General features: G+C 64.7%; 94 protein-coding genes, 2 pseudogenes and 1 riboswitch. Of the genes and pseudogenes, 52 read left to right on the top strand and 44 right to left on the bottom strand.

Annotation, left to right across the window (positions count from 1 at the left end; genetic code table 11):
* Positions 1-173 precede the first annotated feature (173 nt).
* Positions 174-476: a hypothetical protein gene (locus tag FJ417_RS23670; RefSeq protein WP_140785097.1), complete on the top strand. Its 303-nt coding sequence runs from the start codon at positions 174-176 to the stop codon at positions 474-476.
* Between the two features lie 346 nt (positions 477-822).
* Positions 823-1,647, top strand: coding sequence for a hypothetical protein (locus tag FJ417_RS33185; RefSeq protein ID WP_181183280.1), 825 nt, complete (start codon positions 823-825; stop codon positions 1,645-1,647).
* 656 nt (positions 1,648-2,303) lie between these two features.
* Here the strand turns inward: FJ417_RS33185 and FJ417_RS23655 are convergent.
* A complete protein-coding gene (locus tag FJ417_RS23655) occupies positions 2,304-2,846 on the bottom strand; it encodes a J domain-containing protein (protein WP_140644851.1) in 543 nt (180 codons plus the stop codon).
* Positions 2,847-3,359: 513 nt separating this feature from the next.
* On the opposite strand from FJ417_RS23655, the gene FJ417_RS23650 reads away from it, so the two are divergent.
* Positions 3,360-3,767, top strand: coding sequence for a hypothetical protein (locus tag FJ417_RS23650; RefSeq protein ID WP_095820511.1), 408 nt, complete (start codon positions 3,360-3,362; stop codon positions 3,765-3,767).
* 271 nt (positions 3,768-4,038) lie between these two features.
* Here the strand turns inward: FJ417_RS23650 and FJ417_RS23645 are convergent, their stop codons facing one another.
* A complete protein-coding gene (locus tag FJ417_RS23645) occupies positions 4,039-4,386 on the bottom strand; it encodes an exopolysaccharide production repressor protein (protein ID WP_246687529.1) in 348 nt (115 codons plus the stop codon).
* Between the two features lie 274 nt (positions 4,387-4,660).
* The gene (locus tag FJ417_RS23640) at positions 4,661-5,554 is read right to left on the bottom strand and encodes a DUF1236 domain-containing protein (RefSeq protein ID WP_140785095.1); all 894 of its coding nucleotides are present in this window, start codon (positions 5,552-5,554) and stop codon (positions 4,661-4,663) included.
* A 248-nt stretch (positions 5,555-5,802) separates the two neighbouring features.
* On the opposite strand from FJ417_RS23640, the gene FJ417_RS23635 reads away from it, so the two are divergent.
* Positions 5,803-6,102, top strand: a complete 300-nt coding sequence (locus tag FJ417_RS23635; RefSeq protein WP_140645398.1) for a DUF1236 domain-containing protein — start codon at positions 5,803-5,805, stop codon at positions 6,100-6,102.
* A gap of 215 nt (positions 6,103-6,317) precedes the next feature.
* On the top strand, positions 6,318-6,539 hold the full coding sequence (locus tag FJ417_RS23630) for a hypothetical protein (protein WP_140652209.1): 222 nt from the start codon (positions 6,318-6,320) through the stop codon (positions 6,537-6,539).
* Positions 6,540-6,825: 286 nt separating this feature from the next.
* Here FJ417_RS23630 and FJ417_RS23625 read toward each other — a convergent pair whose 3' ends face one another.
* Positions 6,826-7,176 (bottom strand): DUF982 domain-containing protein, encoded by a 351-nt coding sequence (locus tag FJ417_RS23625; RefSeq protein WP_140645399.1) that lies wholly within the window; start codon positions 7,174-7,176, stop codon positions 6,826-6,828.
* A 213-nt stretch (positions 7,177-7,389) separates the two neighbouring features.
* Between FJ417_RS23625 and FJ417_RS23620 the strand changes: the two genes are divergently transcribed.
* The 5 genes from FJ417_RS23620 to FJ417_RS23600 all read left to right on the top strand — a co-directional run bounded on the left by FJ417_RS23620 (position 7,390) and on the right by FJ417_RS23600 (position 9,793).
* A complete protein-coding gene (locus FJ417_RS23620) occupies positions 7,390-7,689 on the top strand; it encodes a DUF1236 domain-containing protein (RefSeq protein WP_140645400.1) in 300 nt (99 codons plus the stop codon).
* A 131-nt stretch (positions 7,690-7,820) separates the two neighbouring features.
* Complete coding sequence (locus FJ417_RS23615; RefSeq protein ID WP_140645401.1) at positions 7,821-8,030, top strand: hypothetical protein; 210 nt, start codon at positions 7,821-7,823, stop codon at positions 8,028-8,030.
* Between the two features lie 119 nt (positions 8,031-8,149).
* On the top strand, positions 8,150-8,395 hold the full coding sequence (locus tag FJ417_RS23610; RefSeq protein ID WP_140645402.1) for a DUF2934 domain-containing protein: 246 nt from the start codon (positions 8,150-8,152) through the stop codon (positions 8,393-8,395).
* A gap of 377 nt (positions 8,396-8,772) precedes the next feature.
* Positions 8,773-9,273, top strand: coding sequence for a porin (locus FJ417_RS23605; RefSeq protein WP_140785094.1), 501 nt, complete (start codon positions 8,773-8,775; stop codon positions 9,271-9,273).
* Positions 9,274-9,292: 19 nt separating this feature from the next.
* Positions 9,293-9,793: a porin gene (locus FJ417_RS23600; RefSeq protein ID WP_140703592.1), complete on the top strand. Its 501-nt coding sequence runs from the start codon at positions 9,293-9,295 to the stop codon at positions 9,791-9,793.
* A gap of 6 nt (positions 9,794-9,799) precedes the next feature.
* Here FJ417_RS23600 and FJ417_RS23595 read toward each other — a convergent pair whose 3' ends face one another.
* Both FJ417_RS23595 and FJ417_RS23590 read right to left on the bottom strand, forming a co-directional pair.
* Positions 9,800-10,009 (bottom strand): hypothetical protein, encoded by a 210-nt coding sequence (locus FJ417_RS23595; RefSeq protein WP_140785092.1) that lies wholly within the window; start codon positions 10,007-10,009, stop codon positions 9,800-9,802.
* 153 nt (positions 10,010-10,162) lie between these two features.
* Entirely contained in the window at positions 10,163-10,507 is a 345-nt protein-coding gene (locus FJ417_RS23590; RefSeq protein ID WP_140785091.1) for a hypothetical protein, read from the bottom strand.
* 219 nt (positions 10,508-10,726) lie between these two features.
* A riboswitch (TPP riboswitch) is annotated at positions 10,727-10,839 on the top strand.
* Here FJ417_RS23590 and FJ417_RS23585 point away from each other — a divergent pair.
* From FJ417_RS23585 to FJ417_RS23570, 4 genes are all read left to right on the top strand, one after another.
* Entirely contained in the window at positions 10,830-11,438 is a 609-nt protein-coding gene (locus tag FJ417_RS23585; protein WP_140652197.1) for a YkoF family thiamine/hydroxymethylpyrimidine-binding protein, read from the top strand. Its footprint overlaps the riboswitch before it by 10 nt.
* A gap of 28 nt (positions 11,439-11,466) precedes the next feature.
* Positions 11,467-12,372, top strand: a complete 906-nt coding sequence (locus FJ417_RS23580; RefSeq protein ID WP_140785090.1) for an ABC transporter permease — start codon at positions 11,467-11,469, stop codon at positions 12,370-12,372.
* A complete protein-coding gene (locus FJ417_RS23575) occupies positions 12,369-13,142 on the top strand; it encodes an ABC transporter ATP-binding protein (RefSeq protein WP_140785089.1) in 774 nt (257 codons plus the stop codon). Before FJ417_RS23580 ends, FJ417_RS23575 begins: the two co-directional genes overlap by 4 nt.
* Complete coding sequence (locus FJ417_RS23570) at positions 13,139-14,155, top strand: ABC transporter substrate-binding protein (protein ID WP_140785088.1); 1,017 nt, start codon at positions 13,139-13,141, stop codon at positions 14,153-14,155. The genes FJ417_RS23575 and FJ417_RS23570 overlap by 4 nt, the downstream gene beginning before the upstream one ends.
* A 56-nt stretch (positions 14,156-14,211) precedes the next feature.
* On the opposite strand, the gene FJ417_RS23565 is transcribed toward FJ417_RS23570, so the two are convergent.
* From FJ417_RS23565 to FJ417_RS23555, 3 genes are all read right to left on the bottom strand, one after another.
* Complete coding sequence (locus FJ417_RS23565) at positions 14,212-14,916, bottom strand: hypothetical protein (RefSeq protein ID WP_246687528.1); 705 nt, start codon at positions 14,914-14,916, stop codon at positions 14,212-14,214.
* A gap of 89 nt (positions 14,917-15,005) precedes the next feature.
* Positions 15,006-19,523 carry a tetratricopeptide repeat protein gene (locus FJ417_RS23560; RefSeq protein WP_140785086.1) on the bottom strand — a complete coding sequence of 1,506 codons (4,518 nt, stop codon included), beginning with the start codon at positions 19,521-19,523 and terminating at the stop codon, positions 15,006-15,008.
* A gap of 194 nt (positions 19,524-19,717) precedes the next feature.
* Positions 19,718-20,350: a S24 family peptidase gene (locus FJ417_RS23555; protein ID WP_140785085.1), complete on the bottom strand. Its 633-nt coding sequence runs from the start codon at positions 20,348-20,350 to the stop codon at positions 19,718-19,720.
* An 80-nt stretch (positions 20,351-20,430) separates the two neighbouring features.
* On the opposite strand from FJ417_RS23555, the gene FJ417_RS23550 reads away from it, so the two are divergent.
* The 5 genes from FJ417_RS23550 to FJ417_RS23530 all read left to right on the top strand — a co-directional run bounded on the left by FJ417_RS23550 (position 20,431) and on the right by FJ417_RS23530 (position 23,492).
* On the top strand, positions 20,431-20,712 hold the full coding sequence (locus FJ417_RS23550) for a hypothetical protein (RefSeq protein ID WP_140785084.1): 282 nt from the start codon (positions 20,431-20,433) through the stop codon (positions 20,710-20,712).
* A complete protein-coding gene (locus FJ417_RS23545) occupies positions 20,709-21,005 on the top strand; it encodes a hypothetical protein (RefSeq protein ID WP_140785083.1) in 297 nt (98 codons plus the stop codon). The genes FJ417_RS23550 and FJ417_RS23545 overlap by 4 nt, the downstream gene beginning before the upstream one ends.
* Positions 21,006-21,092: 87 nt before the next feature.
* The gene (locus tag FJ417_RS23540) at positions 21,093-21,941 is read left to right on the top strand and encodes a GcrA cell cycle regulator (protein WP_140785082.1); all 849 of its coding nucleotides are present in this window, start codon (positions 21,093-21,095) and stop codon (positions 21,939-21,941) included.
* A gap of 276 nt (positions 21,942-22,217) precedes the next feature.
* Positions 22,218-22,814 carry a DUF6456 domain-containing protein gene (locus FJ417_RS23535; RefSeq protein WP_140785081.1) on the top strand — a complete coding sequence of 199 codons (597 nt, stop codon included), beginning with the start codon at positions 22,218-22,220 and terminating at the stop codon, positions 22,812-22,814.
* A 33-nt stretch (positions 22,815-22,847) separates the two neighbouring features.
* Positions 22,848-23,492, top strand: coding sequence for a hypothetical protein (locus tag FJ417_RS23530; RefSeq protein WP_140785080.1), 645 nt, complete (start codon positions 22,848-22,850; stop codon positions 23,490-23,492).
* 11 nt (positions 23,493-23,503) lie between these two features.
* Here the strand turns inward: FJ417_RS23530 and FJ417_RS23525 are convergent, their stop codons facing one another.
* The 5 genes from FJ417_RS23525 to FJ417_RS23505 form a co-directional block, all read right to left on the bottom strand.
* Positions 23,504-24,742: a DUF763 domain-containing protein gene (locus FJ417_RS23525; RefSeq protein ID WP_140785079.1), complete on the bottom strand. Its 1,239-nt coding sequence runs from the start codon at positions 24,740-24,742 to the stop codon at positions 23,504-23,506.
* A gap of 108 nt (positions 24,743-24,850) precedes the next feature.
* Positions 24,851-25,180, bottom strand: a complete 330-nt coding sequence (locus FJ417_RS23520; protein WP_140785078.1) for a hypothetical protein — start codon at positions 25,178-25,180, stop codon at positions 24,851-24,853.
* Between the two features lie 129 nt (positions 25,181-25,309).
* Positions 25,310-25,642 (bottom strand): hypothetical protein, encoded by a 333-nt coding sequence (locus tag FJ417_RS23515; RefSeq protein WP_140785077.1) that lies wholly within the window; start codon positions 25,640-25,642, stop codon positions 25,310-25,312.
* 176 nt (positions 25,643-25,818) lie between these two features.
* Complete coding sequence (locus FJ417_RS23510; RefSeq protein WP_140645421.1) at positions 25,819-26,133, bottom strand: hypothetical protein; 315 nt, start codon at positions 26,131-26,133, stop codon at positions 25,819-25,821.
* Between the two features lie 172 nt (positions 26,134-26,305).
* The gene (locus FJ417_RS23505; protein WP_140785076.1) at positions 26,306-26,515 is read right to left on the bottom strand and encodes a hypothetical protein; all 210 of its coding nucleotides are present in this window, start codon (positions 26,513-26,515) and stop codon (positions 26,306-26,308) included.
* 443 nt (positions 26,516-26,958) lie between these two features.
* On the opposite strand from FJ417_RS23505, the gene FJ417_RS23500 reads away from it, so the two are divergent.
* A complete protein-coding gene (locus FJ417_RS23500) occupies positions 26,959-27,312 on the top strand; it encodes a cupin domain-containing protein (RefSeq protein WP_140645422.1) in 354 nt (117 codons plus the stop codon).
* Positions 27,313-27,362: 50 nt separating this feature from the next.
* Here the strand turns inward: FJ417_RS23500 and FJ417_RS23495 are convergent, their stop codons facing one another.
* The 4 genes from FJ417_RS23495 to FJ417_RS23480 form a co-directional block, all read right to left on the bottom strand.
* Complete coding sequence (locus tag FJ417_RS23495) at positions 27,363-29,348, bottom strand: acyltransferase family protein (RefSeq protein WP_140785075.1); 1,986 nt, start codon at positions 29,346-29,348, stop codon at positions 27,363-27,365.
* A gap of 139 nt (positions 29,349-29,487) precedes the next feature.
* The gene (locus FJ417_RS23490; protein WP_140785074.1) at positions 29,488-29,709 is read right to left on the bottom strand and encodes an alkylphosphonate utilization protein; all 222 of its coding nucleotides are present in this window, start codon (positions 29,707-29,709) and stop codon (positions 29,488-29,490) included.
* A gap of 86 nt (positions 29,710-29,795) precedes the next feature.
* The gene (locus FJ417_RS23485; RefSeq protein WP_140785102.1) at positions 29,796-30,281 is read right to left on the bottom strand and encodes a RidA family protein; all 486 of its coding nucleotides are present in this window, start codon (positions 30,279-30,281) and stop codon (positions 29,796-29,798) included.
* A gap of 349 nt (positions 30,282-30,630) precedes the next feature.
* A complete protein-coding gene (locus FJ417_RS23480) occupies positions 30,631-30,852 on the bottom strand; it encodes a hypothetical protein (RefSeq protein ID WP_140785073.1) in 222 nt (73 codons plus the stop codon).
* Between the two features lie 243 nt (positions 30,853-31,095).
* Here FJ417_RS23480 and FJ417_RS23475 point away from each other — a divergent pair, with 243 nt between their 5' ends.
* A complete protein-coding gene (locus FJ417_RS23475; RefSeq protein ID WP_140652162.1) occupies positions 31,096-32,028 on the top strand; it encodes a hypothetical protein in 933 nt (310 codons plus the stop codon).
* Between the two features lie 968 nt (positions 32,029-32,996).
* Positions 32,997-33,119: a hypothetical protein gene (locus FJ417_RS33845; RefSeq protein ID WP_263497842.1), complete on the top strand. Its 123-nt coding sequence runs from the start codon at positions 32,997-32,999 to the stop codon at positions 33,117-33,119.
* Between the two features lie 44 nt (positions 33,120-33,163).
* On the opposite strand, the gene FJ417_RS23460 is transcribed toward FJ417_RS33845, so the two are convergent.
* Together FJ417_RS23460 and FJ417_RS23450 are read right to left on the bottom strand one after the other, a co-directional pair.
* Positions 33,164-33,391 (bottom strand): hypothetical protein, encoded by a 228-nt coding sequence (locus tag FJ417_RS23460; RefSeq protein WP_140785072.1) that lies wholly within the window; start codon positions 33,389-33,391, stop codon positions 33,164-33,166.
* Between the two features lie 473 nt (positions 33,392-33,864).
* Positions 33,865-34,794, bottom strand: coding sequence for a LysR family transcriptional regulator (locus FJ417_RS23450; RefSeq protein ID WP_140785070.1), 930 nt, complete (start codon positions 34,792-34,794; stop codon positions 33,865-33,867).
* A gap of 131 nt (positions 34,795-34,925) precedes the next feature.
* Between FJ417_RS23450 and FJ417_RS23445 the strand changes: the two genes are divergently transcribed.
* Both FJ417_RS23445 and FJ417_RS23440 read left to right on the top strand, forming a co-directional pair.
* Entirely contained in the window at positions 34,926-36,374 is a 1,449-nt protein-coding gene (locus FJ417_RS23445; protein WP_140785069.1) for an MFS transporter, read from the top strand.
* Between the two features lie 283 nt (positions 36,375-36,657).
* Positions 36,658-36,969 carry a hypothetical protein gene (locus tag FJ417_RS23440; protein WP_140645431.1) on the top strand — a complete coding sequence of 104 codons (312 nt, stop codon included), beginning with the start codon at positions 36,658-36,660 and terminating at the stop codon, positions 36,967-36,969.
* A 99-nt stretch (positions 36,970-37,068) separates the two neighbouring features.
* On the opposite strand, the gene FJ417_RS23435 is transcribed toward FJ417_RS23440, so the two are convergent.
* On the bottom strand, positions 37,069-37,911 hold the full coding sequence (locus FJ417_RS23435) for a slipin family protein (RefSeq protein WP_140785068.1): 843 nt from the start codon (positions 37,909-37,911) through the stop codon (positions 37,069-37,071).
* Positions 37,912-38,131: 220 nt separating this feature from the next.
* On the opposite strand from FJ417_RS23435, the gene FJ417_RS23430 reads away from it, so the two are divergent.
* Positions 38,132-38,416, top strand: coding sequence for a hypothetical protein (locus tag FJ417_RS23430; protein ID WP_140645433.1), 285 nt, complete (start codon positions 38,132-38,134; stop codon positions 38,414-38,416).
* Here the strand turns inward: FJ417_RS23430 and FJ417_RS23425 are convergent.
* On the bottom strand, positions 38,396-38,869 hold the full coding sequence (locus FJ417_RS23425) for a hypothetical protein (RefSeq protein WP_246687527.1): 474 nt from the start codon (positions 38,867-38,869) through the stop codon (positions 38,396-38,398). The two genes, FJ417_RS23430 and FJ417_RS23425, sit on opposite strands and share 21 nt — an antisense overlap.
* 131 nt (positions 38,870-39,000) lie before the next feature.
* On the opposite strand from FJ417_RS23425, the pseudogene FJ417_RS33960 reads away from it, so the two are divergent.
* The 4 genes and pseudogenes from FJ417_RS33960 to FJ417_RS23405 all read left to right on the top strand — a co-directional run.
* Positions 39,001-39,364, top strand: a pseudogene (locus FJ417_RS33960) (zinc-binding dehydrogenase); the annotation flags it as partial.
* 331 nt (positions 39,365-39,695) lie between these two features.
* On the top strand, positions 39,696-40,655 hold the full coding sequence (locus FJ417_RS23415; protein WP_140785067.1) for an AraC family transcriptional regulator: 960 nt from the start codon (positions 39,696-39,698) through the stop codon (positions 40,653-40,655).
* Between the two features lie 354 nt (positions 40,656-41,009).
* A complete protein-coding gene (locus tag FJ417_RS23410) occupies positions 41,010-41,705 on the top strand; it encodes an outer membrane protein (protein WP_140785066.1) in 696 nt (231 codons plus the stop codon).
* Between the two features lie 89 nt (positions 41,706-41,794).
* Positions 41,795-42,781, top strand: a complete 987-nt coding sequence (locus tag FJ417_RS23405; RefSeq protein ID WP_140785065.1) for a hypothetical protein — start codon at positions 41,795-41,797, stop codon at positions 42,779-42,781.
* Between the two features lie 58 nt (positions 42,782-42,839).
* Here FJ417_RS23405 and FJ417_RS23400 read toward each other — a convergent pair.
* The 4 genes and pseudogenes from FJ417_RS23400 to FJ417_RS23385 all read right to left on the bottom strand — a co-directional run.
* A pseudogene (locus FJ417_RS23400) lies at positions 42,840-43,070 on the bottom strand (VOC family protein); the annotation flags it as partial.
* Positions 43,071-43,204: 134 nt separating this feature from the next.
* Positions 43,205-45,502, bottom strand: a complete 2,298-nt coding sequence (locus FJ417_RS23395; RefSeq protein WP_140785064.1) for a xanthine dehydrogenase family protein molybdopterin-binding subunit — start codon at positions 45,500-45,502, stop codon at positions 43,205-43,207.
* The gene (locus FJ417_RS23390) at positions 45,499-46,482 is read right to left on the bottom strand and encodes a xanthine dehydrogenase family protein subunit M (protein ID WP_140785063.1); all 984 of its coding nucleotides are present in this window, start codon (positions 46,480-46,482) and stop codon (positions 45,499-45,501) included. The genes FJ417_RS23395 and FJ417_RS23390 overlap by 4 nt, the downstream gene beginning before the upstream one ends.
* Complete coding sequence (locus FJ417_RS23385) at positions 46,479-47,018, bottom strand: (2Fe-2S)-binding protein (protein ID WP_140785062.1); 540 nt, start codon at positions 47,016-47,018, stop codon at positions 46,479-46,481. Before FJ417_RS23385 ends, FJ417_RS23390 begins: the two co-directional genes overlap by 4 nt.
* A gap of 482 nt (positions 47,019-47,500) precedes the next feature.
* Between FJ417_RS23385 and FJ417_RS23375 the strand changes: the two genes are divergently transcribed.
* Together FJ417_RS23375 and FJ417_RS23370 are read left to right on the top strand one after the other, a co-directional pair.
* Positions 47,501-48,097 (top strand): TetR/AcrR family transcriptional regulator, encoded by a 597-nt coding sequence (locus tag FJ417_RS23375; RefSeq protein WP_140645526.1) that lies wholly within the window; start codon positions 47,501-47,503, stop codon positions 48,095-48,097.
* Between the two features lie 100 nt (positions 48,098-48,197).
* Positions 48,198-49,028: an aldo/keto reductase gene (locus FJ417_RS23370; protein ID WP_140785060.1), complete on the top strand. Its 831-nt coding sequence runs from the start codon at positions 48,198-48,200 to the stop codon at positions 49,026-49,028.
* Positions 49,029-49,073: 45 nt separating this feature from the next.
* Here FJ417_RS23370 and FJ417_RS23365 read toward each other — a convergent pair whose 3' ends face one another.
* Complete coding sequence (locus FJ417_RS23365; RefSeq protein WP_246687526.1) at positions 49,074-50,669, bottom strand: alpha/beta fold hydrolase; 1,596 nt, start codon at positions 50,667-50,669, stop codon at positions 49,074-49,076.
* 551 nt (positions 50,670-51,220) lie between these two features.
* Complete coding sequence (locus FJ417_RS23360; RefSeq protein WP_140710839.1) at positions 51,221-51,520, bottom strand: hypothetical protein; 300 nt, start codon at positions 51,518-51,520, stop codon at positions 51,221-51,223.
* Between the two features lie 146 nt (positions 51,521-51,666).
* Here FJ417_RS23360 and FJ417_RS23355 point away from each other — a divergent pair, with 146 nt between their 5' ends.
* From FJ417_RS23355 to FJ417_RS23335, 5 genes are all read left to right on the top strand, one after another.
* The gene (locus tag FJ417_RS23355; protein WP_140785058.1) at positions 51,667-51,996 is read left to right on the top strand and encodes a VOC family protein; all 330 of its coding nucleotides are present in this window, start codon (positions 51,667-51,669) and stop codon (positions 51,994-51,996) included.
* Positions 51,981-52,583: a sulfotransferase family protein gene (locus tag FJ417_RS23350; RefSeq protein ID WP_140785057.1), complete on the top strand. Its 603-nt coding sequence runs from the start codon at positions 51,981-51,983 to the stop codon at positions 52,581-52,583. The genes FJ417_RS23355 and FJ417_RS23350 overlap by 16 nt, the downstream gene beginning before the upstream one ends.
* A 93-nt stretch (positions 52,584-52,676) precedes the next feature.
* A complete protein-coding gene (locus FJ417_RS23345; protein WP_140645445.1) occupies positions 52,677-53,642 on the top strand; it encodes a sigma-70 family RNA polymerase sigma factor in 966 nt (321 codons plus the stop codon).
* Between the two features lie 109 nt (positions 53,643-53,751).
* Positions 53,752-54,201: a carboxymuconolactone decarboxylase family protein gene (locus FJ417_RS23340; protein ID WP_246672417.1), complete on the top strand. Its 450-nt coding sequence runs from the start codon at positions 53,752-53,754 to the stop codon at positions 54,199-54,201.
* A gap of 93 nt (positions 54,202-54,294) precedes the next feature.
* A complete protein-coding gene (locus FJ417_RS23335; RefSeq protein WP_140785056.1) occupies positions 54,295-55,680 on the top strand; it encodes an amidase family protein in 1,386 nt (461 codons plus the stop codon).
* 52 nt (positions 55,681-55,732) lie between these two features.
* Here the strand turns inward: FJ417_RS23335 and FJ417_RS23330 are convergent, their stop codons facing one another.
* Entirely contained in the window at positions 55,733-56,509 is a 777-nt protein-coding gene (locus tag FJ417_RS23330; RefSeq protein ID WP_140645447.1) for a DUF2270 domain-containing protein, read from the bottom strand.
* A gap of 115 nt (positions 56,510-56,624) precedes the next feature.
* Positions 56,625-56,831: a hypothetical protein gene (locus FJ417_RS23325; RefSeq protein WP_140652129.1), complete on the bottom strand. Its 207-nt coding sequence runs from the start codon at positions 56,829-56,831 to the stop codon at positions 56,625-56,627.
* 268 nt (positions 56,832-57,099) lie between these two features.
* Here FJ417_RS23325 and FJ417_RS23320 point away from each other — a divergent pair, with 268 nt between their 5' ends.
* Positions 57,100-59,331 (top strand): cation:proton antiporter, encoded by a 2,232-nt coding sequence (locus FJ417_RS23320; protein ID WP_140785100.1) that lies wholly within the window; start codon positions 57,100-57,102, stop codon positions 59,329-59,331.
* Between the two features lie 57 nt (positions 59,332-59,388).
* On the opposite strand, the gene FJ417_RS23315 is transcribed toward FJ417_RS23320, so the two are convergent.
* Positions 59,389-60,024 (bottom strand): ankyrin repeat domain-containing protein, encoded by a 636-nt coding sequence (locus tag FJ417_RS23315; RefSeq protein WP_140785055.1) that lies wholly within the window; start codon positions 60,022-60,024, stop codon positions 59,389-59,391.
* A gap of 180 nt (positions 60,025-60,204) precedes the next feature.
* Positions 60,205-61,413 carry an MFS transporter gene (locus FJ417_RS23310; RefSeq protein WP_140710851.1) on the bottom strand — a complete coding sequence of 403 codons (1,209 nt, stop codon included), beginning with the start codon at positions 61,411-61,413 and terminating at the stop codon, positions 60,205-60,207.
* Positions 61,414-61,820: 407 nt separating this feature from the next.
* Here FJ417_RS23310 and FJ417_RS23305 point away from each other — a divergent pair, with 407 nt between their 5' ends.
* Positions 61,821-62,240, top strand: a complete 420-nt coding sequence (locus FJ417_RS23305) for a VOC family protein (RefSeq protein WP_140785054.1) — start codon at positions 61,821-61,823, stop codon at positions 62,238-62,240.
* A 13-nt stretch (positions 62,241-62,253) separates the two neighbouring features.
* On the opposite strand, the gene FJ417_RS23300 is transcribed toward FJ417_RS23305, so the two are convergent.
* The 5 genes from FJ417_RS23300 to FJ417_RS23280 all read right to left on the bottom strand — a co-directional run bounded on the left by FJ417_RS23300 (position 62,254) and on the right by FJ417_RS23280 (position 67,525).
* Positions 62,254-63,147 (bottom strand): carbohydrate ABC transporter permease, encoded by an 894-nt coding sequence (locus FJ417_RS23300; protein WP_140785053.1) that lies wholly within the window; start codon positions 63,145-63,147, stop codon positions 62,254-62,256.
* A gap of 1 nt (position 63,148) precedes the next feature.
* Positions 63,149-64,087, bottom strand: a complete 939-nt coding sequence (locus FJ417_RS23295) for a sugar ABC transporter permease (protein ID WP_140645454.1) — start codon at positions 64,085-64,087, stop codon at positions 63,149-63,151.
* A gap of 97 nt (positions 64,088-64,184) precedes the next feature.
* The gene (locus FJ417_RS23290; RefSeq protein WP_140785052.1) at positions 64,185-65,510 is read right to left on the bottom strand and encodes an ABC transporter substrate-binding protein; all 1,326 of its coding nucleotides are present in this window, start codon (positions 65,508-65,510) and stop codon (positions 64,185-64,187) included.
* Positions 65,511-65,546: 36 nt separating this feature from the next.
* A complete protein-coding gene (gene ugpC / locus FJ417_RS23285) occupies positions 65,547-66,623 on the bottom strand; it encodes a sn-glycerol-3-phosphate ABC transporter ATP-binding protein UgpC (protein ID WP_140785051.1) in 1,077 nt (358 codons plus the stop codon).
* Positions 66,624-66,925: 302 nt separating this feature from the next.
* Positions 66,926-67,525: a DUF922 domain-containing protein gene (locus tag FJ417_RS23280; protein WP_140785050.1), complete on the bottom strand. Its 600-nt coding sequence runs from the start codon at positions 67,523-67,525 to the stop codon at positions 66,926-66,928.
* 117 nt (positions 67,526-67,642) lie between these two features.
* On the opposite strand from FJ417_RS23280, the gene FJ417_RS23275 reads away from it, so the two are divergent.
* The 4 genes from FJ417_RS23275 (at position 67,643) to FJ417_RS23260 (ending at position 70,192) form a co-directional block, all read left to right on the top strand.
* Positions 67,643-67,876 (top strand): hypothetical protein, encoded by a 234-nt coding sequence (locus FJ417_RS23275; protein WP_140785049.1) that lies wholly within the window; start codon positions 67,643-67,645, stop codon positions 67,874-67,876.
* A 139-nt stretch (positions 67,877-68,015) separates the two neighbouring features.
* Positions 68,016-69,113 carry an NAD(P)/FAD-dependent oxidoreductase gene (locus tag FJ417_RS23270; protein ID WP_140785048.1) on the top strand — a complete coding sequence of 366 codons (1,098 nt, stop codon included), beginning with the start codon at positions 68,016-68,018 and terminating at the stop codon, positions 69,111-69,113.
* A 117-nt stretch (positions 69,114-69,230) separates the two neighbouring features.
* The gene (locus tag FJ417_RS23265) at positions 69,231-69,860 is read left to right on the top strand and encodes a glutathione S-transferase family protein (RefSeq protein ID WP_140710859.1); all 630 of its coding nucleotides are present in this window, start codon (positions 69,231-69,233) and stop codon (positions 69,858-69,860) included.
* 104 nt (positions 69,861-69,964) lie between these two features.
* A complete protein-coding gene (locus FJ417_RS23260; RefSeq protein WP_226891882.1) occupies positions 69,965-70,192 on the top strand; it encodes a hypothetical protein in 228 nt (75 codons plus the stop codon).
* Positions 70,193-70,313: 121 nt separating this feature from the next.
* Here FJ417_RS23260 and FJ417_RS23255 read toward each other — a convergent pair whose 3' ends face one another.
* From FJ417_RS23255 to FJ417_RS23235, 5 genes are all read right to left on the bottom strand, one after another.
* Positions 70,314-71,315, bottom strand: coding sequence for an aldo/keto reductase (locus FJ417_RS23255; RefSeq protein ID WP_140785047.1), 1,002 nt, complete (start codon positions 71,313-71,315; stop codon positions 70,314-70,316).
* Positions 71,316-71,708: 393 nt separating this feature from the next.
* The gene (locus tag FJ417_RS23250; RefSeq protein ID WP_140785046.1) at positions 71,709-72,206 is read right to left on the bottom strand and encodes an N-acetyltransferase; all 498 of its coding nucleotides are present in this window, start codon (positions 72,204-72,206) and stop codon (positions 71,709-71,711) included.
* Positions 72,207-72,312: 106 nt separating this feature from the next.
* Positions 72,313-73,521: an NAD(P)/FAD-dependent oxidoreductase gene (locus tag FJ417_RS23245; RefSeq protein WP_140645465.1), complete on the bottom strand. Its 1,209-nt coding sequence runs from the start codon at positions 73,519-73,521 to the stop codon at positions 72,313-72,315.
* A gap of 252 nt (positions 73,522-73,773) precedes the next feature.
* Positions 73,774-75,063 (bottom strand): NAD(P)/FAD-dependent oxidoreductase, encoded by a 1,290-nt coding sequence (locus tag FJ417_RS23240; RefSeq protein WP_140785045.1) that lies wholly within the window; start codon positions 75,061-75,063, stop codon positions 73,774-73,776.
* Complete coding sequence (locus FJ417_RS23235; protein WP_140785044.1) at positions 75,060-76,589, bottom strand: formyl transferase; 1,530 nt, start codon at positions 76,587-76,589, stop codon at positions 75,060-75,062. Before FJ417_RS23235 ends, FJ417_RS23240 begins: the two co-directional genes overlap by 4 nt.
* A 249-nt stretch (positions 76,590-76,838) precedes the next feature.
* Between FJ417_RS23235 and FJ417_RS23230 the strand changes: the two genes are divergently transcribed.
* The 3 genes from FJ417_RS23230 to FJ417_RS23220 all read left to right on the top strand — a co-directional run bounded on the left by FJ417_RS23230 (position 76,839) and on the right by FJ417_RS23220 (position 80,566).
* Positions 76,839-78,926, top strand: coding sequence for a Wzz/FepE/Etk N-terminal domain-containing protein (locus FJ417_RS23230; RefSeq protein WP_140785043.1), 2,088 nt, complete (start codon positions 76,839-76,841; stop codon positions 78,924-78,926).
* Between the two features lie 55 nt (positions 78,927-78,981).
* Positions 78,982-80,244: a VpsF family polysaccharide biosynthesis protein gene (locus tag FJ417_RS23225; protein WP_226892251.1), complete on the top strand. Its 1,263-nt coding sequence runs from the start codon at positions 78,982-78,984 to the stop codon at positions 80,242-80,244.
* 97 nt (positions 80,245-80,341) lie between these two features.
* Positions 80,342-80,566, top strand: a complete 225-nt coding sequence (locus FJ417_RS23220) for a hypothetical protein (RefSeq protein ID WP_181183279.1) — start codon at positions 80,342-80,344, stop codon at positions 80,564-80,566.
* 93 nt (positions 80,567-80,659) lie between these two features.
* On the opposite strand, the gene FJ417_RS23215 is transcribed toward FJ417_RS23220, so the two are convergent.
* Both FJ417_RS23215 and FJ417_RS23210 read right to left on the bottom strand, forming a co-directional pair.
* Positions 80,660-81,949 carry a cellulase family glycosylhydrolase gene (locus FJ417_RS23215; RefSeq protein WP_140785042.1) on the bottom strand — a complete coding sequence of 430 codons (1,290 nt, stop codon included), beginning with the start codon at positions 81,947-81,949 and terminating at the stop codon, positions 80,660-80,662.
* Positions 81,946-83,133, bottom strand: a complete 1,188-nt coding sequence (locus tag FJ417_RS23210) for a glycosyltransferase (RefSeq protein ID WP_246687525.1) — start codon at positions 83,131-83,133, stop codon at positions 81,946-81,948. Before FJ417_RS23210 ends, FJ417_RS23215 begins: the two co-directional genes overlap by 4 nt.
* 340 nt (positions 83,134-83,473) lie before the next feature.
* Here FJ417_RS23210 and FJ417_RS23205 point away from each other — a divergent pair, with 340 nt between their 5' ends.
* The 7 genes from FJ417_RS23205 (at position 83,474) to FJ417_RS23175 (ending at position 92,666) form a co-directional block, all read left to right on the top strand.
* Entirely contained in the window at positions 83,474-84,673 is a 1,200-nt protein-coding gene (locus FJ417_RS23205) for a glycosyltransferase family 4 protein (protein ID WP_246687524.1), read from the top strand.
* Positions 84,670-85,977: a hypothetical protein gene (locus tag FJ417_RS23200; RefSeq protein ID WP_140785040.1), complete on the top strand. Its 1,308-nt coding sequence runs from the start codon at positions 84,670-84,672 to the stop codon at positions 85,975-85,977. The genes FJ417_RS23205 and FJ417_RS23200 overlap by 4 nt, the downstream gene beginning before the upstream one ends.
* 30 nt (positions 85,978-86,007) lie before the next feature.
* Positions 86,008-87,216: a GNAT family N-acetyltransferase gene (locus FJ417_RS23195; RefSeq protein ID WP_246687523.1), complete on the top strand. Its 1,209-nt coding sequence runs from the start codon at positions 86,008-86,010 to the stop codon at positions 87,214-87,216.
* Positions 87,217-87,311: 95 nt separating this feature from the next.
* A complete protein-coding gene (locus FJ417_RS23190; protein ID WP_140785038.1) occupies positions 87,312-87,536 on the top strand; it encodes a hypothetical protein in 225 nt (74 codons plus the stop codon).
* A 265-nt stretch (positions 87,537-87,801) separates the two neighbouring features.
* The gene (ligD, locus tag FJ417_RS23185; RefSeq protein WP_140645476.1) at positions 87,802-90,297 is read left to right on the top strand and encodes a DNA ligase D; all 2,496 of its coding nucleotides are present in this window, start codon (positions 87,802-87,804) and stop codon (positions 90,295-90,297) included.
* A 336-nt stretch (positions 90,298-90,633) separates the two neighbouring features.
* Positions 90,634-91,545 (top strand): Ku protein, encoded by a 912-nt coding sequence (locus FJ417_RS23180; protein WP_140785037.1) that lies wholly within the window; start codon positions 90,634-90,636, stop codon positions 91,543-91,545.
* Positions 91,542-92,666: a tetratricopeptide repeat protein gene (locus tag FJ417_RS23175; protein ID WP_246687522.1), complete on the top strand. Its 1,125-nt coding sequence runs from the start codon at positions 91,542-91,544 to the stop codon at positions 92,664-92,666. The genes FJ417_RS23180 and FJ417_RS23175 overlap by 4 nt, the downstream gene beginning before the upstream one ends.
* Positions 92,667-92,915 lie beyond the last annotated feature (249 nt).

The following is a 92,915-nucleotide window of genomic DNA, read 5'->3' as shown; positions in this document are numbered from 1 at the left end:
CGGAACAAAGCCCTTGATCCGGTCCCACTGGTCGTCCCGAAGCGCGTCGCAGTTCATCACTGATCCCCAAAAATCAGCGTTGAATCTGATTTGCCGGCCCGTGGGAATCCCAATTCCTTAAATCGTCACTACGGCCTAGGAATTTGCCTGTCATCCATATCGGAAGCGCAGCCATGACCTCTGTTGTTGGAAGCCAGCACGGCACCGGCTTGGTGCATCATCCGAGCAAACCTCCTGCGTCGTCGGAAGCCTTCCCGGGCAAGAGTGGCGAAAGCGTTGGCCACCTTGCAAAGGCCTCGGTTTGCGAGACGGATGACAGCGAGCCGAATGCGCAAGGAAAAGCCGCGTCCCGCATAGCTCGGATGGATCTGACGGTCCTTTCCCCGACCGGTTCAGGTGAACGCCAGGAGCCGGGCGCCGCGGTACCCACGGATCAGGATGCAGGCGACACGCAAGCCTCGGATCCTTCGCTTTAGGCGCGTCGCGCCGGGCGCATTTCTGGTCGACCGGGACTGGTTCTCGCGCCGGGCGGACGTTCCGGGTTTGCACGGTTTCGCCCGGGCGGGAATGTCCTTGGGACCATGGTCTGGCGAGACAAGGGCCCTCATTGTTCCAAACGGCCCAAGCGCGCTCGGCCCTTTGTATTTTCATTAAATTTCAATGCGTTAACACGCTATCTGGCGGAGATCGCCGGGCCGCGTCGGCCATGCTCTCATTTCGCGACCGCAATTGCTTAAAGTTTATCCGACGCCGTTAGGAAATTCTCATAAGAGGCTGCCTAGCGGTTGGGCCATGACGACGATTCATCTGCGGAGAAGCAAAATGACATTGCGAAAGACACTTCTGGCATCTCTTGCCATTCTGGCGCTTGCTGCGGCCCCCGCGCTTGCCGACGCTGGCGGCAATGGCGGCGGCAACGGCCATGGCGGCGGTAATGGCGGCGGCAATGGCAATGGCGGCAATGGAAACGGCGGCGGCAATGCCGGCGGCAACGGCAACGGCAACAGCGGCGCTTCGCACGGCAAGTCGGCTTCGGCTCCGGGCCACAACAAGGGCACCGACAACGCCTCGGACGACAGCGCGTCCGACGACAGCTCGACCGACAACACGACCACGGCCGCCACGTCGAAGGAGAAGAACCTTCACGCCAAGCTCGGCCGGTTGAACTCGCTGAAGCGCAATCGGAGCGCCTACGAGCATTCCAAGAGCAAGAAATTCGCCGGCGTCCAAGCTTACGTGACGCAGGCCGCGGCGGCCAAGAACGCGCAGGCCAAGCTCGACGCCGCGAACGCCCAATTGACCACCGACCAGAGCAAGCTCGCCGACTTCACTCAGCAACTCGCCGATCTCAACGCGACCGACACGACCGGCTTCACGCCCGAGCAGCAGGCCGCTCTCGATGCGCAGGTTGCCGAGGTTCAGGGGCAGATTGACGCCCAGAACACGGCAATCACCGCCGACAATCAGGCGGTCACCGATGCCCAGGCCGCGGTTGACAACGCGCCGCCCCCCACTGACGCGTCCTTGGACGCGGCCCTTGCCGAGATGGCCAACAAGCCGGTCGACGCCGACGTCACCGCCTGGGCCAAGGACACGCTGGCGGGCAAGATCGACGCGCAAGCCGCCGCCACGGCGACAACACCGTAAGGCCGGGCGAACCGACCAGAGGGTGAACGAAAAGCCGCCGGGCCCGCCCGGCGGCTTTTTTGTCGGTATGTCGCCGGCCGTGCACTCGCGATTTCAGAAAGAAAATGGCTCGCCTCGATCGAGACGAGCCAAAGCGGGAGCCGCACTGTTGGTGTCGGCTCCCGCTACAGGTTGCCACCTGATTTCACGAATGCTTGCTTTCTTGGGCGATGAAAAGCATGGGCGCCGGCCTGGCGGTGAGGATGTTCGGGTATCGCTGACGGCTTTCGCAAAATGTCGTGTTACGATACACTTATCGTTTGGCATGACAGGCCAGCAACAACTTTTGATGTTCGAGCGCCAGCCACGCGGGTATTGCTTCAAACAAGCTGTTGGCGGGGCGTCCTCGTAATCACCCCGACGGGTCGGCACCGGTCCAATGCGTCGGCACGTCAGACCTCGGTCACCTTGTATTCGGCGAAATACAACGCCAATGTAACCCTGCACTCCTCGTCTTGCCCGTCATGGTGCATGGCTTAGACTCCGCCGCCCCCGGCGAACCGAGCCCAGATATGGGGAGTTGAGAAGACGACAGTCGATTCCTCAGGGATGTAGCTGTTCCTTCATCGAGCCCGCCACTGGTTCAGGCGCCAGTCGGCGGGCTTTTGATGGTCGGCCTAACTCGCGTGATCGAGCAGGCGGGTGGCGTCGGGGCGATCCCGGCCCTGTTTGGTCCCGGCGTGATCGATGCCTTCCACGGTGATCGCGAACGTCCCGTTCTCGGTCCTGCCGATGAAGCCCTTCGCCTTGAGGTACCACAGATGGAATTCCAGGTGCTCGCGAGGGCAGCCCGACAGGCGCTCGAGCTCGTCGTCACCGATGCCCGGATTGTTGACGTCCCGCCGGCGCCTCACATAGAGGAGCGACAGCAGATTGGCCTGGATGACGGTATCCCTCTCCATGCCGCCGCCGTCGCGGGCTCCTTCCGTGAGTTCGTGACGAAGGCCAAGATGCTCCCGGTAAAGGATGTCGTACTGAGCCCGTTTGACTGGGTCCCGCAGCGTATTGTGGGCTTCCACGATCTCGCTGAAGCGCGCTTCGTTGCCTGTTTCCCGATTGTCGGGGTGGTAGCGCATGGCAAAGTAGCGGAAAATCCGCTCGATGGTCTCAGAATTGGCGTTCGGGCTTATTTCCAGAAGTTCGTAGTAGTCAATGAACATGTAATCGTGCTTCCGAAATTACGGAAACCACCCCCGTCGCCAAGCATTGCTCAAATGCTGCGGACGTGCAAGGCGCATCGCCTTGCCGTGCTGCACCATCGGTTCTAGCAGAAGGATGGGACGCTGAAAGCCCGTGCTCTCACCCGCCGGCTGAAAAAGGGGCGACGTCCTGTCTGGTAGTGCCTTGGTTCCGATGGCCGATCGGCAAGGGCTTGCGCTGTTCAAAGTCGGAAAACCCTACCGTGTCAGTCCGCTATAGCGGTGGAATAAATTCCGGGTTCTGTTACGTTAGCGCCGTCTGAAATTCAGGTGGCAACCTGGATGGGGCCGACCTCAAGCCCGGCTCCTTTTTGGCTCGCCTCGAAAGAGGCGGGCCATTTTTTTGCAAAGCCGTCGACAATCTCGCGGCTTTCGGCCGAAGCCCCACTGACTTAGGTACGCCATGGCTAATATGGCTTGCAGGATGTAGACTTCGCAGAGTCGGGTTTACAGAGGTATTGGGAGGACAACAAAATGCCACGGGTATCGGAGCTTTTCTTCAAGACGGCCATCGTCTTTCTTATTCTGGGCATCGCCGCCGGGCTGCAGATGGCGATTTCGGGCGATCACGGTGCCTTTCCGGCGCATGCCCACATCAACCTTCTTGGCTGGGTCACCAGCGCCATCTTCGGCGGCTACTATGCACTCAACCCGGCCAAGGCCGAGCGCCGCATCGCGATGATCCATTACGGCCTCTATACGGTCGGCATCGTGATCATGCTGCCCGCGCTCTACTGGATGCTGGCGGCAGGCCATCCGGAGATCGAGCCGGTCGTGGCGATCGGCTCGCTGATCGTCGCCGCTGCGGTGCTGGTCTTTGGCTTCGTCGTCTTCTCGTCTTCGGAGACTGTCCGCTCGGCTTCGCCGGCCACCGCGCGTTAACTCGGCGAACCACAGGATTGCAGCCGGCTCGGACCACGGTTCCGACGGCTGCAAGCCGGCCGTTTGCGTTGCGCCGCATTGACGTGGTGAAAGGCGGCCCGCCGGCGACAATACAAATTTGATGGCGCCTCGGAACTTTAGCACCGAGGCGTAGCCCGGTCCCTGCGTTCGAGCGGAGAATGCGGAGCGCCGGCTATTGCGGTGCGACGACCTCTCGAAAACGAAAAGACGGTCGGTCAGCAGCCCGGCCGCAAAGCGCCGCTCAAAGCGATTAAGGCAGCAGTTTCGGGAACAGCCACAAGATGAGAGCGTGGATGATGCCGTCGCGCTCGAACGGGCCGGGTATCTTGGCCGGTGCCGAGCTTGCGTCCGCCTTGCGTTCGTCGGTCACGCGGGTCTCGCCATGCACGAGCCAGAGCACGGCCACGAAATAGCCGGCCTGCAGAACCACGGCCGCCAGGAATGTCCAGCCGATCGCCATCCAGACAGATCCCGTGGAGGCGTAAGTCCAACCGAGGATCACCAGAAGCGTTGCCACCATTCCCACAAGAAACTGCGGAAAATACATCTGCCCATACGAGCGCCGCGGCCACATTCGGTCATCGACGATCTCGCCCATATCTCTACCCATCTCGACCCATGCACCTTTTCCTGGTGGACCGCAAGCTTGAACGATTTGCCGGCGGGCCCATCGCCCTTTCGTCCGATCCGATAGGGACTAGGGACGCAGGACTTCCGGTGTGACAACTGGGAATTGCGCCAAATCGTTCCCGAGGCTCAACATTCAACGCATGCCTAATGAACACGCGCAGGCGATTGCCCGTGTGTTCGGTTGTCTCTGCACGCAAAAAGGCCCGCCGCGTGGCGGGCCCTTGGCTGTCCTGCTATCCGGATCAGGTCAGGATCAGCACGATCTTGTAAGTGTCGGGGTCGACGATGACGATACGTCCGTCGGCCAGCACGAAATACTCGTAGGATTCGTAGGCAGGCACGATCTTGACGATGCGCGCCGGCAGGCGGTGCAGACGCACCTTGTGCCGCGGAACCTCGACGCCGACAGAGATGTCGAAGCTGACGTCGCGAACCGGTTCGACCCTGGTCTCGTGAATGATCTGCGTGACCTGCGTCTTCTGCTCCACCGTCACGTTGTTGATCGAGGCCGTCTTGTTCTGGTCGGTCTCGACATTGGTGTTGCCCTGGGCGTTCTGTTCGGTGTTGGTACCGGTCTTGCCCTGCGCGTTCTGCTCGGTCTGCATCTTGGTGTTGCCGCCCTGAGCGTTCTGCTCGGTGGTGGTTGTGCCGGAGTTACCCTGGGCCTGCTGATCGGTCTGGGTCTTCGTCTTGTTCTGGGCATTCTCCTCGGTTGTCGTACCGGTCTTGCCCTGCGCGTTCTGCTCAGTCTGCATCTTGGTGTTGCCCTGAGCGTTTTGCTCGGTGCTGGTCCCGGTCTTGCCCTGAGCCTGCTTCTTCTTCAGCTGTGTATTGTCCTGAGCATTCTGGTCGGTATTGGCGCCGGCCTGACCCTGGGCCTGCTCATCGGTCTTCATCTTGGCCGTGCCCTGGGCCTGCTCTTCGGTGTTGGCGCCGGCCTTGCCCTGAGCGTTCATCTCGGTCTTCGATTTCGTCTCGCCCTGAGCCTGCCCGCCGGCCTTGCCGCCCTTTTGACAATCGGCCGTGCCGGCCGCGCAATTGTCGCCGCCGCTCGGCTGTGCGGATTCGGTCTGCGCCATCGCGGCGCCGCAACCGACGCCGAGCGCGATCATACTTGTGATAAGCAGATGTTTCATGGGATTTCTCCTCGGAAAGTTCGGTCCCTTCACTAGGAAAACCCGGCCCGAAAAGCATTGTTCCGAAATTGCCGCGCCGCGCGCCGGTGACGTTCTTCGGACGCGCCTGTGACGTTCCCCCGAAAATGGTGTAGGCGAATTTTTTGCAGGAACAAGGCTTGTCGGCCGGCGTTACGCACATTGCCTACCGGCTGTGAAATCGCAGGCGCAGCGTGAGAGGCAATCTATCCAAATCAAGGAGAAGATCGATGAAAATGCACCTCACAACCGCAGCCGCGGGCCTGCTGCTTCTGACCGGCATCGGTGCCGCCGCCGCCGAGGATGTTATTATCCAGCCCGAACAGGAAACGGTCATCCGCGAATATGTGCATAAGCAGCCGCTGGCGTCGGTCAAGCTTCCCGGCGTCAAGCTCAGCATCGGCAGCGTCCTTCCCGACACCGTCGAATTGCACGAGGTACCGAACGTCAAGTACCGTTACGTCGTCGTCGACAATCAGACGGTCATCGTGGATCCCGGCACGCGCAAGATCGTCCAGGTCATCCAGTAGGATCATTCGCAGCTGAGTTGACGGCCTTGCCGCGGACTGCGGCCGGGCCGTTAACCAGTATTAATTCGTGACCACATGCTAACGGAACCTTCGTTCCGGGCTCGCGTTGCCGCTGCTGTGTTCGAAATTGCCTCATAGAGAACACAAGCATGCGCAGGATGCGGGAATCGGGCGGCGGCGAAACAGGCACGGGTTGGGGGAGGAGACTGACCAACATGTCGAAACGAGAAATCGGAACATCCCGTTCGCTCGGGATGCGTGTCGCCGATCTCAAAGCCAGGATGCGGGACGCCCGGATCACCGAGCATGAGATGAAGACCTTCCAGAAGGTCGCGGCCATCATGGGGGGCGGCGAGGGCTCCCTACGCATAGACGCGGACGATCTGATCGCCGCGTCCTTCGTCACCGAGGCCCCGGGCGAGTCGGCACCGAGCTGACAGCGGCCTCCAGCCGAATCCCCGATCGATCCAGTCGACCTCCAGCCGGCAAGGCGGCGGTCTGCAGGCAAACGGATGCAACGGACGTCAGCGCGCGCCCGGTTGCTCCGGGATTCGCGGGCCAAATCCTAAACTCGCGGTCAAGGCCAATGCGCACGGCGTCCTGGCGGATGGTCGTCATACGCGTTGTGAGGCGTGATCAACAGACGCTGCCGCTCCAGCGGGCGCCGCTGGCCCTGCGGACGTCATGCCCGTCGCTGCCGACCGGCCTTTGCCCGGCGAGGGACTATCCAGGCACGTGTCGGTTCTGTGCCCGGCTTTCGCGTACCCGGCTTCGCCTGATCTTTGCTTCGCGCAGCACCGCGACCGGATCGGCGCCGGTCCATTCGATTCCAGCCTTCCGCGCGAAGACCAGGAACGCCTGCCGCGCCTTGTCGAGATCGATCTCTCCGGTCCGCGCCGCCTCACAGGCGCGGAATGCGTTGGCGTAGCTATCGCCCCGCGTGGCCTGCGGCCATTCCTTGAGAAAGTTCTGCATCCCGGTGAGCGTGGCGATCTCGCGCTTGAAGCCGGCGCCCACGGCAATGGCCACGGGGGCCCGAAGTTCGATGTCGCTTCTGATGGGGCCTTCTTGCATGACTGCGGCATCCTTTGATTTTCAAAGACTTGGGCAGTTTCAATGCCTTCCAATGCGGAGCCGATGCGAAGGTTCCGCCAAATCAATTAGTCGTGGCTGACGGAACAACACCCTGCCGGCGGCGTTTGCCCCGGGAGCTCCCATGTTCGACCTGCCCGTGTTTCCGCCCCGCGGAGGCCAGGCGGAGCTCGCCAACGCAACAGGAGATAAACGATGAAAACCACCCTCATTCCAGCTGTCGCCGGCCTGGCTCTGATGGCCGGCATCGGCATCGCGGCCGCGGACGAGGTGATCGTCACCCCCGAGCAGCAGACCGTGGTCAGGGAATATGTCCACAAGCATCCGATCGCCTCGGTCAATGTGCTCGGCCTCGAGCTCGGCGTCGGCTCGACCGTGCCTGACACCGTCGAGTTGCAGCAGGTTCCGGACGTCCAGTACCGCTATGCGGTCGTCAATGACCATACGGTGCTGATCGATCCCGGCACGCGCCGCGTTGTTCAGGTGATCGAGTAGATTTAGTCCTGAAAGAGCCCGATCCTCTCCCCGGAGCATCGGGGAAGGATCGGGCTCTTCTCGTATCCGGGCATAAGGCCTAAGATAAACAGCGGTTTGGGAGGCAACGAAGCGCGGAAGGAGTCGTTGCCATGCATCATCCACACGTCGAATCACCTGACATTGCCCGCCAAGTCGACAGGCTGCTGGCCGAACGCGGCGATGGGCTGCTGTCGATCAAGCAGGCGGTCGCGCTGCTGCGCGAGCGCACCGGAACCGATCGTTCCGACGCCGACCTGGCCGGACTGATCGTCAAGAAGGCCGCGTATCTCGGCATCGCGGTGCTTTCCGACGAGAAGTGAGCCATCACCGGATATTGCTTCAAGATGCGTTTGCGCGCCGCGTCTACACCCAAGACGGCACGCGAAAATTCGGCTAATGTTTGGCTGGGGAACAGTCCCAAACCGTAGGAGGCGACAAAGTGACGGACGACAGGCACGAACGCATTCGCCAACGCGCGCACGAGATTTGGGAGCAGGCCGGCCGGCCTGAAGGCGCGCATATGGAGCACTGGGACCAGGCGACGGCCGAGATCGATGAGGCGGGCAGGCCGAAGAAAGCCGCCAAGAAGGCCGCTGCCGCCAAGGTCGAGAAGCCGAAGGCCGCGAAGGCGGAGAAGCCTGCCAAGGCCCCCAAGGCGCCACCCAAGTCGAAAGCCAAGGGCTGATCGCGTCCTAAAGGATTACGGGCAGTCGTCAGACCGTCTGCCGCATAGTTGACCCACCGGCGGCGCGACGGCGACCTGCAAAGCCGCGGCCCGCGCCAGCTGCGCGGGCCTATGTCCGCGAGCCTGCCGGGCAGATCGCCCGGCATCGCTTGATATTAGAGAGTGTTAATAAGCCTCGACGTCACAGCTCCAAATCATCGGGGAATTACTGATCAGGTTGAACTGTTTACTGTAGCTTGGCTGCAATATGTGTTCAATAGATGAAATGCTCCCAGTAAAAGTCAGGCATTGAGCGGAAGGCGCAGTTGACTCCGCGCGCTCGCATGCGCCTTTTTCATGCGAGGCTTTCTCTCAACATCCAACTTCGGGGATCAGGCATGCGGGGTATCAACCGTGTCATTTCATTTGCGTTTCTAGCTGTGGCGGGCGGTCTCTCTGCGCCTTGCCAGGCAGCGCCGGTCGAGTACGTCAGGGTCTGCACGGCTTATGGCGCGCAATACTATTACAGTCCCGGCACCGCCACCTGTATCAATGCCAACACGGGCGAGACGCGCAGCTTGACGGAGGACGGTGTGGTCGACGGCAAGACGGCGTTGGCGGGCAAGGTCGACGACATTGACCGCCGCGTCCAGCGCGCCTTCGAGGGTGCATCGGTGGCCTCGGCGCTGGCCGGCCCGGACCTGGTGCAGGGCGAGCATTTCGGCGTGCGCGTCAACTGGGGCAATGCCGGTCAATCCAACGCCATGGGCGTCACCGGCGCGGCGGTTCTTGGCGAGGGCTTCATGTCTGGCGGCAACGGTCGGCTGGCCGGCGCCGCAGGCGTCGGCTTCTCCGGCAAGACGGTCGGCGGCAATGCCGGCCTGCAGTTCACCTGGTAAGCGCGACCGGGGGCAATCAATGTTCAGATATCTTCTTGCGCCGGCGATCCTCGGCGCGGCAACGCTCCTTGCGGCGCCATCCCAGGCGGCAGTCGCGTATGTCAAGATCTGCTCCGCCTATGGAGCCAATTACTACTATAGTCCGGGCACGGACACCTGCATCAATGCCCAGACTGGCGTGACCAAGAAGCAGGTCGACGACGGCAATGGCGGCGAGATGACCGAGGTCGGTAAGACGGCGCTCGCGGCCCACGTCGATGACATCGACAACCGCATCACGCGCGCCTTTGAGAACGCCTCGATCTCGGCCGCGCTCGCAGCGCCCGATCTCGTCCAGGGCGAGCATTTCGGTGTGCGCGTCAACTGGGGCAATGCCGGCTATGCCAATGCCTTCGGCATCACGGGCGCCGCGGTGCTGAGCGAGGGCTTCGACCATGGCGGCCGGCTGACCAGCACGCTCGGCATTGCCTTCGCCGGCAGCCAGGTCGGCGGCAATGTGGGGCTGCAGTTCAGCTGGTAGGGGAGGCTACCGTCTCCCTTGCTTTCCGGCGTATTGCGCGACCGCGCAAATGAGAGCCAGCGCCGCCATATCGCAGGCGGTCCGCGACGGCGACGGTCCCCTGGCGAAAAGCACCGCGTCCGCGACGGGGATCGCCAAGCCATGCTTTCTGGCGAAGGACGTGACTTCGTAGGGCTGGTCGTCAGGCTGTATGCCGATGTCGATACGCTGGTCCATCAAACGAATTCCTCCCTGGTACGCGGCTTTACCCTCCTTCGCCTGAGACGAATTTAACCACCCGCCGCTCAGCCGCGTCCACCAATTGCCAATTGTATGAAACGATGCATTTTTCGACGGGAGGCCCAAGGGTTGTAGGGGGAGCTGCCTGCCTCACCACGCATCGCTCGACCGGGCAAACCTCATGCCGGCCGCGATCATCGCGCTTTCGCATTCGCTGATCAGCCTGAGATTGCGCAGATACCGCGCCACCGTCTCCGAGAGCCAGGCGGCGCAGGCCTCGACATAGGCGCGGCCATGCACCAGCGTGCCGGTCGAAAGCCGCTCGTCCTTCTCGGCGATCACCTTCAGATATTGCCGGATGAAACGGATGTCGTCGGCGATGTCCTGGCTGGCCATGCGCCAGGCGCCGGCGACGCGTTCGCGCTCGGCGAACGGCAATGGCGAGAGCAAAGGGCGGGAGAGGTCGGCGAAAGCGCCACGGTTCGCGGTATTCAAGCAAGTCCCCTCAAAGGAAGGGAAATATCGTACTTTATGTACGAAAAACAATCAAGCCGGATTCGTACAATTTGAACGACATTGCGGTTGCGATACCGCGGTTATAAGAAATCTGCGAAAATCTTGTAACCCGGCATCTCCCTTAGGGAGATGGGGCCCTTGGCTCAATTGGCCTCACAAAAAACCGCTTTCCCATTCGCTCGAACAGTGCTTTAACGCGGCCATCCACAGGGGTGCTCCGTACGGTCGGGGCTGAGATGGCGGCGGCAAGCCTCCGGACCCTAAAGCTGATCTGGATAATACCAGCGGAGCGAGGCGGGCCATGTTTTCCGGCGCACAGATTTCCCTTTATCCCATGGCTGACGATTTCGTCGGCGTCATCCTCGGCGCGTTGGGCGCGCTCGATCCTTACCGCGACAGGCTGAGGATCGAGACCGACGATATCTCGACGCTGCTGGTCGGGCCGCCCGAAGTGCTTTTTCCCGCCATGCGCGACCTGTTCGTCGCGGCGGCGAAGAGCGGCAGGCACTGCGTGCTGTCGGCCGCGGTCTCGCGCGGCTGCCCCGGCGAGCCGGACGACCCGATCTGCCGCTCGGACGAGATAGGCGGCCCGGCGATTCCGCTTGAGGAGCGCAAGCGCGCCGCGCTCCGCGCCGTCGAGGCGACGCCCTCGACCGACCAGCCGGTAGCGGCGCAATTCTCGCTCTATGTGATGGGCACCGGCGACCACATGGACGAGATCTATGGCTGCATCGACTTCCTGAAAAACTCCGGCGTCTTCGACCGCTCGAAGAATTTCTGCACCAGGCTGCGCGGCGATGCCGGCGCGGTGTTCGCCACGCTCGCCGAAGCCTTCTGCCGCTTCGGCCCCGGCGCGGGCCACGTGACGCTCGACATAACGATTTCGGCGAACAGCCCGACCGCGGTTTGAGCCGCGTAGCGCTGCCGAGGTAGATGTGATGGCTGTTTCGTTCGGTTCTACGCCGCAAGAAGAGCCTTCGGCGATTGGCGAAAGCCGGGATGCCGTCCAATCTCCCCCCTTGCGGGGGAGATCAGCTGTTGCCAACGCCTTCGCCAAAAGCCTCCCCGCCGCCATCGCTTTCGCTCTTCTCCTCATCGCCTGGGAGCTCTACGCCCGCCTCAGCGGCATCGCGTCCACCGTGCTCCCCGCGCCCTCGCGCGTGCTGGCGCAAGCCTGGGAGAACCGCTCGGCGCTTGCCGACAACACGCTGCCCACCATCCGCGCCACGCTGGCGGGCTTTGCCTGCTCGCTCGTTGCCGCCTTCATCCTCTCGGCGCTGGTCGACTTCCTGGCCCCGTTGCGCCGGGCGCTGTTCCCGCTGCTGATCGCCAGCCAGACCTTGCCGCTGGTGGCGATCGCGCCGCTGGTGGTGCTGTGGTTCGGCTTCGGGCTGCTGCCAAAAATCCTGCTCGTGGCGCTGGTCACCTTTTTCCCGATGATGGTAGCGCTGGTCGAAGGCTATGCCGCCACGGCCAAGGAGATCAGCCAGATGCTCGCCGCCATGGGAGCAGGGCGCTGGCGCGTCTTTTGGCTGGCGCGGCTGCCGTCGGCGCTGCCCTATTTCTTCGCCGGACTGCGCATCTCCATCACCTATGCCGTGGTGGGCGCCATCTTCGCCGAATATGCGGGCGCCGCGAAGGGGCTCGGCATCTACATGCTCAGCGCCAAGAACAATTTCCGCCCCGACCTGGTGCTTGCCGCCGTCGCGGTCAGCTCGGCGCTGACGCTGGCGCTGTTCGGCCTCGCCGTGCTCGTCCAGCGTCTCGCCATGCCCTGGGAAAATGCAGAGGGCGAAAGGGCGGGGCGCGACGGCGACAAGCCTGTCGGGGAGCGCCGGCCATGACCCGGCTCGAGCTCCGCCACGTGCGAAAGAACTTCGGCGCGCTCCAGGTTCTGGCCAGCGTCTCGCTCCATGTCGGCGCGGGCGAGTTCGTCTCGATCCTCGGTCCCTCCGGCGCTGGCAAGTCGACATTGTTCCAACTGCTCACCGGCGCGATCCGGGGCGAGGGCGAGATGCGCTTCGACGGCGCGCCGCTCGATGGCGCCCGCTTCGCCTTCATGCCGCAGCGCGACGCGCTGATGCCGTGGCGGCGCGTTATCGACAATGCGGCGCTGGGGCTCGAAGTGCAGGGCATGAAGCGGCGCGCGGCGCGCGAGCGCGTGGCGCCGTTGTTCGCCGAATTCGGCCTCGCCGGCTTCGAGCGCGCCTGGCCGGCCGAACTGTCCGGCGGCATGCGCCAGCGCGCCGCGCTCCTGCGCACCGTGGTGCAGCAGCGCGACATGCTTTTGCTCGACGAGCCGTTCGGCGCGCTCGACGCGCTCACCCGCGCCGCCATGCAGCGCTGGCTGGAGACGATGTGGCGAAACCATCGCTGGACGGCGCTGCTCATCACCCATGACGTGCGCGAAGCAGTGCTTCTGTCCGACCGTATCTATGTGCTTTCGGCGCGGCCCGCGCGCGTGGTGCGTGAGGTGGCCGTGCCACTCCCGCGCCCGCGCACCGAGAGCGCGGCGCTTGCCCGCGAGGCCGCGGCGATCGAGGCAGGCATCCTCGACACGCTGCTTGGCCAGTCCGATCCGAATTTCCGACCATCCGATGGAGAATTGAAATGACCGATCTGACCCGCCGCCAGGCGCTGTTTCTGGCCGCCGGCTTGCCTCTTGCCGGGGCTGTCACGCACGCCTGTGCCGCCACCCTGCAAAAGATCACGGTCGCGCTCGACTGGACCGTCAACACCAACCACATCGGCCTGTTCGTCGCCCGCGACAAAGGCTTCTATCGCGACGCCGGCCTTGACGTCGAAATCCTGCCCTATGGCGATACCGGCTCCGGCACGCTGGTAGCCAACCGTGTCGCCGATTTCGGCATTTCCGGCTCGCTCGGCCTGTTCACCCAGAAGAGTGCTGGCGCCGACCTGAAGGCCGTCTACGCCGTCGTCCAGTCGGAGACCGGCCGCGTCGTCTTCAACGCCGACCGCGCGGCGATCAAGAGCCCGAAAAATCTCGACGGCCTGACCTATGGCGGCTTCGGCAGCGCCTGGGAAAACGCGCTGCTGCGGACCATCATCCGCCATGACGGCGGCAAGGGCGATTTTTCGACCGTGACGCTGGGGACGTCCGCATACGATGCGCTGGCCAACGGCTCGGTCGATTTCACGCTCGAAGTCTCGACATGGGAAGGTGTCGAAGCGGAACTGAAAGGCCTCAAGCAGCGCAGCTTCCGCTACGCCGACTACGGCGTGCCGGACGAGCACACCACGCTGATCGCCTCCAGCAACGCCTTCCTTAGCGCCAATCCGAAAGCCGCCGCCGCTTTCGTCAAGGCGACGCGGCGCGGCTATGCCTTCGCGGTCGATCAGGCGCTGGAGGCGGGCGAACTGCTGATCGCCGCCAACAAGGACACACTCGCCAACCCGGCGCTGATCGACGCCTCGCTGAAGGCGCTGAACGACGGCCATTTCCTGAAGAGTGCCAACGGCGCCATCGGCACGATGGACAAGGCGAAGATGGAGGCGATGGGCGGGTATCTGTTCTCGTCGGGGATATTGCTCGACGGCAATGGCAAGGCGTTGACCGCGAAGCCGGACGTCGAGGCATATTTCAGCAACGAGTTTCTGGGCGCCTGAGAGGACGAAGGAACGCGGTGTCGCGCCGGAACCCGTCCGGAAATCCGGTGCAGAGCCTAATTCTCAACGATGGCGCGAAGCAGCGCGGTTTTGATGTGCCACCCGGGTTCGCCATGCAGTAACAGGGCGGCCTCATAGAATCTCGCCACGGCCGGGCACAGGCCCGGGAAGTCCTGGTTGGCGTTCGAGATAGCCTCCATCTCGGCCGACGTGCCGCCGATCTTTGTGAAAACGTCGGCGACCAGCGACCAGTCCTGATCGCTGGGCACGGCCGCCGGTAGACCGCTTCTTTTGGCGGCGCCGAAGGCGCGGAACAGCGTGGCGCCGATCCTGTCCAGGTCAGCCAGGAAATCGTGGCCGGGCGCACTGATCGCGTCCGGTCCGTTGCGCAGGTAATTGTTGCAGGTGGCCGGTGTTTCGCGCGCCATGACATGATTGAGCATGTCGAGTTGCGCCGAAAGCGCTTCCGAAGCGTTGCTGTCGGGGGTCGTAGGTAGGAGTGGCGCATATCTATGCCTGAGATCGGCGACCGCCTGTCTGCTGATATCGCGCACTTCTGTTTGGCTTCCGGCCTGGGCCGCGGCAGTGATCTTGCGCAGCATCGCATCGTAGTCGTCCGGAAATTCGCGGGCGATAGCCTCGAATATCTGGAGATCCTGCTTCCGGATCTCGGCATCGATGTCGGCGGTGGTCAGCGTCTGGGGCGGCATCTTTACTGACTGATAGTGGTGATGTCTGCCGCTGCCGAACATCGTTGGCATCACGTTAGTCCCAACGATGCTTACGGGGACGACCGCCGCGACTTGCAACCATTTCCAAGGTGACATCCGCCTACGCCCCGACACCCTTCTCACTCTGCCCCAAGGCTCAGCGCCTTCTTGCGGTCGGCTTCCGCACGCTTGCGGTCGCCCTTGGCTTCCCACACAGCGCTACGCGATTTGTATGCGCCAGCGAAATTTGGCCTTAACTTGATCGCTTGGTTGAGGTCGGCGATGGCGCCGTCATAGTCCGCTTTGCGGGCGCGGATCGTGCCGCGGCCGAAGTAACCGAAAACGTTATTGCGATCGAGTCTAAGAACCGTTTCGAAATCGCTGAATGCCACTGTGTCTTCGTGGTGCTTCATGCGGAACATGCCTCGACCGGCATAGATCCTTGCGTTCGTTGGATCGAGACGGACGGCGTTTTCGTAATCCGCCGATGCCCCGTCATAGTCCCCCTGGTAGCTGAGGACGCGGCCGCGATCGCTGTAAGTGTCACCGATGTCGGGGCCGATACTGATCGCCTGGCTGAAATCGGCGATGGCACGGGCATAGTCGCCCTTCGTCTCCCAAAGGATGGCGCGCGCTACATATGCGTCTCGGAAGGTGGGGAACAGGGCAATCGCTTTGCCATACTGCGCGATGGCGCCGTCATAGTCATCCCTGCCGTCCAGCACTTGTGCCTTGTTGAAAGCCGCCCTGGCTCCAGGCGGAATGCCACCCGCCAAGGTCGCCGCTCCGCTCTCGATCTTGCCTGACGTCTTTGCCTTCGCCGCCGCCGCAAGCTTGAGGCCCTTGCGGGCGAGGCTCATCTCCGGATCGAGCTTCAGCGCCTGGTCGAAATCGGCGATCGCCCGGCCATAGTCACCCTTGGCAGCGAAGGCGCCGCCACGCCCGAAATAGGCCTGCGCGTCATTGGCGTCGAGCTCGATTGCACGGCTCAAATCGGCGATGGCGCGATCCGGTTCGTTCTTTTTGGTCCACGCGACGGAACGGCCGATGTAAGCGTCCGAGTAGTCAGGGTAGAGCCCGATGACCTTGTTGTAGTCCTCGATCGCCGCGTCGTATTTGCCTTTGTCGACAAGCGCGATGGCCCGTCCGACATAGGGCGAGGCATCTTGCGGATCGAGCGCCATCGCCTTGTTGAATTGGGCGATCGCACGATCATATTGGCCCTTGTAGTAGAAGGCGTAGCCGCGATCGACCAGAGCGTTTAGCTTCTTCGAGGATGGCGCGATCGCGTTGCCGCCGGCACCGCCTTTCTTCTGCGTGGCCATCGCTGCTTTGCGCGCGGCGGCGTAGTTTGGATTGTGCGGGTCTAGTTTGGCAGCTTGGTCGAGGTCGGCAATGGCATCGGCGTAATTTTTGCCGTCGGCTCGCACCATGCCGCGTCCGTAGTAGCTGGCGGCGTCTTTCGGATCGATCTCGATCGCCGCTGAAAATGCCTCGATCGCTCGCTTCGGGTCTCCCGTCGCGTACCAGGCCGCTCCGGAACAGAAGAAAGCGCCGCTCGCTTTCGGGTCGAGCCTGATGGCTTTGATGCAATCGTCAAGCGCGCCGTCCGCGTCGCCCGCCGCGGCCTTGGCCAGGCCACGGCGCATGAGCGGCGCGGCCGCATCGGGAATAATGGCGATGGCCTTGTCGTAATCGGCGATCGCGCGGGTAAAATCCTTCTTGCCATCAAAGGCCCTGCCACGGCTGAAATAGGCGAGCGGGCTCTTAGGATCGATCGCGATGGCCTCTTCATAGGCCTCGATCGCTTCGTCATACTTTTCTTCGTGCAAGAGGCTGTCGCCGTTGGCTACCGCGTCGAGGACGCGGGGATCACTGGTGTCGATAAGCTTCGCCAACTTCGGATCGGCAAGCGAAAGATCGTCACTCGCACCAGGCTTGACCGCAGACGGGGTTTCTGCTGGCGCAACTGCGGTGGCGCTCTGTTCGTTCGCCGTTATGTCGGAGCCGTCCGCTTTGGTCATGCCATCGGCAGGCTCCCCGCTGACGTCCGCCGCTGCCTTGCGGGCTACGGCATAATCACCATTGCCGGGATCGAGCTTGAGCGCCTGATCGAAATCGGCGATGGCGCCGGCATAGTCTTTCCGGTCCGCCCGCACCATGCCGCGCGCGTAGTAGCTGGCGTCATGCCCGGGATCGATCCCGATCGCCACCGAATAGGCGGCGATGGCGCGCCCGGTGTCGCCCTTGGCGTGCCAGGCCATGCCTTTGCAATAGTGGGCGTCGCGCGCCTTCGGGTCGAGCGTCGCTGCCTGATCGCAATCGGCAAGCGCGCCATCGACGTCGCCAGACGTCACCTTGGCGAGCCCCCGGTGAAAATACGCGGCGGCAAAATTGGGGGCGAGTTGGATGACCCTGTCGAAGTCGGCGATCGCCTGGCTGTAATCGCGTGTGGCTGCCCTGGCCCTGCCGCGGCCGAAATAGCCGAAGCGGTTGTCGGGTTCGAGCGCGATCACCACGTCATAGGAGCCGATCGCCTTGTCGTATTTGCCCATGTCCAGCCAGGCATCGCCTTCCAGGATCGCTTGCAGGGCGCGCTGGTCTTTTGTCTCCAAGGTCTTTGCTGCCAGCGTGTCGTCCGTAGCCGCCAAATTCGGACGGACGATTTGTGGCTTTGGAGCAGCGGCCGCCGCCTTCGGCTGCTCAGGGTCCTGCGACGGTTCAGTTTTGCCCTCATCGCCGGCAGCCTGCTCGTCGCAGCTTGCCGACCGTGTGGAATCCAACTCCACGGCGCGCCGGCAATCCGCCGCCGCGCCGGCCCTGTCGCCCTTGAGCGTCCTGGCGCGGCTGCGGCCCAGATAGGCGTCGGCATTGTCGGGGTCGAGGCTGATCGCCTTGTCGAAATCGAGCAGCGCGCCGTCGACGCCGTATTTCGACAACCGCATCTGGGCGCGCTCGAGCAGTGTCTTGGCGGTCGCCGGATCCCCGTTTGGCTGCGTAGCGGTCGGCTGTTGGCCAGGCAGATTTTCCCAACACGTGCCTGCGCGTTTCCGATCGAGTTCGACCGCTCGCCGGCAATCGCCGATGGCGAGGTCGAAATTGCCGACGAGTGCCTCGGCGATCGAGCGGTTGTAATAGGCATCTGCATTGTAGGGATCGAGGCCGATGACAAAGCTGAATGTATCTATCGCGCCCTTGGGGTCGACCTGCATCGCCTGCAACCCCGATTTGAGGTTCCAAGCAATGGCGGCGGAGTTATCCTGCTTGGCATATAGTTGCGGCGGCGCATATGTGGGAGGCGGGGTAGGCTTGGCCGGCTGCGGCTCAACGGGGACTGGGACATCAGCCTGATTGGTCGCAGCGCTCGGCGACTGCAGCACGGGTTGCCCGTTCGCCCTGCTCCTGCTGATTTGGACGCTGAGCCTTTCTTTTCGGTAGTCGGCGTTGGCCGGATCGAGCGCGATCGCTTTGTCGAGGTCCGCAATCGCCTTGTCGGGATCCTTCGCCTCCCAGACGACTGCCCGCTCGAAATATGATTTTGGATCGTCGGAGCTGATGGCAATCGCTTTGTCGAGGTCGGCTAACGCCTCTCGTGAATTGCCGATCTGGGCCATGGTCATGCCGCGCACGCGGTAAGCTTGGGCGTTGGCCGGATCGCGGCGAACGGCTTCATCCAGATCGGCGATAGCGCGGGCATAATTCTTCTTTGAGGCCCAGCTCTTGGCGCGGTTGAAGTGGAAAGCGGAACTTGCTGGATTGAGCCGGATCGCCTCGTCGAATGCGGCGATGGCGCGGGTATGGTCGCCCTTTTCCTGCCACTCTACTCCAATCGCATTTTGAGCAGAAGCTGGGTTTGGGTCGGTCGCGCCGTCGCCCGGCTCACCGAAAGCCTCGACAATCAGTCGCGTGCAATCGCGCCCCTTGTCCGCATCGATATTGGCGATGCGCTTGCAATCGGCCTTGGCTCGCTTGCGATCACGCTCGGCGATCGATGAGCGGGCGCGGTCTAGGTAAGGAGCGATAGGGTCAATACGGACGCTCTCCGCTTTGTCGTAGTCGGCCTGGGCTCGCGCTGCGTCGCCTTTGTCTTCCCACACAACGCCGCGCACGCCATAGGCCATTTCATTGGCGGGATCGATGTCGATCGCCTTGTCGCAATCGGCGATAGCCCGATCATACTCGTCTTTCTTGTTGAGCGCCCGCGCGCGATCGGCATATCGGCTTGCATCATCCGGCGTAAGCGCGATCGCTTTTGTGTAGTCCGCGACGGCCCGGTCGAAATCCCCTTTGCTCTCCCAGGCGATGGCGCGATTGGTAAATGCGCGGACGTAAGTCGGATCGATCGCGATTACCTCGTTCATATCGGCGATGAGGTGGGCAATATCGTTCCTCTGTGCATAGGCCAGGCCGCGCACAAAATAGGCGCTTACGCGAAGATCAGGCACCTCGCCTCTGTCCTCGGCGATTGCGGTGCAGGCGGCAACCTGCCGGTCGGCGGAGACTTTGCTCTCACTGAAGCAAGTGTTGTAGTCTTTGCCAGCCGCGAATGTTTTGCTGCCGAAAGCACCAAGCACAACCACCCCTGCCAGCGCCAGGAGCGGCCCGCTCGGAACCCAGGCAACAAACGCGCGCGTCAACGCGCCGGTGTGGCGTGACATGATTGATCCTCCCCCCGGAGTGACCGCGACTGCTCTCGCGGATACCTATATAGTTCTGTTTTTGTTCCCTAATGCAAGCAGAAATTGCGGTGGCTGCATTTATGCCCTTGGGGTGGGCCAAATGGAGTTTGGCGAGGACCTTGCGAGAGGGAAGCAAAGCAGCGCCTCAGCTTGGCGGCATCGCTCCCAGCGGCTCACATATCGATCATCGACCGCTTCACCCGCCCGATGATGGTGATCGCGCCCTCCAGCTCCGGCGGCGGGATATCCATATAGGACGCCGGCTGGAACGGCGGGTTGTCGTTCGGGCGGTAGCGCTTGTAGGTGGCGCGTCCCGTCTCGTCCGAGATCACGTAGCAGCCATTGGTCACCAGCCGCTTGTCGCGCAAATTGACGAAGATGATCGAATCCGGCGGCGAGATCTTGTTCATCGACGGACCGTCGACGCGCAGCGCGATCCATTCGCCCTCCTCGAGGTCGGCGGTGGGGATGGTCGGATAGTCGGAGAGGTTGACCACGCTGTCCTGGCTGCCGAGCTCGCCGGCGCTGATCCACGACACGATCGGCACGTCGACGGTGACGGGCGAGGGCATGAGGCTGACGGGCGCCGCTTCCGCGCCATCGGCATTGAACAGGAGCCAGCCGGGGTCGACGCCGAACAGCCGGCCGTATTTCTCCGCCGCTTTCCGGGACAATGGCCGGTTGCCGTTCTCATGGCTGATCAGCGTGTTCTTGTTGATGTCGCGCAAGGCCCGCGCCGCATCGCTGGGCGAGGCATAGCCGGCCTGGGCGCGCGCCTGCTGCAATCTGTGCCGGGATTCCATCATCGTACAAAATGCCTGAAAATAATCGTCCAAAGTGTACGATTTTGCTTGCGCGTCATTCGTACATAACGTACGCTTAACGCATGATCGTACATTCCGCAAGCTCTTCCGCATCGCCCGCCGGCGGATCCGCCCAGCCCGCCGACATTCCGGAGCTTATTGATTCCTCGCGGAGTATCGGCGCCTTCGCCGCCGATGTCGGCTGCGGCTACGAGGCGGCGCGGCAGATGCGCCGGCGCGGCCGCATCGCGCCGCAGCACTGGCCGCATGTGATGGCGGCAAGCCGCAGGCACGGCATCGCCGGCGTCAGCTACGAATGGCTGGCCGGCCGCGCCGCGGCCGCCATGCAAGAGGAGGCGGCATGAACGCGCCTCCCTCGATCCATGAATTCCAATCGCCCGGACCGTCCTCCTCCCCGGTCCGGGCGCTTTCCGGGGCGCTTGCCCCGGATCCGGTCGAACCGCCCGCACCCCGGTTCACCGGAGCGGCCGGAGCCGTTCCTCCCCCGGCTCCGGCCGCCACTTGTGGCGGCGCATCCTGCATTCGCACCGAGGACGGAACCGTCATCCTGTTCGACCGGGCGACGGGTCTTGCGGTGTCGGGCCTGACCCACGCCGCGGCCGAGGCAGCGCTGCTTCGACTGACCGGCGCCGCCTGACTTCAACCGATCGCTGACTTGACCGCGGCCTCGCGGCCGAACCCTGGCGCTTGTCCGCGCCTTCGACAAGAAAATGGAATGAGAAGAATGGCAGCCGCCTACACGCAAAAGGAAATCGACGAGATCGCCACCTGGCTGAAGGAGGGGCTTTCGGCCTCGCGCATCGCCGGCCGCTTCAGCGCCCTGCGCGGCGCTCCGGTCTCGCGCAACGCCATCATCGGCATCGTCCACCGCAACGCGGGCCTGAGCGCCATCGGCTTCGCCAACCCCAAGGGCGGCCGCGCCGGCGGCCGGCCGAGGAAGCATGCCGCACGGCCGGATCGCCCCGGCCGGCGCGCCAGGGTAGCCGCTGGAAGCGTGACGCTCTCCGAACCTGCAGCACTTGCCAGATACGCCGAGTTGGCGGAAGGCGCCGGCGCTGAAGTGCTTGATCTCCGCCCAACTGGGGGCGATGCCCGGTCCACCCTCCGCAGCTGTAGCGCAACTGCTGCGGAGGACGGGCAGGACAGAGGGGAGCGCTGTCCGGCCGACCTCTCAGCCTGTGGCATCACCACACAAACGGACGCCGTCACCGCCCGCGCCCCCAAGCCCAAGAAACCCAAACCCCGCAAACCCGCGCGCATGCTTCCACCCGCCTGGCTCACCCCCGGCGGGCGCGAGAAATCCGAAGCGCAGCGCTACAAGCTGCCCGCGCCGCCGCCGCCGGTAAACCCCGGACGCCAGCCGCATGTCGCGGCGATGCGTTTCCTCGACTGCCTGTTCGGCCGCTGCCGCGCGCCGCTCGACTTGGCGCTGCGCGAAACGCCGGAAGACGATCCCGCCGGCGCGCGCCCGGCACCGGACATGCTGTGCTGCGGTTTGCGCACCGCGGGCACGCGAAGCTACTGCGCGCATCACCATGCCAGGTTCCACGGCCATCGCGGGAGGGGGATGTGAGAGGCGAGGCGTATGCGCGCTTGTGTTCCTCGCCCCCGCCGATGGCGGGGGAGAGGTGTCCGCGAAGCGGACGGGGATAGCGCCGACGACGGCAGGACGAAACGCCGCGCGGCGAGAACCCGCTGTCGAGCTTGGCGCTCCACGAAAAACCCCTCTCCGTCGCGGCTTCGCCGCGCCACCTCTCCCCACTTCGTGGGGCGAGGAACCTTGATCCATGCGCGAAGGAACTCAGCCTCTCCCGTTGGCCATCCACCCCACAACCCAAGGACCGCACGCATGCCCCGCAAATCCTCGAAAAAACCGCAACCGCCAAAACTCCCCAAGGGCGAGGCCGAGCAGGTGCGCATCCGCCGCGAGGTCGGCCACGACTTCGCGCTGAAGACTGACGCCTTCGGCCGCCAGCGCCTCACCCCCGGCACGGCCGAGGCGCGCCGCGTCTATGAGGTGTCGAATGGCGGCTACACCTCCACCGGCGGCGTCGTGCGCCTGCGCAATGTCGACCCGCTGGTGGGCATCACCTCGCTCAGCCGGCAGCAGCGCGAGGCAGGAGGGCGCTTCCGCGACGACTTCGAGCGCAGCCAGCGCGAGGGCCTGGAGCCACAATCCTGGAGCGAGCGCGTCGATGGCGGCCGCGTCGGCGGCGGCGTCCCCGACCGCGTGCTGTCAGCCGGCCGGGCGCATGCCCACGCTGTTGCTGCGCTGGCCCATTGGGACGTGGCGGAGGTGGCGCGAAGAATCTGCCTCGAAGGCCAGTCGGTGAAGGCCATCGCCGAACGCAGCGGTGAGGGGCGCGACGTGGTGGTGAAGCTGTTGAAGGTGGGGCTGGATTTACTCGCGGTGCACTATGGGATGATGGGGAGGAAGGCCGGGTGAAGGAAGATTCACCAGCAATAACAGAAGTGCACCTTGCAGATCGTTGTGCGGCCGGGCAGCCTGTCTTGGTCGTTCGTCTTTTGGGGTTTTGACGTAATGCAATACGTTTTCGGTACTTTGGTGCCTCAACATTTTCTACCCGCGCTGGGTTTCATTGCCGTCAGGCAAACACAGATGGACAAGGCTGTTAATCAGTCCATCGGCGACCTAACAGGGCTTGATCACAGCTCACTGATTGCACTGCTTTCGCCCGTAATGAACCTCTCGACTCGGGTAGAGATGTTGGAACGCCTTATCCCCTTAAAAATTGAGGATATCGTGGACAGGTGTAAGCTTGTAGCCATCGCGCGGGAGGTCAGAGACCTGAATAGTCTTCGCAACAGGCTTATCCACGATCTGCCGTATGCCTATTCACCAAGCGAAGATTCTCTTATGTTCGTCAGGTCAGAAACATGGACCGACCCGCAGGTTAAGGCCAGTTTACCGAAACACGTTACACCCGAAGGGTTGTATGAACTTGGCAATCGCATGTTACAGGCCGAGATCTGGCTTGGCATGAGGTTTCAGTCCAGTGGTGTCGGTCTGGAGGCGCATCCCGATTGGCTAGACCGCACCAAATTTCCGTGGCCGGATAAATTCGAGCAATTGCTTCGAAATCTAAAAACCGAGCAACCCTGACTCTGCGGTTCTCACCCCTTCGGCTTCCCCTCCCACCCAAACACACTCCGTCCGCCCAGCAAATGCGACTGGTCCATCTCGCCGGCGACGATCTCCTTCAAGCTCGGCCCCGTCACATAGCGCTCCATCCGGCGTGACTCGCCGTCCAGCCGCCTCAGCGCCTCCAGTTCCTCGGTTCGTCCGAGCTTTGCCTTGCTCACCGCCGATTTCAGCACGCCGATCGTCTCGTCATAGACCTTCAGCGGCACGGGGAAGGGGTGGCGGTCCTTGCCGCCATGGGCGAGGGAGAAGCGGGCCGGGTCGGAGAAGCGAAAGGGTGCGCCATGCACCACTTCCGAGACCATGGCCAGCGCCCGCACCGTGCGCGGGCCGACACCGGGAACCAGCAGCAAATCAGGAAAATCCTTCGGGCCGCTTTCGATGGCCGAGGCGATGTTGCCATGCAGGCGGCGCATGACAATGTCGCTCTCACGCACGTCGTGATGCGCGGGCATGACGAGGTTGGGCAGCAGCGGCTGCGCGGCCGGTTCAGGCTCCGGCTGCGGTTCCAGGGCGGCCAACTCGATGAGGATCTTTTCCGGGCTCATGGTCTTGAGCAGCTCGATCTGGCCGCCGCGGGCTTTCTCTGCGCGACGGTCGGTGAGGTTGACGATCTCGCCCTGGCGCTCGCCCTCGATCGCCGCATGCGGCTGGTCGACGAAGCTGGCTAGCCCTTCCGACAGCCAGTGGTAGCGGCGGGCCTGGCGGGCGTCGCCGTTCATGCCTTGCTGCACCACCACCCAGCGCCCGTCATCGGTGACGATGAAGCCGTGCAGATAAAGGTCGTAGCCGTCCTGCACGGCGGCGCTGTCTACCTTGGCGACGAGCCGGCTGGCGGTGGCTAAAGCCTCACCGTTCAGCCCGACGCGGTCGCCGATGGCCAGCAACTCGCCGGGCGTCTTGCGCGAATGCGCGCCGCGCCCGCCGCAGACATGGATGCCGAGCTCGTTGCTGAGCGGATTTAGTCCCCGCTTCAGCGCGCCGATGACCGAGGTGGTGATACCGGAAGAATGCCAGTCCATACCCATCACGGCCCCAAAAGACTGGAACCAGAAGGGATGCGCAAGGCGCCGCAAAAGCTCGTCGCGGCCGTAATGGTGGATGATCGCTTCGCACAGCACGGCGCCGAGCTTCGTCATGCGCTCGCCCAGCCATTTCGGAACCCGCCCGCCATGCAGCGGCAGGTCGGCGCTGCCGCTTCGCTGCGTCACCTTTCGTTCTCCTTGAACCGGCGACTTAGATGGCATTTCGGCGGGGATTTGCAAGCGGCTGATCTCCCCACAGGGGGAAGATCAGCTTGTCGGTGCGGCCGCTGCTACCTACCTGCGCCCGTAGAGCCTGTGGTGGTGCCGGTAATGATGCCTGTGGTGGTACCGGTGGGGATAGACGTAGTAGTGTCTGTAATACCGATGGTACCGGTAGTGCGGATAGCGGACCACGTAGCCGGGATAATAGTCATCATAGTAGCGCGGGCCGTAATAGCGGCCGCCGTAATCGTAGAACGGGCCGCCATAGAACGGGCCGCCGTAGAACGGATAGCCGCCAAACGGTCCGATACCGAGGCCGAAGAATCCCTGAGCGTCTGCCGGCGCGACCGTGGCCACCGCCGACGCGAGGGCGATTGCGGAGGCGAGTAGAAGCTTTTTCATGGCAACCTCCTCCTGAAGGTTCGCATCGACAACGCTTGGCGCGCCGAAAGGCTGCCAAGGAACTGGCGCGCCTGCCCGGAAAATCACCGGGATTTGAAGTCGCACTTACCCGCCGGCGGTGGACATGGCCTAACCGCAGACGCGCACCTGCCGCATGAACCGATGGTCATGACTGCGGGTTCTCACCCTTTCGATCCGGCAATGGCGGCGGGCGTGTGCGGCATTCGGCGCGGCGACATAGAAGCTGTCATGGTCGTCATGCTCACCGGGGGCGTAGTTGAGATAGGGGCCGCCCCAATAGGAACCGTAGACCGGCACGGAGCCGTAGCTGTCGTAAAAGTCGCCGAATGGGCCGTAGTCGAAATAACTGCCGCCGAGGAATACATTGCCTGCATCCGCAGGCATGACGGTGGTCGCAGCCGAAGCCAGGGCGAGCAGCGAGGCAAACACGAATTTGCGCATGACAAGCCTTCTCCTGAGGTTCGCCATGATAACGCGCGGCACGCCGAAAAAGTCCGGCCGCGTCGCGCAATCAGCAAGATTTGAAGGCTCTGTGAGCGCCGGGAGCCGCCCCGGGGCGGGATCGGCCATCGCGCGGGACGCCGGAGGCGGTTCCCGCGCGATCCACGTTGGCTCGCTTAGTAGCGGTTGTAGCCGTTACCGCACACCCGCACTTCCTCCACCACGCGGTGGTGGCGGCGCCAGTGGGTCACCAGTTCGGTGCGGCAATGATGGCGATGATAGCGGTGATGGTAGCGCACCACATAGCCGCCATTGTCGTAATCGTCATTGTAGACGTGGCGGTAGTAGCGGTGCGGATAATAGCCGCCATAATAGTCGTCATCATAGCCCGGCCCGATCCCGATACCAAGCTGAACGCCGCCGGCGCTGGCCGGCGCGATCGCGAACGCCGAGGCGATGGCGATCATCGAAGCAAGCAGAAGCTTTTTCATCGCTGCCTCCTTGAGTTTGCAGGACGCCCCTTCGGCAAGACAACGGTTTCGAGCGGTGCATGTTCCCGAAAACCGTCGGGTTGCCGCCCTTGGACAAGGCACTGGCCGCGGCGCCAGCCGCTTGGTCCGGCGCAGTGTTGCCTCTCCGTAAGGCAATGAGATCAGATATTTATTAGCGTATCTGCAACCGACCGGGCCGCGGCGCGTCGCACGCCGGCGAAATATCTCTGATCATTGCCAGGCAGCAGGCAGGCTCGATGGTGTGCTGCCCGGCCGCCTGCATGGTCGGCAAGCCTTCGGCCGCGACCCAGCCCGACAGATCGTCGCCTTCGGCATGGGTCGACGCGGTGACTGGCGCGCTTTCGAACAAGGCGGCGGTCACGTTGAAAACCCGCCCACCGCCGCCGCCGCCAGCCGGCGCGCCGGAAGCAATTGCAGGCCGCGGAGGAAGGGCGGCGCGCCCGCCAGTCGGCATGACAATGAAGAAAGAAAACTCGCCGGGCTTGCCCCTGGTGCCCAAAGCCCACACGCCCGGCGAGATTTAAGACCTGATCCCCCGATCAGGACCGGCGGGAGGACACCGGCAATCTCTTTATAGCAAGGCTGATGCCAGTCCCGAAACGGGACAGTGATGCTCAATGCCGCAAACTCTGTGCGACGCCTGTTAAGTGTTGCTAATATGCCACGGCCTATAGCCTCAGACAGCTATCGGTTCCGTAGGCATCCGTCGCCGCTTCGCCTCGCTTTGTCGCATCGCCGCGTGCACCGTATGCCGCCATCGGCTATCTCATCCCCAGCCAATTCCGGCGACCCCAGGAGCATCCGATGACCAGACCCACCATTCTCAAATTCGGCCCCGTCGAGCATGCCGAAGGCGGCGACCTGCCCGGCTGGATCGCTGTCGAAGGCTCGCCGACCATGCAGACGGCCGTGCAGCACACCACCGAAGACGGCAAGGTGATGTCCGGCACCTGGCGCGCCTCGCCCGGCACCTATCACGCCACCTACACCGACTATGAATTCGTCCACATGATCGCCGGCCGCATCATCATCACCCCCGACGGCGGCGAGCCGGTCGAGGTCGGCCCCGGCGATGCCTTCGTCGTCGAGGCGGATTTCAAGGGCACCTGGAAGATCCTTGAGCCGGTGACCAAGCATTTCGTCGTCGTGGTAGAGTAGGGGGCTGCGCTGAACCTGCTGATCTCCCCACGAGGGGGAGATTGACAGCTTCAGCGCCCCACCTTCGAGATCACCCTTTTCTCCACCTCCGGCTCCAGCGATTCCGCGAATGGCGTCGCCATATGGTGCTGGTCGCGGAAGGCGAGCTTGCCGTCGATGAAGACGTGGCAAATGGTGGCGCCGCAGAAGCGGTCGGTGAGGTCGACGTAAGCGGCGTTGGGAATGCTGTCGACGATGTCGCGTTCCACCGCCGCCATGGCGTCGTTGGCGGCGTAGGCGCGCGTCTGGTCGCAGCGCGAGGGCGTCTCGTCCCGCCACAGCGCCCGCGCCACGCAGGTGTCGACATTGGCGTTGTTGAACGGCACGTCGCGGATGAAGGCGACCTTGAGCCCCGCCCTGCTCAGGCTGGTGAGGGTGGAGCGCAGGCCGGCCCGCCAGTCGGCGTCCTGGCTCCGCGTGTCGCCGCTGCGGCCGGCCATTTTTCGGCCGCTGGTCAGCGCCAGCTCCGAGATGACCACCAGCGCCGGTCTCGCCTCGATGATCTCGGCGATCGCCTGCTCGCGCCAGCGGTCGCACTCGCTGTAGGGACGCTTGAGCTCGGACGACCAGACGCTGATGCGCGAGGCGCGGCAGGAATTCTTCAGCCAGGTCACCACCCGGTAGCCATTCTTCCGGCCCGCTTCGATCAGCGGCGTCGACCAATGGTCGGCATGGGAGTCGCCGAAGAGGGCGATGAGGCGCTGGCCATCGCCGAACACGCAAGGCTTCGGCGTCACGCTCTGGTAATCCTGCACGCAGCCGGCTTTGGCCCGGGCCGTCGACGGTTGGGCGGCGCTGGCGGCGATGATGCGCTGTTCCGGATCGAGGTCGTGCACGGCAAGCCTGGCACTGCCATAGGCGGCTGCGACGCCGGTGCCGGTCAGGAGGAGGGCCGGCACCAGCGCCCGCGCCGCACTGGCCATCAGCCAGCCGTTGCGACGGATCGGGTTCTCGATGAGATGATAGCTGAGGATGGAGAGCGCCAGCGTCACCGCGAGGCACAGCAGCCGCTCGGCCGGCGTCAGGTCCGGCGCCAGCATGCCGGCATAGACGATGACCGGCCAATGCCACAGATAGAGCGAATAGGAGAGCTTGCCGATCCATTGTAAGGGCGGCAGCGCCAGGGCGGCATTCACGCAATTCCATTCGGAATTGCGCGAGCCGTCCCTGGCGCCGGCCGCTCCCGCCTTGAGCAGAAGGACCGTGCCGGCAACCGGCAGAAGCGCCAGAAAGCCGGGGAAGGGAGCGTCCTCGCTGAAGGTGAGATATGCGGCCCCGATCATCGTCAGGCCGGTCAGGCTTAACGCCCGCCCCAGCAGCGGGCGCTCCTGCAACAGCCGTGCCGGCGCCATCGATACGAGGCCGCCGGCGGCAAATTCCCATGCGCGCAGCGGCGAAAAATAGAAGGCCCAGGGCTGCGACACGCTCGTCAGCCAGGCACAGGCGATGAAGGAGACGAGGCCGACGGCGCCGATCGCAATCATGATGGCGCGCTTGCCGGGCTTCATCCAGGCGGCCAGCAGCAAAAGCGCCGGCCAGGCAAGATAGAATTGCTCCTCGACCGACAGCGACCAGTAATGGATGAACGGGTTGCTCGTGGCGTCATTGGCGAAATAGTCGAACGACCAGCGGATCAGCCACAGATTGATCATATAGGCCGAGGCGAACATCGCACCCTTGGAATAAAGCGCCTGCTCCTCCGGCGACAGGATGAGCGCGCCGGCGCAGAGCGTCGCGGCGATGACGAAAAGCGCCGCCGGCAGCAGGCGCCGCGCGCGCCGGGCGTAGAAACGCAAAAGGTCGAGCCGGCCGGTCTCGGAAATCTCGGCGGCGAGATGGCGGGTGATCAGATAGCCCGAAATGACGAAGAAGATGTCGACCCCGGCAAAGCCGCCGGGCAGCGCGGTGAGGCCGAAATGGAAGGCGACGACGCCCGCCACGGCCACCGCCCGCAAGCCTTCGATGTCGGGCCGGAAATCCTGCGCATGTGTTGACACGAATACGAACCTCACGATGCTTGTTCGTATCCCGCCTCCCTAAAGCCTCGGCCCTAGGCGCCGATATCGCAATGCAACAAATCTAACGCGGTGCAACATAAGGGGAGGGCGAGGGCGGCCCTCCCGATCTCCCCTGCCATCACGCCTTCTTCAGGAACTCTGTCTTCAGCACCAGGCCCTTGACCTGCTTGGTGTTGCATTCGATCTCGCCGGGATCGCCGTTGAGCCGGATGTTCTTCACCAGCGTGCCGCGCTTGATCGTTTCCGACGTGCCCTTGACCTTGAGGTCCTTGATGGGGGTCACGGAGTCGCCGTCTTTCAGCGGCGTGCCGTTGCTGTCTTTCACGATAGGGTCCGTCATGGCGGGTCTTTCATCGGTTGGATGGCCTCGGCCCGCCTATCGCGCCGACCACGGCCTGGTCAAGCTGCGCTGGAACCAAGGGAGGCTCACCCCCCAATCATCACTTCGGCCTCGATCTCGACCGGGAAATTCAGGGACAGGGCGGCGACGCCGATGGCGGTGCGGGCGTGACGGCCGATCTCAGGGCCGAAGACCTCGAGGATGAGCTCCGAAAAGCCGTTCATCACCGCCGGCGTCTCGGTGAAGCGCAATGCCGAATTGACCATGCCGTGGACGCGGCACCGGCCCGTGATCCGGTCGAGGCTGCCGAGCTCGCGTTTCAGGCTGCCGAGCATCGACAGTCCGACCTTGCGGGCCGAAGCCCGCGCCTCGTCCAGCGACACGCTCTCGCCGACCGCGCCGAACGGGCCGGCAAGCGAGCCGTCCGGCTCCTGCGGCCCGTGGCCGGAGATATAGGCGCGGTCGCCGCGCACATTCACCCAGGGAAAGGGCAGCACCATGCCCGGCGGCAGTTTCAGCGGCGGTGGCAGTACGATGCCGAGCGCGGCAAGCTTTTCGTCGGCACCCGGCATGGCACGGCCTTCCTTCTCGCACAGCGCCATCGCGGCGCCGTGTCCGAGCTTTCCGGTTCGCTGGCCCTTCGTCAAGAACGGCTTGGATCTGCAGAAGAATGATCTGGGGCGACTGGCCGGAAGCCTGACCCGCGCGGATCGTGGCCTTGCATCCGCGCGGGCAGGCGCCGCCCCCGCCGGCGGCGCCAAGCCCCCAGCCGTCAGGCTGGCGGCTGTTGGTTCGGCCGTCCGGCCGCTGCTTTTCCCCGCCGATCCCGGATGATGAACCGGCTATGGGTCCCCGGGATGGCTACCTTTTGTCTTACGCGGTAGCGGACCAAAACCGCCGAGCACGGCTTCCGGAATTGCTCTAGAAGTGAAGGTCCAGCGGCTGCGGATAGGCTTGGCCCGGTTCGGCGCTCTTCGACGTCGGGCCGGCCGAAGGCACGATGCCGCCGGTGGCCGTCTGATCGAGCGGCTGCCGGCTCTTCTCGGCACCGGTCTTTGTTTCGGTCAGCGGGATTTTCGTTTTGGCTTCAGCGGCTTGCGACAGCGCAAGTGCCATAACAAGCGTGGATAGAAGGATTTTCATGGCAGCTCCCTGGATTCACCCCGAAGCGACCCTAGCGCCGCTTGTCTCGTCGCGAAGGCCACGCGCGCGGAACACTGTGGAATTCTTTGGAATTCCAGTAATATTAGTGGATGGAAAACAAACGCCGCCGCCGGGAATGGAGATTGTTTGCCGGCGCGCTAGCCAGGAGCGTCGGAGAAGCTGGGCGATTCCCGCCGGAACGCCGAACTGCTTAGGCGGCGAAGAACATCGGGGACCTTTTGCATGGCGCAGCAAATCGCGCAAAAACTAAGGCTGACTTCGGCCTTGCTGGGAACGGTGACCCGCAAGGACCTGGCGGCGGCGTTCCGCGCCGTCAACCCGAACACCGCGTTCGATCTCGGCCGCGCCGACAAATGGTTGCAAGGCCGCGCGCGGCCGCGACAGATGAGCGTCTATGACGACTGGGCGAGGCTGCTCGAACTGGAGCAGTCCGGCGCCTGGATCGCCGAGAGCGAGCTACCGGCCTTCACCGCCGCCATCGCGGCCCGCCACGGCGTCGACAGCGCCGAGCTGGAGCGACGCGCCGGCATGCAGTTCGATGCCTCCTCGCATGACGAGCGCGGCGCCGGCTCCGGGCTTGCCGGAACTTATGCATGCTATTCTCGCGCCTGGTCGCCCTATTATCGCGGCCAGTTGATCAAGGGCCGCTTGTCGATCGAGGCCGGGCCAGGCGTGCATGGGCTGACGGCTACCTATGGCGAGACGTTGCCGACGGGGCACTTGCAACTCGTCGGCCCGGTGATGCCGGCAAAGCGCGGTGTCTATCTGCATCTCAAGGATGTCGGCGGCGACACGCAATTCTTCCTGTGCCTGTTCCCGCAGACACAGCCGGTCAGCGTGCTCGGCGGCTATATGTGCGGCTCGGCCGTCATTGGTCCCGAAGCGCAGCCCTCGCTGACCCGGATACTGCTGGTGCGGCTGCGCGATGCGGCAACCGGCGCCGCGACATGGGGCGGGTACCTGCCGGCCGGCGGTTCGATTGCCGCCGACCTGGTAAGCCTCGGTATCGGCCTGGAACATCCGGAAGCGGTCGACCGGCAGCTCGACCAGTTCCTTGACGCCTACAGCGATGACGGCGCTATCCAGATTCCGCCGGGAGAGTTCCGCGCCATCCTCGACGTGTTCGACCGCCATTGGCTGCAGCACTCGGGTTGACCCTAACGCGGTCGTAAAGTTCCATCGGGGGGCGGCGCAAAGAGGCTTCCCATGAAGAAGACTTACGAGAAGCCGGTGCTGTCGAAGCGCCAGAAGCTGTCGAGCGTCGTCGCGAACGCCTCGAATCCCGCGCCGTAACACAGGCGCACCGATCACATTGGCTGGCGAGCCTATCGGCTTGCCAGCCAAATTTACGCGCTCGCCGAATTAGCCTTCCGCCAAATTTATCCCTCCGCTTGACGCGGCGGTCGCCGGGCATATCTTGCTGTCCTGATTTCATCGTCGACCGGGCCGAGACAGCCGATGAAGAAGCCATATCGCAAACCGACGCTTGCCAGACGTGACAGGCTTTCGGCGGTGACCGCCGCAGTGCCATCCTCGGGCTTCACGTTCTGAGTTTCTCAGGAACGCGCCACAGCCTTTGATCGGTTTTAAAGCAAGCACTTTTAAAGCTGAAAGCTGGGCCGGCCAGGAGCGGGCGGTACACTTCGAAGGTGCCCGCCCGTCCGGCGCCGCCGCCAAGCTGCTGAAACCCCGTCCGTCCCCAACAGCAACGGTCATGGCGTGACCAGTGGTTTGCGGAGTGCCATTGGCGCGGTGTCCTGTCAACGCCGCCGGCGAGTGGCCCGGGAGCGCCTTTTTAGCCGCCTTTTCGTGTCCGATGCACGCTTTGCGGTCATGCCGGGCCAAGCCAAGAAGCCCTGAAATAGCCGAATTCCGGGCTTTTCCGATGTCCACCAGGCCGCGCCGCACATATATGCCTATCCGCTTGAATAGGCTGATTTTTCGCCGGCCGGCATGTTACTTCGACCCCGACTTTTTTTGGGTGCAATTCGGCAGCGCAGCATTGGCGCCCGGCGAAGACGGGTCTCGCCGTTGAAAACGGCATCGGACCCATTTGTGTGCCATTTCATGATCCGCTCATGAAAGACGTGATAGAATGTCGCCAACGAATGGGGGAAGTTGCGATGGCCAATCGGTTGTTCGAGGTTCTTGCCAGACGGCGGTCATGGCTGGATCGGGTCGCATTGGGGCTGCTTGTCTTTCTGGCGACTCTGGTTGCCGCGCTGATGGGCGGCGCCAGCACCTGAAGCAATTCCAGGAAAAGTGCGAAGCGTTCAAAGCCACGGATCGCCTATTTCCTCTGTCCGATTGCTTTGAATTCGAAGATCGTGGGCCTGAGCCTGACCGGCCTCGGCCGCTCGGTGAGGTCGACGACGCGGACCCACCTGTCAGCGCCGGCACGCAACGAGACTTTCCGGCCAAGCGCCTTCTCAGCCGCCTCGAAAGGCGTCTTGGCTTCCGCCGAATGCACCGCGACGACGGCTTCGCCGTCTATTTCCTCGACGCGATAGGTTTTCATGCGCGTCTCCAGGGCGCCCGCCGTTTCGCTTCTCGCGCAAGCGCCTTTTATATTAGAAATGGCGAATAAAATGCAAGATTCCCACGCCCGGCCATCAGCTGATCGGGGAAGCCTGTACATTGGAGGGCGCGCTGTAGCCGCGCAGGCCGGTTCCGTTGCAGGCCCGGCAGGAAACCAGTTGTCCCGGGCAATTGTCGTGCAATGCACCCGAGGGGCAGCATGTGCCGTTCGACGCCACCTGCTTCCCGCACTCGAACACCTTGCCGGCGCCCAGGCACCGGGGGCAGGCGAACTTCCTGAATTCGCTCAAGCGAGCCTCCGGCTGTTTCACAGGCGCCCGGGAACGCGCTGATTGCGCCGCGGGTTCCATGACAGACACGGTTTGTCCTGCGTGCGATAGTATACATTAGTTATGGCTAATATTTATAGGGATATCGCCTGCAACGCGCGGTTGGTTCCGTGGGGCCGGCGTATCAGGGCAAGGGTTCCTCGCCGTGGTGAAAGGAGGGAGAGGAAAGGCGGCACACCTCTTTCACCAGCCCGCGCAACCAGCGGTGCGCCGGATCGGCATCGAGCCTCGGGTGCCACAAGAGCGAGATCGTCAGCGCGGCGAGCTTCACCGGCAGCGTGAAGGTGAACAGGCCCTCGCGCAGGGTGCCGGTATAGCGCTCCGGCACGGTGGCGATGAGGTCGGAGCCGCGTGCCAGCGCCAGCGCCTCGGCAAAGCCGCCGACCACGGTCGTGACTTTCCGCGTCAGTCCGGCGTGTTCCAAGGCGTCGTCCATCGGGCCGCGGTCGAGGCCGCGGCGCGAGATCAAAATGTGCCGGCCGGCGGCGAAGCGGGCGGCGGTGATGCGGCCTTCGCTCAAAGGATGGCCGGCGCGCGCGACGCCGACGAAGCGGTCGCGGAACAGCGCCTGCGTGCGTATCTCGGGTCCGGTCGAGCCGCCGACCACGCCGGTCTCCAGATCGACCGCGCCCCCGCGCATCGGGCCGCTGTCCTTGTCGGGCTTGGGCACGAAGCGCAATTGCACGCCCGGCGCCTCCTCGGCCACGCGGGCGAGCAGCGCCGGACCGAAATTCTCGACGAAACCGTCGCTGTTGCGGAGCGTGAAGCTGCGGTCGAGCCGCGTGAGGTCGAGCCGTTCGGCCGGCCGCAGCACCGCTTCGGCTTCCGTCACCAGCCGGCCGACCTCGGCGCCCAGCTCGATGGCGCGCGGCGTCGGCACCAGGCCGCGTCCGGCGCGCACCAGAAGCGGGTCGCCGGTTGTCTCGCGCAGCCTCGCCAGCGCCCGGCTCATCGCCGAGGGGCTAAGCTTCAGGCGCCGCGCGGCCTTTGCGACGCTGCCTTCGGCAAGCAGCACATCCAGCGTGACGAGCAGGTTGAGATCGGGTCGCGACATGGCGCGACCATAGCATGGATCCGTTAAACGGACATGGCGTTTGATGCACTGTTCAAGTGCAAACGCTGCGCGTTCCGCCATGTCGATCGCACGCTTATCTTCCCCGGCAAGTTCAATCGACGGAGAAGATCATGGCCGACATCGCCGAAACCCGCGCCGCGCCTGGAAGCCATTCGGCGGCTGGCGCGCTGGCCAGCCTGTCGCTTGCCATGCTCGTCTCCTCGCTCGCCACCAGCATCGCCAATGTCGCGCTGCCGACGCTGAGCGTGGCCTTCGCGGCGTCCTTTGCGGCGGTGCAATGGGTGGTGCTGGCCTATCTGCTCGCCATCACCGTTCTGATCGTCATCGTCGGGCGCCTTGGCGATCTCGTCGGCCGCCTGCCGCTGCTGATTGTTGGCCTGGCGCTGTTCAGCGCCGCCTCGTTTGCCGCCGCGCTCGCGCCGTCGCTGGCCTTTCTGATCGGCGCCCGCGCCGTGCAAGGCCTGGGCGCGGCGGCGATGATGGCGCTGACGATGGCTTTCGTCGGCGAGACGGTGCCGAAGGAACGCACCGGCAGCGCCATGGGTCTGCTCGGCACCATGTCGGCGATCGGCACGGCACTGGGGCCTTCGCTTGGCGGCGTGCTGATCGCCGCCCTCGGCTGGCGCTCGATCTTCCTCGTCAACGCCGCGCTCGGCGCCGTCGCGCTGCTCGCCGCCTGGCGCTTCCTTCCAGCGGCGATGCCCGCCAGCGAAGCGGCTGGCATCGTCCGCCGGGCGACAGGCGTCCGTGGAGAGGCGAGGGGTCGTTTCGATATGCTGGGCACGCTGCTGCTTGCCGCCACGCTTGCCGCCTATGCGTTGTCCATGACCATGGGGCGCGGCCATTTCGGCGGCCTGAACATCGCGCTGCTCGGCGCGGCCGCGGCCGGCGCGGTGCTGTTCGTTATCGTTGAGGCCAAGGTGGCGTCACCCCTGGTCAAGCTCGCGCTGTTGCGCGACCGGGTACTGGCGCCGAGCCTCGCCATGAACGCGCTGGTTTCGACGGTGATGATGGCGACGCTGGTTGTCGGCCCCTTCTTCCTGTCGCGCGCCTTGGGCCTCGGCGACGCGGCAACCGGGGCCGTGCTGTCGATCGGGCCTGTCGTCTCGGCACTATGTGGCGTCATTGCCGGGCGCGTCGTCGACCGCCTCGGCGCGGCGGCGATGATCACCGCCGGGCTGATGCTGATGGTCGCCGGCTGCGTCGCGCTCGCCGCGCTGCCAGGCCTCTTCGGCGTTGCCGGCTACGCGGCGGCGATCATCCTGCTCACGCCGGGCTATCAACTCTTCCAGGCGGCCAACAACACGGCCGTCATGGCCGATGTCGACAGGAACGAGCGCGGCGTGGTGTCGGGCATGCTCAGCCTCTCGCGCAATCTCGGCCTCGTCACCGGCACGGCGGTGATGGGCGCGGTGTTCGCCTTCGCCGTGGGGACGGGGAACATCGCGGCGGCGCCGCCTGAGGCGGTTGCCGGCGGAATGCGGTTCACCTTCGCCGCGGCGTCGATGCTGGTGGTGGTCGCAGCGGTGATTGCGGTGGCTGGACGAAGGAGCGAGTGATCTTCCTTGGACCTCTCAAGGGAGAGATTCCAGCCTTCCGTGATCGCGTAATTTCGCCGCCGGCCGCGAAGACTATCTTTGCCTTGCGGCGGTGCCCATTCCGCCTTCGGCCGGTGCCTCGGCTACCCCAACGGACCCCATCCACTGCGGCACCGGCCCATCCTCCCACCTGATCTCGATCGAGCGCCGGAAGCGGATGGCGATGTCCGCCTTGCCCCGGAACCAAAGCGGCGGGCAGCGGTTTACCCCGGCGAAGGGATGATCAGAAATTAGGAAAAGAGCAATGAAAACAGTGCTTCTTGCTGCCCTGGCGCTCTGTGTCGCCGCCCCCGCCGTGGCTTCCGCGGCCGGGGCCGATATCGTCATCGGCACGCATCACAGGCATCATTACCACCACCGCCCGGCGGTCATCATCAATGAGGAAGGCCACCGCCTGCATCACCGCCATCACGGCACGGTCGCCTTCTATGACAATGGCGAACGCGGCTGGCGTCACCGCCATCACCGCCGTGACGACACCGTCGTCGTCACCGGTTCGATCGGCCACCGGCACCACCATCGTCCGGTCGTGGTCGAGGGCGGCTCCGACTACTGAGATTCCATCGATCGTTGAAAACAAATCCGGTCCGGCTGGCGCGTCATGGCGCATCAGCCGGACCGGATTTTTATGATGCGTCGGGAGGATGCAATCTCCCTACGCTGCGCTTTTCAGCACGCCGGCCTGAACCAGTGCCGCTGCTGGGTTGAGGCTGTCCACCAGCCCGGTCGGGATCAGGATGGTGGCGCCTCGCTCCTTGGTCGTCTCATAGATGATGTTCATGGCGCGCAGTTGCAGCGCCGCCGGATGGTCGGCATAGGTGGTGGCGGCCTCGACGAACTTGGCCGCGACTTCGGCCTCGGCTGAGCCCAGGATGACGCGCGCTTCCTTCTCCCGCTCGGCCTGTGCCTGGCGCGACATGGCGTCCTGCAGCGCCACGGGGATGGCGACGTCACGGATCTCGACCGACATCACGGTGATGCCCCATTGGGCCGTCTTGGCGCCGATGACGTCGCGCAGATGCGCGTCGGCGGCCTGACGGTCGGCAAGCAGCGAGGAGAGCATCGAGGAACCGATCATCTCGCGCAGCGAGGTCTGCGCCACGCGGTCGATCGCCTCGCGGTAGTTGGTGATTTCCAGCGCCGCCTGGCGCGCGTCATGGACGTGCCAGAAGATGACGGCGTCGACATTCACCGGCACGGTATCCCTGGTCAGCGCCTCCTCGGCGTTGAAGGCGGTGGTCTGGATGCGCTGGTCGATGACCGCCACGACATTGTCGAGGACCGGTACGATCATGAACAGGCCGGGACCGCGCACACCCAGCAGATTGCCGGCGCGCAGCACGACGAAGCGCTGCCAGGTGTTGGCCATCTTCAGCGAGGCGGCGATCAGCGCCGCGATGACGAAGAACGGCGCGCCCGCCCATGGCCCGGCAAGCGCGCCGGCGCCGGCGCCGATGAGCGCAAAGACAGCGGTGAGGAAAAGGTTGATCGGATTCATGGATAAAGCTCCCGTGTCGCGGCCGGTGACAGGGTCGCGCGACGCCGCAAAGGGCCTCGCGAGGAGCGTCGGCGGCCCGGGATGGACCGCTTGGCCGGCATTCTGGGATCGATCACGCTTGTCGCGAGGGCAATCATCGCCGGCGGAGATTCATATGGTGCGGGACGAAAGGTTTCGCCATGGGGCTGGTCACCGACGCGCAACCGCATAACAACCGTAAGTGGCCGGCCTCGTCGTGCTGCACACGCAGCTTGTCACCAACGAGCGTGACCTGCTGCGCGCCGCCGTCGCCCAGCCGCCGGACTTCTGCTACGTCAAGAACACGCGCGGCCAGTCCAGGCGGACAAGGCGCTCTACGCTGCCAAGGCAGGCGGACGCGACGCCACGCGGCTGGCTGTGCCAGACGGTGGCTTCCAAGCAATTCCGCTTCCACGGAAGGCGTGAAAAGCGATGGAACGCGCGGGCGCCGGCGCGCGCTCAGGCATCAATCCGCCTCGCCGCCTGAACCCTTGCCGCACGCTGCCAGCACCTTGCCGATTGCGGCGCCTGAGCCTTTCAGCGGAAAGCTTGCCGCGCCATATTTGTCGGCGGAAACCGTCACTTCGCCCTGGCCGCGCAAGAGCGCCAGCAACGGGTCGGCGGGACCGGAGAGCTCGGCGGTGAAGTAATTGTACATCGCCTCGAGCTCGAGCTTTTTGGTCACGCTCTTGCCCCCGGCCTTGAAGGTGAAGGAGCCGCTGATGCCGGGCTCGAGCTGTCCGCCGGCGGCGCCCAGATCATAGCTCAGCACCGGTCTGTCGAAGCAGGCCAGCATCAGATGCGCATCGCCCTTCGGCCCGCAGACCGACGCCGTCATCACGCTGCCGCCCTCGTCTTCTTCCATCTTGGCGGACCAGGCGCAGGAGGCGGCATGGGCGGGCGCTGCGGCCAGCAGGGTGGCCGCGATGGGAGCAGCCATGATGAATTTTGCCAATCCGTTTTGCATGGTCGCCCTCCGAGACATGTGGCGACCATACAGGACTTATGATGGCGTGGCATCCTCGGGAATGCGAAGGAAATGGCGCTTAACACCTTTCCGAAGCGCGGATTGCAGCCTCGACCTTGCCGAGCGCCGGCACCACTGCCTGGAACGCGCTCCGTGCCGCCGATGTCGGGCCGGGCTCGGTCGTCGTGCTGCTCGGCACGGGCGGCGTCTCGATCTTCACGCTGCAGCTCGCCAAGGCGGCCGGGGCCACCGTCATTACTTGGTCCTCGGACGAGAAGCTCGATCGGGCCAAGGCGCTCGGCGCCGATCACCTGATCAATTACCGCGCGACCCGACTGGGACGGCAAGCTGCTGGAGCTGATCGGTCGTCGACAAGGTGTTTTCGCAGAACGAGGCAACCGAGGCCTACACTCACATGGCCGCCGGCGGCCTGCATTTCGCAAGCTGGTGTTCGGGTTGGACTGGTAGCCGACGTTGGAGATTGGCGAAAGAGAATGGGCGACTGATCTCCCCCACGAGGGATCCCACGTGGGGGAGATTGGCGGCTTTGCCGCCGGCTCCACAGCCTGGATCCGCTTTCCGCTACGATCGACAGGGCGCCGCCGATTCGAGCTGACATTTCCGAGTATTCTTGAAATTTTCCGATCGGGTCGATGAAATTCGGGTGAGTTCTTGTCCAGAACAGCAACGGAATTGTCCTGGCATGCATAGATATTTTGCGGCTCTGGACAAGATGTGAACTGGTCCAATACGGTGCCCGTCCAAGTGAAGACGCGCGCGCAGAAAGGCCAGGTTGCTCTTGAAAAAGAACGTCTTCTCGTCGCTCGACCTGCCTGGGCATCTCGACGACCGCGCGCGCTTCGCGCTCTGGCAGGACATCCACGTCGCCGAGATATGGTCGGTCGAATATGCCATCGCGGCCAACCAGCCATTCGCGGCCGAGATCGAAGCCACGCCCGTCGGGCCGGTGGTGCTGGGGCAGATGGCCGGAACCATCCGGCATGCCAGCCGCAAGGCCCGCAACATCGCCGACGACGGCCGCGACGGCTATCTCCTCTTGATCAACCATGGCGACACCAGGCTGAGCGGCGCCCAGGCCGGCCGCGACTACAGCGTGGGCAAGGGCGAAGCCGCGCTGGTATCTGCCTCGGAGGCGCTGGAAATGAGCGGCGGCGACAGCAATGTCTGGGCCAACATCGTCGTTCCGCGCGAGATCCTGGAGAGTGCCTTCGCCCATGTCGAGGACCGGCTGGCACTGACCGTGGCGGCCGACAATGAGGCGCTCGGCATGCTCAGGCGCTATTGCAACTTCCTGGAAGCTGGTCCGGCTCTGGTGTCGCCGGACCTTGTCACCCATGCCACCGAAACGATCGTCGATCTGATCGGCCTGGTAACCGGCGCCAAGGGCGAGCCCGCCGAGCTCGCTGGCATGCGCGGCCTGCGCGCGGCAAGGCTCCAGGCAATCCTCGACAAGATCAGGAACAATTTCGCCGATCCGTCCATCTCGGCCCAGCGCGTTGCCCAGCAGCTGCGGCTCTCGCCCCGCTATGTCCATGACCTCTTGCAGGAAAGCGGGGTGAGCTTCGCCGAGCGCGTTCTCGAATTGCGTTTGCAAAGGGCCCATCGCATGCTTTCCGACAGGCGCAACGACCGTATGCGCATCAGCGAGATCGCGCTGCTGAGCGGCTTCTCAGACGTCTCCTATTTCAACCGCTGCTTCCGCCGCCGCTTCGGCTCGACGCCGAGCAGCGCCAGATAGTTCGCCGGCCAGGGCTAGCGCGTAGCAATGCTGATCTCTGTTTGCGCGAACAGGTAGGAACCCGGCCTCGCGCCGGGTTTCTTGCTTGTGCCGGAAACGAAAAAACGCCGGCCGACGTGAGCCGGGGAGGCGCCAATGCCGCGGTCGCCGGGTGTGAGCGCGCGCCTGTCGGCTGATGCCGAACTGCCACACTGGCCGGACATGCGCGGCAGCGCTTTCCGGGACAATTCCAGTGCGGTGCAGCCCAAGACGCGGGCTGCGAACAATGCAACATCGGGGCTCTTGACGTTAACTGGATCCCGCTGAGCATTTCGGCAGCGGGGTAGCGCAACACCCTGGGGGCAGCAAACAACAATGAAAACGATTCTTCTCGCTACGGCCGTTATTCTCGCATCTGTCGGCATGGCGCCCGCGGCGGACATCAATGAAACCTTGCCCATTGCCGCCGATTACCACTGGTCCGGGCTCTATGCCGGCGTTCACTTCGGTTACGCTGCCGGAAAATCCAATCTCTTCATCTCTGGCGGTGGTATTGGGGGCACCGATATTAACGCTCCTGTCGATCCGGACGGTTTCATTGGCGGCATCCATATCGGCTTCAATCAGGAGATGGCGAACCGCTTCGTGCTCGGTGTTGAGGCGGACATCACGTACAGTAACGTCGAAGGACTGACGACCCTTGCCAATGGCGGCAGCACTATTCTTAAGAGCGAACTCCAGTGGTCGGGGTCGGCGCGGCTGCGCGCCGGCTATGCGTTCGATCGGACGTTGCCTTACATCACTGCGGGCGTGGCCGCGGCCAAGTATGAAATTATCGGCATCACCGGCACCTCCAGTGGTGACATACCGCTCCACGACGACACCCATGTTGGCTGGACGGTTGGAGCCGGCGTCGAGCACGCCTTCACCGATAAATGGATCGCTCGGGTCGAGTACCGCTACTCCGATTTCGGCAGCAAGGCTCTCTCGATCGCATCCGGTCTTCCCACGGCGACGAGCGTCGATCTCAAGACGCACGATCTGCGGGTCGGCCTCAGCTACAAGTTCTGATCCGACAGACCGCACGAAACCCTGGCCTCGCACCGGGGTTTGCTTGTGGCGGGGGGAAAGGCGACAGGAATGAGCAGGCCGGTCGGCTGGTGGCCGGATGGCCACACTGGCGCGTCAAGTGCGGCAGCGCTTTCCAGGACAATTCCGCTGCGATCCAGCCCAAGACGCCGGACGGCGAACAATGCAAGACCGAGCCCGGCATTCGTCCGGACCGCAGGACGCATATTCGAATTCGGGGGCTCCTAATGCATCGCTTTTCAATCATCGCTGCGTCGCTGGTCGCCACGACGTTCGCGTACGCCGCCGACGCACCGCAGCCGCTGGCCGGAGAGACGGTGGTGACGCCGCATATTTCCGGCTACGGCGAGATCTACCTGGGCGGGCTTCGCTTTACCAGCATCGGCGACACCGTGCACGCCGCAGGGGGCGCCGCCCGCGTCAACATTCCGTTCGCCCAGCGCTGGAACTTCCAGGGCGACCTCACCTATGACCGGATCTGGGACGACGATTTCGCTCATTGGGGCGGCGTTGGCGGCGCGATCCACGGATACTACCGGGACCCCGACAGATTTGCCGCCGGTGTGTTCGCGACTTATACGTCGGTGGACTTTGGCGATTTCGACGGGAAGGCGAGTTCCTGGGCGGTCGGTCCGGAAGCCCAGATCTACTTTGGCAATCTTACCCTTTACGGCCAGGCGGCCTTTGGCCGGGCAAACGAGGATTCCCTCAACTCCGACCAATGGAACGTCCGCGCCGTCGCACGCTACTTCGTCCAGGATAACCTTCGCCTGGATGCGGAACTCAGCTTCAGCAGAACGGACCAGGGGGTGAACCTGGACGTATCCGGCGGCGCTCTCCAGGCCATGTACCGGTTCAACGACACACCGTGGTCAGTGTTCGCGCGCTATCAATTGGAGCAGATGAAGATCGGTTCAACCGACCTCGGCGAGACCCACAAATACCTGGTGGGCCTGCGCGCCTCCTTCGGCAGCAAGTCGCTGTTGGAGGAGGATCGCAACGGCGCGGCCATGGACACCTACCGGCCCAACGAGGTGAAGAATTTGAGCGTGAAATGATCGGTGCCGCCTACATCGCGTGGGGTGCTGTTCCGCTGTCTTCCGGCGACAAGCACCCTCACCGGACCGGCTGAAACAGCTCCGCCAGATTGCCGGACGGATCGATCAGCAATATCTGCGATCCGCCTGGACCCGGGACGATTTCATTGCGGAAGCTGAGACTCGCCGCCCGCAACCGGTCAACCTCCTCCGCAAGATCCTCGACGATCAGATGGATGCGGTTCCAGCCTCCAGGGCCTGGCCGCTTGCCGTCGGGCATTGGCCGGCCCGCCGAACTGGTCGGACTGTTGTTGCGGGTTCTGTCATCGCCCCAGCTGTTTCGTTGCCAAAGCAGGTTTCTTCGATCTGGTGGAAGGGCCGACTGCGAGGTCGTCGGGATTTGGCGAAAGCGACGGAGCCGTAGCCTCTACCTTGAGCGGAAAATTACTCGATCAATTTCTCCAGCGTGATCGGCAAATCCCTTATCCTCTTGCCCGTCGCATGGAACACTGCGTTGGCAATCGCCGGCGCGATGCCGACGATTGCCAGTTCGCCCACGCCCTTGCCCCCAAGGGCGGAGGAGTGCGGGTCGGGGATGCCGACCGAGATCGTCTGGATGTCGGGGATATCGGCGTTGGTCGGCAGCATGTAGTCGGCGAAATTGCCGTTGACGATGCGGCCGTGGCGGCGATCGACGATGCCTTCTTCGAGCAGCGCCTGGCCGATGCCCATGATGATGCCGCCCTTCCACTGGCTTTCCGCCAGCTTGGGGTTGTAGAGCCGGCCCGAGTCCAGCGCCGACACGACGCGCGACACGCGCACCGTGCCGAAATCCTCGTCGACGCGCACCTCGACGAAATGCGCGCACCAGGAATGGCGCGAATAGTCGCCTTCGGTGTGCGGGATCGACATGGCTATCGTGGTGTAGTTCTTGTAGCGCTCTTCCGGCGTCGTGTTGGCCGGCAGCGTGTCGCCCTTGGCTTCGATCTGGTCGCGGCCGATCGCCACCATGAACTCGGCGATCGACAGCTCCGGCCCTTCGCCACGCGGCGAGGCGATGCGGCCGTCCTTTACCGACAGTGTATTTGCCTGCAGCTTCTGGAAGGGCGAGCGCGGGTCGGAAAGCGCCAGCCCGATCAGCTCGTCCAGCGCCTGGCCGGCCGCCTTGTAGACGGCGCCAGTCATCACGCCGGCAAGCCGCGAGCCGCCGGTGACACCGGCGCGGGCGAAGTGCGAGTCGCCGAGCTTCACCGACACATGCTCCACTGGCACGCCGAGCGTTTCGGCCGCCGTCTGCGCCAGGATCGTGTAAGTGCCCTGGCCCATGTCGATGGAGGAGCTTTCGACCTCGACCGAACCATCGGCCATGAGCTTCACCACCGCCTCGCCATGCGCGCGCCGCACCGGATAGGTGCCGGCCGCCATGCCCCAGCCGATGAGCTGGCGGCCGTCGCGCATCGAGCGTGGCTGAGGCGAGCGCTTGGCCCAGCCGAAGGCTTCGGCGCCGGCGGCAAACGCCTCGCGCAACTGGCGTGTCGACCATGCCTTCTTCGCATGCGGATCCTGTTCGGCATAGTTGATCAGCCGCATCTCCAGCGGATCGATCCCGAGTTCATGGGCGAGCTCGTCGATGGCGCATTCGATGCCGAAGGCGCTCGGGTTCTCGCCCGGCGCGCGTTTTGCTCCCGGCACCACCGTGTTGACCCGCACGACATTCTGCTTCGAGGAGAAGTTGGGCGTGGCATACATGATCGAGGTGACCGAGCCGAGCGGCTCGACCCACATGCCGTCGACGGCCGTCTCGTTGACGCCGCGATGCACGATCGACTGGATCCTGCCGTCTCTGTCGGCGCCGATGGCAACGGTCTGCCGCGTCGCGGCGCGGCCGCCATAGGACGTGAAATTCTGCGGACGGTTGAGCACCAGCTTCACCGGACGTCCGAGCATCCTGGCGGCAGCCGCCGCGACCGCGCTGTGCGCCAGCGCCAGCGCCTTGGAGCCGAAGCCGCCGCCGATATAGGGCGAGACCAGCCGCACATTCTCGAACGGCACGCCGAACCACTCGGCATAGGTGCGGGCCATGCCGTCGAGCCATTGGCTCGGCTCCCAGATGGTCAGCTCCTCGCCCTCCCACCGCGCGATCAACCCATGCGGCTCCATCGCCGCCTGGAATTCGCGCGGCGTGTTATAGGCTGCGCAGACGCGAACGGGTGCGGCGGCGAACGCCGCTTGCGCGTCGCCCCATTCCTTGGTCATGGCGTCGATCGGGAAGCCGTCGCCTGCCTTGCCGTCGCTAAGATCGACGATGGCCGGGCTCTCGTCATACCAGACCTTGACGAGTGCGGCCGCAGCCACCGCCTGCTCGAAAGTCTCGGCCACCACGGCCGCGACATGCTGGCCGGAAAAGGTGACCTCGCGCACGAGCGGCGCGTAGGTCGGCTGTGAAGGCGGGTTGCCGAGCCAGTCCGATGCGCCCTTCAGCTCTATGATGGTGTCGGGAGTCAGCACGGCAAGCACCCCCGGCGCGGTCTCGGCCGCGCGGGTGTCGATGGCAGTCACCTTGCCGGCCGCGATGGTCGCGCCGACCAGCACCGCATGCGTCAGCCCTTCGAGCTGTTGCTCGACGGCGTAGTGCGCAGCACCGGTGATCTTGGCCGGGCCGTCGACGCGCGACAGGCGCCCGCCGACCGCTTCGAGGCGCGCGCTGTCGGACGCGGCGTGTTTCATGTCATGAACGGTCATGCCGTCTCTCCCAATTTGAGGATGGCGCGGGCGATCACGCGCGGCGCCAAGGCGATCTTGTAGTGGTTGGCGCCATGGTCGACGGCGCCCTCCATGGCGAGCACGCTCGCCTCGCGGACCGTGGCTTCGTCTAGCGCCTTGCCCTTCAGCGCCTCCTCGACGGCGCGCACGCGCCACGGCTTGGTGGCGACGCCACCGAGCGCGACGCGGATGTCGCGGACGGTGCGGCCGTCGCCTTCGAGCTCCAGCCCTACTGCTGCGCTGGCTGCGGCGAATTCATAGGACTGGCGGTCGCGCACCTTGATGTAAGTCGAGCGCCTGGCCGCGGCCGAGCCGGGGATTTCGATGGCCGTGATGACCTCGCCGGGGCGGATGTCGTGCTCCTGTTCGGCGGTTGCGCCGGGGGCGAGGAAGAAGTCCTCGACCTTGAGCTTGCGTTCGCCAAGATCGACCTCGGCGTCGAAGGCGACGAGCGCCACCGCCAGATCGCCCGGATAGGTGGCGATGCAGGCTTCGCTCGCGCCGAGCACCGCATGGCCGCGCGTCACCCCGCCGATCGCCGAGCAGCCGCTGCCCGGCGCGCGCTTGTTGCAGGCCGGGAAGTTTTGCGGATCGCGGAAATAGGGGCAGCGCGTGCGCTGCATCAGGTTGCCGCCGATGGTCGCCATGTTGCGCAGCTGCGCCGAGGCCGCCTGCCAGAGCGCTTCCGATACGGCCGGGAACAGGCTTTTCACCTCGGCATTGTCGGCGACATGGCTCATCTTCGCCAGCGCGCCGATCACCGCGCGCTCGGCGGTGACATCGATGGCGTTGAGCCCTTCGATATGGCTGATGTCGATGACGGTCGAAGGTTCGGCGACGCCGCATTTGGCGAGGTCGATGAGCGTCGTGCCGCCGGCAAGCAGCATGGCGCCGGGAAGGGCGGCGGCGTTGCGCGCGGCTTCCACGCTGTCAGCGCGGAGGTAGGAAAAATCTCTCATGAGCGCAGCTCCTGTGCGGCGTGGCGGACGGCGGCGACGATGTTCGGATAGGCGCCGCAGCGGCAAAGATTGCCCGCCATGTATTCGCGGATCTCTTCGTCGGAGCCGGCATGCCCCTCGCGGATGCAGGCCACCGCCGACATGATCTGCCCCGGCGTGCAGTAGCCGCACTGGAAGGCGTCCTGATCGAGGAAGGCGGCCTGCACGGCGTGCAGCGTGCCGTCCTCGTCGGCGAGCCCTTCGATGGTGGTGATCGAGCGGCCTTCGACCTGGGCCGCCAAGGTCAGGCAGGCGAGCACGCGCTCGCCGTCGACATGGACGGTGCAGGCGCCGCACTGGCCCTGGTCGCAGCCCTTCTTGGTGCCGCTGAGATGCAGCCGGTCGCGCAGCGCGTCGAGCAGCGTCACGCGCGGCTCGACGTCGAGCGCATGGTCGCGGCCGTTGATGGTGAGGTTGAGGGAAAGCGTGGTGGGACTGGCCTTGCCGTTCAAGACGTGGCCGTCTTCGGGAGGATCGATGATTGTTTGGCTGGTCATAGGGCGTCGGGCTCCGATTGCTGGACGCTAGGCGGATGGAAATGGGGCTTGGGAGGAGAGGGGCAAGGGTAACGGCAGCCTGGGCGCGACCTTCGCGGTCGTCATCCTCGGGCTTGACCCAAGGATCCATGCCGTGACGTTTGCCGAGAAACGCGGCAGGCCAGAATTCTGCACCGTAGCCGCGCTCGCAGGGAATGGCATGGATCCCCGGCTCTGCGCCGCGTCGCTTCGCTCCTTGCTTCGCCCCAGGATGACGAACTCACGAGCGGATTCGCCAACCACAGGCGTCGCAGAACGCGCCCGTCTCCAGCGGGCAGGGAAAGCTTTCCGTCCTTCTTTACGTGACATACCGCTTCCCCTGGTTATATGATAAAGCCACTCCACTAAAACGGAGGTGCCTCCGTTTATTTAATTGGGGTCTGGCCAGTCATGGTTCAACCCCCCATATTGCATTGGTGGAGAAAAAAGTGTCCGACCGGGAAATGACCGCTGAAGCGACGCGCGACGCGCAGGCGCCAAAGCCGCTGCGCGCCGATGCGCAACGCAACCGCGACAGACTGGTCGAGGTGGCGGCGCAGACTTTCGCGAGCGACGGCGTCGATGCCTCGCTGGAGGAGATCGCCAAGCGGGCGGGGGTCGGCATCGGCACGCTCTACCGCCACTTCCCGACGCGCGAGCATCTGGTCGAGGTGGTCTACCGCCGCGAGGTGGAAGGGCTCTGCCAGGCGGCTGACGAACTGGCGCGCGAGCATCCGGCCGATGTCGCGCTGGAGCTCTGGATGCAGCGCTTCGTCGACTACATCGCCACCAAGCGTGGCCTCGCCACCAGCCTGCGCCTATTGCTCACCACCAACTCGACGCTGTTCTCCGACACGTCCGGCCGCGTCTCCGGCGCCATGCGAGGCCTGATCGAGGCCGCCGCCGCCTCGGGGAAAATCCGCGCCGACGTCGACGCTTCCGATGTGATGCACGCGCTGGGCGGCATCTACTCAGCGCCGAACACGCCGGACTGGCGAGAACGGTCGGGGCGGCTGGTGAAGCTTTTGATGGATGGGTTGCGGTTCGGGGCGAGGGGCTGAGGCGCCGCAACTGCCGGCGGCGCCAGCTCCACCCCGACTGGCATTCCCCAACCCACGGCCTACATAGTCGGCATCACCCTCCCTCCCAAAAGGATTCCCCATGCCCGAACAGCTCACATTGAACGACGGCGCCGCCATCCCCCAAATCGGGCTCGGTGTGTGGCAGGTCGATCCCGACATCACCGCCAAGGTCGTTCGCTGGGGCGTCGGGGCCGGCTACCGGCTGATCGACACCGCCGAGGGTTATCGCAACGAGGAAGGCGTCGGCGAGGCGATCCGCGCCGCCGGCGTGCCGCGATCCGAACTCTTCATCACCTCCAAGCTCCGCAACGGCGCGCATCAGCGTGACGCAGCGCTGCGCGCCTTCGACGATACGATGCAAAAGCTCGGCATCGACAAGATCGACCTCTTCCTCATCCACTGGCCGGTGCCCAGCCAGAACAAATATGTCGAGGCCTGGAAGACGCTGGTCGAGCTCCAGAAGGCCGGCCGGATAAAATCGGTCGGCGTGTCGAACTTCAACCAGGACCATCTGGAGCGCATCATCGGCGAGACCGGCGTGACGCCGGTCGTCAACCAGATCGAACTGCACCCGCGCTTCCAGCAGCGCGACAAGCGCGAGTTCCACGAGAAGCACAACATCCATATCGAGAGCTGGAGCCCGCTGGGCAGCGGCCGGCTGCTTTCCGACCCGACGCTGGAGAAGCTGGCGAAGAAGCACGGCAAGTCGGTGGCGCAGGTCATCATCCGCTGGCATTTGCAGAAAGGGCTGATCGTCATTCCGAAGTCGATCCACCAGGAGCGTATCGCCGGCAATTTCGACGTCTTCGGTTTCGAGTTGGACGCGGACGACATGCAGACCGTTCACGGTCTGGATTCGGCCGACGGCCGGACGGGACCTGATCCGACCACGGCGGCGTTCTTGTTCTGAGGCGCTGCGCCCCTTTGAGCAGTTCTGCCGACGACATGCCGCCGCTCATCCGGTGAGCGCAGAGATGGTCTTTCGGGACGTCAATCCGGCGACGAAGCTTCGTATCTCGTCAACCAGGCGGTCGCAATCTTCACCCCAGATCACGTGGTCTCTGCCGGCCAGCTCGACGTATCTGGCGCCTTGGATGTGGGTTGCCAAATAGCGCCCTTCCTCTGGGCGTACCCAACGGTCGTCCGTCCTCTGCACGACCAGCGTCGGGACGCGGATCGCCGGCAGGATGTCGCGAACGTCGACTTCGGTACCCCAGCGCCAGAGCGCGATTGCATCGGCGGGCGAGGCCGAATTCCGGAGATAGGCGGCGAACCATTCGCGTTCGACCATGTTTTCGGTCAGGCTCGGCGCTGCATTGCTCATGTCGGCGGGCTTGCCCCATTGCCGCTCCATGGCCGCTACATCGTCGTCCACCTGCGCTACAGTTCTTGCCCAGGGATACTCTTTTGACCAAGTGCCCTTGGCGTAGGTTCCGTTAAGCACCAGCGCGGACGTACGCTCGGGATAGGTGGTGGCGAAAAGCATGCACATCGGACCGCCCTCCGAGCTGCCGAACAACACCGCTCGCGTGGAGCCGACTGCGTCCAGTACCGCACGCACATCCTCCATGCGCTCTTCCAGCGTCGGCAGGCCGACATTGCGGTCGGATAGACCGGTGCCGCGTTTGTCGAATCGGATCAGGCGTGAAAAGGTGCCGAGCCGCTTGAGCACATGCGCGAAGCGCGGCGAGCCCCAGGCAAGGTCGAGATTGGAGACCCAGCCGGGCACGTATATGAGGTCAATCAGCCCTTCGCCGGTCACCTGATAGGCAATGTTGATTCCTGCCGATTTGACGTAACGGGTGGTCGGTGGAATCGGCTCGCCGCCGGAAAGGCTCCCACCGGCATTTGCCCCCGAACCGGCCGCCGGCTCGGCGGCCGCAACCGGACGCTTCGAGTAGGGCGATGAACTCATCCGGCGTGTCCGCAGAGCCTCGTACAGTTGGCGCGTTTCCAGTTCTGGCGGCAGTCCGAGATCTCTCTCCAGCGCCTCACGGCAGAGCTCATACTGTTTAAGAGCAAGGTTGATGCGGCCCTGCGCGGCATAGGCTCTCATCAATGCCCGGTGGATATCTTCGCGCAGAGGCTCCATTGCGAGCAGTCGCGCAGCCGTGCGCGCACAGGATGAAAGGTCGTTCGACGCGCTGTAATGCGCCACCAGCCTGTCCAGCGCTGCAACCGCGATCGTTCTCAGGCGCTCGCGTTCAACTCGAAGCCAGTCCTCGAACGGCTCCTCTTTCAAGCCAAGACCATCGAGCAGCTCGCCGCGGTAGACGGCGAGTGCCTGCTCGAGGTGTTCGGGCGACGATCCTGTCGCAAGCGTCTCGAACCGGGCGACATCGAAGTCGATCTCGTCGAGATACAGGGCGACACTGGCGCCGTCCGTCACAAACCGTCCGCTGCCGCACTTGTGCATGGCCTTTCGGATGGCCGAAACGGCTTGCCTGAGGCTCATCCGGGCCTGGGTTTCGCCATTCAAGCTCCAAAGTAGGGCGGCCAGCTTCTCGCGCGATTGTGCCTGTCCGGCTTGCAGGGCGAGATAGGCCATCATCGCCCGTGCCTTACGGCTCAAGGTTGGAGCAGCCGCGCCAGTACCGGCGAGATCAAATCCGCCCAGAAGATAAAGATGAGGCCCTATCATTGAGTTCGGCCCCGGCCACGGTTATGGCAATTCTTTCGCTTCGCCCCTGCTAATTCAACCGCTATCTGTCCCAAGCGGTCTTTTTCACGTTTCGATCACGCTGCCCTCTCCAGCTTTATCACGGTCGCGCCAGAGAGTTGGCCGAACCTGAAACGTGGGAGACGTCAATGCTGCCATTCAGCCCGACCGACTGGCCCTTCCGGCAAGATGACGGTTTCTACCGGCCCCAAGGCAACCCACCCGCAATCTTTCGTCACGACATCGCCCAGGCGCGGTACTTGGAGCGGCAGCTAGCTCAACGGTTTCCCGGCGCCCCCAGGATAAGTCTGCCAATGCTCGTGAGCCGGCTTCTTGCCTTGGCGGCGTCGGCCCGCGCAGCGCTCTCTCGCCGGCGTGCCGGGCGAGGACCCGCCTCGTTTCGGCTTTGAAAGCCTGCCTTCCGATACACGGCGGGCTTCACCCTAAATGCCGTCTCCGTCCACCAGCGGCACATCCTCGCCCTCCCATGGGCTCGGCATCGACCCGCGTCCTGCGGTCGGCAGCGGCATCCAGCATCTGAGCTCCGGCTCGGCATATTCGACGATGCGGCCGGGCGAGGAGTCCGACGCCCGCCAGCCTTCCTCGCCGAATTGGTCGGCGCGCGACCAGTAGGCCATGTCGACCTCGGCCGGCCCCTGTTCGGAGGAGCGCACCGTCACCAGGATGCGGCTGCCGTCCCGCGGCGCGCTCGCCATGTTGCGCCACTGTTCGGTCTCGTCCATGCGATCTCCTCCTGCTGAACCAATTCCAGAAAAACCGGCCGTCGCAATAGTCGCTGCCCGCCGGGAAGGGGTCAACCCGAACTTGGAGCGCGACAGGCTTTTCATTCACAACTAATATGTCATTGGCCGCAATCGGACAGACGACGATGGATGAAGGATTGCTGTCTCCAGTGACCCGGCTCGGGCCGGTCCATCTCAGGGTGACCGACATGCCGGCGGCCTTGAATGTCTGGCGCGACGCGCTCGGGTTGGCGCTGCTTGGCGAAGACGCCACCATGGCGGAGCTTGGCGCCGGCGGCCGGACGCTGATCGTGCTGCACGCCGGCGCGGAGGCACCACTGCCGCAGAAGTCGCGCGATCTCTTCCACGTCGCCATCCATGTCACCAGCCGCCGCGATCTAGCGCACACCGCCGCCCTGATCGTAGCCGCTGGAAGACGTGGAGAAGTGGAGGAGGGGAAATGTCGCTCAAGGTGATTGGAACCGGCTTTGGCCGGACCGGGACGGATTCGATGCGCGAGGCGCTGACCATGCTCGGTTTCGGCCCTTGCCATCATATGTCGGAGGTGATGGCGCATGAGGAGCAGAAGGCGCTCTGGCGGGCGCTGGCCAAGGGCGCCGTGCCAGACTGGGACAGGCTCTTTGCCGGTTATAAATCCTGCGTCGACTGGCCCTCGGCGCATTACTGGCGCGAGCTGATCGAGATCTATCCCCAGGCGCGCGTCATCCTAACCTGGCGCTCGCCCGAAAGCTGGTGGGAGAGTTTCGAAAAGACGCTCCTGCCCGCCATCGCCGGCAGCACGGACCATGACTCGCTCGGCGTCTCGCTCGTTTCGAAACAGGTTTTTGACGGCCGCCCGCAGGATCGCGCCCACGCGATCGCGATCTATCGGGACAATGTCGAGGCGGTGCTGAATACCGTGCCGGCCGAACGTCTGCTGGTCCACAAGCTCGGCGACGGCTGGGCGCCGCTTTGCGCCCATCTAGGCATTCCCGTGCCGGACGAACCCTATCCCAGCCGCAACTCGACCCAGGAGTTCCGGACGGCGCTGTCGCTGAATTAGACGAGTTCGGGTCGATGAATACAGGCATCCGAACTTTCCGGTCGCTCATCGCATCCTGTCCTTTGTGATATGATCAGGAAAGGGGATCAGGCCATGGGGCAAGCCAGTTTTGATCGCGGTCGAGGCCAGCCCGATGCGGCGCTGGTGATGGCTGCGCGCTTCGGCGAGGCGAACGGTTTCGGCCTGTTGTTCGAGCGCTACCGTCCGCAACTCCATGCCATGGCCCTGTCGATGCTGGGCTACACCGGCGATGCCGAGGACGCGGTCCACGACACGTTCCTCACCGCGCTCGTCCGGCTGGACGGCCTTCGCGATCCCGCCGCCGTCGGCGGCTGGCTGCATTCGATTCTCAGGAACCATTGCCTGATGGCGCTGCGACGGCGCCGGCCCTGTGCCGGACCCGCCGAAACCGAGCGCGCATTCCGCGAGCTTGCCGACGAGGAACGCATCGAGAGCCGCATCGAAAGCCGCGACCTGCGCGACTGGGTGTGGGCTGCGCTGGCGCATCTGCCGGAAATGCAACGCGCTACCGTGATGCTGCGCTATTTCGGCAGCTCGCCGGGCTACGAGGAGATATCGACCGTTCTGGGCGTGCCGGTGGGTACCGTGCGCAGCCGGCTGGCTGACGCCAAGATCAGGCTTTCGGAGCTGCTGCTTGCATCGGCCGGCCTGCCCGACAGGGAGCATCAGAAGCTGGTGGCGGAGCGGCTGGCTTTCTACACCGAGGAATACCGCTCGCTGCAGCGCGGCGGCAAGGAGCGTGTGCTTTCCCACTATGCCGAGGAGCTCGACATCGCCTTCGCCGGCGGGCCGCGCGGCATTGGGCGCCATCTGTTCGGCGAGGCCATCGACGAGGATGTTGGCGCCGGGGTTCGCCATGAGCCGGTGCGGGCACTGGTCAGCGCCAACGTCACCGTGCTCGAGGGTGATTTCGTCAACCCACCCGAGAACCCGTTCCATTGCCCGCCAAGCTTCGCCATCGTTTTGATCCACGGCGAGCGCCAGGTGCGCATGATGCGCGTCCACACCTGCGAACGGCCGCCGCGCCTCGAGGAATGACATCTTCGTGAAGTTCGCCGGCCCAGCGAACTTTTCGATCCGCCCCATCATCCTGTCTAGGTCACGCGGCCGATTGCCGGCGCGTCAACCACAGCAAGGAGGAATTCCGATGTTTGCCTTTCTCGCAGTCAGATTGAGCCGCGCCGTCGTTCTGGGCTCGCTTGCCATGCTCGCGACGCCGTTGCTTGCCAATGCCGACGATTACGATGCGACGCTGAAGGACATCCAGTCGACGATGGGTGGCGTGCCGAGCTTCATCAAACAGTTTCCCAAGGCCGGTCTGCCCGGCGCATGGGCCGAGGTCAAGGCCATCGAGCTCAGCGACAAGACGGCGCTGCCGCCGAAGGTCAAGTCGCTGATCTCGCTGGCGGTCGCGGCGCAGATTCCCTGCAGCTACTGCATCTGGTCGGACACGCAGGACGCCAAGCGCGCCGGCGCCACCGACGAGGAGATCCAGGAAGCCGTCGCCATGGCGGCTCTGACCCGCCACTGGAGCACCATCTTCAACGGCATGCAGGTCGACTTCGAGCAGTTCAAGAAGGAGATGGGCGGGCAGTGAGACGGTAAGGGGTTGAGGGACTGGGGCAGCAGGGAAATCTGCAGGCTATCGCTTCCTGCTGCCTTACTCCCCCAACACAGGGAGAACACGCACATGACCGCCACTCTTGCCACCGACACCACCTTCCTGACCGCCACCCAACTGGCGGCGGCGATCCGCGAGCGGAGTGTGAGCGCAAGCGAGGCGATGGAGGCGCAGCTGGAGCGGATCGCCGCCGTCAATCCGCTCCTCAATGCCATTATCACCCTCGACGAGAAGGCCGCGCGCGACGGCGCCAGGGCAGCCGACGAAGCCATTGCGCGCGGCAAGACCGTCGGGCCGCTGCACGGCGTGCCGATTACGCTAAAGGACGGCCACGCCACCGCCGGCATGCGCACCACGATCGGCCTGAGGGCCTGGGCCGACCATGTACCGACGGTTGACAGCACCATTGCCGCGCGCCTGCGCAAGGCCGGCGCCATCATCATCGGCAAGACTAATGTGCCGCCGAGACTGCGCGACCTGCAGACCGTTAACCCGATCTTCGGCCGCACGGGCAATCCCTGGGATGTCACGCGCACGCCGGGTGGTTCCAGTGGCGGCGCGGCGGCAGCGGTAGCCGCGGGGCTCGCTCCGCTGGAGATCGGCAGCGACGCCGGCGGCTCGATCCGCGTGCCGGCGCATCTGTGCGGCGTCTATGGCTTCAAGCCGACGCAGGCAACTGTGCCGATCACCGGCAGCTATGCCGATCCCCCCGACATACCGCGCAGCTTCCGATTGCTGTTCGACATAGGGCCCCTTGCACGTGGCGTCGACGACCTGATCCTTGCCCACCGCGTTATCGCCGGCGCCGACGGCCTCGACCCCGAAGTGCCGCCGGTGGCGACGGACGAGGAGCCGGAGCCGCCGCTCGACCGGCTGCGCATAGCCTTCGCGCCGGAATTCCCCGGCGTGCCGACCGCTCGCGATATCGCCGATGCGATTGCCGGTCTTGCCAGCGCGATCGACGCCAGCGGCGCACGGGTCGGTCAGGCCCTGCCGTCACATGATTTCGCCGCCGAGCGGGCGCTGTTTTCGGACTTCATCACCTGGTATTCGCAGGCCTTCCAGCCGCCGCTGGAAAACTCCCCCACGCTGTCGACCTATCTCGAGGCGCTCAATCAGAGGGACGAATTCATCTACGCGTGGGAGCGCTTGTTCGGCGATTGGGACGTGCTCGTCTGTCCGGCGATGATGTGCACTGCTTTTCGCCACCGGGAGATGGGAATGCCGATTCCGGTCGATGGTGTCGAGACGCCCTATTGGAGCGCGCTCAGCCACGCCTGTCGCTTCAACCTGACAGGTCATCCGGCCGTCGTCATTCCGATCGGCCTCGACCGAGAAGGCCTGCCGATCGGCGCCCAGCTCGTCGGCCGCCGCCATTCGGACATGAAGCTGCTGGCGGCCGCCAAGGCGCTGTCGCGCCTGACCGACGGCTTTGTCAGGCCGCCGGGATTGTGATCGCGCGGCACGCTCCAGCAAGCATGGCTGAAATCCTTGGCGCGCCGCTGTTTCACACATGCACGTCGCCGAAGGACAGCTCGCCGTCATCGGCGCGGACCAGGAACGCGGCGGCAAGCAGCGCGAGATAGCAGGCGGCCACCCCGCACACGACGACGACGCCAGGGATGGGGCCCAGTGTCGCCACCCGGAACGTGTCGACGAGTGAGGCACCGAAGCCGATCGGAGAGCCTTCGCGCGACAGGCTCGGCGTGGTGATCTTCAGGATCCAGGCTAGCAGCAGGATCGTGTACATGAAGATGTAGTTGCGGCGCAGCCGCCTGATCAGCGCCGCGCGCTGCGAGATCAGGAAACGCGGCGAGCGCAGGCCTTCGCCGAGGATGGCGAGCCAATTGGAGGCATAGTCGGGCTGCGGCGAAAAGATCTGGGCGAAGTAATAGCGCTCGAACTGCCGCACGCGGGCGCGGTAGACGTCGAAAAAGCGGTAGCGCCGCGCCTCGATCCACAAAAGCAGGGTGATCAGGAGCATGGCGAACAAAAGCACGCCGTGATGCGCGCTGGGCGTCGACAGCGACACCGACAGCATCGCCGCCACCACGGTGATCGCCCAGTTGCTGGTGCGGTCGAGCCGGTCGCGCCAGCCCGCCATGCGCGCGATCTCGGCGCGATGGAAATGCGACAGCGTCGTGGTGAATTCGGGAGAACTAAGCTTCAGCGCCAGCGTATCGGAAGCGCGCGGCGGCGCGGCCGCTTCGGTTGATTTTGCTGGCGCGGCCGCCTCTGTCGGCCAAGCCGCGTCGGTTGGTTTTGCGGCCCTTGTCTGGGACATCCCTCTGCCATGCGCCTCCCGCCGCCATGGCCGCCCGCCCCGAGATCGGCCGGCCACACCCAATCCTTGTAACGTGCAGCCGGCCAGAATGTTCCCGCCTTTTCAGGCGGATAAGTCAGGATGCAAGCGGGGGAAGACCACCATTCGCGCGCCGCGGAAAGGGCAGCACATCGGCTATCGGCCTGGCATGCTGGGCTGCCGCCACTGCCTCGATCACAAGGTCGAGCGCCGCAAGCGCCGCGCGGCTCGTTTCATCGTCGCCACGCAGGTAATGGCAGGCCCGGTCGAGGTGCAGGTGGGCGGCGGCAAAGTCGCTTTTCATTAGCTTCTCCTTATTGCCCGCCACGGCGCGACCATCGCCGAGTCGCTTTACCGGGAAGCAAAGATCGGCGGCGGCATTTGAATAGAAATGTAAGGGATGCGGCGCTGGAACTGCTGATCTCCCCCCTTGTGGGGAAATTGGCAACTTCGACGCCCTGCAACCGAAGCACCGGCCAAACCGTTGTGACGCGAAATCGAGGGGAGACAGCTTGTCCAAAATACTCAATCGGCGTTGGTCGATCGCGCTTGGTGCTGCGGCGCTCGCCCTGATGCCCGCCGTCGCCTTCGCCGCCGAGAAGACAGGCATGTCCTCGGAAGGTATTTTCGTCGCCGAGCTGATCCTGCTGCTTGTCGTCGGCCGCGGCATCGGCGAGGTGCTGGAAATACTGGGCCAGCCGGCGGTGATGGGACAACTGATCGGTGGCATCCTGCTCGGGCCCTCGCTGCTCGGCTGGGTCTGGCCGGCGGGCGAGCGGCTGATCTTCGCCGGCGACCCATCGCAAAAGTCGATGATCAACGCCATCGCCCAACTCGGCGTCTTGATGCTGCTCCTGCTCACCGGCATGGAGACCGATTTGAGGCTGGTGCGACGCGTCGGCCGCGCCTGCTTTTCCATCTCGGCCGCGGGCGTGGCCATGCCCTTCGCGCTCGGCTTCGTCGCCGCCCAGTTCATGCCGGCCACGCTGCTTGCCGCCGGCAGCGAGCGCATCGTCGCCGGGCTGTTCCTCGGCACCGCGCTCTCCATCTCCTCGGTCAAGATCGTCGCCATGGTGGTGCGCGACATGAACTTCATGCGCCGCGACCTCGGCCAGATCATCGTCTCCTCGGCCATCATCGAGGACACGATCGGCTGGGTGATCATCGCCATCACCATCGGCATCGCCACCAAGGGGCGCATCGAGATCGGCAGCCTGGCCTTCACCATCGCCGGCGTCGCCGCCTTCATGGCGTTTTCCTTCACGCTAGGGCGCCGCATCGTCTTCGACGCCATCCGCTGGACAAACGATACTTTCCGCTCGGAATACGCGGTCGTCACCGTCATCCTCGCCATCATGGGCGCCATGGCTTTGATCACCGACCTGATCGGCGTGCACACCGTGCTCGGCGCCTTCGTCGCCGGCATTTTGGTGGGCGAGTCGCCCATCTTGTCGCGCCACATCGAAGGGCAGTTGCGCGGCATCATCACCGCGCTGTTCATGCCGGTCTTCTTCGGCGTCGCCGGCCTGTCGGCCGATCTCACCGTGCTTATCGATCCGCAGCTCGCGCTACTCACCGTGGCGCTGGTGGTGATCGCCTCGATCGGCAAGTTCGGCGGCGCCTTCATTGGCGCGGAAGTCGCCGGCATGAGCCGCGCCGAAGGCATCGCTGTCGGCTGCGGCATGAATGCGCGAGGTTCCACGGAGGTCATCGTCGCCTCGATCGGCCTGTCGATGGGCGTACTTTCGCATAACCTCTTCACCATGATCGTCACCATGGCGGTCATCACCACTTTGATCATGCCGCCGACCTTGCGCTGGGCGTTGCGCCGCCTGCCGATCGGCGAGAAGGAAAAGAAGCGGCTGGAGCGCGAGGAGGTCGACCAGCGCGGATTCGTCGCCGGTCTGGAGCGGCTTCTGGTGGTGGTCGACGAGGGCGTCGTCGGCCGCTTCGCCGCCTATCTTGCCGGCGTCATCGGCGCCGGCAAGCCGACGACGGTGCTGCATTCCAGCGGCGAGATCGACGCCGAGCCGACCGAGGGGCTGCATCTGGAGGAGATCGAGAAGGGTGCGGAGGACAGCCGCGAGGCGGCGAAAAAGGGCGACGAGACGCCGGCGCGCGAAGCGCCGGTCACCCGCCGCCAGCACGAGGTGCTTTCGGCCGAGGCGGTCGCCAAGGAGGCGCGCAAGGGTTACGGCATGCTGCTCGTCGGCCTCGGCCGGGCGGTCACCCCCAAGGGCGGCTTCTCGCATCGGCTGAATGAAGTCGCCGGCGCCTTTGACGGGCCGCTCTGCCTGGTGTTGAAGCCGGCGGCCGCTGGCCGCCAGATGCCCCGGCTCGGCCCGGGATCCGGCAAGATACTGGTGCCGGTCAACGGCACGGCGGTTGCGCGCCGAGGCGCCGAACTGGCTTTGGCCATCGCCGCCGTCACCGGCGCGCCGGTCAAGATGCTCTATGTCGCCAGGGTCGGCCGCGACGAGCCGCGCGACACGGTCTCGCATCGCCGCCGAGAAGCGGTGTTGAAGGACATCGTGGCCCTTGCCGACCGCTACGGCGTCGAGATCGAGACGGCCATCCGCTCGCGGGCCGCCGCCGCCGATGCCATCGCCCGCCAGGCCGGCCGCAGCGTGGCGTTGATCGTCATGGGCGTGGCGCGGCGTCAGGGCGAGGAGCTGATTTTCGGCGAGACGACGACGGCCGTCCTGCGCCGCGGCCCATGCCCGGTGGTGCTGATCTCCGACGAGCGGGTGAAACGCGACGAGAGCGACCGCGAGGCCGTACGCACGGGGACTGGGGCAGGGTGATTGGCCGATCTGCCCCGCAAGGAGGGGATCACTCGCTCCCTCGGCGTCGCCTTGTCCTCACTTGCCTTCGAAGAACGCGTGGATCGCCGCTTCCAGTTTCTCGATGAGCTCGCCGTTGCGGGTGCTGCCGGCCCAGATCAGGGCGTTGAGCCGCATGTCCTTGTTGAGGAAGTTTACCTTCCTGGACTCAAGCAGATAGTCAGCGACCGCAAAGTGCCGCCCCTTGATGGCTTCGATGAGGGCGCTGTTGCGTCCAGTCTTGTCGGCCGCATTGACGTCCGCGCCGTGCTCGACCAGCAGCTTGACGGCATCGAGATGTCCGTTCCTTGCCGCTTCGATGAGCGCCGTCCTGCCGTAATAGTCGGCACGGGCATCGATATCGATACGGGGATGGGCCGCCAGCGCCTGGATGCAGGCGTAATGGCCCTTGGCCGCCGCCAGGCTCAAGGGCGTGCTCTTCCATTTGTTCCTGGAATTGACGTCGATTGCCGGATCCGCGATCAGCGCCATGAGCGCCGCGATGCGGGCATTATGGGCGGCAAGATGCAGCGCCGACCAGCCGTCTTCGTCGGCCTGGGTGATGTCGGCGCCTGCCGCGAGTTCCGCCCGAACGGCTTCGGTGTCGCCCTTCTCCGCCGCCATCAGCAGGTTGGACCACCCCCTGGCGTCGTCGGTTTCCACGCTTGCGCTCACTGCGATGCTCTCCGGACCACGATCGCGCCGACACCCACTGTATATTCGTCGGCCGGCGCTCATCGATTGCGGCTTTTACGGAGCGTTTCACACTCACCGGCGTCCGGCAACGGATTTCGAGCCGGTGCAACTGCCAATCTCCCCTACAAGGGGGCACAAGGGGGGAGATCAGCAGTTTCCTCACGCCATCTGCAGCTTCTGCCGGCTGGGCTGCGGCGGGAAGGCGATGGCGATGCCGGCCGCGCCCAGCCCGATCAGTGCCGAGCCGATGAACAGCCAGTGATAGCTGGCGGTGGCGTCGTAGATCATGCCGCCGGCCAGCGGCCCCAGCGACATGCCGAGGCTGGAGAGCATCGTGGCCGCGCCGAGGATGGTGCCGATGATGCGCAGGCCGAAATATTCGCGCGCCAGCACAGCGTAAAGCGGCATCACGCCGCCATAGGTGGCGCCGAAGATGACGGCCAGAAGGTAGAACTGGTCGAGCTGGCCGACGGTGAGATAAGCGGCGATCACCAGCCCCTGGATGGCGAGCCCGGCGACCAGCACCGGCTTCACGCCCAGCCGGTCGCCGAGCACGCCATAGAGAATGCGCCCGCCAAGGCCGGCGAGCCCCTCGACGCTGTAGATCGATACGGCCGCCATCGGCGCCACGCCGCAGGACATGGCATAGCTCACCATGTGGAAGATCGGGCCCGAATGCGCTGCGCAGCAGGCGAAGAAGGTCAAGCCCAGCACGATGAATTGCGGCGAGCGCAGCGCCTGGCCGACGCTCATGCCGGGATCGTCGGCGGCGGGCGCCGGCGTCCCATCGGCGGTAGTGATTGCCGCCGCGGGTTGGCGCACCAGGAAGACGGCGGGCAAGAGCAGCACCCAGGCCATGATGCCGATATCGAACATGGCGGTGCGCCAATCATAGGCCGTGATCAGCCAGCGCGCGAAGGGCGAGATGGTCATCGGCGCGACGCCCATGCCGGCCGAGACCAGCGAGACGGCCAGGCTGCGGTTGGTGTCGAACCAGGCGGTGGTGAGCGCGATCATCGGCGCGAAGAAGGCGCTGGCCGCAAGGCCTACGATCACGCCATAGCTGAGCTGGAAGACCAACAGCGAATTGGCGCGGCTCGCCACCACCAGCGACAGGCCGAGTAGCACCGCGCCCGCAAGCACCACGGGCCGCGCGCCGACCCGGTCATAGATCGCGCCCCAGGCGAAGCCGCCGAGGCCCATCACCAGGAAATTCAAGGTCATGGCGCTGGAAATGCCGGTGCGCGACCAGTTCGTGTCGAGCGACATCGGCTCCAGAAAGATCGCCAGCGAAAACATGGCGCCGAGCGCCACGCAGGTCATCAGCGCGCCCGCCGCGACGATGACCCAACGATAGGAATGGTTCATGGTTCTGCTCCCATGCCGAAAGGCATCCTGTTTGATGCGGCACGGTTTTTCCAGTCCACCGGGCCGTTTGCGTCCGAAGGACGCCAGGGCGGGAGCCGATCCTACAATCTGGTTGCATTTTTTATCCGGATTTTTGGCGCCCAAGAGAGTGGAAAGGCGCCGACGAGGAAAGTCAGCGCTCTGCGAAATCCCCCTCTCTGGCATTTTCCAAGCACTTGCTTGGGGACAAGTCCGCTCGCAAATGCCGGAAAATGCTATCTCCCCCCTCGTGCGGGAGATGTTCGGCAGAACCGAGGGGGCGCTGTCCCGCCAGCGTCTCCAACTGTCAGCAGCCTGCAGACCCCCGCGTTGACCGCACAGCAGGCGCTTCTAGATTGAGCCGCAGCATTCAGAAGGAGGCGTCACCCATGGAACTCTATCGCGGCCGGCTCATCGACCATCTGCACCTGGTGGTGCGCGACCTTGAGGCCAGCCGGCATTTCTATGGCGCGGTGCTTGAGGTGCTGGGCATCCCGATCGGCGGCGAAGCCGAGGATTACTTCTGGGTGGACGAGCTGTTCATTTCCGGCATCGACAGCCGCGCGTCGCGCGGCGCGCTCACCGGCCGCCACCATTTCGCTTTCCAGGCCAAGGACCGCGCCATGGTCGACGCTTTCTACCAGGCGGGGCTCGCCGCCGGCGGCAAGGACAATGGCGCGCCGGGCGAACGCCACTACCATCCCGGCTACTACGCCTGCTTCCTGCTCGACCCCGACGGCAACAACATCGAGGCGGTGTTCCACGGCGAGGCGAAGCGAAGTGCTGTGGCGGTGGAGATCAGTTTTTAGAGCAGCCCCGCTGCTACTCCTTCACCGCGCCTGTCATCGATGAAACATAGTGCTCGACGAAGAAGGAATAGAGCACCACCACCGGCAGCGAGCCGATCAGCGCGCCGGCCATAAGCGCGCCCCATTCATAGACGTCGGAGCGAACGAGTTCGGTGAGCACGCCGACCGGCACCGTCTTCTTCTCCGAAGACTGGATGAAGGTCAGCGCATAGATGAACTCATTCCAGGACAAGGTGAAGGCGAAGATGCCGGCCGAGATCAGGCCGGGCACCGACAGCGGCAGCACGATCTTGGTGAGGATCTGCCAGCGGCTCGCGCCATCGATGAGCGCGCATTCCTCCAACTCGAAGGGGATAGAGCGGAAGTAGCCCATCAGAAGCCAAGTGCAGAACGGGATGAGGAAGGTCGGATAGGTGAGGATCAGCGCGAATGGTGTGTCGTATAGACCGAGGTTGAACACCATCACCGATAGCGGGATGAACAGGATAGAAGGCGGCACGAGATAAGCGAGGAAGACGGCGAGGCCAAGTTGCCGCGCCCCCGAAAACCTCAGCCGCTCGATCGCATAGGCGGCAAGCACGGCAGCCGCCAGCGACAGGAAAGTTGCGGCGGTCGAAATGATGATGGTGTTGAGCAACCAGCCTGGGTAGGAGGTCTCGAAGAGCAAATAGCGAATGTGCTCCAGCGTCGGATGCACGACCCAGAACGGATTGTAGTTCACATAGTCGGTCATCTCGATATTGGGCTTAACCGCAGTGATCGTCATCCAGTAGAACGGAAACAGGAGCACGATCAGAAACACCAGCAGCGGCAGATAGACCGTCACCACCCGCCGCGGAAGGCTTTGCAGGTAGCCCATGCCGCCTTCGTCGGTCTCCAGGCGCTCGATTTCCTTGATTGCGGCCATGTCAGTCCCCGCCGCCTTGCTGCCATCTGCGCCGTTGGAGGCCGAAATAGCTGAACAGGATCGCCGCCAGCAGGAAAGGAATCATGGCGACCGCGATTGCCGCGCCTTCGCCCAGTTGGCCCCCCGCAATACCGCGCTGGAAGGACAATGTCGCCATCAGATGCGTGGCGTTCACCGGGCCGCCGCGGGTCAGCACATAGATCAGCTGGAAATCGGTGAAGGTGAACAGCACCGAAAACGTCATCGTGATGGCTATGATCGGCGTCAGCAACGGCAGGGTCACGTAGCGGAACAGCTGCCAGCGGCTGGCGCCGTCGAGCGTAGCAGCCTCGTAGAGCGATTGCGGAATGGTCTGCAGTCCGGCAAGCAGCGTGATGGCGACAAAGGGAATGCCTCGCCACACATTGGCCGCGATGACCGAGGCGCGCGCATTGGTCGGATCACCGAGAAAATTGATGCGGTGGTCAATCAGGCCCATCTGTTGCAACGCCCAGGACAGGATCGAAAACTGCGAGTCGTAGATCCACCAGAAGGCGATGGCCGACAGCACGGTCGGCACCACCCAGGGCAGCAGCACTACGGCGCGAAAGAACGACTTGAAAGGCAGCTTCTCATTGAGGATGAGAGCCAGCCACAGTCCGAGCACGAATTTCAGGATCGAGGCGCTGACCGTGTAGAGCAGCGTGTTGAAGACCGACAGCCAGAACACGCTGTCACTCCACAGATATTCGTAGTTCTCGATGCCGATGAAGATGCCCGGTCGGCCGATGCGTGTGTCAGTGAAGCCGAGCCAGACGCCGAGGCCGAGCGGATAGGTGAGAAAGACCAGGAGCAGCGCCGCCGCCGGCAGCATGAAGCCGAAGCCGAGAGCGTTCCTGCTCTCGGCGAGCCGCGACAGGATCGACGGGCGCGGCTGAACGGCAACGGACGGCACGGCCATGGCGCGGGCTCCTTGTTATGCGGGTGGAACTGTGGCTGACCGCGCTTGGCGTGCGTAGGCCGCAAAGCGCGGTCAGCCTGCTTCAACTACGCCACGATCAGACGCGGTAGTAGCGGTTGGCGCGTTTTTCAGCCTCTTCCATTGCTTCCTGCGGCGTCGCCTGGCCCGTCACCGCTTTGGCGAACATGTCCACCAGCACGTAATCGGCCATTGTCGCGGCGGATGCATAGCCGAGCGGCCCGGCATAGCCGTTGGGGCGCAGCGTCGCCGAGGCTTTCGCGTAGGCCGCATTGTTAGAGTCGGCCTTCCAAACCGGGTTGTTGTCGAACGCTTTCAGCGTCTGGCAGCAATAGCCCGCCGACGAAGTGATCCAGTCGGACATTTGCGGATCTTCGAACATGAACTGCAGATAGGCTTTGGCAGCATTGGGATAGGGCGTGTAATTGAAGATGACAGCCGTGGTCACCTGGAAAAGCTCGACCGATTTCCCGACCGGCCCGATCGGCATGTTGGTAGTGCGGATGTCCTTGGCGATCTCAGCCAGCTTCGGGTCATTGTCCTTGTTGATCTTTGCTGTGTTGTAGGCCGAGATGCCGTTGGCGATCACGCTCACTTCCCCAGCCAGGAAAGCGCGGTTGTTGTTGACGTCAAGCCAGCTTTCGGTGCCGGGGATGAAGGTCTTGTAAAGTTCCTGCGCATATTCGATCGCCTTGAGCGTCTCCGGACTGTTGATCGTCACCTTGCCGGCTTCGTCGACCATCTGGCCGCTGTGGCTCCACAGCAGCCAATGCGCGTAATTGTTGCCGTCGCCAACGCCGTGGCCATGGGTGAAGCCGGCGGGATGGCCTTTCGCCTTCAACGCCTTGCAAAGCTCCAGGAAACCGGCCGTGTCCTTGGGGAATTCGGAGAAGCCTGCCTCCTTGACCCAGCTTTCGCGGTAGACGATGGCGTTGCCGATGGTGGCCAGCGGCAAGCCGATGAACTTGCCCTCGCGCGTCGCATATTGTTTCGGGCCGTCATACCAGCCGCCATACTTCTTGCCGAGATAATCACCCAGTTCCGTCACATCGAGCAGCTTGTCGGGATACTGGTGCGGGTCGTCGAACCAGACGAACATCAGGTCGGGGCCGGAGCCGACATTGGCGGCGACCGCCGCTTTGGGACGGATGTCTTCCCAGCTTTCCTTGTCGACGCGCACCTCCACGCCCGTCGCCTCGGTGAACCGCTTGGTATTCTTCAGCCACTGGTCCTCGTCGCCCTGCACGAAGGGCGACCAGCGCAGCAGCCTGAGCTTGGCACCTTCCTCGGGCTTATAGGTCAGGCCTTCCTGGGCGAAGGCGCTCGAGCCGGCGAAGCGGCTGCCCAGGGCTCCGGCCGCCGCGGCTGCGGTCGTGCGGATTACATCGCGTCTGGTGAACTTCATACTCGTTTCCTCCTGCTTGCTTCCTCGTTGCGTTGTCTATCGCCCCGCTTCGATCCGCTGGCCCGTTCCGCCGTGGAACAGATGGATGGGGCCAGGCTCGACCGACAGCCGGATGGTTTCTCCCGGCGTGAAGGAATGGCGTTCGCGGAAATTGGCGACGATGTCCTCGCCGCCCGCCGTCCGGCCGATGATCTGCACTTCCGAACCGGTCGGCTCGATCACCACCACCGTGACCGGAATGCCGTCGTCGGCGAGCCGCAGGTGCTCGGGCCGCACTCCGAGCATCATTGCCTCGCCGTTGCGGATCGCGGGTGGTTTCGGCAAAGGCACGGAAATGCCGCCCGCGCCCCGGAAGGACGGCGCGCCGTCGCTGGCGAACGTGCCCTTGAGAAGGTTCATGGCCGGCGAGCCGATGAAGCTTGCGACGAACAGATTGTTCGGCCGATCGTAGAGGTCCAGCGGCGGCCCGATCTGCTCGACGACGCCGTCATGCATGACCACGATCTTGTCGGCCATGGTCATGGCCTCGATCTGGTCGTGCGTGACATAGACCGTCGTCGTCTTCAGCCGCTGGTGCAGTTCCTTGATCTCGGCGCGCATCTGAACCCTGAGCTTTGCATCGAGATTGCTGAGCGGCTCGTCGAACAGGAACACCTGCGGATTGCGCACGATCGCCCGGCCCATGGCGACGCGCTGGCGCTGGCCGCCGGAAAGCTGGCGCGGATAGCGCGACAGAAGAGGAATCAGCCCGAGGATCTCGGCCGCGCGCTTGACCCCCGCATCGCTTTCAGCCTTCGGAACACCCTTCAGCATGAGCGAGAAGGCCATGTTCTCGGCCACCGTCATGTGCGGATAGAGCGCATAGTTCTGGAAGACCATGGCCACGTCGCGCTCTTTCGGCGCAACGTTGTTGACGATACGGCTGCCGATCGAGATATGGCCGCGCGAGATTTTTTCCAGGCCGGCGATCATTCGCAGAAGCGTCGATTTTCCGCAGCCCGATGGGCCGACGAGCGTGACGAACTCGCCGTCTTCTATATCGACTCTGACCCCATGCAGGATTTCGGTGGCCCCGAACGATTTGTAGACATCGCCAATCGCGACAGACGCCATCGAACTCCTCCCGATGGTTCCCTGCGAGGTCTCGCGGGCAGCCGTTTCTATCAGGCGTGGTTGAAACGGATGCCGGCAGGCATCCACCACTGGCGTCGGCGACGTCTGCCCCAGCTCCCCCCGGGTCACGCGACGGTGAAACGGTAGCGCTACCACATCCGCCTGTAAAGCGGCGACAGGCGCCCTTATACTTTCGTCGCGCAGGACATGTGAGCGAAGCCGGCTTTGAAGCGAAGCCAGGCCGGACGGTGCCGGATTGCCGGCAAGTGAATGCTCGAATAGCGGCTGGACAAGGTTTGCTCTCAGCCTCCAAACAGAAACGCCGCGATCAGCTTCAGCATGTTGCCGTCCTGCCCGAACTCGACCTTGTCGAAGTCGCGGCTGTCCTGGCGCTGCGCCTTGGAGAGCTGGTCGAGATAGGCCGTCAGTTCCGCCCTGACCTTCTTGCAGCCGGGATCGTTCTGGGCGGTAAGGCCAGTGCTGAAGGCGACGATCTTGTCCACCATGTCGACGATGCCGGCGCCGTGCACCTTCTCATGCGCGATCAGCCCGGCGGCGAAGGCGTCCCAGCGCCCCTGCAAGGCTGAGCCAAGCTTTCCCGCCGGCTTGGGCAGCGTGTAGGTGATGATCAGCTTCGGCCGCGCCGTCTTCAGCACGCAAGCATTGCCTTGCGGCTGGTAGTCGCGCTGCCAGGTCAGCTTGAAGAAAGTATGCGCGATCACGCGCCGCGCGTTGCCGGCCGAATCTTTGCCGATCACCGGCCCTTTCTCCCCGATCGAGAGATAAAGCTGTTCGGCGCTCTGGCCTGAGACGGCATAGGTCTCGATTTTCTCGATGGGTTTCCAGTCGGCGAGCGCCGGCGTGGACGAAAGCAGGGCGGCGAGGAGGAGGGCGGGCTTCATGGGGCGAGCCATAGCATCGCGCCTCGTTCTGGAGAAGTCGGCCCGCGGATTTTTGGAACCCGCTTCGCCGGTCGCTCGTTTCCTTGGGCAATCATCCCGACCATGGGGGAGGACAAGATGACCCGCAACGATATCATCTCCGTGCTTGGACCGGTCGACGAGGCCGTCATCGCCGACATCGCGCTGATCGGCGCCAGCCTCGAGGAACTGCGCGAGGCCTTCGCCTGGATCGGCGCCGACGAGGCGCTGGTCAACGAGGGCCACGCCATGCCCGGCGTGCGCGTGGCGAAACTGATCGAAATCCTCGACCCTCCCGAGGACGAGCCCGAGACGCCGGGCGCGATAGAGTAGGGCAGCGACGCTTTATCTCCCCCACTTGCGTACCCTCGAGGGGAGATAGGCGGCGTGCCGCCCCTCTAGGTATTCTCACCTACTTGTCCCTCTGCACCTCTCGTCATAGCCTGCGTCGCCTGGGCGGGAGGAGAGGTTCTTGGACACCAATGTCGTCATCGTCGGCGCCGGCCCTGCCGGGCTCGCCGTCGCGGCCTGCCTCAAACAGGCGGGGCAGGATTTCGTCATTCTGGAAAAGGCCAGTGAAGTTGCACCGGCCTGGCGGCGGCATTATAGGCGACTGCACCTGCACACGGTGAAATCCTTCTCCTCGCTGCCCTTCGTGCCGTTCCCGAAAAGCCATCCGCGCTACGTGCCGCGCGAAAAAGTGGTCGATTATCTCGACGCCTATGCCGGGCGTTTCGGGCTCAAGCCGCGCTTCGGCGTCACCGTCAAATCGGTCCACCGCGAAGGCGAGCGCCTGCTGGTCCAGACCGATGCCGGGCTGTTCGATGCACGCAAAGTGGTGGTGGCCACCGGGAACAATGCCGAGCCCATCACGCCACGCTTCCCCGGCATCGAGGCCTTCAAGGGGAAGGTGCTGCACAGCGCCGCCTATGCCGAGGCCGCGCCTTATGTCGGCAAGGACGTGCTGGTCATCGGCATGGGCAATACGGGCGCGGAAATCGCGCTCGACCTCGCCGAAAGCGGCGCCAGGCCCACCATCTCGGTGCGCAAGGGCGTCCACATTGTGCCGCGCCAGCTGTTCGGCGTGCCGATCCAGATGGTGGGCATCGCCAGCCGTCCGATGCCGCAGGTGCTGAACGACTGGATGTTTCCGAAAATCCTCGATCTGGCGCTGGGCAAGCTGGAGAGATACGGCATCGTGCGGCCGAAACAGGGCATCCTGCAAGGGATCGAAGCCGGCCGCATTCCGGTGATCGATGTCGGCACGGTGGCGGCGATCAAGGCCGGCCGGATCGGCATCGCGCCGGATATCGCAAGCTTCACCGCGGACGGCGTGAAGTTCGCCGATCGCGTTGAGAAGAAATTCGACGCGGCGATTTTCGCCACGGGCTACCGCCCGGCCTATGACGGCTTCCTCCCGGCGGAGCTCAGACCGGACAAGAGCGGCGTGAATGCTCGCGCGACGGAGCTCGGCGTCTATCTCGTCGGTTTCTACAACCCTGTCACCGGCCTGCTGCGCGAGATCGGCATCGAGGCGCAGGCGGTGGCGAGGGATATTGCGAGGCGGTGAGGGCGAAGCGTCGAAGCTGCTGGTCTGCCTGCTCGAGGTTGAGATGAGGCGCCTGAATCGGGTGGCTCTCACATCGCCCTCCATGCGAAGCCATCCCATCACACCGAGGACCGCTCAATGCTCACGCTCTACGACTATCTCCCCTCGCAAAATGCCTGGAAGGTTCGCGTCCTGCTCGGCCTGCTCGGTATCGCCTACGAAACCCGTATCGTCTCGATCTTCGAGGGCGAGAGCCACACGGAGGCCTTCCTGAAGCTCAACCCGGCGGGCGCCGTTCCGGTGCTCGCCGTGGAGAATGGCCAGGCGATCGCCGAGTCCAACGCGATCCTCGTCCTCGTTGCGGAAGGCACGTCCTATCTTCCGGTAGACCGGCTTGCCCGCGCCAAGGTGATGCAGTGGCTGTTCTTCGAGCAGTATTATGTCGAGCCGGTCATCGGCTCGCTGCGTTTCTGGACGCTGACCGGCCGCCTGGAGCGCAACCAGGCGCTAGTTGCCGGCAAGCGCGAAGCGGGCGCGCGGGCACTTGGCGCGCTGGAGCGCAGCTTGGTCGACACACCTTTCCTGGTCGGCGACGCGCTCACCATTGCCGACATTGCTGTCTACGCCTACGCCCACCGCGCAGAAGATTGCGGTTTTGAGCTTGCCGATTATCCGGCGGTCGGTGCCTGGATGGGGCGCGTCAGCGAGGCGATCGGCCCGGACTATCCGGTGCATCCCTACAGCATCGATCCGCATTCGCACGCCTGAGCCACCGGAACACAGCGGCGGGACAGGGCGTTCTCCAAAGGCAGCGTGTCGGGCGTCGCCTCATCGGCACCGCCTGCTTCGCGTCCCAGCCATGGAGATCCGCAATGGTTCGCACCATCGCCGTCGCAATCCTCGCCACTGGCATGATCAGCCTGCCTGCCAAGGCGGCCGAGCAATACTGGGTGGCCCGAGACGCGGTCTCGAAGCAGTGCGAGATCGTGCCGAAGAAGCCCGACGGAACGCTTGTCATCGACCTCGGCAAGAAGAAATACGCCAGCGAGGGTGAGGCGAGGAAGGCGATGGAGGCGATGTCGGACTGCAAGAAGAACTAATGCATGTCGCGCAAAAGTGTGCAGCGGTTTTGCGATAACGACATGCATGAAAACAAAGGCTTTTAAAGCGCGTCGCCTGAATCCGCTTCAGCGCGACATGCTTTAGCCGCTGGGATAACGCCTACCGGTCCACAAGAGACATCGTCCGCTCGTTGTAGCGCGGCCCTGACACCTTGTCGGGCGTCAGCGCCATGTCGAGCCCGAGCATCTCGGTGGCGTCGAGCGCGATGTCGGCCGCCGCGACATTCTCTTCCAGATAGGTCCGGCGCTTGGTACCGGGGATCGGCACGATGTCGATGCCGAAATCGGGGCCTTTGGCGAGCAGCCAGGCGATTGCGATCTGGCCGGGCTTCACCCCCTTGGCGTCGGCGATGTCTCGCACCGTGGCGGCCGCGGCGACATTGGCGTCGAAATTCTCGCCCTGGTAGCGCGGATCGCCGCGACGGAAATCGCCCTCCGGATAGTCTTCCGCGCGCCTGACGTCGCCGGCGAGGAAGCCGCGGCCGAGCGGCGCGAACGGCACCAGGCCGATGCCCAGTTCCTTCAGCGCCGGGATGATCTCCGGCTCGAGGTTGCGTTCCCACAGCGAATATTCGCTCTGCAGCGCCGAGACAGGATGCACGGCATGCGCGCGGCGGATGTTGGCGATGCCCGCTTCCGACAGGCCGAAGAAGCGCACCTTGCCCTGCGTCACCAATTCGCCGACCGTGCCCGCGACATCCTCCATCGGCACGGCGGGGTCGACGCGGTGCTGATAAAGCAAGTCGATACGGTCGGTGGCGAGTCGTTTGAGCGAAGCGTCGACCACCTCGCGTATATGCTCGGGCCGGCTGTCGGTGCCGGACTGCTTGCCGTCGGCGATGCGGAAGCCGAATTTCGTCGCGATCGTCACCTGGTCGCGCCGGCCTTTCAGCGCGTGTCCAAGCAGTTCCTCGTTGACGAACGGCCCATAGACCTCGGCGGTGTCGAGAAAGGTGCAGCCGAGCTCGATCGCCCGGTGCAGCGTCGCGATCGACTCCGCCTCGTCGGCCGGCCCATAGGCCTGGCTCATGCCCATGCAGCCGAGGCCGATGGCCGAGACTTCGAGCCCCTGGCTGCCGAGTTTGTGTTTGCCGAGGCTCATGCGTCTTGCTCCGCCGAATTTTCGATCCGGCTAAATTATAGGGCTGGGCGTGAATGCGTCCAGCGCTGGCCCTATTGACGGCGCAATCGTCCCATCCTTGCCCGGCGATGACTCCGTTGCGATGACCGTCCAATGCGGCACGACAGACTTGTCCTGATAAAGCCGGAGCTGGAAAGCGGCCCAACTGGCCGAAGCGGGCCGGGCGCCCGGCGCTTTCGGGGAAAGCGTCATGTAGGCACTGCGCAGGCGGGCCGCTGCCTGATTTTGATCAGGAGCAATTTCAGGAAAAGTGTGAGCGGTTGGCTGGGCGCTTTGGCCGTAGCGTTCCGTCCGGAATTGCGTAGAAACAAAGAGACAGAGCGGTTCGCCGTTTCCGTGAAACGGTGAAACGCTCTAAGCCCTCGGCAGCATGCGGCGCATGATCAGCGATGCATGCCCGCCGACGCCGTGTGCCGCTTCCCTGCGTTCGACCACTTCGAAGCCATGCTTGCGGTAAAAGGCGATCGCGCGGTCGTTGCCTTCGATCACTTCCAGCGCGATGCTGGGGATGCCGGCATGCGCGGCAAGCACCGCGTGCAAAAGGTCGACCGCGAGACCGCTGCCGAACGCCTGCGGCTCGATATGGAGCCGCTCCAGCATGACGTCGCCCTTTGCGTCCATCGCCGCCATGGCGTAGCCGGCGATCGAGCCGTCGGCGCCTTCGGCGACGAAGGACATCTTGTCCTCGTCGTCGAGCTCGGCCGCGAGCTGGTTCGGCGCATGCCTTTCGTCGGAAAGCCGTGCCACGGTTTCGTCGCCCATGATCGGCGCATAGGTCCGCCGCCAGGATTGGCCGAGCAGCCGCGATACATCGGCCAAGTCGTTCCTTGTCATCGCCCGGATGCGGGTCATCTTCGTGGTCCTTGTTACAACCTGAAGATAGGGCGAAGCGCGGGGCGCGGCCAACCCCGCGCGAGCGGCTCCGGATGCAGCAGACGCAAGAGGGATGCCTTTCGGCTCAGGCAGCGCTGGGCGCCGGCAATTCTTCGCGATCGCGCATCTTGCGCCCGAGGATCACCAACTGGCGCGCGGTGTTGTTGCGCAGGCGGCGCAGCCGCCATTCGAGCCCCGTCTCGATGGTGATCCGCTTGGCGTAGATGCTGGAGCGCATGCCGGCTTTGTCGGTGGCGACCTTCACCGGATCGTCGTAGAAGGCGCAAATCTTTTCGGCGTCCATGCCGGGCGTCGAGAGCCATTGCGGGATATAGGTCGAAGCAAGCCGGTCGACGTCGGTCACCACCCGGTTGATGCCGATGCCGGGCGTCGGGCACGTCGTCCAGAACGCGTCGCCGATGGTGACGACGCCGGCGCGACGATGCTGCCTGGTCGTCGTCAGGCTGACCTGCCTTACTTCGACGGGCCCGGCGACGGCGAAGTTGCCGCATTGCCTGGCGATCTCCGGCATCAGCTCGCAAAGCATTTTCTGCGGATTTTCGCGGAACGCCCGCGTCCATTCCTCGGCCACGGTGCGATAGGCGAACATGTTGCCCCGCATGCGGTCGCCGATCGGGAAGACGCTGAGATAGGCGACACGATCCGCCGGGTTCCTGGCGTAGCAGGCAAGGGCCGGGTAGGCGCATTGTTGCGGCGTGATCGCGAGGTCGAATCCGATCGATAGCGAATGCGCCTTCGATTCCTCGACGCGTTCGATGCCGATGGCGCGCCGCACCGCCTCGCCGTAGCCAGTGGCCACCACGAGCAGTCGGGCATTGATGACGGAACCGTCGGTCAGCACCAGGCGCTGCCGGTCCGGCCCGGTCGAAACCTCGGCGACCTTGCCCACCGTCAGCGGCACCTGCCGAGGCAGGGCCTGCCGCATGCCGTTGACCAGCGCGCCGTAGGAGAAGGCAAATTCCCATTTCCGTTCGCGCCGGAAGAACTGGCCGAGGCGGAAGACGTGGATGTCGGTCATCGGCGTGACCAGGGGCCTGATGGCAGGGCCAAGGCCGAGCTTCTCGAACACCTGCATCTGCTTCATGCCGATCTTCTCGGCCCGGAACTCGTCGTGATGCACCAGATGCGGGTCGACCAGCGCCACCTTGCGGCCGGCTTTGCCCAGCACCGCGGCCAAGCTCGTGCCCGCCAGCCCGGCGCCAACGATCGCCACTTCGACTTCGGCCGCGCCAGCCTGGACGGCGGGCGTTTCGCGGCCCTGTGCGGTGCTCATTGTTCTGCTCTCCACAGCCCACGGCGAAATATCTAGAGTAGCTGAAACAATCTCAAGCAACCCAGGCGCGAGCAGGGTAGCAATGGAAAATTAGGTTAATCCGCGGCACTGCCCGGCACGTGCCGCCGCTCGATAGCCCGCCGCCGAGCCGATAGAGACGGCAGCGGGCCATTGGTGCGACGGGAGTGCTGTCCCGCCGAGCAGGAGACACTGCTCGCCACGATCTAAGCCAGCTTCGCCAAGGATCGCGACTTACGGATTGGTAAGATCGCTCACGATCATGTTCCCAGGCCGGGCCGGCGTCTTGCCGGTTTGGTCGAACGCAGTTCCCCCTGGGTCAAGCCCGGCGCCACTCGGTTTTCCCGCCTCGCGGAACCGTCGGCCGAAGATCATCAGGTGCCGCGCGGTATTGTTGCGCAGGCGGCGCAGGCGCCATTCAAGCCCGGTCTCGGTCGTGATCCGCCTGGCATAGATGCTGGCGCGCATGGCTCTTTCGTCGGCGGCGATCTTGATCGGATCGTCGTAGAAGGCGCAGATCTTGTCGGCCGCCATGCCGGGCGTTTCGAGCCAGGCGGGGATATGCGTCGAGCCGAGGCAATCGACATCGGTAAGCACCCGGTGGATGCCGTCGCCTTGCGCCGGGCAGGTCGTGGCGAACGCATCGCCGATGAAGACGACGCCGTCGCGGCGATGGCCCTGCGTCGTCGTCAGGCTGACCTGCCTCACTTCGACCTCGCTGGCGACGGCGAAGTTGCCGCACCGCTCGGCGATCTCCGGCATCAGCTCCATGAGCATCTTTTGCGGGTCTTCGCGGAACGTCCGCACCCACGGATCGGCGACGGTCCGGTAGATGAACATGTTCGCCCGCATCCGCTCGCCGATCCGGAAGATGGTAAGAAAGGCAATGCGGTCGGCGATCCGCCTTCCATAGAAGGTGAGGGACTGGAGGCCGAATTCCGGCGGGGTGATCGCCAAATCGAAGCCCATCGTCAGCGAATGCGCCTTCGATTCCTCGACGCGCTCGACGCCGATGGCGCGTCGCACCGCCTCGCTGTAGCCGGTGGCCACCACCAAGAGCCGGGCTTCGATGACGGAGCCGTCGGTGAGCACCAGGCGCTGCCGGTCCGGTCCCGTCGAGACCTCCGCGACCTTGCCAATCGTCAGCGGCACTTGCGGAGGCAGCGCCGCGCGCAGGCCGTTGACCAGCGGCGTATAGGAAAAGGCGTACTCCCAGCCTTGCTTGCGCTCGAACAGCTGGCCGAAGCGGAAGACATGGACGTCGGTCATCGGCGTGACGAGAGACCTGAAGACCGGGCCGAGGCCGAGCTTCTCGAAAAGCCCCATCTGCTCCGCCCGGGTTTTCTCGGCCCGGAACTCTTCATGGTGGATGCGATGCGGATCGACCAGCGCGACCTTGCGGCCCGCCTTGGCGAGCGTCATCGCCAGAACGGTGCCGGCGAGCCCGGCGCCGACGATCGCCACTTCGACCTCGGACCGCCCAGGCGGCGCGCCAGCTGTCTCGTGGTGCTCTGCGATGCTCATTTTCCGTCTCCAGGGGCCGCCGGGATGACATCATGCCGCCGCGTCCTCCAACGCGGCGCCATTGCCGAACCATCTATGAATTCCAGTCCGCCTGCCTCGTTGAGTGTATGCAGCTTGCGGCCGGCCCAGCCGGCGCCTGGGTTGAGGATCGTTTCGACGGTCTGTTCCATGCCGCTATCGTCGAGTCGGGTGACCCGCGCTATGCCGAGCCCGGCGCCATAGCTCCTGCGGCAATCCTGCACCGGGCGCAGGAGCTGGCCGCCGCGGCTGACCATGCGGCCCGCCGGCCGTGCCGAGGCGATGTCGATCAGCAACGGGTTCTTCGGATGCGCCGTCCACGGTCCACGGAAATCCGGCGCCGACCACAGATGCAGCTGGTCCGAGAAGGAGCCGCCGCCGTCGCGCACGGTGGCGAACATCCACCAGCGTCCGCCATGCTCGGTGAGCGTGGCGTCGCTGGCGACGATGTCCGACAGAAGCGTCGCTTCCTTCACCCAGCCGCCCGGGAAGGCGGTGGCGCGGTAGAGATCGACGCTGCGGTTGGCGCCACTTTCCGGCACCATCCACATCTGGCCGTCGCGCTCGAAGACGAAGGGGTAGGAGAGGTGGTAGGGCAGTTCCAGAACTGGTTTCGGGGTCCCGGCCGGTCCGTTCGGACCGAAAGCCACGGCCGAAAGGATCGCCTTGCCGGTGCGGTGGATGTAATCCTCGACGAACAGCGTCACCTGGCCGCGATAGAGCACCGGGAACGGGTCCGCGTAAAAGCGGCTGCCGTCGTCCGGCAGATCGCGCCAGCCCGATTGCGGATGGGCGCGCAACTCGTAGAGGTCCTTGCCTCCGGTCTCGCGCCAGCCGACCCGCCAATGCGGGGCGTTGTAGCAGAGATGGTATATCTGCTGCACGATGCGGCGCGCCGTCGCCTTGGCCGCACGCACGCCGAGCTTCGTGGCCGACGGCATGGCCGGTGCCGGCGCCTCGGATGACGGTTCGGGCAGCACCGGAAGCGACGAGCGCGCGGCACCGCTGACCGCCGCGACGATCAGGCTGGCGCTACGCGCCAGCCGGTCCTGGAAGGAAGCCAGCGCGATCCCGTGATATTCGGTGCCGAGCCGCCCTTCGGCGACGGTCGCACCGTTCTGTTCCAGACGGGCGAGCGGGGTGCGGCCGGCAAGGATCAGGGCCAGCAGGGCCTCTTCGCCGCAGGTGCCGTCATAGGTCAGGCGCCAGACCCGTCGGCCCTGCGGCTCGACATCGCCGATGAGATCGACGGTGATATCGGCCGGCGCGGACGCTCTCGCATGGCCGGCCAGTGTCGAAAGTGGCACACGCCTTGCCGTGCCATTGGCGGGCAGCCGATGGATCAGCGTCTCAAGTTGGAACAGCGCCTCGGCGGCGCGCGGCACGCCGCCCGCCGCCGGCCGGGCGTCGACGGCAAGCTCGACGCCGGGCAGCAGCGACAGCCGCTCAGCCAGCGCCACATGGAAAGCGCGCACGCAATCGCCGTCGAGGCGCAGGGTCAGGCGCATCGCCAATCCCCGGGCGACTCATATCCGGTGCCGGCGGCCCGGCCGGCCAAGTCAAGCTCCCGCCGCATGCGCACGATGTCTCCAATTTTTACGCTGCACTTAAATTTCTACTGCGTTGGTGCAAACTTCGTGCCAGTACCGCATCAATTTATGAACATAATTAACAGTGTTTTAATCGTTGCCGGGAATAGCTAGGCCAACGCCGCATTTCTCGTCTTGCCGGCCGATGGAGCGTTGTCGGAGCGACCTTTGCAATCACCCCTGCTCATGGTGCCTCAGCCGAACGCTCCGGAGGCGATCGCGTCGGCGCCGGCCTATTACGCGCCCGCGCCCGCCACGGTCGAGCTTGGCGATCTCGGCCGCATCCTGCTGCGCCGGCGCAAGCTGATCTTCGCAACCGTCGCGCTGCTCACCATCGCAATGCTGATCTACACCTTTCTGACGCCGGCGCTCTACTCCTCGACCGCGCAGATCATCATCGATCCGCAAGACCTCCAGGTCGTCACCAACGATGTCAATCCGAGCCGCATTTCGCCCGATGGCGGCATCACCCAGGTCGAAAGCCAGGTGAGCGTGGCCCAGTCGAACGGCGTCCTGCTGCGCGCCATCAAGGCGACCAACCTGACCGAGAACCCGGACTTCAACGGGCAGGGCGGACTTGGCCGCTGGCTGGGCATGTTCTTCGGCTCCGGCGACGGTGACAGGACGGCTGAGACGCTTGATGCGCTGCGCCGCCGCCTGGCGGTGAAGCGCGATGACAAGGTGCTGGTCCTCAACATCGTCATCACCGCCAAGAGCGCCGACCTGGCGGCGGAACTCGCCAACGCCATCGCGCAGGCCTATCTCGACGACCAGGCGGAAGCGCGCTCGAAGGCCGCCGCCGACGCTTCCGACGCGATCAGCGCCCGGCTTGATGACCAGCGCAAGCGCGTCGAGCAGGCGGCCAACGCCGTCGAGACCTACAAGGCTGAGCACAACATGGTGATGGCGGCCGGCAATCTGGTCAGCGACCAGGAACTGACCGACCTAAACACGCAGCTGACCGCCGCGCAGACCCGCACCGCGCAGCTCAAGGCGCAGGTCGACCAGCTGCGCCGGCAGGGCGGCGCGCCGGACGCGACGTCGGAGGCGATGCGCTCGCCGGTGATCGCCAGCCTCAGGGCGCAGGAGGCGACGCTGGTCGATCAGATCGCGCAGTTCGGCACCGAGCTCGGGCCGCGCCATCCCTCGATGATCTCTGCGCAGCAGCAGCTGAGCGACCTGCGCAAGCTGATTTCGCGCGAGCTCGGCCGCCTCGTCACCGCCGCCGAGACCGATTACGAGCGCGCCTTGGCCAACCAGAAGGCGCTGGAGGCCAAGGTGGCGTCGCTGAAGGGCAAGTCACTCGACACCGACCAGGCGTCGGTCAGGCTGCGCGAGCTGCAGCGCGATCTCGACGCCGTGCGCACCGTTTATGCCAATTACCTGCAGCGCGCCCAGGAAACGCGCGAGCAGACCAACGTCAACAGCACCAACGCCCGCATCATCTCGCAGGCCATGCCGGCGCTGAAGAAGAGCTGGCCGCCGAAGGGGCTGCTTGTGTTCGGCGCGATCTTCGGCGGGCTGGCGCTGGGCGTCGGCATGGCGCTGATCGCCGAATATCTGTCGCCGACCGTGCTGTCCGCCAACCAGATGCAGTCGGCCATCGAGGCGCCGGTGCTGGGCGTGTTGCCGGGCAAGGCGCGGCGCCGCTCCGGCGGCGCGGCGCAAAAGACCGACGCCGTGGCGGGGCTCGCGCTACAGCGCATCGCCGCCGCCACCAGGCGTCCGCCGGACTGGCCGCTGGTCCCCTCGATCCTGGTGGCGTCGCCGCCCGAGGACAAGGCCCAGCGGTCGAGGGTTGCATGGCAACTCGCCAACGCGGCGGCGGCCAGGGGGCGCCGCGTGCTGTTCATCGACATCAATGCCGGCAAGGGCCAGAAGGATCCGCAGCCCGGCGTGCTCGACGTGCTGCGCGGCGAATATCCGCTCGACGCGGTCAGCCGCTATGCGCCCGGCAGTTCCGTGGCGCTCATCGGCAGAGGCCGGCCGACCGCGGTGTTCCAGGAAGCGCAGGCGCTCTATTTCGCCCATCGCATGCTGGCCGAGGCCAATCGCAGCTTCGAGCTCGTCGTCGTCGACGGCGGCGCGCTGGCGGACGACCTCAACGTCCTGCCGCTGGTCGCCATGGCCGACGAGATCCTGCTCGTCGCCAGGCTGAACGCGACGCCGATGCGCGACGTCGCCTCGACCTCCGAAGCGGTCTCGGTCATGGGGCGGCTGCCGACCGGTGCCATGCTGGTCGACGAGGCGGCCTGACATGGCTTCGACCCTGGCTGGTTCCGCTGGGCCTGTTCCTGCTTCGGGCTACGGCATGGCCGGCCCGCGCACTGTCCCTGTCGACACGCTGACCCGTCTCGGCATCACCGTCGCTGTGCTGCTTCTGTTTTCCGTCTCCGGCGGCATGCTGTGGCTCGCCGGTTATAATTACGACGGCCTGCAGGGCAGTCCGCTGAGCAAGATCCACCCGTCCACCTATCTCTTCGTGCTCGTCTTCGTCTGGCGCTCCTGCACCTTCGGCAATCCGGTCGGTTATGCCGTTTACGTCGCCAACAAGCGGCCGGCCACGACGCTGATGGCGGTGATCTCGACGGTGCTTCTCTTCGTCGTCATCCTCAGGCAGCGTCCCGGCATGGCCGGCATGATCGACACGTTCGTCGCGCCGGCGCTGCTCGTGCTGCTGCTCAGCGAGGATGACGAGAAGACCTTTGCCCGGCTGCAGACCGTCATCCATGTCGTCATGACCGTGAATGCGCTGCTGGCGCTGTTCGAGTTCGGCACCAAGCATCTCGTGTTCCCGTATCGGTTCGACGGCGCGGTGTTCGTCAACGATCTGCGCTCGACGGCGTTGCAGGGGCACCCGCTCTCCAATGCCACTGTCACCTCCATCTATGTGCTGTCGCTGCTATCCGGCTCGCGTTCCCTGTCGACGCCGCTCAGGCTGGCGCTCGTCGGCCTGCAGTTCTGCGCGCTGGTCGTCTTCGGCGGCCGCTCGGGAATGGTGCTGACGATCCTGCTCGGCGGCGTCTATTTGCTCATCCGCGGCGTGGCGCAGCTCACGACCGGACGCGTCAACCTGCTGGGCGCTGCGCTGGTGATCATGCTCGCCGCGCTGCTGCCGCTGGCGCTCGCGCTCGCCGGTTACTACGGCTTCTTCGACGCGCTGCTCGAACGTTTCGTCTCCGACAGCGGCAGCGCCAATGCCCGCGTCGAGATGTTCGATCTCTTCAGGCATCTGGAACTGCGCGACCTGATCGTCGGACCCGATGTCGACCTGCTCGACAGCATGCGCCGCATCAGCGGCCTGGAGCAGGGCATCGAGAACCCGATCCTGCGCCTGACACTTTACCAGGGCGCGTTCTTCACGCTTCTGATCTTCTTCGGCTTCGCGCTGTTCATGCACGAGGTCGCGCGCCGCTGTCATCCGGGTATCTGGCTGCCGATGCTGGGCTGGCTCATCCTGCTCAACACCTCCGAAAGCATCGCCTCCAAGACGACGCTGATGACCAAATTCGTGGTGATGGCGCTGGCGCTTTATCGGCCGGCGAGGGTTGTGCGTCAACGGATGCAGGCATAGCGCTCTACGGCGCACCCTCTGTCCTGCCGGGCAGAGGGGGCGCGACGGAACTCCGCAACTCGACCGCCGCTTCCGAAAGCGCCTCGCCACCGACCTCGTGGCGGCGACGCTGGCCGAAAGCGTCGGCCGCGACGCCGCCGACCCCGACGCGCAGCTCGCGGCCAGCCTGCTGCTGGCAACGTGGACTGTCGCCTTCCTCGGGGCGCATCGGACTTTTCGCGAGACCCGCAGCCGGGAGAAAGCGAACGATGTTTTCCTGGCGCTCGTCGACAAGGGGGCTGCAGGCCTGAAAGCCGCGATGACCGGCACGCCTTATCTGTGAGCGATGCAGGCTCGACGTCCCGAACGAAGCGCGGGCTGTCGGCCAGCTCTTGCGTGAAACCAGACCTTTAGCGCGATTTGTTGATTCAACAAATCAAGCGCGCGGCATCGTCAGCCCGAGCGCTTCGACCATCGCCGGGTCGAGCGCGCGCGTGGTGTCGTCCATCATGCCCATGCCGTCGAACAGATCCCAGAATGCCCAGGGAAAGCCGGCGGCTTCGGCGCTTTGCCGGACATCGGCGATGTAGCGGGCGCGGTCGGGATTGGGCGCTGCGGTGTATCGGGCATCGGTGCGCAACGCGCCGAATTCACCCATGATGATGCGCTCAGGCGCGATGCCGTTTCTGTCCGCCCAGTCGCTCACCTGCTTCAGGTAGCCGTCGATGAAGCGGCGGTCGGGCTGGGCGTCGAAATAGACTTTCAGCACCTTTTCGGTCTCTTCGTAGGCGGCCCTCTTGGCCTCGTCGGACCTTTCCGTGTCCGCAGCCATCCTTGCCCTGACCGAGGCCAGCGTCTGTTCCAGCGTCCCGGCGGAGGCTGGCCAGGGCACATTGTTCAGGGCGCGGTACACCGGCTCGCGCATCCACGGCGCGCCCTGATGGCTGAATAGATAGGGCTCGTAGAAGTGGAAGGTGAACAGGATCGGCTCGAATTCCGCCAGCGGCGCCGGATCGAGCGCGGTCAGCCCGCGCACCATCGAGCCGCCGCCGCCGGTGGCGAGCAGCGGCAGCTTTCGCGCCGGGCCCCGCGCGGCGGTCAGCAGCGCGGCCTGAACCTTGGGCCAGACATCGGAAGAACAGTCCTGCGGCGGTTCGTTGACCGGCTCCAGCGCGACCCTGCCGGGCGCCATGCCTTCGAGCATGCCGGCCACCTCGCCGACGAAGCCCTGGTAGCGCGCAAACTCAGGCGCGCTGGTGCTGGAATACATGCGGTCGGGATTCCAGTAATGCGTAGCGCCATTGGCTTGAACGTTGACGATGACGCCGAGATCGGCGGCGACGGCCGCCTCGACCGCCGCGCTCAGCATTGCCATGAGGTCGGCGCGCTGGCCCGCATCGGCTGCAAGGAACGGGCCCGGATCGACGGGCAGGCGGATGAAATCGAGGCCGCTGGCGCGCAGCCGGACAAGGTCGGCCAGTGTCGGCACCGGCCGCTGCGATTGGAAGGGCGGCCAGTCATAGTCGGTGCGGGGCGCGGGAAATTCGCGCGTCAGCGCAAACCACGGCCAGGTGTTGACGCCGCGCCTGAAAGGCCATGCGCCGGTTGCGGCCTGCGCCGAATATGAGAGTGGCGAGACCGCTGTCGCCAGTGGCGCAGTTGCCGCGGCCAGTGCCGCGCCGAGGATACGGCGGCGCGACCAGCCGGCCGTGTGTGGGCCAGTCATGCGTGCTTGGCGCGGTCGGCTTTCGCCGGCGCGGCGGTGGCAACGCCGAGCTGCCGCAGCGCTTCCTTCTCATAAGCGCTAAGCACGTCTTCCCATCGGAAGGCCTCGCGGGCGCGGGCCCGCGCCGCCTTGCCGCAGCGTGCCGCCAACGCGTCGTCGGCCAGCGCCTCGTCGATCCGTTGGCTCAGGCTCTCGGTGTCGCTGAAATAGATCGCCGCATCGCCGGCGACCCAGCGGTTGTAGCGGTTGTCATGCGCGATCACCATGTTGCCGGCGGCCAGCGCCTCGACCAGCGAGGGGTTGGTGCCGCCAACAGTGTGGCCGTGCATATAGGCGCGCGCATGATAGCGCAGCGCCTTCACCACCGCCTGGTCGTAGATCGCGCCCGGCATGATCACCGCGTTGCCCGCCGCGGCGCGCACGGCGCGGTGGTAAGGAATGTCGTCATTGAGCGTGCCGAGCACCACCAGCTTCATGTCGCCGCGATCGCGGCGGCGGAAGGCTTCAATGATCGGCAAGATGTTGTTGTCGGGCTCGATCCGCGCGATCGAGACCAGATATTTGCCGGGCTCGAGCCCGAGCGCGCGAATGGGTTCCTCCGGCGCCGAGGTCACCGGGTCCGCGCCATAGGCGATCGTGGCGATGGCGCTGCGCGGCCGCCGTGTCGCCAGATGGTCGGCGATCGCCGGGTGGTCGGCGACGAGCCGGTGCGAGAGCCAGGCGCCGATCCATTCGTTGAGCCAGAACCAGCCGCGCGCCGCCGGTCCCCATTTCGGCCGCCGCCACTCGATGCCGTCCATATTGGTGAGGATCTTGCGCCCTCGGAGCCTCAACCAGGTCAGGAACACCGCGCCGTTATAGCCCAGCACTAGGCAGACACCCGGCCGCCTGGCGGCGTCGAGCACGCACTGCCAGTCGAATTCCAGCGTCGCGCGCGGACCCTTGGAGGCAACCTCGATGGTGATGAGCTCGATGCCGCGCCAGGTCTCGCTCGTCACCCTTCGACCGACGCGCCCGACCTCCTTCTGGCAGTAGACGCCGACCTTCCAGCCGCGTCCGGCCAGGAAAAGCGCCAGCCGCTCGGCGAACGTTTCGAAGCCGCCGTGAGAAGCCGGAATGCCGCGCGTCCCCAGGATCAGGATCGAAGGCTTTTCGATCAGGGTGGAAGGTCGTTCCGGTTTCAAAATGAAGGATTCCCCGGGGTCCGGTCATGGTTGTTGTTAAATCAATGAAATGCCCAGCAACTTCCGTGCCAGGGTACCCCCAGGGCGAATATTCACATGAAGGTGTAAAATTTCTCTTCAGAACGCATGGCTTGCTTCATTATCGGTCAACTTTCGCGACGTATCTGTATCGATACGGGGCACGGCCGGCTTCCTGGGTCGCAGCAGGGCGTTCAAGACCCGGCATGATCCTTGCTCCCGGGCCTGCAGTGGCCACCGCTGGGTAAGGCGGCGTGCGGATTTGGCATGAAGTTCCTTCCGCGCTTGAAGGGTCCGGTGCTGAGCGGACCCGGGGTGCAAGGTGGAAAAGATAGCAATGCGCATCGCCTGCGTTCATCAGGGCTACGAGCTCTATGGTTCGGACCGCAGCTTCGCGGAGAGCGTGGCTGCGCTGCGCGCCGCGTTTCCGGCCGCCGAGATCGAGGTCGTGCTGCCGCGCGAGGGGCCGATCGTCGATATCCTCAGGCCGCATGCCAGCCGCATCGTGTTCGAACCGCTCTGGGTGCTCCGGCGCCAGGCGATACTCAAGCTCGCCACCATTGAGATGGCGCGGCTGCCGGCGGCGCTCTGGCGCGCCTGGCGGCGCATGCGCGACAACGACCTGACCTATATCAACACCTCGATCATCGCCGACTATGCGCTGGCCGCGCGGCTCCTGCCGCGCAAGGCGCTGCTGCACATCCACGAGATCCCGGAAGGCGTCCTGCGCAAGGTGCTTGTCGCGCTGATGCGCTGGAGCAAGGCGGATCTGATCTTCAACTCGCGCGCAACGCGCGCCACCTTCGGCGATCCGCCGGCCCTCGATGCCAAGGGGCGGCGCACGCATGTCGTCTATAACGGCGTTGCCGGCCCCGCCGCGGCCCTGCCGATGACCTATGATGGCAGCCGCCCGCTCAAGGTCCTGCTGCTTGGCCGCGTCAACCGTATCAAGGGGCAGGAGGTGCTGCTTGATGCCGTCGCCTCGCTCCAAGCCGAATTGCGCGACCGCGTCGAGGTCCGCCTGGTCGGCGGCGCCTTCGAAAGCGTCGAACGCGAGCAGGCGTTGGCTGAACTGGTCGGGCGCATGGGGCTGACCGGGCATGTCGAGGTGCTGCCTTTCGTCTCCGACCCCGCCGACCATTATCGCTGGGCCGACATCGTCACGGTGCCGTCGCGCCGCCCGGAATCGCTCGGCCGCGTCGCCATCGAGGCGATGGGCTGGGGACGGCCGCCGCTGGTGTCGGCGATCGGCGGGCTGGTGGAAGTGGTGGCCGATGGCGAGACCGGCTGGCATGTGCCGCCGGGCAACTCAGCCGCCCTTGCCGGCAAGCTCGGCGAAATCATCCTGCGGCCGGATCTATGGCGCGACTTTGCCGCCGCCGGTCGCGCGCGCTACGAGGCGGTCTTCAGCGAGCCGATCGCCGCCGCCGCGATCGTGGCGATCGTGGCCGACAAGCTTAAGGCGACGCCGCCGCGGCAGGGGCGGGCGCGTGTCGCCCGCGAGGCGGAGACGAGCCCGTGAAGTTCACCTTCCCGGCCCATCTGGTGCGGCGCCTCATGCTGATGATCGGCGGCGAGGCGATGCAGAGCGGCTTCCATTTCGCCCTCAACATCGCGCTGCTGCATCTTTTGTCGGCCGAAGGTTACGGGCTCTTCGCGCTGGCCATGGTGATGGGCGGCGTCGGCTTGTCCTATATCCGCTCGCTCACCGCCGTTCCCGCCACAATATGGATGAGCAAAAGCGCCAACAGCGCCGGCGTCGACGCCTACGACGTGACCTTCGGATCGGCGGCGCTGGTGGTGGCGCTGCTGATGGGATTGGGCACCGGGCTGCTGATGCGCCTCCTGGGCGACCCGAGCGGCATCGGCGCCGCCTGCTTCGTCGGGGCCTGGTCGCTGCGCAGCCATATGCGCACCGCCTTCTTCGCGCGCCGCATGCAGCTCGTCGTCTCCATCAGCGACGCCGTGTTCACGATCGCGGGCATAGTGCTCGCAGGAGCGGCGATCTGGTTCTTCGCGGACGCGCTTCAGGCCACCTTCTACGCGCTTGCCGCGGCCAATATGGTCGGCATCGCCGTGCTGGTGAGGCTGGCGCGCCGCAGGCTGCGTATCTCCTTCCGCGCCCCGACCTTGCGGCGCTATGCAAAGCTCTGGCCGCAGCTTTGCTGGTCGGGGTTCAGCGCCACCACCACCAACATTCAGGGGCAATGCCTGGCCCTGCTGGTCGCCGGCATCGCCGGACCCGCGGCTTACGCGCCGCTGGCGGCGGTGCTGGTGCTGTTTGCGCCGCTGCGCATCTCCAGCCTTGCCTTCTCGAACATGACGCAGCCGGAACTCGCAAAGCTGGTGCGCAACAAGGAGTTCGACCGCGTGTGGACGCAGGCCAAGATCTGGGCGCTCGTCATGGGGCTTGGCAGCCTGGCCTATGGTTGCGGCATCCTGTTCATCTTGCCGATGATCAAATCCCAGGCCCTGCAGCATGCCTCGGTCGGGCTGATCGGGCTTTTCGCCATCGCCAATTATGTACCGATTATGGCTTATGTCATGCCGCGCGTGGTCCTCGAGATCCTCGGCGATTTCCGCATCGTCGCCTTCATCACCATGGCCGGCGCGATCGTCGGACTGGCGACGATCGGGATTCTGCTGGCCATCGCGCCGTCGACATGGTCGCTGGCGGGCGCCGCGGTCTCCGAGACCTTCGTGCTCGTGGCCTCATGGTATTTCGCTGCCCACCGTATGTGGAACTCCAAGCACCCGAACGAGCAGCGCCCCAGCGTGTTCGGCGCCTGGCGCCGCGCGGCCACGCTGGCAGTGCAGAGACGATAGGAGAATGATGTGGTAAGCCAGGCAATGCCGATGGCCGCAATGACGACCGGCTTGGCCGACGATGAGGCCGCACCGCACGCCGCCGGCGCCGCCAGCGGCGCTTACGTGGCGCAACTGCACACCAGTCTCGAAGCGGTCAAACCGCTCTGGCTGCGTCTCGAGACAGAGGGCGTGTGCACCGGCCACCAGCATTTCGCCTGGGCCGAAGGGATCGTCGAAGGGCTCGTGCCGCAAAAGGCCGACCTCGCCATCGTCGAGGTGAGGGACGCCGGCACGGGCGAGTCGAGGATGCTTGTGCCGCTGATGCGCCGCCGCGCATTCCACCATTGGGTGATCGAATGGCTGAGCTGCGGCGTGTGCGACTATTCCGCGCCTTTGCTCGCCGACGCGACGCCGTGGACCAGGCAATCCGCCGAGGCTGCCTGGACGGCAGTGCTTTCCGTGCTGCCGCCGGCCGACCGCATCCACATCGTCGGTATCCCGAAGGAGGTCGGCGGTGTCGCCAATCCCCTGGCGCTGCTTGCGCCGGCGCGCGACTCCATCCACTCGCACTACGGCATCGCCATGGACGGCGACGCCGAAACCGTCGTCAAGCGCATCTGCCGACCGTCCTTCGTCAAGGCGCTCAACAAGGACTTGCGCCGGCTCGATCGCAATGGCGGCCTGGCCCTGGTCGAGGCCGACACGCCGGCCCTGGTGGACGCCATCTTCGGCAAGCTGGTCGAGATGCGGCTCAGCCGTTTTCGCGAGCTCGGCCGCTTCGATCTCCTCGCGCAGCCGCCGGTGGTCGATTTCTACCGCGAAGCCGCGCATCGCGGCCTGACGGACGGTTCGGTGCGGATCTTCGGCCTGCGCGCCGGCGAGGTCATGGTCGCGGTCCAGTACCTGGCGGCCCATCTGGGCACCTTGCATGCGCTTCTGATCGCGATCGACCAGGGCGCGGTGCCCAATGTTTCGCCGGGGCTCTGCATCATGGGCGAGCTGATCCGATGGGGGCGCGGCGCCGGCTTCGACTATTTCGACCTGTCGGTCGGCAACCAGAGCTACAAGGAACATATGGGCGCGGTGAAGTCGGTTCTGTCCGAGCTTTGCTACGGCATCACACTGAAGGGCGTGGCGGCGAGCGAGGCCATCAAATACCGCGGCCGGGGCGTGGCTTTCGTGCGCGACAACCCGCGCCTGTTCAAGGTCGCGCAGGAGTTCATGCAGCGCTGGCGGCGACTGCGGGCGCCGCGGTGAACGGCAGCCTGCGTCCGGCAAATTGACTCATATTGAGCTCTCCGCCATGCTTATGGTCAGCCGCATCTCCAGCGGCGGCGTGTTCGAGTGAGGCCATGGTCAGTCCGGTCGCCAGAGAAAAGTCCCGCCGCGCCGCGGTGAAGACCGCGCTCGACCGCCACAAGGTTTACGTCACCGCGCAGCGTTTTTCCGGCGGTTCCTACAGCGCCCGCGTGCTGGTCGACGGCGAGGCCTACTGGGTCGACGAGTTCCGGCTGAGCCAATTGCGGCAAGGGCTGACGCCGGCCGAGCTGGAATTGACGCCGGCGATTGACGATTGATCCAGTTCCCTTGCTCCGCCGCGCTGTAGGAAAATCTGAAATGCTGGCGGGACAGCACCCCCCTCTGTTCTGCCGGACATCTCCCCCGCAAGGGGGGAGATCAGATGTCATCACCGTTTTCGCCAATCGCCAACGCTGCAGAAGGGGCGCCGGCAGCCAAGCTGCCAATCTCCCCCCTTGCGGGGGAGATGTCCGGCAGGACAGAGGGGGGTGTGACGGAACGCGGCGTCGGCAAGGCGAGCTTGCCATCGCTCCCGCCTGACCCATGGCCGCCAACCTCAAACCCTACCGCGCCAAGCGCGAATTCTCCCGCACGCCCGAGCCGGCGGGCAGCCTTGCGGGCGGAGAGGGCAACCGCTTCGTCGTCCACAAGCACCACGCCACAGCTGACCACTATGACCTGCGCCTGGAAGTCGGCGGCGTGCTCAAAAGCTGGGCCGTCCCGCGCGGTCCTTCGCTCAACCCGGCCGACAAGCGTCTCGCCGTCGAGACCGAGGACCATCCGATCGAATATATCGACTTCGAGGGCGTCATCCCCGAGGGCGAATATGGCGGCGGGCCGATGATCGTCTGGGACACCGGCACCTGGGCGCCGATGGACGATGTCGAGAAGGGCCTCAAGACCGGTGCCTTCAAGTTCCGCCTTGCCGGCGAGAAGCTCAATGGCGGCTGGATGCTGACGCGGCTGAAGCCCAAGCCCGGCGAGGATGAGAACAAGAAGAACTGGCTGCTCTTCAAGGAGCGCGATCTCGCTGCCGATCCCAAGCTCGACATCCTCGAAGCGCGGCCGGAAAGCGTGAAATCGGGACGGCGCATCGAGGAACTGGTCGCCGTGAAGAAACCGCCGCGCTTGCCGCCGAAAGCCGGTTCGCTGAAGCCCGGCGCGCTGCCCGGCGCTGTGAGAGGCGATCCGCCAAGCCGCGTCGAGCCGCAGCTCGCCACGCAGGTGCCGAAACCGCCGGGCGGCGATGATCCCGCCGGGCGCACCGGCGAGCTCTGGCTGCACGAGATAAAATTCGACGGCTACCGCACCATGGCGCATGTGGTGGATGGAACGGTGAGATTGATGACCCGCGCGGGCATCGACTGGACGAAACGCTATGGCGATCTCCCGCAGGCCTTTTCGCGGCTGCCGGTCAGCCGGGCGATCATCGACGGCGAGATCATGGTGCTCGACGACAAGGGCATCTCGCGCTTCGCGCTGCTGCAGGACGCGCTGGCCGAGGGCGCCGGCTCGAAACTCCACTTCTACGCCTTCGACCTGCTCCATCTCGATGGCTGGGACCTGCGCAAGGCGCCGCTGCAAAAGCGCAAGGCCCTGCTTGCCGAACTCCTCGCCGGCCAAGCCGCCAACGCCGCCATCCAGTATAGCGATCATGTCGAGGGCGACGGGCGCGGGCTCTACCAGCAAGCAACGGAACTCGGGCTGGAAGGCGTCGTTTCCAAACGCGCCGACGCCATCTACCAAAGCGGCCGCACCAAGAGCTGGACCAAGGTGAAGGCGCAAGAGAAAGGCGACTTCGTCATCGCCGGCTACACCGTTTCCGACCGGGCTGAGGGGCTGGCGGCGCTGGGCATGGCCGAATTCGAGAATGGCGAACTGCACTATCGCGGCAAGGTAGGCACCGGCTTCGACAGCGATATGGCACGGGATCTCCTCGCCCGGCTGGAACGGCTGACCGCCGGCGCTACGCCGCCCGAAGGCGCGCCGCGCGAGATCATGCGCGAGATGCACTGGGTGAAGCCGCTGCTGTCGGCCCGCATCCACTATGCCAACCGCACCGCCGACAATTCGCTGCGCCACGGGGTCTTTCGCGGCCTGCGCGATATCGGCGGGCTCACCACGCCGGTGCCGGTCAAGCGCAAGCGGCTGATCGCCGAGTCCGATCTTGCCACCATCTGGGTGACCAATCCGGAACGGCGGCTGTTCGGCAAGACCGGGCCGACCAAGCTCGACATCGCCGTCTATTACGCGCTGGTCGGCGATTTCATGCTGCCGCACATCATCGGCCGTCCGGTGTCGCTGGTGCGCTGCCCGACAGGGCGGCCGCAGGACTGCTTCTTTCAGCGCCACGCCTTCACCGGCATGCCGCCTTCGGTCGCGGTGTTCGAGAGCAGCAATTCGGAAGGCGAGACAAAAACCTATCTCTCGGTCGAGGACGCCAAGGGCTATCTGGCGCTGGCGCAATTCGGCGTGGTGGAATTCCACACCTGGGGCACGCACCGGTCAAAACTCGACAAGCCCGACCAGATCGTCTTCGACCTCGACCCGGGCGAGGGGATTTCCTGGCGCGAGGTGGTGGAGGCGGCGGTCCACATCAAGGGCGGGCTGGAGAGCCTCGGCCTGGTGCCTTTCGCGAAAACCTCCGGCGGCAAGGGTATCCACATCACCGTACCAGTGACGCGCAAGCAGAACTGGAAGAAACTGCACCAGGTGAGCAGCGCCATTTCGACTTTGCTGGCCGCGAGCGCGCCCGACACCTTCACCACCACGATGGGCAAGGAAAACCGCAAGAAGCGCATCTTCATCGACTTCCACCGCAACGCCCGCGGCCACACCTCCGCCGCGCCTTACTCGCTGCGCGCCCGCACCAACCTGCCGGCCTCGACTCCGGTAAGCTGGACCGACCTGGAAACGATCGACGCGCCGGAGGATCTGAACTACGCCTCGCTGCCGGGGCTGCTGGAGACGTCCGGCGATCCCTGGGCGGAGATCGATGAGGCGGCCAGGGATTTGCCGGTGGTGGAGAATGGGCTGTAGCCTCTCGGCGTCGTCGTTCTAGGGTCTGCGCGCGTGCCTTCGCTCCTTGCTCCACCCTAGAACGACGAAATGTCGAGGCCTTCAGCCAATCGCCGGCGTCTCAATTCCTCTCCATCGACGCTCGATACAATTTGAACTATCCTCCGTCGCAACTCCGCCCGAAAACACTTCGCTAGGGTTTTACCGCTACGATCAAAGGTCGGTGTAGGATTTCCACGGCGCTGTTCGTCCTACGGACGAAGCGCTGCAGAGCATGGTCCCAAAAAGTGGGAACCGGTTTTTGGACAAGACCATGCTCCAACATAGTGTCAGTGCATGGCCGCGTAGGAGTTCATCATGGCGCCCAGGGCAAGTTGGAAAGGTTACCTCAAGCTCAGTCTCGTCAGCTGTCCAGTCCGGCTCTATCCGGCCACCAGCGCGAGCGAGCGCATCTCGTTCAACCAGTTGCACAAGAAGACCCACAACCGCATCAACATGAAGCCGGTCGATCCCGAGCTCGGCCTCGTCGAGCGTTCGGACCTAGTGCGCGGCTACGAATATGAGGACAAGCAATATATCATCATCGACGACGCCGACCTCGATGCGGTGAGGATCGAATCCAATCATACGATGAACATCGAGGCCTTCGTCGACGAGGGCGAGGTCGACGTCATCTACCAGGACGCGCCCTATTACCTGGCGCCTGACGGCGCCATGGCCGAGGAAACCTTCGCGGTTCTGCGCGAGGCGATGCGCAAGTCCGGCAAGGTCGCCATCGCCCGCCTGGTGCTTTCCAGCCGCGAGCGCGTGGTGACGATAGGCGCGCGCGAGAACGGCATGTTCGTCTGCACCTTGAGGAACCCCAACGAAGTGCGCGGCACCACTGAATATTTCGGCAACATTCCGGACGCCAAGCCCGATGCGGAAATGCTGCAGCTGGCCGAGGCGCTGATCAAGCAGAAGGAAACCCACTTCGATCCGAAGAACTATGAGGATCGCTACGAGGTGGCGCTCATGGCGATGATCCGCGAGAAGCTCAAAGGGCACAAGCCGATCATCGCGGCGGCGCCCGAGCGCGGCAATGTCATCAACCTGATGGATGCGCTGAAAGCGAGCCTGTCGCAGCAGGCGAAGCCTCCGGCCAAGTCGAAGAGCAAGGCCGAGGAAGCATCCGCAAAACCCGCCAGGAAGGCGGCCGCCGGCGGCGGCGCGCCTGAGAATCCGCTGAAGGCGAACCTGTTGAAGGCCGTCGGCAAGAGCAAGAAGTGACGGGAAATGCAGGGCCAGTGATCGTTCCCGGCGCCGTCTTCGGCGTCGTCGGCGCGCTGGCCGCCTTTCCGCTGCGGCTTGCCGTGCGCGAGGTCGAGCGCCGCCACGCGGAGCTGAGGCGCGGCGTCACCCGCCGCACTTCACATGTCGTGTTCGGCCGCACGCTTCTCGCCAAGGCAGGCCTGACTAGGACCGGCGATGCGGAGATCGAGCGCCGTGTTGCCACCGAGCGAGCCGCCGGGCGCATCCTGATCAGCGAGAACGGTTTTCTGCGCCTGCTTGGGCTGATGAAGGCGCCCGAAGCGTCCTCGCTCTCCCGGCAATCACTCATCGATCAGTCGCGACTTGCCGCCGGCGATCTCGACATGCTGTCGCTGTTCGATGCCTTCGAGCATGACGCCGAGCCCTATTCGTTCCGCGACCTGATCCTGGCGAGGAAATATGCCGGGCTGATCGCAAGCGGCGCGTCCTGGGGCGCGATTGCGCGCTCGGTGCACCGCTCGGGCCCGGTCGCGTCGCTCACCGCCAAGTCGCTCAACCTCGGCTCGCAGCATGGCCGCCCCGACGCGATCTATCTCGACGAAGGCCGAAGCGAGCTCGACGGCCAATTGCTGTTCGATCTCGGCTCGCCCGAAGACGACACGCTGGAGGAACTCTTTGCCGAGGCGGAGATGGCGGAAGAGGAGGGGCGCCACGACGATGCCGCGGCCCTTTACCAGCGCTGCCTGGCGATCGATCCCAAGGATGCGATTGCCGCCTTCAACCGCGCCAACTGCCTGCGCGGCGCCGGCCGGATTGCCGAAGCCGCGCATGACTATGCGCGAGCCATAAAACTCGACCCGGGTTTCGTCGAGGCCTGGTTCAATCTAGCCGGCCTGATGAGCGATGAGGGCAAGGTTGCCTCGGCGCGCAGGCATCTGCAGAAGGCGATGGCGCTCGACAAGACCTACGCCGATCCGGTCTTCAATCTCGCGCGGCTGGAGTTCGACGGTGGCAATCTCGTCGAAGCTCGGCGGCTGTGGGTGCGCTATCTGGAGCTGGATGCGGTATCCGAATGGGCGCGGACTGCGCAGAAGGGGATACAGTTCGTGGATCTGCATATGGCACGCACGGCGGGGTGACGATGATTGGCGAAGGCCGTCGCGACAGCCAATCTCCCCCCTTGTGGGGGAGATGGCCGGCAGGACAGAGGGGGGCGCTGTCCCGCCGGCCTCTCAACCTCTTGCGGCCGCCGGTTCTGGAGTTGTCTTCATGTAAGCGGCGAAGCCGGTATTCCTTCGCGCCCCCCTCTGGCCTGCCGGCCATCTCCCCCACAAGGGGGGAGATCAGCAGCTTCGCCGTCGCGCCGGGAACAATCCCATGACCACTTT

This window comes from Mesorhizobium sp. B3-1-7, from assembly GCF_006439385.1.
Taxonomy (GTDB): Bacteria; Pseudomonadota; Alphaproteobacteria; order Rhizobiales; family Rhizobiaceae; genus Mesorhizobium.
Note: the sequence above shows the minus strand (reverse complement) of the source record. Positions and strands in the feature narration are given on the sequence as shown.

Bases quoted from the DNA above. Each gene is read 5' to 3' on its own strand.
- FJ417_RS23670 (WP_140785097.1), top strand. From the start codon at position 174: ATGACCTCTGTTGTTGGAAGCCAGCACGGCACCGGCTTGGTGCATCAT.
- FJ417_RS33185 (WP_181183280.1), top strand. From the start codon at position 823: ATGACATTGCGAAAGACACTTCTGGCATCTCTTGCCATTCTGGCGCTT.
- FJ417_RS23655 (WP_140644851.1), bottom strand. From the start codon at position 2,846: ATGTTCATTGACTACTACGAACTTCTGGAAATAAGCCCGAACGCCAAT.
- FJ417_RS23650 (WP_095820511.1), top strand. From the start codon at position 3,360: ATGCCACGGGTATCGGAGCTTTTCTTCAAGACGGCCATCGTCTTTCTT.
- FJ417_RS23645 (WP_246687529.1), bottom strand. From the start codon at position 4,386: ATGGGCGAGATCGTCGATGACCGAATGTGGCCGCGGCGCTCGTATGGG.
- FJ417_RS23640 (WP_140785095.1), bottom strand. From the start codon at position 5,554: ATGAAACATCTGCTTATCACAAGTATGATCGCGCTCGGCGTCGGTTGC.
- FJ417_RS23635 (WP_140645398.1), top strand. From the start codon at position 5,803: ATGAAAATGCACCTCACAACCGCAGCCGCGGGCCTGCTGCTTCTGACC.
- FJ417_RS23630 (WP_140652209.1), top strand. From the start codon at position 6,318: ATGTCGAAACGAGAAATCGGAACATCCCGTTCGCTCGGGATGCGTGTC.
- FJ417_RS23625 (WP_140645399.1), bottom strand. From the start codon at position 7,176: ATGCAAGAAGGCCCCATCAGAAGCGACATCGAACTTCGGGCCCCCGTG.
- FJ417_RS23620 (WP_140645400.1), top strand. From the start codon at position 7,390: ATGAAAACCACCCTCATTCCAGCTGTCGCCGGCCTGGCTCTGATGGCC.
- FJ417_RS23615 (WP_140645401.1), top strand. From the start codon at position 7,821: ATGCATCATCCACACGTCGAATCACCTGACATTGCCCGCCAAGTCGAC.
- FJ417_RS23605 (WP_140785094.1), top strand. From the start codon at position 8,773: ATGCGGGGTATCAACCGTGTCATTTCATTTGCGTTTCTAGCTGTGGCG.
- FJ417_RS23600 (WP_140703592.1), top strand. From the start codon at position 9,293: ATGTTCAGATATCTTCTTGCGCCGGCGATCCTCGGCGCGGCAACGCTC.
- FJ417_RS23595 (WP_140785092.1), bottom strand. From the start codon at position 10,009: ATGGACCAGCGTATCGACATCGGCATACAGCCTGACGACCAGCCCTAC.
- FJ417_RS23585 (WP_140652197.1), top strand. From the start codon at position 10,830: ATGTTTTCCGGCGCACAGATTTCCCTTTATCCCATGGCTGACGATTTC.
- FJ417_RS23580 (WP_140785090.1), top strand. From the start codon at position 11,467: ATGGCTGTTTCGTTCGGTTCTACGCCGCAAGAAGAGCCTTCGGCGATT.
- FJ417_RS23575 (WP_140785089.1), top strand. From the start codon at position 12,369: ATGACCCGGCTCGAGCTCCGCCACGTGCGAAAGAACTTCGGCGCGCTC.
- FJ417_RS23570 (WP_140785088.1), top strand. From the start codon at position 13,139: ATGACCGATCTGACCCGCCGCCAGGCGCTGTTTCTGGCCGCCGGCTTG.
- FJ417_RS23565 (WP_246687528.1), bottom strand. From the start codon at position 14,916: ATGCCAACGATGTTCGGCAGCGGCAGACATCACCACTATCAGTCAGTA.
- FJ417_RS23560 (WP_140785086.1), bottom strand. From the start codon at position 19,523: ATGTCACGCCACACCGGCGCGTTGACGCGCGCGTTTGTTGCCTGGGTT.
- FJ417_RS23555 (WP_140785085.1), bottom strand. From the start codon at position 20,350: ATGATGGAATCCCGGCACAGATTGCAGCAGGCGCGCGCCCAGGCCGGC.
- FJ417_RS23550 (WP_140785084.1), top strand. From the start codon at position 20,431: ATGATCGTACATTCCGCAAGCTCTTCCGCATCGCCCGCCGGCGGATCC.
- FJ417_RS23545 (WP_140785083.1), top strand. From the start codon at position 20,709: ATGAACGCGCCTCCCTCGATCCATGAATTCCAATCGCCCGGACCGTCC.
- FJ417_RS23540 (WP_140785082.1), top strand. From the start codon at position 21,093: ATGGCAGCCGCCTACACGCAAAAGGAAATCGACGAGATCGCCACCTGG.
- FJ417_RS23535 (WP_140785081.1), top strand. From the start codon at position 22,218: ATGCCCCGCAAATCCTCGAAAAAACCGCAACCGCCAAAACTCCCCAAG.
- FJ417_RS23520 (WP_140785078.1), bottom strand. From the start codon at position 25,180: ATGAAAAAGCTTCTACTCGCCTCCGCAATCGCCCTCGCGTCGGCGGTG.
- FJ417_RS23515 (WP_140785077.1), bottom strand. From the start codon at position 25,642: ATGCGCAAATTCGTGTTTGCCTCGCTGCTCGCCCTGGCTTCGGCTGCG.
- FJ417_RS23510 (WP_140645421.1), bottom strand. From the start codon at position 26,133: ATGAAAAAGCTTCTGCTTGCTTCGATGATCGCCATCGCCTCGGCGTTC.
- FJ417_RS23500 (WP_140645422.1), top strand. From the start codon at position 26,959: ATGACCAGACCCACCATTCTCAAATTCGGCCCCGTCGAGCATGCCGAA.
- FJ417_RS23490 (WP_140785074.1), bottom strand. From the start codon at position 29,709: ATGACGGACCCTATCGTGAAAGACAGCAACGGCACGCCGCTGAAAGAC.
- FJ417_RS23485 (WP_140785102.1), bottom strand. From the start codon at position 30,281: ATGCCGGGTGCCGACGAAAAGCTTGCCGCGCTCGGCATCGTACTGCCA.
- FJ417_RS23480 (WP_140785073.1), bottom strand. From the start codon at position 30,852: ATGAAAATCCTTCTATCCACGCTTGTTATGGCACTTGCGCTGTCGCAA.
- FJ417_RS23475 (WP_140652162.1), top strand. From the start codon at position 31,096: ATGGCGCAGCAAATCGCGCAAAAACTAAGGCTGACTTCGGCCTTGCTG.
- FJ417_RS33845 (WP_263497842.1), top strand. From the start codon at position 32,997: ATGGCCAATCGGTTGTTCGAGGTTCTTGCCAGACGGCGGTCATGGCTG.
- FJ417_RS23460 (WP_140785072.1), bottom strand. From the start codon at position 33,391: ATGAAAACCTATCGCGTCGAGGAAATAGACGGCGAAGCCGTCGTCGCG.
- FJ417_RS23450 (WP_140785070.1), bottom strand. From the start codon at position 34,794: ATGTCGCGACCCGATCTCAACCTGCTCGTCACGCTGGATGTGCTGCTT.
- FJ417_RS23445 (WP_140785069.1), top strand. From the start codon at position 34,926: ATGGCCGACATCGCCGAAACCCGCGCCGCGCCTGGAAGCCATTCGGCG.
- FJ417_RS23440 (WP_140645431.1), top strand. From the start codon at position 36,658: ATGAAAACAGTGCTTCTTGCTGCCCTGGCGCTCTGTGTCGCCGCCCCC.
- FJ417_RS23435 (WP_140785068.1), bottom strand. From the start codon at position 37,911: ATGAATCCGATCAACCTTTTCCTCACCGCTGTCTTTGCGCTCATCGGC.
- FJ417_RS23425 (WP_246687527.1), bottom strand. From the start codon at position 38,869: ATGGCTGCTCCCATCGCGGCCACCCTGCTGGCCGCAGCGCCCGCCCAT.
- FJ417_RS23410 (WP_140785066.1), top strand. From the start codon at position 41,010: ATGAAAACGATTCTTCTCGCTACGGCCGTTATTCTCGCATCTGTCGGC.
- FJ417_RS23395 (WP_140785064.1), bottom strand. From the start codon at position 45,502: ATGACCGTTCATGACATGAAACACGCCGCGTCCGACAGCGCGCGCCTC.
- FJ417_RS23390 (WP_140785063.1), bottom strand. From the start codon at position 46,482: ATGAGAGATTTTTCCTACCTCCGCGCTGACAGCGTGGAAGCCGCGCGC.
- FJ417_RS23385 (WP_140785062.1), bottom strand. From the start codon at position 47,018: ATGACCAGCCAAACAATCATCGATCCTCCCGAAGACGGCCACGTCTTG.
- FJ417_RS23375 (WP_140645526.1), top strand. From the start codon at position 47,501: ATGACCGCTGAAGCGACGCGCGACGCGCAGGCGCCAAAGCCGCTGCGC.
- FJ417_RS23370 (WP_140785060.1), top strand. From the start codon at position 48,198: ATGCCCGAACAGCTCACATTGAACGACGGCGCCGCCATCCCCCAAATC.
- FJ417_RS23365 (WP_246687526.1), bottom strand. From the start codon at position 50,669: ATGATGGCCTATCTCGCCCTGCAAGCCGGACAGGCACAATCGCGCGAG.
- FJ417_RS23360 (WP_140710839.1), bottom strand. From the start codon at position 51,520: ATGGACGAGACCGAACAGTGGCGCAACATGGCGAGCGCGCCGCGGGAC.
- FJ417_RS23355 (WP_140785058.1), top strand. From the start codon at position 51,667: ATGGATGAAGGATTGCTGTCTCCAGTGACCCGGCTCGGGCCGGTCCAT.
- FJ417_RS23350 (WP_140785057.1), top strand. From the start codon at position 51,981: ATGTCGCTCAAGGTGATTGGAACCGGCTTTGGCCGGACCGGGACGGAT.
- FJ417_RS23345 (WP_140645445.1), top strand. From the start codon at position 52,677: ATGGGGCAAGCCAGTTTTGATCGCGGTCGAGGCCAGCCCGATGCGGCG.
- FJ417_RS23340 (WP_246672417.1), top strand. From the start codon at position 53,752: ATGTTTGCCTTTCTCGCAGTCAGATTGAGCCGCGCCGTCGTTCTGGGC.
- FJ417_RS23335 (WP_140785056.1), top strand. From the start codon at position 54,295: ATGACCGCCACTCTTGCCACCGACACCACCTTCCTGACCGCCACCCAA.
- FJ417_RS23330 (WP_140645447.1), bottom strand. From the start codon at position 56,509: ATGTCCCAGACAAGGGCCGCAAAACCAACCGACGCGGCTTGGCCGACA.
- FJ417_RS23325 (WP_140652129.1), bottom strand. From the start codon at position 56,831: ATGAAAAGCGACTTTGCCGCCGCCCACCTGCACCTCGACCGGGCCTGC.
- FJ417_RS23320 (WP_140785100.1), top strand. From the start codon at position 57,100: ATGCCCGCCGTCGCCTTCGCCGCCGAGAAGACAGGCATGTCCTCGGAA.
- FJ417_RS23310 (WP_140710851.1), bottom strand. From the start codon at position 61,413: ATGAACCATTCCTATCGTTGGGTCATCGTCGCGGCGGGCGCGCTGATG.
- FJ417_RS23305 (WP_140785054.1), top strand. From the start codon at position 61,821: ATGGAACTCTATCGCGGCCGGCTCATCGACCATCTGCACCTGGTGGTG.
- FJ417_RS23300 (WP_140785053.1), bottom strand. From the start codon at position 63,147: ATGGCCGCAATCAAGGAAATCGAGCGCCTGGAGACCGACGAAGGCGGC.
- FJ417_RS23295 (WP_140645454.1), bottom strand. From the start codon at position 64,087: ATGGCCGTGCCGTCCGTTGCCGTTCAGCCGCGCCCGTCGATCCTGTCG.
- FJ417_RS23290 (WP_140785052.1), bottom strand. From the start codon at position 65,510: ATGAAGTTCACCAGACGCGATGTAATCCGCACGACCGCAGCCGCGGCG.
- ugpC (WP_140785051.1), bottom strand. From the start codon at position 66,623: ATGGCGTCTGTCGCGATTGGCGATGTCTACAAATCGTTCGGGGCCACC.
- FJ417_RS23280 (WP_140785050.1), bottom strand. From the start codon at position 67,525: ATGAAGCCCGCCCTCCTCCTCGCCGCCCTGCTTTCGTCCACGCCGGCG.
- FJ417_RS23275 (WP_140785049.1), top strand. From the start codon at position 67,643: ATGACCCGCAACGATATCATCTCCGTGCTTGGACCGGTCGACGAGGCC.
- FJ417_RS23265 (WP_140710859.1), top strand. From the start codon at position 69,231: ATGCTCACGCTCTACGACTATCTCCCCTCGCAAAATGCCTGGAAGGTT.
- FJ417_RS23260 (WP_226891882.1), top strand. From the start codon at position 69,965: ATGGTTCGCACCATCGCCGTCGCAATCCTCGCCACTGGCATGATCAGC.
- FJ417_RS23255 (WP_140785047.1), bottom strand. From the start codon at position 71,315: ATGAGCCTCGGCAAACACAAACTCGGCAGCCAGGGGCTCGAAGTCTCG.
- FJ417_RS23250 (WP_140785046.1), bottom strand. From the start codon at position 72,206: ATGACCCGCATCCGGGCGATGACAAGGAACGACTTGGCCGATGTATCG.
- FJ417_RS23245 (WP_140645465.1), bottom strand. From the start codon at position 73,521: ATGAGCACCGCACAGGGCCGCGAAACGCCCGCCGTCCAGGCTGGCGCG.
- FJ417_RS23240 (WP_140785045.1), bottom strand. From the start codon at position 75,063: ATGAGCATCGCAGAGCACCACGAGACAGCTGGCGCGCCGCCTGGGCGG.
- FJ417_RS23235 (WP_140785044.1), bottom strand. From the start codon at position 76,589: ATGCGCCTGACCCTGCGCCTCGACGGCGATTGCGTGCGCGCTTTCCAT.
- FJ417_RS23225 (WP_226892251.1), top strand. From the start codon at position 78,982: ATGGCCGGCCCGCGCACTGTCCCTGTCGACACGCTGACCCGTCTCGGC.
- FJ417_RS23215 (WP_140785042.1), bottom strand. From the start codon at position 81,949: ATGACTGGCCCACACACGGCCGGCTGGTCGCGCCGCCGTATCCTCGGC.
- FJ417_RS23195 (WP_246687523.1), top strand. From the start codon at position 86,008: ATGGCCGCAATGACGACCGGCTTGGCCGACGATGAGGCCGCACCGCAC.
- FJ417_RS23190 (WP_140785038.1), top strand. From the start codon at position 87,312: ATGGTCAGTCCGGTCGCCAGAGAAAAGTCCCGCCGCGCCGCGGTGAAG.
- ligD (WP_140645476.1), top strand. From the start codon at position 87,802: ATGGCCGCCAACCTCAAACCCTACCGCGCCAAGCGCGAATTCTCCCGC.
- FJ417_RS23180 (WP_140785037.1), top strand. From the start codon at position 90,634: ATGGCGCCCAGGGCAAGTTGGAAAGGTTACCTCAAGCTCAGTCTCGTC.